Origin of the sequence: Aneurinibacillus thermoaerophilus, from assembly GCF_019603355.1 — a bacterium.
Classification (GTDB): Bacteria; Bacillota; Bacilli; order Aneurinibacillales; family Aneurinibacillaceae; genus Aneurinibacillus; species Aneurinibacillus thermoaerophilus.
Window position 1 is genome coordinate 287,501 of record NZ_CP080764.1, and the last position, 115,343, is coordinate 402,843.

121 protein-coding genes, 1 rRNA gene, 3 pseudogenes and 2 riboswitches (2 of these 127 running past the window's edge) are annotated in these 115,343 nt (G+C 42.8%); of the genes and pseudogenes, 85 read left to right on the forward strand and 40 right to left on the reverse strand.

Translation table 11 applies throughout. From position 1 onward, the window contains the following. Window positions 1-346, forward strand: a 23S ribosomal RNA gene (locus K3F53_RS01670); it begins 2,590 nt to the left of the window's first position. 168 nt (window positions 347-514) lie between these two features. Beyond that, window positions 515-703, forward strand: coding sequence for an H-type small acid-soluble spore protein (locus K3F53_RS01675; protein WP_057900092.1), 189 nt, complete (start codon window positions 515-517; stop codon window positions 701-703). Between the two features lie 407 nt (window positions 704-1,110). Here the strand turns inward: K3F53_RS01675 and K3F53_RS01680 are convergent, their stop codons facing one another. From K3F53_RS01680 to fdhD, 4 genes are all read right to left on the reverse strand, one after another. Then, window positions 1,111-2,034, reverse strand: coding sequence for an ATP-grasp domain-containing protein (locus tag K3F53_RS01680; RefSeq protein WP_220559276.1), 924 nt, complete (start codon window positions 2,032-2,034; stop codon window positions 1,111-1,113). Then, window positions 2,031-2,846, reverse strand: a complete 816-nt coding sequence (locus K3F53_RS01685) for a GNAT family N-acetyltransferase (protein WP_220559277.1) — start codon at window positions 2,844-2,846, stop codon at window positions 2,031-2,033. The genes K3F53_RS01680 and K3F53_RS01685 overlap by 4 nt, the downstream gene beginning before the upstream one ends. 2 nt (window positions 2,847-2,848) lie before the next feature. After that, entirely contained in the window at window positions 2,849-4,615 is a 1,767-nt protein-coding gene (locus K3F53_RS01690; protein ID WP_057900090.1) for an N-acetylglutaminylglutamine amidotransferase, read from the reverse strand. 448 nt (window positions 4,616-5,063) lie between these two features. Beyond that, the gene (fdhD, locus tag K3F53_RS01695) at window positions 5,064-5,861 is read right to left on the reverse strand and encodes a formate dehydrogenase accessory sulfurtransferase FdhD (protein ID WP_091260996.1); all 798 of its coding nucleotides are present in this window, start codon (window positions 5,859-5,861) and stop codon (window positions 5,064-5,066) included. Window positions 5,862-6,228: 367 nt separating this feature from the next. On the opposite strand from fdhD, the gene K3F53_RS01700 reads away from it, so the two are divergent. From K3F53_RS01700 to K3F53_RS01730, 7 genes are all read left to right on the forward strand, one after another. Beyond that, complete coding sequence (locus tag K3F53_RS01700; RefSeq protein WP_220559278.1) at window positions 6,229-6,558, forward strand: DUF3870 domain-containing protein; 330 nt, start codon at window positions 6,229-6,231, stop codon at window positions 6,556-6,558. Between the two features lie 144 nt (window positions 6,559-6,702). Next, on the forward strand, window positions 6,703-7,869 hold the full coding sequence (locus K3F53_RS01705; RefSeq protein ID WP_057900087.1) for a DUF819 family protein: 1,167 nt from the start codon (window positions 6,703-6,705) through the stop codon (window positions 7,867-7,869). Window positions 7,870-7,883: 14 nt separating this feature from the next. Beyond that, window positions 7,884-8,954, forward strand: a complete 1,071-nt coding sequence (locus K3F53_RS01710) for a dipeptide epimerase (RefSeq protein WP_057900086.1) — start codon at window positions 7,884-7,886, stop codon at window positions 8,952-8,954. A 409-nt stretch (window positions 8,955-9,363) separates the two neighbouring features. Next, on the forward strand, window positions 9,364-12,318 hold the full coding sequence (fdhF, locus tag K3F53_RS01715) for a formate dehydrogenase subunit alpha (protein ID WP_057900085.1): 2,955 nt from the start codon (window positions 9,364-9,366) through the stop codon (window positions 12,316-12,318). Then, window positions 12,319-12,792, forward strand: coding sequence for a helical membrane plugin domain-containing protein (locus tag K3F53_RS01720; protein WP_057900084.1), 474 nt, complete (start codon window positions 12,319-12,321; stop codon window positions 12,790-12,792). 477 nt (window positions 12,793-13,269) lie between these two features. Next, entirely contained in the window at window positions 13,270-14,205 is a 936-nt protein-coding gene (speB, locus tag K3F53_RS01725; protein WP_057900083.1) for an agmatinase, read from the forward strand. 372 nt (window positions 14,206-14,577) lie between these two features. Next, on the forward strand, window positions 14,578-16,005 hold the full coding sequence (locus K3F53_RS01730; protein ID WP_057900082.1) for an APC family permease: 1,428 nt from the start codon (window positions 14,578-14,580) through the stop codon (window positions 16,003-16,005). 447 nt (window positions 16,006-16,452) lie between these two features. On the opposite strand, the gene K3F53_RS01735 is transcribed toward K3F53_RS01730, so the two are convergent. Both K3F53_RS01735 and K3F53_RS01740 read right to left on the reverse strand, forming a co-directional pair. Further along, complete coding sequence (locus tag K3F53_RS01735; protein WP_057900081.1) at window positions 16,453-16,632, reverse strand: hypothetical protein; 180 nt, start codon at window positions 16,630-16,632, stop codon at window positions 16,453-16,455. A gap of 67 nt (window positions 16,633-16,699) precedes the next feature. Next, entirely contained in the window at window positions 16,700-17,893 is a 1,194-nt protein-coding gene (locus tag K3F53_RS01740; RefSeq protein ID WP_057900080.1) for an MFS transporter, read from the reverse strand. Between the two features lie 166 nt (window positions 17,894-18,059). Here K3F53_RS01740 and K3F53_RS01745 point away from each other — a divergent pair, with 166 nt between their 5' ends. Beyond that, window positions 18,060-18,275: a hypothetical protein gene (locus K3F53_RS01745; protein ID WP_057900079.1), complete on the forward strand. Its 216-nt coding sequence runs from the start codon at window positions 18,060-18,062 to the stop codon at window positions 18,273-18,275. A 273-nt stretch (window positions 18,276-18,548) separates the two neighbouring features. On the opposite strand, the gene K3F53_RS01750 is transcribed toward K3F53_RS01745, so the two are convergent. Next, window positions 18,549-18,890: a hypothetical protein gene (locus tag K3F53_RS01750; protein WP_220559279.1), complete on the reverse strand. Its 342-nt coding sequence runs from the start codon at window positions 18,888-18,890 to the stop codon at window positions 18,549-18,551. A 643-nt stretch (window positions 18,891-19,533) separates the two neighbouring features. Here K3F53_RS01750 and K3F53_RS01755 point away from each other — a divergent pair. The 10 genes from K3F53_RS01755 (at window position 19,534) to K3F53_RS01800 (ending at window position 31,092) form a co-directional block, all read left to right on the forward strand. Next, entirely contained in the window at window positions 19,534-19,821 is a 288-nt protein-coding gene (locus tag K3F53_RS01755; RefSeq protein ID WP_139184986.1) for a hypothetical protein, read from the forward strand. Window positions 19,822-20,027: 206 nt separating this feature from the next. Next, window positions 20,028-21,665 (forward strand): PhoX family protein, encoded by a 1,638-nt coding sequence (locus tag K3F53_RS01760; protein WP_220559280.1) that lies wholly within the window; start codon window positions 20,028-20,030, stop codon window positions 21,663-21,665. Window positions 21,666-21,689: 24 nt separating this feature from the next. Beyond that, window positions 21,690-21,908, forward strand: a complete 219-nt coding sequence (locus K3F53_RS01765) for a twin-arginine translocase TatA/TatE family subunit (protein WP_057900075.1) — start codon at window positions 21,690-21,692, stop codon at window positions 21,906-21,908. 807 nt (window positions 21,909-22,715) lie between these two features. Next, window positions 22,716-24,173: an aldehyde dehydrogenase family protein gene (locus K3F53_RS01770; RefSeq protein ID WP_057900448.1), complete on the forward strand. Its 1,458-nt coding sequence runs from the start codon at window positions 22,716-22,718 to the stop codon at window positions 24,171-24,173. A 133-nt stretch (window positions 24,174-24,306) separates the two neighbouring features. Beyond that, a complete protein-coding gene (locus tag K3F53_RS01775) occupies window positions 24,307-25,686 on the forward strand; it encodes a putrescine aminotransferase (protein WP_057900073.1) in 1,380 nt (459 codons plus the stop codon). Window positions 25,687-25,700: 14 nt separating this feature from the next. Continuing rightward, window positions 25,701-25,988, forward strand: a complete 288-nt coding sequence (locus K3F53_RS01780) for a biotin/lipoyl attachment domain-containing protein (RefSeq protein ID WP_220559281.1) — start codon at window positions 25,701-25,703, stop codon at window positions 25,986-25,988. Window positions 25,989-26,173: 185 nt separating this feature from the next. Continuing rightward, on the forward strand, window positions 26,174-28,294 hold the full coding sequence (locus K3F53_RS01785; RefSeq protein ID WP_408863274.1) for a sigma 54-interacting transcriptional regulator: 2,121 nt from the start codon (window positions 26,174-26,176) through the stop codon (window positions 28,292-28,294). Window positions 28,295-28,482: 188 nt separating this feature from the next. Then, complete coding sequence (locus K3F53_RS01790) at window positions 28,483-28,812, forward strand: hypothetical protein (RefSeq protein ID WP_057900071.1); 330 nt, start codon at window positions 28,483-28,485, stop codon at window positions 28,810-28,812. A 130-nt stretch (window positions 28,813-28,942) separates the two neighbouring features. Next, window positions 28,943-29,668: a response regulator transcription factor gene (locus tag K3F53_RS01795; protein ID WP_057900070.1), complete on the forward strand. Its 726-nt coding sequence runs from the start codon at window positions 28,943-28,945 to the stop codon at window positions 29,666-29,668. Further along, complete coding sequence (locus K3F53_RS01800; protein WP_057900069.1) at window positions 29,665-31,092, forward strand: sensor histidine kinase; 1,428 nt, start codon at window positions 29,665-29,667, stop codon at window positions 31,090-31,092. The genes K3F53_RS01795 and K3F53_RS01800 overlap by 4 nt, the downstream gene beginning before the upstream one ends. Before the next feature lie 165 nt (window positions 31,093-31,257). Here K3F53_RS01800 and pdxR read toward each other — a convergent pair whose 3' ends face one another. Together pdxR and K3F53_RS01810 are read right to left on the reverse strand one after the other, a co-directional pair. Next, the gene (gene pdxR / locus K3F53_RS01805) at window positions 31,258-32,700 is read right to left on the reverse strand and encodes a MocR-like pyridoxine biosynthesis transcription factor PdxR (RefSeq protein ID WP_057900068.1); all 1,443 of its coding nucleotides are present in this window, start codon (window positions 32,698-32,700) and stop codon (window positions 31,258-31,260) included. Window positions 32,701-33,110: 410 nt separating this feature from the next. Continuing rightward, window positions 33,111-33,341, reverse strand: coding sequence for a hypothetical protein (locus tag K3F53_RS01810; RefSeq protein ID WP_057900067.1), 231 nt, complete (start codon window positions 33,339-33,341; stop codon window positions 33,111-33,113). 201 nt (window positions 33,342-33,542) lie between these two features. Here K3F53_RS01810 and K3F53_RS01815 point away from each other — a divergent pair, with 201 nt between their 5' ends. The 12 genes from K3F53_RS01815 to K3F53_RS01870 all read left to right on the forward strand — a co-directional run bounded on the left by K3F53_RS01815 (window position 33,543) and on the right by K3F53_RS01870 (window position 43,751). After that, window positions 33,543-34,133, forward strand: coding sequence for a sigma-70 family RNA polymerase sigma factor (locus tag K3F53_RS01815; protein ID WP_057900066.1), 591 nt, complete (start codon window positions 33,543-33,545; stop codon window positions 34,131-34,133). Next, window positions 34,123-35,037, forward strand: coding sequence for a DUF3600 domain-containing protein (locus K3F53_RS01820; protein WP_057900065.1), 915 nt, complete (start codon window positions 34,123-34,125; stop codon window positions 35,035-35,037). The genes K3F53_RS01815 and K3F53_RS01820 overlap by 11 nt, the downstream gene beginning before the upstream one ends. A gap of 224 nt (window positions 35,038-35,261) precedes the next feature. Continuing rightward, on the forward strand, window positions 35,262-36,173 hold the full coding sequence (locus K3F53_RS01825) for an ABC transporter ATP-binding protein (protein WP_057900064.1): 912 nt from the start codon (window positions 35,262-35,264) through the stop codon (window positions 36,171-36,173). Continuing rightward, complete coding sequence (locus K3F53_RS01830; RefSeq protein ID WP_057900063.1) at window positions 36,170-36,907, forward strand: ABC transporter permease; 738 nt, start codon at window positions 36,170-36,172, stop codon at window positions 36,905-36,907. The genes K3F53_RS01825 and K3F53_RS01830 overlap by 4 nt, the downstream gene beginning before the upstream one ends. Window positions 36,908-36,922: 15 nt before the next feature. Continuing rightward, a complete protein-coding gene (locus K3F53_RS01835) occupies window positions 36,923-37,663 on the forward strand; it encodes an ABC transporter permease (RefSeq protein ID WP_057900062.1) in 741 nt (246 codons plus the stop codon). A 202-nt stretch (window positions 37,664-37,865) separates the two neighbouring features. Beyond that, complete coding sequence (locus tag K3F53_RS01840; protein ID WP_057900061.1) at window positions 37,866-38,135, forward strand: FeoA family protein; 270 nt, start codon at window positions 37,866-37,868, stop codon at window positions 38,133-38,135. Window positions 38,136-38,191: 56 nt separating this feature from the next. Further along, window positions 38,192-38,935, forward strand: a complete 744-nt coding sequence (locus K3F53_RS01845) for a FeoB small GTPase domain-containing protein (RefSeq protein ID WP_204244872.1) — start codon at window positions 38,192-38,194, stop codon at window positions 38,933-38,935. Then, window positions 38,920-40,326, forward strand: coding sequence for a nucleoside recognition domain-containing protein (locus K3F53_RS01850; RefSeq protein ID WP_057900059.1), 1,407 nt, complete (start codon window positions 38,920-38,922; stop codon window positions 40,324-40,326). The genes K3F53_RS01845 and K3F53_RS01850 overlap by 16 nt, the downstream gene beginning before the upstream one ends. Window positions 40,327-40,689: 363 nt before the next feature. After that, on the forward strand, window positions 40,690-41,712 hold the full coding sequence (locus K3F53_RS01855; RefSeq protein ID WP_236781919.1) for a metal ABC transporter substrate-binding protein: 1,023 nt from the start codon (window positions 40,690-40,692) through the stop codon (window positions 41,710-41,712). Continuing rightward, the gene (locus K3F53_RS01860) at window positions 41,709-42,464 is read left to right on the forward strand and encodes a metal ABC transporter ATP-binding protein (RefSeq protein WP_057900056.1); all 756 of its coding nucleotides are present in this window, start codon (window positions 41,709-41,711) and stop codon (window positions 42,462-42,464) included. The genes K3F53_RS01855 and K3F53_RS01860 overlap by 4 nt, the downstream gene beginning before the upstream one ends. A 17-nt stretch (window positions 42,465-42,481) precedes the next feature. Continuing rightward, entirely contained in the window at window positions 42,482-43,315 is an 834-nt protein-coding gene (locus K3F53_RS01865) for a metal ABC transporter permease (protein ID WP_057900055.1), read from the forward strand. 25 nt (window positions 43,316-43,340) lie between these two features. Then, window positions 43,341-43,751 (forward strand): Fur family transcriptional regulator, encoded by a 411-nt coding sequence (locus K3F53_RS01870; protein ID WP_057900054.1) that lies wholly within the window; start codon window positions 43,341-43,343, stop codon window positions 43,749-43,751. A 193-nt stretch (window positions 43,752-43,944) separates the two neighbouring features. Here K3F53_RS01870 and K3F53_RS01875 read toward each other — a convergent pair whose 3' ends face one another. Beyond that, the gene (locus K3F53_RS01875) at window positions 43,945-44,322 is read right to left on the reverse strand and encodes a helix-turn-helix domain-containing protein (protein WP_236781918.1); all 378 of its coding nucleotides are present in this window, start codon (window positions 44,320-44,322) and stop codon (window positions 43,945-43,947) included. Between the two features lie 160 nt (window positions 44,323-44,482). On the opposite strand from K3F53_RS01875, the gene K3F53_RS01880 reads away from it, so the two are divergent. Further along, window positions 44,483-44,683 (forward strand): helix-turn-helix domain-containing protein, encoded by a 201-nt coding sequence (locus tag K3F53_RS01880; protein ID WP_057900053.1) that lies wholly within the window; start codon window positions 44,483-44,485, stop codon window positions 44,681-44,683. 112 nt (window positions 44,684-44,795) lie between these two features. Here K3F53_RS01880 and K3F53_RS01885 read toward each other — a convergent pair whose 3' ends face one another. Both K3F53_RS01885 and K3F53_RS01890 read right to left on the reverse strand, forming a co-directional pair. Continuing rightward, the gene (locus K3F53_RS01885; RefSeq protein ID WP_057900052.1) at window positions 44,796-45,026 is read right to left on the reverse strand and encodes a hypothetical protein; all 231 of its coding nucleotides are present in this window, start codon (window positions 45,024-45,026) and stop codon (window positions 44,796-44,798) included. Continuing rightward, entirely contained in the window at window positions 45,019-45,339 is a 321-nt protein-coding gene (locus tag K3F53_RS01890) for a helix-turn-helix domain-containing protein (RefSeq protein WP_057900051.1), read from the reverse strand. Before K3F53_RS01890 ends, K3F53_RS01885 begins: the two co-directional genes overlap by 8 nt. A 126-nt stretch (window positions 45,340-45,465) precedes the next feature. Between K3F53_RS01890 and K3F53_RS01895 the strand changes: the two genes are divergently transcribed. From K3F53_RS01895 to K3F53_RS01990, 21 genes and pseudogenes are all read left to right on the forward strand, one after another. After that, the gene (locus K3F53_RS01895; protein ID WP_156424111.1) at window positions 45,466-45,666 is read left to right on the forward strand and encodes a helix-turn-helix domain-containing protein; all 201 of its coding nucleotides are present in this window, start codon (window positions 45,466-45,468) and stop codon (window positions 45,664-45,666) included. A gap of 45 nt (window positions 45,667-45,711) precedes the next feature. Further along, window positions 45,712-45,912: a hypothetical protein gene (locus K3F53_RS01900; protein WP_057900049.1), complete on the forward strand. Its 201-nt coding sequence runs from the start codon at window positions 45,712-45,714 to the stop codon at window positions 45,910-45,912. After that, a complete protein-coding gene (locus K3F53_RS01905) occupies window positions 45,909-46,220 on the forward strand; it encodes a hypothetical protein (RefSeq protein ID WP_057900048.1) in 312 nt (103 codons plus the stop codon). Before K3F53_RS01900 ends, K3F53_RS01905 begins: the two co-directional genes overlap by 4 nt. A 170-nt stretch (window positions 46,221-46,390) precedes the next feature. Then, window positions 46,391-46,673 (forward strand): annotated as a pseudogene (locus K3F53_RS01910) (recombinase RecT); the annotation flags it as partial. A 3-nt stretch (window positions 46,674-46,676) separates the two neighbouring features. Next, the gene (locus tag K3F53_RS01915; RefSeq protein WP_162265058.1) at window positions 46,677-46,916 is read left to right on the forward strand and encodes a hypothetical protein; all 240 of its coding nucleotides are present in this window, start codon (window positions 46,677-46,679) and stop codon (window positions 46,914-46,916) included. A gap of 405 nt (window positions 46,917-47,321) precedes the next feature. Continuing rightward, window positions 47,322-48,188: an ATP-binding protein gene (locus K3F53_RS01920; protein WP_156424110.1), complete on the forward strand. Its 867-nt coding sequence runs from the start codon at window positions 47,322-47,324 to the stop codon at window positions 48,186-48,188. Further along, on the forward strand, window positions 48,185-48,436 hold the full coding sequence (locus K3F53_RS01925) for a hypothetical protein (RefSeq protein ID WP_057900046.1): 252 nt from the start codon (window positions 48,185-48,187) through the stop codon (window positions 48,434-48,436). The genes K3F53_RS01920 and K3F53_RS01925 overlap by 4 nt, the downstream gene beginning before the upstream one ends. A gap of 326 nt (window positions 48,437-48,762) precedes the next feature. Beyond that, entirely contained in the window at window positions 48,763-48,984 is a 222-nt protein-coding gene (locus K3F53_RS01930; RefSeq protein WP_057900045.1) for a hypothetical protein, read from the forward strand. Next, window positions 48,893-49,219 (forward strand): annotated as a pseudogene (locus K3F53_RS19865) (Holliday junction resolvase RecU); the annotation flags it as partial. The gene K3F53_RS01930 and the pseudogene K3F53_RS19865, both read left to right, overlap by 92 nt. A gap of 78 nt (window positions 49,220-49,297) precedes the next feature. After that, window positions 49,298-49,828, forward strand: a complete 531-nt coding sequence (locus K3F53_RS19245) for a hypothetical protein (protein ID WP_246615673.1) — start codon at window positions 49,298-49,300, stop codon at window positions 49,826-49,828. Between the two features lie 92 nt (window positions 49,829-49,920). Then, entirely contained in the window at window positions 49,921-50,142 is a 222-nt protein-coding gene (locus tag K3F53_RS01940) for a hypothetical protein (RefSeq protein ID WP_057900043.1), read from the forward strand. Window positions 50,143-50,618: 476 nt separating this feature from the next. After that, on the forward strand, window positions 50,619-51,041 hold the full coding sequence (locus tag K3F53_RS01945; RefSeq protein ID WP_057900041.1) for a hypothetical protein: 423 nt from the start codon (window positions 50,619-50,621) through the stop codon (window positions 51,039-51,041). Window positions 51,042-51,386: 345 nt separating this feature from the next. Continuing rightward, on the forward strand, window positions 51,387-52,064 hold the full coding sequence (locus tag K3F53_RS01950; RefSeq protein WP_057900040.1) for a helix-turn-helix transcriptional regulator: 678 nt from the start codon (window positions 51,387-51,389) through the stop codon (window positions 52,062-52,064). Between the two features lie 314 nt (window positions 52,065-52,378). Then, window positions 52,379-53,530, forward strand: a pseudogene (locus K3F53_RS01955) (esterase/lipase family protein); the annotation flags it as partial. Window positions 53,531-54,026: 496 nt separating this feature from the next. Next, the gene (locus tag K3F53_RS01960) at window positions 54,027-54,452 is read left to right on the forward strand and encodes a phage holin family protein (protein ID WP_057898677.1); all 426 of its coding nucleotides are present in this window, start codon (window positions 54,027-54,029) and stop codon (window positions 54,450-54,452) included. A gap of 64 nt (window positions 54,453-54,516) precedes the next feature. Beyond that, a complete protein-coding gene (locus K3F53_RS19590; protein WP_057900038.1) occupies window positions 54,517-55,314 on the forward strand; it encodes a M15 family metallopeptidase in 798 nt (265 codons plus the stop codon). Window positions 55,315-56,007: 693 nt separating this feature from the next. Then, entirely contained in the window at window positions 56,008-56,163 is a 156-nt protein-coding gene (locus K3F53_RS01970; protein WP_156424017.1) for a hypothetical protein, read from the forward strand. 203 nt (window positions 56,164-56,366) lie between these two features. Continuing rightward, entirely contained in the window at window positions 56,367-56,633 is a 267-nt protein-coding gene (locus K3F53_RS01975; RefSeq protein ID WP_057900444.1) for a MerR family transcriptional regulator, read from the forward strand. Between the two features lie 515 nt (window positions 56,634-57,148). After that, window positions 57,149-58,006, forward strand: a complete 858-nt coding sequence (locus K3F53_RS01980) for a hypothetical protein (protein ID WP_057900036.1) — start codon at window positions 57,149-57,151, stop codon at window positions 58,004-58,006. Window positions 58,007-58,025: 19 nt separating this feature from the next. Next, window positions 58,026-58,877, forward strand: a complete 852-nt coding sequence (locus tag K3F53_RS01985; protein WP_057900035.1) for a hypothetical protein — start codon at window positions 58,026-58,028, stop codon at window positions 58,875-58,877. 161 nt (window positions 58,878-59,038) lie between these two features. Beyond that, complete coding sequence (locus tag K3F53_RS01990) at window positions 59,039-59,263, forward strand: alpha/beta-type small acid-soluble spore protein (protein WP_057900034.1); 225 nt, start codon at window positions 59,039-59,041, stop codon at window positions 59,261-59,263. Between the two features lie 308 nt (window positions 59,264-59,571). Here K3F53_RS01990 and K3F53_RS01995 read toward each other — a convergent pair whose 3' ends face one another. Further along, window positions 59,572-60,135, reverse strand: a complete 564-nt coding sequence (locus K3F53_RS01995) for an HPP family protein (protein ID WP_057900033.1) — start codon at window positions 60,133-60,135, stop codon at window positions 59,572-59,574. Between the two features lie 162 nt (window positions 60,136-60,297). Next, a complete protein-coding gene (locus K3F53_RS02000) occupies window positions 60,298-60,894 on the reverse strand; it encodes a CGNR zinc finger domain-containing protein (protein ID WP_057900032.1) in 597 nt (198 codons plus the stop codon). Between the two features lie 439 nt (window positions 60,895-61,333). Here K3F53_RS02000 and K3F53_RS02005 point away from each other — a divergent pair, with 439 nt between their 5' ends. From K3F53_RS02005 to K3F53_RS02020, 4 genes are all read left to right on the forward strand, one after another. Next, a complete protein-coding gene (locus K3F53_RS02005) occupies window positions 61,334-62,104 on the forward strand; it encodes an iron-containing redox enzyme family protein (protein ID WP_057900031.1) in 771 nt (256 codons plus the stop codon). 373 nt (window positions 62,105-62,477) lie between these two features. Next, complete coding sequence (locus tag K3F53_RS02010) at window positions 62,478-62,663, forward strand: hypothetical protein (RefSeq protein ID WP_156424109.1); 186 nt, start codon at window positions 62,478-62,480, stop codon at window positions 62,661-62,663. Between the two features lie 1,533 nt (window positions 62,664-64,196). After that, window positions 64,197-64,727, forward strand: coding sequence for a helix-turn-helix domain-containing protein (locus K3F53_RS02015; protein ID WP_057900028.1), 531 nt, complete (start codon window positions 64,197-64,199; stop codon window positions 64,725-64,727). Next, window positions 64,727-65,248 carry an IS630 family transposase gene (locus tag K3F53_RS02020; RefSeq protein WP_057900027.1) on the forward strand — a complete coding sequence of 174 codons (522 nt, stop codon included), beginning with the start codon at window positions 64,727-64,729 and terminating at the stop codon, window positions 65,246-65,248. Before K3F53_RS02015 ends, K3F53_RS02020 begins: the two co-directional genes overlap by 1 nt. Here the strand turns inward: K3F53_RS02020 and K3F53_RS19595 are convergent. The 4 genes from K3F53_RS19595 to K3F53_RS02040 all read right to left on the reverse strand — a co-directional run bounded on the left by K3F53_RS19595 (window position 65,245) and on the right by K3F53_RS02040 (window position 68,349). Then, a complete protein-coding gene (locus tag K3F53_RS19595) occupies window positions 65,245-65,451 on the reverse strand; it encodes an SMI1/KNR4 family protein (protein WP_057900026.1) in 207 nt (68 codons plus the stop codon). The two genes, K3F53_RS02020 and K3F53_RS19595, sit on opposite strands and share 4 nt — an antisense overlap. A gap of 854 nt (window positions 65,452-66,305) precedes the next feature. Then, window positions 66,306-66,686, reverse strand: a complete 381-nt coding sequence (locus K3F53_RS02030; protein ID WP_057900024.1) for a hypothetical protein — start codon at window positions 66,684-66,686, stop codon at window positions 66,306-66,308. A gap of 16 nt (window positions 66,687-66,702) precedes the next feature. Next, a complete protein-coding gene (locus tag K3F53_RS02035; RefSeq protein WP_175493683.1) occupies window positions 66,703-66,852 on the reverse strand; it encodes a hypothetical protein in 150 nt (49 codons plus the stop codon). 261 nt (window positions 66,853-67,113) lie between these two features. Next, the gene (locus K3F53_RS02040) at window positions 67,114-68,349 is read right to left on the reverse strand and encodes an IS110 family RNA-guided transposase (RefSeq protein ID WP_057900023.1); all 1,236 of its coding nucleotides are present in this window, start codon (window positions 68,347-68,349) and stop codon (window positions 67,114-67,116) included. 395 nt (window positions 68,350-68,744) lie between these two features. Here K3F53_RS02040 and K3F53_RS02045 point away from each other — a divergent pair, with 395 nt between their 5' ends. After that, window positions 68,745-68,927 carry a helix-turn-helix domain-containing protein gene (locus K3F53_RS02045; protein ID WP_257721613.1) on the forward strand — a complete coding sequence of 61 codons (183 nt, stop codon included), beginning with the start codon at window positions 68,745-68,747 and terminating at the stop codon, window positions 68,925-68,927. Window positions 68,928-68,930: 3 nt separating this feature from the next. On the opposite strand, the gene K3F53_RS02050 is transcribed toward K3F53_RS02045, so the two are convergent. The 10 genes from K3F53_RS02050 to K3F53_RS02095 all read right to left on the reverse strand — a co-directional run bounded on the left by K3F53_RS02050 (window position 68,931) and on the right by K3F53_RS02095 (window position 75,458). Next, window positions 68,931-69,230 (reverse strand): hypothetical protein, encoded by a 300-nt coding sequence (locus tag K3F53_RS02050; RefSeq protein ID WP_057900022.1) that lies wholly within the window; start codon window positions 69,228-69,230, stop codon window positions 68,931-68,933. Between the two features lie 78 nt (window positions 69,231-69,308). Next, window positions 69,309-70,454, reverse strand: a complete 1,146-nt coding sequence (locus K3F53_RS02055) for a phage/plasmid replication protein, II/X family (protein WP_057900021.1) — start codon at window positions 70,452-70,454, stop codon at window positions 69,309-69,311. 528 nt (window positions 70,455-70,982) lie between these two features. Then, window positions 70,983-71,153 carry an IDEAL domain-containing protein gene (locus K3F53_RS02060; RefSeq protein ID WP_082706119.1) on the reverse strand — a complete coding sequence of 57 codons (171 nt, stop codon included), beginning with the start codon at window positions 71,151-71,153 and terminating at the stop codon, window positions 70,983-70,985. A 29-nt stretch (window positions 71,154-71,182) separates the two neighbouring features. Beyond that, window positions 71,183-71,992 carry a recombinase family protein gene (locus K3F53_RS02065; protein ID WP_057900020.1) on the reverse strand — a complete coding sequence of 270 codons (810 nt, stop codon included), beginning with the start codon at window positions 71,990-71,992 and terminating at the stop codon, window positions 71,183-71,185. Window positions 71,993-72,177: 185 nt separating this feature from the next. Then, the gene (locus tag K3F53_RS02070; protein WP_057900019.1) at window positions 72,178-72,675 is read right to left on the reverse strand and encodes an HGGxSTG domain-containing protein; all 498 of its coding nucleotides are present in this window, start codon (window positions 72,673-72,675) and stop codon (window positions 72,178-72,180) included. A gap of 86 nt (window positions 72,676-72,761) precedes the next feature. Beyond that, window positions 72,762-72,947 (reverse strand): hypothetical protein, encoded by a 186-nt coding sequence (locus K3F53_RS02075; RefSeq protein ID WP_057900018.1) that lies wholly within the window; start codon window positions 72,945-72,947, stop codon window positions 72,762-72,764. Between the two features lie 123 nt (window positions 72,948-73,070). Next, on the reverse strand, window positions 73,071-73,223 hold the full coding sequence (locus K3F53_RS02080; protein ID WP_204244846.1) for a hypothetical protein: 153 nt from the start codon (window positions 73,221-73,223) through the stop codon (window positions 73,071-73,073). 4 nt (window positions 73,224-73,227) lie between these two features. Continuing rightward, window positions 73,228-73,692: a hypothetical protein gene (locus tag K3F53_RS02085; protein ID WP_057900017.1), complete on the reverse strand. Its 465-nt coding sequence runs from the start codon at window positions 73,690-73,692 to the stop codon at window positions 73,228-73,230. Window positions 73,693-74,008: 316 nt separating this feature from the next. Beyond that, a complete protein-coding gene (locus K3F53_RS02090; RefSeq protein WP_057900016.1) occupies window positions 74,009-74,377 on the reverse strand; it encodes a DUF7674 family protein in 369 nt (122 codons plus the stop codon). A gap of 16 nt (window positions 74,378-74,393) precedes the next feature. Next, window positions 74,394-75,458, reverse strand: a complete 1,065-nt coding sequence (locus K3F53_RS02095; RefSeq protein WP_057900015.1) for a hypothetical protein — start codon at window positions 75,456-75,458, stop codon at window positions 74,394-74,396. A gap of 810 nt (window positions 75,459-76,268) precedes the next feature. Here K3F53_RS02095 and K3F53_RS02100 point away from each other — a divergent pair. Together K3F53_RS02100 and K3F53_RS02105 are read left to right on the forward strand one after the other, a co-directional pair. Next, entirely contained in the window at window positions 76,269-76,556 is a 288-nt protein-coding gene (locus K3F53_RS02100) for a DUF3986 family protein (protein WP_057900014.1), read from the forward strand. A 681-nt stretch (window positions 76,557-77,237) separates the two neighbouring features. Next, window positions 77,238-77,325: riboswitch (cyclic di-GMP riboswitch) on the forward strand. 324 nt (window positions 77,326-77,649) lie between these two features. Continuing rightward, a complete protein-coding gene (locus K3F53_RS02105; RefSeq protein ID WP_057900013.1) occupies window positions 77,650-79,416 on the forward strand; it encodes a methyl-accepting chemotaxis protein in 1,767 nt (588 codons plus the stop codon). 864 nt (window positions 79,417-80,280) lie between these two features. On the opposite strand, the gene K3F53_RS02110 is transcribed toward K3F53_RS02105, so the two are convergent. Then, window positions 80,281-81,123 (reverse strand): YitT family protein, encoded by an 843-nt coding sequence (locus tag K3F53_RS02110; RefSeq protein ID WP_091260927.1) that lies wholly within the window; start codon window positions 81,121-81,123, stop codon window positions 80,281-80,283. 313 nt (window positions 81,124-81,436) lie between these two features. Between K3F53_RS02110 and K3F53_RS02115 the strand changes: the two genes are divergently transcribed. Further along, window positions 81,437-81,865 carry an Hsp20/alpha crystallin family protein gene (locus K3F53_RS02115; protein ID WP_057900012.1) on the forward strand — a complete coding sequence of 143 codons (429 nt, stop codon included), beginning with the start codon at window positions 81,437-81,439 and terminating at the stop codon, window positions 81,863-81,865. A 148-nt stretch (window positions 81,866-82,013) separates the two neighbouring features. Here K3F53_RS02115 and K3F53_RS02120 read toward each other — a convergent pair whose 3' ends face one another. Next, window positions 82,014-82,166 carry a hypothetical protein gene (locus tag K3F53_RS02120; RefSeq protein WP_220559283.1) on the reverse strand — a complete coding sequence of 51 codons (153 nt, stop codon included), beginning with the start codon at window positions 82,164-82,166 and terminating at the stop codon, window positions 82,014-82,016. Window positions 82,167-82,373: 207 nt separating this feature from the next. Between K3F53_RS02120 and clpB the strand changes: the two genes are divergently transcribed. Next, window positions 82,374-84,995, forward strand: coding sequence for an ATP-dependent chaperone ClpB (clpB, locus tag K3F53_RS02125; protein WP_220559284.1), 2,622 nt, complete (start codon window positions 82,374-82,376; stop codon window positions 84,993-84,995). A 54-nt stretch (window positions 84,996-85,049) separates the two neighbouring features. On the opposite strand, the gene K3F53_RS02130 is transcribed toward clpB, so the two are convergent. From K3F53_RS02130 to K3F53_RS02165, 8 genes are all read right to left on the reverse strand, one after another. Then, on the reverse strand, window positions 85,050-85,907 hold the full coding sequence (locus K3F53_RS02130) for a DUF421 domain-containing protein (RefSeq protein WP_091260921.1): 858 nt from the start codon (window positions 85,905-85,907) through the stop codon (window positions 85,050-85,052). Window positions 85,908-85,974: 67 nt separating this feature from the next. After that, the gene (locus tag K3F53_RS02135) at window positions 85,975-86,181 is read right to left on the reverse strand and encodes a DUF1657 domain-containing protein (protein WP_057900009.1); all 207 of its coding nucleotides are present in this window, start codon (window positions 86,179-86,181) and stop codon (window positions 85,975-85,977) included. A gap of 31 nt (window positions 86,182-86,212) precedes the next feature. Continuing rightward, a complete protein-coding gene (spoVAE, locus tag K3F53_RS02140; RefSeq protein WP_057900008.1) occupies window positions 86,213-86,563 on the reverse strand; it encodes a stage V sporulation protein AE in 351 nt (116 codons plus the stop codon). A gap of 22 nt (window positions 86,564-86,585) precedes the next feature. Further along, the gene (spoVAD, locus tag K3F53_RS02145; RefSeq protein ID WP_220559285.1) at window positions 86,586-87,587 is read right to left on the reverse strand and encodes a stage V sporulation protein AD; all 1,002 of its coding nucleotides are present in this window, start codon (window positions 87,585-87,587) and stop codon (window positions 86,586-86,588) included. Further along, the gene (gene spoVAC, locus K3F53_RS02150; protein WP_408863276.1) at window positions 87,587-88,078 is read right to left on the reverse strand and encodes a stage V sporulation protein AC; all 492 of its coding nucleotides are present in this window, start codon (window positions 88,076-88,078) and stop codon (window positions 87,587-87,589) included. The genes spoVAD and spoVAC overlap by 1 nt, the downstream gene beginning before the upstream one ends. Window positions 88,079-88,299: 221 nt before the next feature. Then, a complete protein-coding gene (locus K3F53_RS02155; protein ID WP_057900005.1) occupies window positions 88,300-88,569 on the reverse strand; it encodes a YokU family protein in 270 nt (89 codons plus the stop codon). 19 nt (window positions 88,570-88,588) lie between these two features. After that, window positions 88,589-90,028: a lysine 2,3-aminomutase gene (kamA, locus tag K3F53_RS02160; RefSeq protein WP_082706118.1), complete on the reverse strand. Its 1,440-nt coding sequence runs from the start codon at window positions 90,026-90,028 to the stop codon at window positions 88,589-88,591. Window positions 90,029-90,223: 195 nt separating this feature from the next. Next, on the reverse strand, window positions 90,224-91,654 hold the full coding sequence (locus K3F53_RS02165) for a sigma-54 interaction domain-containing protein (protein WP_246615674.1): 1,431 nt from the start codon (window positions 91,652-91,654) through the stop codon (window positions 90,224-90,226). A gap of 174 nt (window positions 91,655-91,828) precedes the next feature. Here K3F53_RS02165 and ablB point away from each other — a divergent pair, with 174 nt between their 5' ends. Further along, complete coding sequence (gene ablB, locus K3F53_RS02170) at window positions 91,829-92,695, forward strand: putative beta-lysine N-acetyltransferase (RefSeq protein ID WP_057900003.1); 867 nt, start codon at window positions 91,829-91,831, stop codon at window positions 92,693-92,695. A 5-nt stretch (window positions 92,696-92,700) separates the two neighbouring features. Here the strand turns inward: ablB and K3F53_RS02175 are convergent, their stop codons facing one another. Beyond that, window positions 92,701-94,257, reverse strand: coding sequence for a PucR family transcriptional regulator (locus K3F53_RS02175; protein WP_220559286.1), 1,557 nt, complete (start codon window positions 94,255-94,257; stop codon window positions 92,701-92,703). 129 nt (window positions 94,258-94,386) lie between these two features. Between K3F53_RS02175 and K3F53_RS02180 the strand changes: the two genes are divergently transcribed. From K3F53_RS02180 to K3F53_RS02195, 4 genes are read left to right on the forward strand one after another with little or no spacing between them, the layout of a single operon-like run. Beyond that, a complete protein-coding gene (locus K3F53_RS02180) occupies window positions 94,387-95,757 on the forward strand; it encodes an aspartate aminotransferase family protein (RefSeq protein WP_236781916.1) in 1,371 nt (456 codons plus the stop codon). A gap of 16 nt (window positions 95,758-95,773) precedes the next feature. Continuing rightward, a complete protein-coding gene (locus K3F53_RS02185; protein WP_281423712.1) occupies window positions 95,774-96,463 on the forward strand; it encodes a CoA transferase subunit A in 690 nt (229 codons plus the stop codon). Further along, on the forward strand, window positions 96,448-97,116 hold the full coding sequence (locus tag K3F53_RS02190; protein ID WP_220559288.1) for a 3-oxoacid CoA-transferase subunit B: 669 nt from the start codon (window positions 96,448-96,450) through the stop codon (window positions 97,114-97,116). Before K3F53_RS02185 ends, K3F53_RS02190 begins: the two co-directional genes overlap by 16 nt. A gap of 1 nt (window position 97,117) precedes the next feature. Next, complete coding sequence (locus K3F53_RS02195; protein WP_057899998.1) at window positions 97,118-98,395, forward strand: peptidase; 1,278 nt, start codon at window positions 97,118-97,120, stop codon at window positions 98,393-98,395. A gap of 128 nt (window positions 98,396-98,523) precedes the next feature. Here K3F53_RS02195 and K3F53_RS02200 read toward each other — a convergent pair whose 3' ends face one another. Further along, window positions 98,524-98,724 carry an aspartyl-phosphate phosphatase Spo0E family protein gene (locus tag K3F53_RS02200; protein WP_057899997.1) on the reverse strand — a complete coding sequence of 67 codons (201 nt, stop codon included), beginning with the start codon at window positions 98,722-98,724 and terminating at the stop codon, window positions 98,524-98,526. Between the two features lie 656 nt (window positions 98,725-99,380). Here K3F53_RS02200 and K3F53_RS02205 point away from each other — a divergent pair. The 17 genes from K3F53_RS02205 to K3F53_RS02285 form a co-directional block, all read left to right on the forward strand. After that, on the forward strand, window positions 99,381-100,514 hold the full coding sequence (locus tag K3F53_RS02205) for a hypothetical protein (protein WP_220559289.1): 1,134 nt from the start codon (window positions 99,381-99,383) through the stop codon (window positions 100,512-100,514). Then, window positions 100,511-101,083: an accessory gene regulator ArgB-like protein gene (locus tag K3F53_RS02210; RefSeq protein ID WP_091260916.1), complete on the forward strand. Its 573-nt coding sequence runs from the start codon at window positions 100,511-100,513 to the stop codon at window positions 101,081-101,083. Before K3F53_RS02205 ends, K3F53_RS02210 begins: the two co-directional genes overlap by 4 nt. Beyond that, window positions 101,080-101,199 (forward strand): cyclic lactone autoinducer peptide, encoded by a 120-nt coding sequence (locus K3F53_RS02215; RefSeq protein ID WP_156424105.1) that lies wholly within the window; start codon window positions 101,080-101,082, stop codon window positions 101,197-101,199. Before K3F53_RS02210 ends, K3F53_RS02215 begins: the two co-directional genes overlap by 4 nt. Window positions 101,200-101,235: 36 nt before the next feature. Next, window positions 101,236-101,958 carry a LytR/AlgR family response regulator transcription factor gene (locus K3F53_RS02220; protein WP_220559290.1) on the forward strand — a complete coding sequence of 241 codons (723 nt, stop codon included), beginning with the start codon at window positions 101,236-101,238 and terminating at the stop codon, window positions 101,956-101,958. 55 nt (window positions 101,959-102,013) lie between these two features. Next, a complete protein-coding gene (locus tag K3F53_RS02225; RefSeq protein ID WP_204244845.1) occupies window positions 102,014-102,736 on the forward strand; it encodes a cytochrome c biogenesis CcdA family protein in 723 nt (240 codons plus the stop codon). 275 nt (window positions 102,737-103,011) lie between these two features. Beyond that, a complete protein-coding gene (locus K3F53_RS02230; protein ID WP_220559291.1) occupies window positions 103,012-103,782 on the forward strand; it encodes a dolichyl-phosphate beta-glucosyltransferase in 771 nt (256 codons plus the stop codon). After that, entirely contained in the window at window positions 103,772-104,764 is a 993-nt protein-coding gene (locus tag K3F53_RS02235; protein WP_057899992.1) for a lysylphosphatidylglycerol synthase transmembrane domain-containing protein, read from the forward strand. The genes K3F53_RS02230 and K3F53_RS02235 overlap by 11 nt, the downstream gene beginning before the upstream one ends. A gap of 78 nt (window positions 104,765-104,842) precedes the next feature. Further along, window positions 104,843-106,438: a hypothetical protein gene (locus K3F53_RS02240; RefSeq protein WP_220559292.1), complete on the forward strand. Its 1,596-nt coding sequence runs from the start codon at window positions 104,843-104,845 to the stop codon at window positions 106,436-106,438. A gap of 137 nt (window positions 106,439-106,575) precedes the next feature. Further along, entirely contained in the window at window positions 106,576-107,538 is a 963-nt protein-coding gene (locus K3F53_RS02245) for an LCP family protein (protein WP_057899990.1), read from the forward strand. A gap of 38 nt (window positions 107,539-107,576) precedes the next feature. Continuing rightward, window positions 107,577-108,188: a DedA family protein gene (locus K3F53_RS02250; RefSeq protein ID WP_057899989.1), complete on the forward strand. Its 612-nt coding sequence runs from the start codon at window positions 107,577-107,579 to the stop codon at window positions 108,186-108,188. Window positions 108,189-108,313: 125 nt separating this feature from the next. Then, window positions 108,314-108,533: riboswitch (cobalamin riboswitch) on the forward strand. A 186-nt stretch (window positions 108,534-108,719) separates the two neighbouring features. After that, window positions 108,720-110,939 carry a ribonucleoside-diphosphate reductase subunit alpha gene (locus K3F53_RS02255; RefSeq protein ID WP_236782038.1) on the forward strand — a complete coding sequence of 740 codons (2,220 nt, stop codon included), beginning with the start codon at window positions 108,720-108,722 and terminating at the stop codon, window positions 110,937-110,939. 23 nt (window positions 110,940-110,962) lie between these two features. Then, the gene (locus K3F53_RS02260; protein ID WP_091260924.1) at window positions 110,963-111,991 is read left to right on the forward strand and encodes a ribonucleotide-diphosphate reductase subunit beta; all 1,029 of its coding nucleotides are present in this window, start codon (window positions 110,963-110,965) and stop codon (window positions 111,989-111,991) included. A gap of 248 nt (window positions 111,992-112,239) precedes the next feature. Next, window positions 112,240-112,434 carry a hypothetical protein gene (locus tag K3F53_RS02265; protein ID WP_057899987.1) on the forward strand — a complete coding sequence of 65 codons (195 nt, stop codon included), beginning with the start codon at window positions 112,240-112,242 and terminating at the stop codon, window positions 112,432-112,434. A gap of 2 nt (window positions 112,435-112,436) precedes the next feature. After that, entirely contained in the window at window positions 112,437-113,024 is a 588-nt protein-coding gene (locus K3F53_RS02270; RefSeq protein WP_220559293.1) for a GNAT family N-acetyltransferase, read from the forward strand. Window positions 113,025-113,186: 162 nt separating this feature from the next. Next, the gene (locus K3F53_RS02275; protein WP_057899985.1) at window positions 113,187-113,990 is read left to right on the forward strand and encodes a flagellar motor protein; all 804 of its coding nucleotides are present in this window, start codon (window positions 113,187-113,189) and stop codon (window positions 113,988-113,990) included. Next, the gene (locus K3F53_RS02280; protein ID WP_057899984.1) at window positions 113,965-114,735 is read left to right on the forward strand and encodes an OmpA family protein; all 771 of its coding nucleotides are present in this window, start codon (window positions 113,965-113,967) and stop codon (window positions 114,733-114,735) included. Before K3F53_RS02275 ends, K3F53_RS02280 begins: the two co-directional genes overlap by 26 nt. A 234-nt stretch (window positions 114,736-114,969) precedes the next feature. Beyond that, window positions 114,970-115,343: the 5' end (the start) of a cytochrome d ubiquinol oxidase subunit II gene (locus tag K3F53_RS02285; protein WP_057899983.1), read on the forward strand. Its footprint extends 646 nt past the window's final position; only the first 374 of its 1,020 coding nucleotides appear in the window; it begins with the start codon at window positions 114,970-114,972; its stop codon lies off the right edge, out of view.

A 115,343-nucleotide genomic window follows, 5' to 3' on the forward strand; every position in this document is an offset into this window, starting at 1 on the left:
TTCGCCCATTAAAGCGGTACGCGAGCTGGGTTCAGAACGTCGTGAGACAGTTCGGTCCCTATCTGTCGTGGGCGCAGGAAATTTGAGAGGAGCTGTCCTTAGTACGAGAGGACCGGGATGGACGCACCGCTGGTGCACCAGTTGTTCCGCCAGGAGCACAGCTGGGTAGCCATGTGCGGACGGGATAAGCGCTGAAAGCATCTAAGCGTGAAGCCCCCCTCAAGATGAGATTTCCCACAGCGTAAGCTGGTAAGACCCCTTATAGATGATGAGGTGGATAGGTTCGAGGTGGAAGCGTGGCAACACGTGGAGCTGACGAATACTAATCGGTCGAGGGCTTAACCAAAGATAGACTGGATGTCCTGTGCGTCATGTTTCTTCTGATTCAGTTTTCAAGGTATAACGAAAGAGAACAGCCTTTTGTCTGAAACGTGTTTTTTTAGATAAAGGGCTGTTTTCTTTTTGTATAAATTCGGCCTAAGAACAAAAAATAAAGACCAAGGAGTGATAAACAATGGAAGTAAGACGCGCAAAAGAAATTTTGAATTCACATGATAAAATCGATGTTGGTTTCGAGGGGGTGCAGGTTTGGATTGATTCGATCGATGAACGGAGCAAAACAGCTAGAATACATACCTTGGACAATCCTGCGGATCGCAAAACAGTCGCGCTATCCGAACTGAAAGAATTGGAACATCATTAAAAAGTAGAGGCTGTCACTTAACGTGGCAGCTTTTTTTATCGACAATGACCGCAGGCATTTGTTACTTCACAAGCAAAAATTTTTCTAGGGAATTTTCAGGCTGGCAGGACACAATATGCCCAGGGGGTGAACCGCTTGGAGTGGTTGATTCTAATCGGAGCTATCCTGGCATTTGTAACTGTTCAAAGGAAATGGTTTTATGATCCGACGCACCCGGAAAGCCCGAAGAAAACCCGAGCAAGCACATGGTTCAGAAGCAAAAAGTAAGCCTTTGAAGAGGAGAGCTTCTTCTCTCCTCCCTCTATACCGGGAGTTAGACAGCAAGGAAATGCCTCTACAGATTCTTTCAGGCTACCGCTGGTAAAAACAGAAGCCAGGCGTAATAACCTGACTTTTTCCTTCGTCCCTTATTTTTTTGTTTCCGGGAACAAAAAGTCAATGAAATGCTGGGCGGTAGGCTGCGGTTCATGATTGGCGAGCCCAGGCCGTTCGTTGGCTTCAATAATCACGTATTCTTCGCCTGTGAAATCAGGCACCAGCAAATCCAACCCTACAACCGGAATGTTTAGCGCGCGGCTTGCTTCTTCTGCAATTTTACGCAGGAAAGGAGAGACAAACGCAGTGGTGTCGGTGATGGTGCCGCCTGTATGGTAATTGGCGGTTTTGCAAACTTGAAGCTCCATGCCGTCCGGCAATACGTCATCCAAGCTCAGATTTTGCCGCTGAATTACCCGTTCCGTTTCCCGATTCAACGGAATTTGCGATTCGTCTTTTGTTTTCTCTGCCAATCGGCGATTTTTATTTTCAATTAACTGTCGGATGGTCTCTTTTCCGTTTCCGATGACAAAAGCGGGTTTTCTCTCGGCGGCGGCCACAAATGTATAGTCGATGACAATCATTCGCAAATCCTTTCCTTCTACGAATTCTTCTAGCAGAACATGGTTACTGTACCTTAGAGCGTTTTCGACGGCTTGCTGAAGTTCTTTTTTTGTGCGAACGTCTACTGTAATACCACGTCCTTGCTCACCGCTGACCGGTTTAACTACTATGCTGTTCCATTCTTTCATGTAAGTGACCGCTTGCTCCATGTCTTGATACAATGTATGACGCGGTACGCGCAGGTTTTTGTTTTTTAACATCCGGTGTGTAAGGGACTTATTGTCACAAATCGTTATTGCCATAGCGCATGTTTTTTCTGTTAGCGATTCGCGGCACAAGATAGATTTTCCATTGTAATGCAACCGATACAAGTTTGCCTCTTCATCTATAATTTCTACGTCAATGCCACGGCTTTTCGCCTCATCGATCAATATTTGGGCATAAATGTTCAAGGTTGCGGGCCTCCAGTATAATAAGCTTCGTTAATATCGTTCTTTCGTTTAATCACATAGACTGGAATCTGTTTAAACCCGAGCGCTTTATAGAGCGCGATGGCTTTTTTGTTGTTGTGCATCACGGATAAATCCAGATAATTTCTTCCTTTGGCCAGATAATATTCAGCCACGGCGCGAATAAGGGCGCGGCCGATCCCTTTCGCCCGTCTGTTCGGATCGACGGCAAGCGCCCAAAAGCTTGCACCGTTGTCCGGATCGTTAAACGCCGCTTTATGATCGATGCCGGTAATCGTTCCGATAATTTCTCCATCCTCCGGGTCTTCCGCGACAAAATAGTTAAAAACATGGCTATACTGATTTTTCATCATTAAAACTGGGTCCGCCTCCACCATATTGCTTTTCCTATAAATCTCATTCACGCGCTCTGCATCACGTTCATCTGTCATGAAGCGGATATGGAATCCTTCGGGCTTCTTTTTTGACATGCGATAGTTATGAAGCCAAAGACGGAATGTAATGGACGGGTCAACGAACAGGAGGTTAGGTGCTTTGGAAAGCAGAACATGGTGGTTGTGCACGTAAATTGCCAAGTCGCGCCGCCCTGTCTCTTCCTCTAGAAAAAGCTCGATAAGCTTGCGATCGTCATCAAAGGTTTGCCCGAAAATGAGGTGACCCCAACCGCAGTCTATAGCAATATCGGACTGCATATCTTTTTTCTTTATTTCAGGAATGTTCTCTCCCCAGCTATGCAAGGAAGGGGTCATAAAACATTCTAGCCGGAATCGTTTTCTCTCTTCTCGATAAGGCATGATTAACACCCCATCTTTTGCAGCCATAATTCCAGCACGGTCAACTGCCAGAGCTTGCTTCCGCCCAATACGGTTATGTGCTCTTCCGGCGCACCCAGCAACTTTTCCACATAAGCCGGGTTAAATAGATTGCGTTTTTTCGCTTTTTCTGTCGTCAAAATGTCGCGTGCAAAATCAAGATATTCATTACGCAAGTATTTCAGGGCAGGCACAGGAAAATAACCTTTCTTTCGATAGATCACTTCATGCGGAATCAATCGTTCCGCCGCTTTTTTCAGAATATGTTTTCCGCTGCTAGCCACTTTCAATTCTGGCGGAATCGAAGCCGCCAGCTCTACAAGTTCATGGTCGAGAAAAGGCACGCGCGCTTCAAGACCCCATGCCATGGTCATATTATCTACGCGCTTTACCGGATCATCGATCAGCATAACCCGCGTATCCAGTCGCAACGCTTTATCCACCGGTATTGTGGCGCCCGGTGCGGCAAAGTGCGTAGATACGAACTTTCCAGACACATCGGAGCCATGGTATTTCGGCTGTAGGGCGTCTATTATTTCTTCGTGCGTGCGATCGAAGAAAGCTTTTTTATATTCTGTTACGGCATCGCGCGTACCGTTCATCATCTTCGGATACCAATGGTAGCCGGCAAACACTTCATCGGCACCTTGACCGCTCAGTACCACTTTCGTTTGCTTGCTGACCTCCTCCGACAGAAGGTAAAAAGCGACCGCATCGTGGCTAACCATCGGTTCCGCCATGGCGGTAACGGATTTTTCGATATTGGGAAGGAGGCGGCGGGAATCAATGAAAATCTTTTGATGTTTGGTTCTGAATTCTTTCGCGATCAGATCACTGTAATAGAATTCATTTCCTTCTTCATTTCCAACGTCTTCGAATCCAATGGAATAGGTGTGGAGAGAGCAGGGATTGCATTCAGCCATAAGCGCAACAATCAGGCTGGAATCGAGACCGCCGCTAAGCAAGGCACCTACAGGCACGTCGCTGACCATGCGTCGCTTTACGCTTTTCCTTAATCCATTCAGCACGCGCTCAATCCACTCTGCTTCCGATAGTGTTTCCCTCCGTTCAAACGTTACGTCCCAGTAGGAGAATATCTTTTTTTCTCCGTTTGCGTCGATGCTCATCACAGTCCCGGGTTGCAGCTTTTTTACGTTTTTAAAAATGGTATGCGGAGCCGGTACTACCGCGTGAAAGCTCAAGTAATAGTGAAGTGCTTCGGGAGAGAGCTCCGGACGAATGACTCCGACGCTTTTTAGCGCTTGCGTGTTGGAGGCAAAATAAAATGCTCTTCCTTCCTCAACGTAATATAAAGGTTTAATACCAAGTCGATCTCGGCCTAACAGAAAGCGTCCACGCGTCTCATCATGAATGCAGAAGGCAAACATTCCGTTTAACCGTTTGACGAATTCATCACCCCAGGCGTGATAAGCTTTCAGCAGAACTTCCGTATCGCTGGTTGAGCGGAACGAGTATCCTTTTTTTCGTAATTCATCACGTAGTTCCTGGAAATTGTAGATTTCGCCATTATAAACGATCGCTAGTTTTAACTCTTTGTCGATCATTGGTTGGTGGCCGTTTTCTGATAGGTCGATAATGCTCAGGCGCTTATGTCCGAAGCTTACTCCGTCTTTTGTATAGATTCCTTCATCATCCGGCCCGCGTGTTTCAAGAGCCGGAAGCATTTTTTCTATAAGAGTTTCATCCGTATGGTCTTTATCATAACGAATCACTCCACAAATGCCGCACATTGTTCTTTACACCATCTCCCATTTAAAAATTTATAAGAATAACATTTTTATCCTTTTTTCTCTATTCCACAATCTTTAGTCAACAAAATGGACTGAATTATAATAAATATAAAATTTTTCTTTATTCAACATAACATAACGCGCGTTTTATGATAACGTATTTTATGGCTTTATGCAAACGATGGAGGAAATTTGCTTGTTTTTTCCTAAATAGGATTCTTTGTTCTTTCGAATTGAAAATAAAAAGACCTGCGACTTATTTCCTGTAAGGAAATAAGCCGAGCAGGTCTTTTTTTCAGAGCTTAGGCCGCTTCAGATTACTTGGAGTGGACTTTTCTCATAAATTCGTTTACATTAGCGGGTACTTTGCGATCAAGTTTTGATACAATAGATAAAATAAGAAAAAGGTGAGGGACATTGTTTTCCTGCTTTTTTCTTAATTTTTTCGTTATGGCTTTTTGATTCGTTCAGGATGCGTGTACACATTCAAAGAAGAATCACGAATAAAACCAACAGCGGTAATGCTCAGGTCTTCGGCTAGCTGGAGAGCCAGTTCGGTTGGAGCCGATTTGGACAGTACGATTTCACAGCCGATTTTCGCCACTTTCAACAGAACTTCAGAAGAAATACGACCGCTGAAAGCGATGATTTTATCATGCACAGGGATTGCGTTTTTCAGACAGAAACCGTAAATTTTATCCAGCGCGTTGTGGCGTCCGATATCTGTACGGGCAAGAACGATCCCGTTCCGGTCGCATAGTGCGGCGTTATGCGCGCCGCCTGTGCTTTGAAACAGGGCGGAAGCTTCCTGCATGAGGCGGATTAAACGAAAACACTCTTCAATAGTAAGTGTTACATTCTTTTCAGTCATTACTTTGGCCGTACGGGCATCGTTATAGAAATAGAAGTTTTGTCGGCTTTTACCACAGCAGGAGGAAATATAGCGTTTAGAATAGAATTGTTGGCTGATTTTATGAGCTTTATGCAATTCTACATAAGCGAATCCTTCCTGCTCCTGAATGATCAAGTTTTTGATGTCTTGATAGGAACGGATAACGCCTTCGGAAGCCAGAAAACCGATGACAAGATCATCAACGTATTCAGGTGTGCATACCACGGTAGCGAATTCTTCTTCGTCAAGAAAAATGGTCAATGGAAACTCGTTTACCACTTCGTCCTGGCATTCATACAGTTCGTTATTCTTATAGCGTAAGATTTGGCGCGTGCGGACTACAGGATAGGGCATGATAATCACTTCCGTCTTTTTTTATTCCTTAATTTTATTCTTCCGTTTTCAAAAGTCAAACTACGACTCTTACATTCGCTCTGGAAACGTGTTAACCCTGAAGAAGGGAGGAAGGAGAAGAAATGGATAAATATGGATATAGCGGTGACGGATCGCCCGTTCAATGCGGTGATTACTATAATAATGAAAAGCAGAAAGGCAATAGATTAGCTGATTTATGAGTTAGTAAAAAATGGTTGTCAAAAAATTAGTTCAATGATATAGTAAAATTAACTCCAAATGAAACCGTATACATGTCATAAGTTTCAACAAATTTCCGTTTGATTGTCGCTTATGACGTCTGTATCTTTATTGGGGGACATCGATTGTGTATTATGACAAAGATACAATTTATTTAATCGGGGATGCCAAAGCTCCACAAAATAATCCAATAACCGAGCAGTATAAGTCCTATTTCCTAGCACTAGTTGTCGATCGATCTACTGGTAAGATCGTTGATGCGGAATGTTCTGCAACGATTCAACTTACGGCGAAATTTGTTCAGTCATTATTTGTTGGACGGCGGATACAAGATGAAGGTCTTGTTGATGAAATTGCGAACCGTTATTTTGGTTCTTCGCAAAAAGCTCTAATTGTCGCATTAAAGGATGCTCGAAAGAAGTATAATCAAATTTTCACCGCTGCTTTGTCTAAATAAACCTAGACAAAATCCAGTCTAACCGTCAATATGGTAGACTGGATTTTTTATCTTGAAAAATACATATTATTACAAATATTATAAATATTTACTGTGTTACTGTAATGGTTATGGAACTTTTTTTACTACAAGGAGGGCCAGATGATGATTAAAGATGGATTTATGTATTTAAGTGTACTTGTTGCACTTGCGGCAGTAATGGTTGCGTTAGAAAAGCGTTTCCGCACTAAAGGATTATTTAAGTTTATTCCGGGAATTGTTCTTATTTATATTGGAGCTGCATTGATGAATACATTTGGTCTATTTTCTGAAAGTGATTCAATTAGTTCAACAAATAGGACAATTCGAAGTGCTTTATTACCTGGTATGCTAGCTTTAATGTTATTGAAATGTGATATTCGTGAAGTGTTTAAGCTCGGCCCCAGAATGTTAGGTGCCTTTTTTTCAGCAGTGTTTAGTATTTTAATAGGGTTTACTGTCACATATGTAATATTTAAAGGGTTTTATGTTCAAGATACGTGGAAGGCTTTTGGAGCATTGGCGGGAAGCTGGACGGGTGGTTCAGCAAACATGGTAGCGTTGCAGGGGATTTTCCATGTCCCAGAAAACATATTTGGTTATGCTTTAATGATGGATACGATTAACTATGCAGTTTGGGTTATGTTTATGTTCTGGCTTGTTCCATTTGCAGGAAAATTCAATCGTTGGACAAAAGCTGATGTCGGCTTTTTAAATCATTCAATAGAAGTTTCAGCGGCAAAAGAAGAAAATGAAAAAGAAGGCCCATCCTTTCAGCATATATTATATTTGTTAGGAATTGGGTTACTTATTTCTTCACTTTCCACTTTCGCAGGAAATCATTTGCCTGTCATCGGTGATGTTATCAATGCAACAACATGGACCATCATGATTGCTTCGGTTGTTGGACTTATACTTGCTGTAACGCCGGTTGCGAAAATACCAGGTTCAATGGATATATCCAATGTTATGTTATATATCGTAATTGCACTCATTGCATCACAATCGGACTTTTCTAATATTACACAAGCTCCGATTTATCTGTTGTCAGGCTTCTTAATTCTGCTCATTCATTTAATCGTTATGATTTTACTTGGAAAATTGTTCAAATACGACTTGTTTACATTAGGTGTTGCAAGTCTTGCCAATATCGGTGGAATGGCATCCGCACCAATGCTTGCTGCTTCTTATAATCGTTCGCTCATTCCGATTGGTGTCATAATGGCTCTGCTAGGTTCATTTACAGGAACGTATTTTGGAATGTTAGTCGGTAAAATTTTGTCAAGTTTGTAGAAAGGATGAATTTTATGATTATTCGAGAGTTGTATGTAAAACAACGCCATTTACCACTGCGTGCACCTTTTAAAACAGCTCTTCGTACAGCTGTCGATATTGAAAGTTTAGAAGTTATGATTGAATTGGAGAATGGATTAACCGGAATTGGAGCGGCAGTGCCAACTTGGGTGATTACGGGTGATTCCAGTGAGAGTATTAAGGCGGCATTGCTAGGCCCTATTCGTTCAGCTATTATCGATGAGGATATAACCAATTTTAAGAAGGTGTTAAAAAAAGTACAAAAATGCTGTATTGGCAATACGAGTGCAAAAGCTGCGGCAGATATTGCTCTTCACGATCTTTATGCTCGACTACTGCAACTCCCGCTCTATGCTTTACTAGGTGGGAAAGGAACGATTGAAACAGATATGACAGTCGGGGTTGACGATCCAGACGTAATGGCTGCGAATGCAGAAAAATCGGTGAAGGACGGGTTTAAAGTTTTAAAAATAAAAGTGGGGAATGACCCAACGCTAGATATCGCGCGGATACAAGCTATAAGAGAACGAATCCCTGCAACTATCAAAATTCGTTTAGATGCTAATCAAGGATGGACACCAAAAGAAGCTGTTCGTCTTATTCGTGAAATGGAAAACTTAGAGCTCGGAATTGAATTAGTTGAACAACCCGTCCATGCAAGAGATCTTGAAGGTTTAAAGTTTGTAACGGATCGGGTAAACACACCGATTATGGCAGATGAAAGTTTATTTTCTGCAAGTGATGCCTTAATGCTTGTCTCCGGACGATATGTAGATCTACTAAACATTAAGCTTATGAAATGCGGAGGAATCGATGAAGCTATTAAACTAGCAAGCATTGCTGAAGCCAATGGAATAGCATGTATGATTGGGAGTATGATGGAGTCATCATTGTCAGTAGCTGCGGCTGCACATTTCGCCGCAGGACATCCAAATATTAAGTTTTATGATTTAGATGCTCCGCTTTGGCTTGTTGAGGAGCCAGAGGGGATGCTCTATAACGGAGGAAATATACAGTTAGTTGATGTACCTGGTCTTGGAATTACAAGGGAAAAAGAGTGGTAGGGGAAGATATTTTTTAATGGATTCTTGCCAAATATGGCGTGGAATGATTCGTTACAATTTCACTGGACAGTTAGCGGAACCATTGGTATAATATATGAAAATAATAACAAAAGATGTTGAATAAAGAAATATATATAGGGTTAAGTTGAAGATAGATTGTTGAAGCGCATTCTATTGACTTTTTCCCTTTTGTTTTTGGATATGGCGGACTGGTTTTAGATACACTTCGTGGCCGAAGGCTATTCCATCATGAAACGGTTGTTATAGAGGTTAGTTTCTCTATAAAGCTGTTTTGTGATGGGATTTTTTGTTTATTTACTTATGGGTGCGAGAAATCGCACAAATGAAGAGGTAGGAACCTCGGAGCGGTTCGTCGAATTCGATCGAATATCGGATAAGGAGGAGAAAGATGAGTTCTACAGTAAAAGTGTCTATTCGTATTGATGGGCAGGAGGTAAAGGCGATCGAAGAACAGAATGTCATTGATGCGATTAAGGCGAGCGGCATTGATATTCCACACATCTGTTATCACCCGAACCTGGGCACGATTCAAACGTGTGATACTTGTATGGTGGAAATCAACGGTAAGCTGGCGCGTGCTTGCGCGATGAAAGTAGAGGACGGCATGAATGTAGAGACAAAATCACCGATGGCGAGGGCGGCGCAAGTGGAAGCGATGGATCGCATTCTGGAAAACCATCAGCTTTATTGCACTGTTTGTGACAACAACAACGGAAACTGCCGCATTCATAATACGGTCGAGATGATGCAAATCGAGCATCAAAAATATCCATATAAGCCAAAGCCGTACAAAGTGGATATGTCCCATCCGTTCTACCGCTATGATCCGGATCAATGCATTCTTTGTGGTCAATGCGTGGAGGCTTGTCAGAATGTTCAGGTAAATGAAACGCTGTCCATCGATTGGGAACGCGAGCATCCGCGGGTTATATGGGACGATGACGTTCCGATTAACGAATCATCCTGTGTATCTTGCGGCCATTGTGTAAACGTATGTCCATGTAATGCGCTGATGGAAAAATCAATGCTTGGCGAGGCTGGCATTATGACAGGCATGAAGCAGGAGTTGCTTGGCCCGATGATTGACTTTGTAAAAGAAGTGGAGCCGGGGTATAGCGGCATTTTTGCCGTATCTGAATTGGAAGCAACACTGCGCGCAACCCGCATAAAAAGGACGAAAACGGTTTGTACGTTTTGTGGTGTCGGCTGTACGTTTGAAGTATGGACCAAAGGACGCAAAATTCTCAAAATCCAGCCGACTCCGGATGCGCCGGTTAACGGTATTTCCACTTGTGTGAAAGGAAAATTCGGCTGGGATTTCATTAACAGTGAAGAGCGGCTGACGAAGCCACTTATCCGTAAAGGCGATGAGTTTTATGAAGCGACATGGGAAGAAGCATTGGAGCTGATTGCAAACAAATTCCAAGAAATCAGAGAACGCGACGGTGCGGACGCGTTTGGTTTTATTTCATCTTCTAAATGCACGAATGAAGAAAACTATTTAATGCAAAAGTTCGCGCGCGCGGTTATCGGAACGAACAATGTCGATAATTGCTCCCGCTATTGCCAATCCCCGGCGACAACGGGATTGTTCCGTACGGTCGGATATGGTGGTGATGCGGGCACGATTTATGACATGGCAGGAGCCGGCCTAGCCATTATCGTTGGCGCTAACCCGGCAGAAGCACATCCGGTTATCGCTACGCGTCTGAAGCGCGCTCATAAATTAAATGGACAGAAGCTTATCGTTGCCGATCTGCGCAAAAACGAGATGGCAGAACGCTCGGATTTATTCCTGCGTCCGGCGCCGGGGACGGATCATGTCTGGCTGTCCGCCGTCACAAAATACATCATTGACCAGGGATGGCATGACAGGGAGTTTCTCACCAAGCGCGTAAACGGTTTTGATGAGTACGTGAAATCGCTAGAAAAATATACGCTGGAGTATGCGGAAGAAGTCACTCGTATTCCGAAAGAACAGCTAATCCAGACAGCGAATATGATTTATGAAGCTGATGGAACAGCTATTTTCTGGGCGATGGGCGTTACTCAGCACTGTGGTGGCAGCGAAACGAGTACGGCGATCAGCAATCTGTTGCTTGTGACGGGAAACTTTGGCCGTCCGAATGCCGGCGCATTCCCGCTGCGCGGACATAACAACGTACAGGGGGCGTGCGACTTCGGGGCGCTTCCGAACTTCTTTCCGGGTTATGAACTTGTAACGGACGATGCGGTGCGTGAGCGTTATGAAAAAGCCTGGAACGTAAAATTGCCGCGAGAAAAAGGGCTTGATAATCCCGGTATGGTTGAAGCCATTCATAAAGGCAAGCTGAAAGCTATGTATCTAATGGGGGAAGATATGGCATGGGTTGACTCCAATGCGAACCATATTCATGCCGCACTGGAAAAGCTGGAGTTCTTCGTCGTTCAGGACGTGTTTTTCACAAAAACGGCTCAGTTCGCCGATGTTATACTTCCAGCTAGCCCGAGCCTTGAGAAAGAAGGCACATTTACGAACACGGAGCGCCGTATTCAGCGTCTGTATCAGGCACTGGAACCGCTAGGTGAATCCCTTCCAGATTGGAAAATCATTACCGCCTTGGCGAATCACCTTGGCGCGCATTGGTGTTATGAGCATCCAGGAGAAATTATGGCAGAAGCGGCAAGCCTTACGCCGCTGTTTGCTGGTGTAACGTATGAGCGCCTGGAAGGATGGAATAGCTTGCTCTGGCCGGTAAATGCGGACGGAACAGATACACCGCTGTTGTATACAGAGCGCTTCCCATTCCCGGATGGAAAAGCGCAGCTTATGCCGACTGACTGGGTTCCACCTGTGAAAACAGGGGACGAATATGACCTGGTGTTAAATAACGGTCGTTTGCTTGAGCACTTCCATGAAGGAAATATGACCAATAAGTCCAGGGGGCTTTTATACAAAGTGCCGGATACGTTTGTGGAGGTCTCGCCGGAACTTGCGAAAGAGCGCGGGATCAAAGACGGGTCCCTTGTCCGGCTCGAATCTGAATACGGTGCTGTAAAACTGCGTGTCATAGTTACTGACCGCGTGCGAGGGAACGAAGTGTATGTGCCGATGAATTCGACCAATGAAGATTCGGCGGTTAACCTTTTGACGAACAGCTTCTATGATTTGGTGACACATACGCCTGCTTATAAAGAAACAAGGGTAAAAATGCAAGTGCTCCAGGTGGAAGGTGAAAGTCCGCTTCCCCGCTATAACTCTCGTTTTGGCAAACGCAATCCGCAGCGCGGGGTAGAAGTGGAGCGGAAATGGAAGCGTGCGGATTATAGGGCATTGGAAACCGCTGGACAGGGGGAGAAGTAAATGGCAAAACCTACAACTACGATCAAGAAGCACGAACCGACCGAAGCCGAACTTCAGGCGCAGGCGCTCGAGGAATTGACTGGTCTTATCGCCAAAAACGGTGAAGCGCTGCAGGAATTACTGAAAGTGATTCGCCTTTTGTATGAAAGCGGAGCCTTAGAGATCATTGGGGGGCTAATCCAGGCGCGAGAGAAAGTTGTAGAAATCGGTATTTCCCAGCTTTCCAAACCTACGATGACCCGTGGTATTAATAGTGTTATGAGTGTGGTCGGAATGTTGGGGGAAATGGAGCCTGAAACAATTAAAAAAGTAGTGGAAGGCATTGTTAATGGCATGCGTTGTTCCGTCGAAAAAGCGAGAGCGGACGAAAAAATGAGCTTGTTTGATTTAATAAAAGCTTATAAAGATCCGGATGTAAATCGTGCTATAACGATTATGTTGAGCTTTCTGAAAGGGATGGGGCAAAAGTTGTAACTTCATCCAAATACAAAGAAAGAAACTGTCTCAAACGGTTATCTGATTATAAATAGAATACAATGTGTAGATTATTTATTGTTTTGTATATGCATATATAGCAACACAAAAAGGGGGCCCTATCACTTTGGGCCCCCTCTTTTTTTATATGCATAGAATTATGCGTATATGCATATGTGCGGAAAGTTAAAAGGCATTCTTCCTAATTTTTTAATTACTTTGACTTATATTGAAATTGGCATAATAATTGCTTTGTATATCTATTGTAAAAAGAGATGAAATGATTTTTTATGTTCATTCTCTTATTTCATGGAGTAGGAGTTGATGTTATGCAAAACAAACTATTTCTAATCGCTGTTCTACTTTCCATGATTTTACCTGCGTAAATGTAATTAACGGAGCCGGTTCTCAAGAATGCATTTGATGTTTTGTTTTATATAAATATGGACAACAAAGATAAATGGAGGGACCGAGATCATGCAATATCCGCTTTCACCGGATGTACAACCGGAATTTTGTACAACCGGTTCTTTTATGAGATTGCCTTCTAAACGTGAAAACGCAAAGGTTGCTATTCTTGGCATGCCTTTTGATACAGCTGCTTCCTTTAGGGTAGGCGCCAGATTTGCGCCGCAGGCAATTCGTCAGGCGTCAATGACATTATTCCCTTACCATCCAGTGAATGATGTGTATCCTTTTGAAGATACAAATGCCATTGACATAGGGGACGTACCTGTTATTCCACACAATATTCACCGTAGTTATGAGCTTATCGAAGAGACTGTATTGAATCTAATGAATGAGGAAATTGTGCCGATTGGATTGGGCGGAGACCATTCTGTCACATTGGCAAGCTTACGCGCGGCGGCCAAAGTATACGGTCCTGTTGCTTTGATTCATTTTGATTCTCATACAGATACGTGGGATACGTACTATGATGAAAAATATTGGCATGGTTCTACCTTTATCCGTGCATATGAAGAAAAATTATTGCAGTCAGATAAAGTGTTCCAAATCGGAATTCGGGGCACGCTCAATCATCCTGGAGATGTGCAGGCGAGTGTAGATTTGGGCTACAATGTGATCACGACTCAAGAGCTGCGTAAACGTGGGGTAGAGGATGTTGTCCAACAAGTAAAAGAGACAATTGGTAACACCCCTTGCTTTTTAAGCTTTGATATCGATTTTGTTGATCCTTCCTGCGCACCTGGAACCGGCACATTGGAAGTGGGCGGCTTTAACAGTCTTGAAACGCTTGAAATGATTCGTTCTTTCACCGGTTTTAACTATGTCGGTTTTGATTTGGTAGAAGTTTTGCCTCCTTATGATCCGACGCAAATCACCTCTCTTCTGGCTGCAACATTAGTGCATGACTTTGCCAGTCTGGTAGCGTTGAATAGAAAGAAAAAATAGAAGGTGTAATAAATAAGACAAACAGGCTTTCCGTAAGCAAATGTTAAGGAAATGTCTATACGTACATGAGCGTAGGTGCTACAACATCTACGCTCATGCTGTTGACAAAGTACAGGTCAACAGCATGAGCAAAAAATTCATACCCAAAATTGCATAAGTTATTCTATTATTCATAATTGTTATTACATAATTATTTGTAAAATTTAAATGTATTCTTTTTTGTTTTACGCATAAATCGCGCAAAATACTGCGATATATTTTCCTCTCAATAATTAGAACAATTTTAATATTCTTACATGGCATGGTGTTTGCTTTATCAATATGTTGTTCGAAAAATTTCGATTTATGTAGTAGTTACAAGGAGGAAGATATATGGAGAAAGTAACTTTAAAGCGTTCTTTGAAGTTGTGGCACATTGTTTTAATGGGCATTGGATATATGACGCCGATGGTTGTGTTTGACACGTTTGGAATTGCTTCTGAGACGACCGGGGGGCATGTACCCACAGCTTATATTCTTGCATTGGTAGCAATGTTATTTACAGCTGCTAGTTACGGTAAGATGATACAGGTATTTCCAAATGCTGGTTCTGCATATACGTATACACAAAGAACTATCAGTCCGCATATTGGGTTTCTTGTCGGTTGGGCCGCGTTAATGGATTATTTATTTTTGCCAATGGTAAATGCTTTGATTGCTCAAATTTATCTTTCTGCTACTTTTCCTGGGCTTCCTGCGTGGATATGGGTTATTGGATTTGTCGCTATTGTAACGTTAGTTAATATTTTTAGTGTAAACTTTACAGCTAATTTCAATACAATGCTTGTTGTTTTTCAAACACTAATCATGGTTGTTTTCATCGGGGTAGCCATAAAGAGGCTGCTGAATGGGGATGGTACAGGAATGCTGTTCTCCATAGAACCATTCTATAAAGAAGGAATTAATACTTCGGCGCTTATCGCTGGCGCGACCTTGATGTGTTTTTCTTATTTAGGATTTGATGCGGTGACAACACTTTCAGAGGAAACACCCAATCCAAAGAAAACGATTCCACGCGCGATTTTTCTTGTAGCATTGATTGGCGGTGCTATGTTTATTATAACGTCTTACTTTATTCAATCAGTATTTCCGACCGCGGCCCATTTTAAAGACCCGGAAGCCTCTTCTCCTGAGATTGCTGCGTATATGGGCGGCCTGGCATTTCAGGTATTTTTCCTTGCAGGAGGACTTGCAGGAACGCTTGCTTCCGGGGTGGCATCGCACGCCAGTGTTTCGCGTTTGCTGTATGTAATGGGACGGGACAGTGTGCTTCCGAATAAACTGTTCGGGTATATTCATCCGCGCTGGAGAACTCCGGTTGCAAATATTGTGCTCGTTGGCTTGATTTCTGTGACCGCGGTTTTTTTCGATTTGGCTACGGCCGCCTCTTTTATTAATTTTGGTGCATTGATTGCGTTTACATTTGTGAATCTTTCTGTTATTTCGTACTATGTTGTTCGTAAGAAAATGCATAAAACATTCAAGGGATTTTTCTCTTATCTGGTTATGCCGCTTTTGGGCGCTGGTGCTGTAGCTATTCTTTGGGCAAATTTAGAAAAAAGTTCTTTAATGCTCGGAATTGGGTGGGCTATTGTCGGTTTTATCTATTTATTGTATATTACGAAGTTATTTAAAGTTAAGCCGGCGAGCATTCACTTTGAAGAGATGGAGGAAATGCATCCTTCTAGTTACATCGATGAAGAAGAGAAATCATTTGCGGTTGAGGAAACAGGAGAGATTAATCAGGCTAAAAACGCATAGCTTTTATATTTAAAAAGCGTTGGATTCGTTAAGAATCCAGCCATTTTTTCTGTTATTTGGTAGTTCAACTTTCTCACCTTGAACCACGTTATGAAGCATTGTATAAAGGGCATAATTAAGCAATGGCACAATATTGGCGCCATCGAAAATCGCTGTGTAATGATCGTACGTTCTAAATCTAATACATTTTGCAGAGAAGATAAATGTCCTTAGTGAATAAAGTGCATGAGGAGACCAACCTTTCTCATTGAGTTGTCTGGACAACTACTCTATTCGAGATTTGGGAAGGTACTCTTTTTTTTATGCCAATTGAGCCTTACGGTTCAAGGAATTTTAGTTATGAAATTCATTCATTTGACTTTGAGTATTCTTTAGTGCGGCTCATCCGAATTTATCATTGGCAAAAATGGCCGATCGACTAGGGGTTAGCCGAATCGTACCCTTTCGTTATTCTCTGTAATGGTATTTTATGAAATGACTTGTTTGGGGCTCTGGGTACAATCCGATGCGGTTCACCTGTGTGTCAATAATTCCATCGGCTAACGCGAGCTGCTGTCGGATATTTTCCGCCTGTTCGGGTGTATTAAAGTAAGCGAGGATATATCGTTCCTTCATTAAACATGTCACAAAACATGTCGCATCCTTTCCGTAACATTCAGACTTATGCTTTTATTGTTCACGGTTTTATTCGTATTTATGCGCGAGTTGGAAAAACGTTTCGCATAAAAACCCAACAGAGCATAAGCAGTAAATTTAACCCGATCAGATACAGTACGAGCGCTTTGGTAGCTGTGGTCGCCATGACGAGCAATACGAATAATAGCGTGCTGAGCAGACGCCCCAGGCTGAAAGCAAACTCGCGAATAACGATATATTCTACCCTTAATTTTGCTTTCTCCATGCTTTCCCCGATCACATCAAATGATGTGGAAACAAGGGGCACGGCAAAAAAAGGGTAAAACAGAGCGGTACCGATACCAAGCAAAAGCAGTGTGCTGAAGCGGATTTGCGAGAGCAGTGGCAAAACGGCCACTATGAGCATGAAAGCTCCGATAAAAAGTGAATATTCCCGTTTGTGAGGACGAATCCATTTTCCCACAATATAGTAAGACACAAGTGACAGAGTAGACGTAAGAAATGCGTATATTCCTACTGTCAATTCGCTTGAAGAGGCGATAAACACCAGTAAACCGACGAGAAAGACAACTACGCCTTCTCGCATACCCCAGAAAAAATAGGAAAACACGACGTAATGCCAACGTGAAACGTTGCGGGTATCATTCCATACACTGCGCAATGAAAAGTGTCCTTCGCATTTTCTTTTGGTGATAAAGAAGCTGACCACTACCGCCAAAGTGAAAATGATGAGCGAAATAGAAAAAATAAGCCGGTATCCATTTGCTTGGTGTGAGACGAGCCATCCAGCAAGCAACGGGGCACCTCCGGCGGCCATCGACATAAGCAGTCCGTTCACCCCGTTAAAAACATCTCGGTTTTCTGGCCCGGTAATTTCAAAATACATAACGTAATATCCAAGCCAATAGAAGCCGGCTCCTATGCCAAGCAAAAGGCCAAGCAGAGCGACATAGTTTGTGGCTGACGGACCGAGCATGAGGACAGTTAGATAAAATATGGCCAGAATGAAAACGCCGAGGCGAATGCTTATGACACGATCCCATCTTTTTATAAGGTGACCGCCGATCCAAAATGTAGCTAGAATAGAAAAGAAGGTAAAAAAGTTAAACCATCCGATCATGGCATAGTCTTTTTTTACTTTCCACAGGTAGATATTGACGAAAGTGTTGGAGAGGCCGACGGAGATAAGGTATAGCGTATTCATTAGCAGAAGAAGCCAGGACTGTCTGTCCAGTTTTCCTGTTTGTTTCATATGAAAGCTCCTTTTTATCTTATTGAGACGGTCGTTTTTAGCGTACCCTGCCGTACTTCTCTTTTTGCAAACAGAAATTTCCACAGATGGTTTTTAGTTTATAGTGGATTGACAACATAAAAAATTTTTATAATATACCATAAGGGGTATATAGGGTATTTACTATTTGGACATATGCTATACGGGATTGAAAATTTACTGGGGAAATGGGCAAAAGAATAATGCAAGGGTATTTGGTGAGAAAATAAATGCATCCGCTGTGAAGCAGAAAGAAGGTGAAGATATGCTTCGCGTAACTCCGGAAGCGATTGCGAAGCTGAAGGAGACAATGGAATATCCGAAGCAAGATATTCTCCGCATTTTTATTGCTGGAGCTGGTTGAGGAGGCCCCAACTATGAGATGGCTCTGGAGGAATCCATCGAAGATACGGATAAAGAAGTTATGGTTGACGGCATTCGTTTATGTTTAAAAAGATGACCGGAATATTAGTTTCACGAAAAAAACAATACGATATCTCTTTGTACTTATTTAAGCGTACTGTTTTACTACTTATATGTGGCAAAAGAGAGGAGAGGGGCTTTGCTTGATGCAAGAAAAAATGAGCAAATGTTATATAAAAAAGCCCCGACATTTTCATGGCCGACTTCTAAAAGATTAATTTTGCAGTTTATCGCGGAGCAGGGCGATATCCGCTTCTAGCTCGTCCACTTTCATTGCCATTCGATTCTGGCGCAGCTCCATTCGTTCCAGGCGATACATACCTCGTTCTACGTCTTCAATTCGGGAAAGTAATTTCTGTTGTCCAGTTTCTAAAGATTGAAGAATCAATTCATCGGCTTTGATACTTTCAATGTGTTTGCAGTTAATAGAATCTTTTAGTTCGTCAAAGCGCTGGTTCATCCCTTTTTCAAAAGTATCAATACGTTGGTTTAGGTTTTGAACCTCACTTTGGACTCCTTGTAAAGCTGACAAAATCAAATCAAACCTATCGTTCATTTTTCATCACCTCCTGTTTATATTTTTAAAATTGTCCTTTCTAAGCCAAGCGCAAGAGGTATTTAACTAGTTCGTTAGTCGCAACGTTTCCTGCTCTCTTATTTTTCTCGTTATGTTATGGATGCTGAATGACTAAGATTGATACTCCACACGGCTAAAGCCGTGGGATTCTTGGGGCATTAGCGCCCGCCGTTCGCTTTGGACAACGCACAAGTTCAGGGTGGGGTGTCATCCCATCCCATACTACACCGCATGTACCCACATGGGCAGCGTACCACCAGTACGCTATTCGTGCGTTCACTCCCATGGTTTTACTTCGCTATCAGAACCTTATACCATGACGTCCACAGGAACATGTGACCTACTACCAGTAGGATAAGTGTCGCTCATATATTTAATTATACAGGAAATGGTTGCTCTAAGCATACCCATGGATGGGATACAGAGCAACGCCGCCTTTTATCCCATGATGAAAACCGTGGGTTTTCAGACGGTTGCAAACAAATACTTGTGAAACACCGCCTGTATACTTTGTGCAGACGAATTTCTTCGCTTAGAAAAAAGCGAGAGTGAAACAGAAGAGGCGAGAGTTTTCTTTCGATTTTGCGCCTTTCATCATGAAGTTCCGCTTCGGTTTGGAAGTGTGGTGATTTGCGTAAATCGAACAACAGGCAAGCTCGATCAATATCTGGGGCTTGATGTGTTTCCTGAGGAATTTGAGGCGATTTCCCCTGTGCCATCTGTTTCAAATGAACAAGCAGTAGCATGTTTTTGTTCCAAATTGGATTTTGAGTTGCAGTGGAGAAAAGAGTATACGGAGGATAACAAAGAGTACTACGAGCTAGCATATGTGCCTATATTTCCTTCGATACCGGGTGAGTTGCGTTTTATCGAGGCGCATACGGGAGAAATAATAGTAGGGAAAAAGTGACGAGACAAGACTGTTCCGAAAGCGGGCGGTCTTTTTTGTGTTTGCATAATCTTTACATGTACTTAAATCAAAATTAAAAGTTCTATAAAAAACGGCTTATAAAATAAAGGTGAATGTACATAAATATCATTTGATATTTCGATATTCTTGCGTGGTTGGAAGGAAGAAAGGGACACGAATTTAACAAATCAGGAGTGATATCTTTCATGAAGATGAACCGGAGGGAATTTCTTACATACTTAGGCGCCGGAACGGCTGCTTTGGCTTCTCTTGCAACAGGAATTCCGGCCTTTGCCGCTGAAAAAACATTATCCGAGAGAACGGCGAACCATCTTTTTGGTTTAAGTGAGGATAAGCGTAAGCCAACGAAAGTAAAGTTTAAACCAATCCAGGCAACAGATAAAGATGATCTTGTGCTTCCGCAAGGATACAAATATGACATTGTCGCTTTGTATGGAGATAAAATTAATGCAAAAGGTGATACATTTGGGTTCAACGCAGACTTTACCTGTTTTCTGCCGATAAACGGTAGCAGTGAACATGGTCTACTCTGGGTGAACCATGAATACCTTGGCGAGCTTGAATACTATGTGACTGGGTACGATGCTCTAAATGCTGATCCGAAAAATAATAAACGCACGGCCGAGCAAATCGAAAAGTACCTGTACTCGCTGGGGGGCTCTGTCATTGAAGTTAAGAAAGAAAACGGGCAGTGGCGCTTGATTTCTGATTCGAAATACGGACGGCGTGTTAGTGGTCTGACCAAGCATACATTAACAGGACCGGCCGCTGGTTCTCCAGCGGTAGGCGGCACACGCGAAGTGATTGGCACATTCGCCAACTGTTCCGGCGGGGTTACGCTCTGGAACACCATTCTTTCTTGTGAAGAGAACTTTGACAGCGTTGTTGAAGACACGAAACGAAAAGATGCAACACATTACGGCTGGGTGGTAGAAGTTGATCCGTTTGATCCGAATTCCACGCCGAAGAAGCATACGGCACTTGGCCGTTTCTCTCATGAAAATACGGCAATGACCATCGCGCCGGGAGGACAGTTAGTTGTCTACATGGGAGATGACGCAAATGACCAGTACGTATACAAATATGTTTCTAAAGGAACATATAAGCAGGATGCAGGGAAAGCAAACACGAAACTGCTTGAAGAAGGAACGTTATATGTGGCTAATTTCGGCAAAGGGAAATGGATTGCCCTGGACTATGAGAAGAATGAAGCGCTGCAAAAAGCCTTTAAATCACAGGCTGATGTGTTGGTTAATTGTCGGGAGGCCGCGAAGGTAGTAGGTGCAACGCCGATGGATCGGCCGGAGGATTTGGAAGTACATCCAATTGACGGCACGGTATTTATCTCTCTGACTAATAACTCCAAGCATGGCAATTTCTACGGTCAAGTTATCAGATTATTCGAAGAAGATAACAATCACGCTGCTGAAGAGTTTACGTTTGAAATTTTTGCGGCAGGCGGTCCGCAGAGCGGATTCGCTGCGCCGGATAACCTTGCTTTTGATAGTGCAGGCAACCTCTGGGTTGTAACCGATATTTCTTCCAGTTCGATGAATAGCGGAATCTATAAAACGTTTGGCAATAACGGTCTGTTCTTCATCCCGACGTCAGGCCCGGATAAAGGGATCGCTTCACAGTTCGCGTCTGCCCCAGTCGGTGCTGAAATGACCGGCCCGTGGTTTACGCCGGATGAAAAAACACTATTCCTGTCTGTACAGCATCCAGGTGAGAACCTGGAATCATACGCGGCACCGACTAGCCACTGGCCGCGTGGCGGCGCTTCCATCGCGCTCCCGGGTGTTGTAGCGATTACTGGATTTTAATTAAATAGAGGAGGCAATAGCATTATGCTATCAAATATCGGAATTCCGGGACTGATTCTCATTCTTGTGATTGCGCTCATCGTATTTGGGCCGAACAAATTGCCGGAAATCGGCCGTGCGTTTGGTCGTACGCTAACAGAGTTTAAGTCGGCGGCGAAAAATTTAACGCAGGATGATGACGAAGAGAAGAAAAGCACGCCAGCGCTTGTCAATTCTGAAGAGAAAGTTAAGAAGCTTTCGTAATCGTTACGAAAAGAACGGTATCTGTGGGTACCGTTCTTTTTTTATGCATAGAAAAAAGAACGGTTGATTATTCGATGCTTACTAGATATTTTGTGGATACTGCTTTTGGATTGAGGATGCGGACAGACAAACTTTGTTCGTTGAAAGTGAACACAGACGCAGAAAGAGGAAGCATATTTTGGTGTTATGCAAATAAGCATAACTTTAAAAAGAACGATGCTAATCTTGCTAGATTGTGTTATTTTGATTACCGCTCAAGGAAAAATACAAAATGGCCGTATGGTTGCTTTGTTTGGTTCTGGCACGTTTTTTGTTTCTATAAAAAATAAGGATGATATGTGTCATGTTGAGACATCAAAAGAAAATACGGAGGTGGTATTGATTCATTCGGCGCCGTTACCCATCTTTTTAGCCATACAATTTCCAACCAGGAACTGCCAGAGAAAGAGTGTGATGTGTTAAACATCACAAATTTTATAACTGCGTTACCAGCATTCGCTCCGGCTGTTTCCCAATACTAATATCATGATTATGCTTATATGAATATAATTATTCAAAAACGCATAAAAATGTCTGAATTAATAAAAAATGAAAGGGTTACGAGGCTATGAAAAAGTGTTGATATGATGCTATTCGTAAAAAGATAAGCGTTCGCTTTTAAATTTGGCACAGGTTTTGCGAGAAATTAAAAAGCGAATCGCAAAATTTAAACATGGAAAAGAGCGAGGAGGACTGCACATGGCAGAAGTGGCAAAGACACAAGGGTCGCAAAGCGTACAGGGAGCGGGCGCTTTTGAAGTATTAAAAATGTTTATTGACGGACAATGGGTCGAATCTTCAACAGGCGATACGCGCGAGGTTGTGAATCCAGCCAATGGTGAAGTAATCGCAGTAACGACTGAAGGAAATGAAGAAGATGTGCGCAAAGCTGTGGCAGCAGCAAAACGTGCTTTTTATGAAGATGGCTGGTGGGACACTCCGGCGAGCGAACGAGCGCGTCTGTTGTTCGAAGTTGCGAACAAGCTGGAGCAAAGAGCGGACGAATTTGCCAGACTGGAAACACAAGATAATGGTAAACCATTGCGTGAGACTCGGATCGACGTGGCGGACGCGGTCGCTTGCTTTCGTTATTATGCGGGGCTTGCCACGAAACCGCACGGTCAAACATACGAAGTTGCGGACCCGATACAAGCAATGGTTGTCCGTGAACCAATCGGAGTTTGCGGCCAGATTATCCCGTGGAACTATCCGCTGCTGATGGCTGCTTGGAAACTCGCTCCGGCTCTGGCTGCGGGCAACACGGTTGTATTTAAGCCTTCCGAAGTAACGCCGCTGACTGCCATCAAGCTGTTCGGCATTTTCGAAGAAGTCGGATTCCCGGCTGGCGTAGTTAACTTGGTGCTTGGCGCAGGTCAGACGGTGGGGCATGAGATTGCGGTTAACTATGACATCGACAAAGTAGCGTTTACGGGCGGCACGAAAACTGGTCGAAGCATTATGCAGGCTGCAACTGGGAACCTGAAGAAAATTTCGCTGGAGTTGGGCGGTAAGTCCCCGAATATTGTATTTGCGGACGCAGACTTTGAAACAGCGGTAGATTATGCACTATTTGGTATTTTTGTTAACCAAGGGCAGGTATGCTCCGCAGGTTCTCGTCTCTTGCTGGAAGAGAGCATTTACGACAAGTTCATCGAGCGTCTTGTAGAACGCGCAAAAAAAATCGAGGTAGGGCCAGGCTTGGCAGAAGAGACGGAGATGGGGCCGCTGGTTTCCGAAGCGCACATGGAGAAAGTGTTGAATTATATTAAGATCGGCCAGGAAGAAGGCGCGAAGCTTGTTTGCGGTGGATATCGCATTACGAAAGGCGAGCTGGCCAAAGGGTACTTCGTGGCACCAACGATCTTTGTCGACACAACACCGGATATGCGTATTGTACAGGAAGAAATTTTTGGACCGGTACTGGTTGTACAGAAGTTTAGGGATGAAGCAGAAGCGATTAAACTGGCAAACGATACGGTTTACGGCTTAGCTGGCGCGGTGTTTACACAGGATGGTGCAAAAGCACAGCGCGTGATTCGTAAGCTTCGCGCGGGGATCACTTGGATCAACTGCTATCATCCGACCTACAACGAAGCGCCGTGGGGTGGATATAAGCAGAGCGGTATTGGTCGCGAACTCGGCACATTCGGTTACGAAGAATACACGGAAGTAAAACAAATTAATATCAATCTACAGGTAGAATCGACTGGCTGGTTCAAAAACTAATACTGGTATTTTTCTTCTATCTCTATATATCGTATCAAGCCATAAAGCAAAAAAAACGGTAAGATTGCAGGCCGGATGCGGAAAGAAATGCATTCTGGCTAAATAAATTCAATGAAAGTGGAGGCATCAAAGCATGGAAACAACTATGAACAAATACAAAGAGGTATACGAATATACAGCCAAAGTTTTGGACATTATCGAGAAGACTGATGTAACGAAAGAGGAAGCACAATGGATTACGAGTGAAACCGTGAACGGGTTCCGCGAAAACGTAAACTCTGGATTTCTTGAGTACCGCAAATCGGTTACGAAAGGTGGACAATACGCTTCCGTAGAATGGAAAGACTCGGGTCCGAATTGCTTTATTGATGTAAACGGCAAAGAATACATTGACTGTCTGGGTGGTTTCGGTATTTATAATGTGGGACATCGCCATCCAAAGGTGGTAAAAGCGGTAAAGGATCAGCTTGATAAGCAGGCATTGCATAGCCAGGATCTTTTGGATCCGCTGCGCGCGATGCTGGCGAAAGCGTTGGCTATGCTCACACCGGGCGACTTAAAATATTCCTTCTTTGGCAACAGTGGTACCGAAGCGGTGGAAGCAGCACTGAAATTAGCGAAAATCTATCACCATAAAGAAGGGCGTAGCACTTTTATCGCGACGACACGGGCGTTCCACGGCAAGAGTCTTGGTTCCTTGTCCGGTACGGCAAAAGGCGTTTTCCGTAAGCCGTTTATACCGCTGGTAAGCGGATTTCGTCATGTTGCGTTTGGTGATATTGATATGATGAAGAAAACGATGCATGCCTGCCATATGGTTGGTGAGGATGTAGCGGCGGTTATCGTTGAACCGATTCAGGGCGAAGGTGGAGTTATCATTCCTCCGGACGATTATCTGCCGAAGTTGCGTGAACTGTGTGACGAGTATGGCGCATTGCTGATTTTCGATGAAGTGCAAACAGGTATGGGCCGTACGGGTAAAATGTTCTGTGCAGAACACTATGGAGTGACACCGGACATTATGACTTTGGCAAAAGCGTTCGGCGGCGGCGTTATGCCAGCAAGCGCAACCATTGCTACGGAAGAAGTATTCTCTCATCTATTCGATAACCCGTTCCTGCATACAACAACATTCGGCGGTAACCCGCTGGCATGCGCGGCGGCTCTTGCTACTATTAACGTGTTAATTGAAGAAAAACTGCCGGAACGCGCTGCGGAAATGGGAGAATATATGTTGAACGGGCTGCGTGAAGCGGCTAAAGGACATGAAAATAAAGTGCTTGAAGTACGTGGTAAAGGTCTTTTGATCGGTATCGAATTCGTTAGTGACGAAATTGGATACGAAGTGGCAAAAGGCTTCTTCGATAATGGAGTTTTGACAGCGGGAACACTCATCAATGCGAAAACAATCCGCATCGAACCACCGTTAACGATTGAAAAAGAACAGTGCGATAAAGTATGTGAAACATTTGCGAAGGTGCTAAAAGAGGTAGACAAAGCAGTTCTCGTATAGGCTGCGTGAGGTAGATGGTCATTCAGTATCCGGTGCTTAGTCCTTATTATGGAAAAGTAGAAAAGATTATACATCCGTCTGCCTCATACTTTTACGAATGGGAGACATTGTTCTTGATTCGTACGAGTGACGGAATGATCGAAGAAATCGTAGCCGATACTGCTGGCTATGTATATTCCTATGAAGTAGCGAATGGGGATCGGATAATTCCAGGGATGGTACTCGCATATATTAGGGAAGAAGGCGAGGGATTCTGCCTAGGTAGTATAAAGCTTCCAGCATATGGTACTCGCATATATTAGGGAAGAAGCCCCGCAAGCCGGAAATGATGAAAATGACAAAATGAGCGATTTATGCGCGGATGAATAAAAACAAGCAGGAAGTGTGGAACAAGTTTTAACGCTTTCCTGCTTGTTCTCATATGTATGCAGTAGTGTATAATAAAATTAGTTTATGCATAATTTCTTGAACGGAAGGAGGAAGGAAAGTGCTGGTATTTACCGAAGAGAATGTACGAAAAATTCATACCATATCTACAGACATGTCATTTTCTGAAGTTGAACGTTATTTAGAAGAGCAAAAAGAACCGGTTTTGTTTGTCAAGAAAAAAGAGGAAGTCATTGGCTATGTTCGTGTCCAGGATTTATCGTCCGATAAGGAAGCGGAAAACAATGAAATTCCTTTCTGGCAGGCACATTTGATACCGCTGCATTTTGCTTACCATATTTATTGCGATATATCTGTATCTGATGTATTTAAGCTGCTCGGGGAAGAGATTGTTATTGTAAAGAATAAGCAGGATGAAGTATGCGGATATTTGCGTAGGGAAGACATTTTGATAGAACTTCTGCGGCAAGACAACCACAATATTGATCTGTTCCGAACGATTCTTTCATCGATTCCAAAGGGGATTTTTGTGGTGGATAAACAGGGGAGTATCATCAATTATAACGATGAAGGATTGCGCATGATCCGCTGTGAGAAAGAGAAAATTCATAATCGACCAGCGCGTGAAATTTTCGGCGCGGAACAAATTGAACGTGTATTCGCCACAGGCGAGACGATTCTTAACCAACTTCATATTCGTCCTGAAATGGGAATTTTAGCTGATTATAGTCCAATTCTTAGTCCGGAACATGAGGTTAAAGGCGTTGTGATTGTGGTACAGGATTTGCCGATGCTAGAAGAGATGGCGATGGAACTTGATTATGTAAAAGATTTGAATAAAGATTTAAAAGCGATTCTTTCTACCATTTATGACGAGATTCTGGTTGTCAATCATAAAGGGGAATTGTTGCGTTTTAGCGACAATAACACGTTGAATTTTCGCCAGGATGATTTAGAAAATCTCGTAGGCAAAAATTTGCTGGAACTGGAAGATCAAGGGCTGTTTAAACCATCCGTTACACGCCTTGTGCTTGAGCGAAAACGAAAAGTTTCAGTTATTCAGGATATGAGTAACGGAAGAAAAGTGCTGGCAGTTGGAAATCCAGTGTTTGATGAAGAAGGCAACATTGAACGGATTGTCATTGCATCCCGCGATATTACAGAAACGACAAAGCTAAAAAGCGAATTAAAAGAAATGAAAAAGCTGTCCCAGCAGTATAAAGAAGAATTGGAAAGTTTGAAAAGCAGGCATACGTTAAACCGAAGCGTTGTATATTGCAGTCCCAAAATTGACCGTATTATGCGCGAAATTGAAAAGATTGCTCGATTTTCTTCCACCGTGTTGTTGACCGGTGAATCCGGCGTTGGTAAAGAGGTGTTTGCCAAGGCGATTCATCAATTGGGCGCACGCGTGAACCAGCCGTTTTTAAAAATCAACTGCGGCGCGATCCCGGAAAATTTGTTGGAGAGCGAATTATTTGGATATGAAAAAGGGGCGTTTACAGGCGCCGATCCGAGAGGGAAGGAAGGGTATTTTCAAAAGGCGAACGGTGGCGTACTCTTTTTGGATGAGATTGGCGAAATGCCGCTGTCACTACAGGTAAAGCTGTTGCGCGTGCTGCAGGAGCGGGAAGTGATTCCGGTAGGCAGCACACAGACGATTCCGGTCGATGTGCAGATTATCGCTGCAACCAACAAAAACCTAGAACAAAAAGTAGAGGAAGGAAGCTTCCGTGAAGACTTATTTTATAGATTGAATGTAATTCCGATTCATATTCCGCCGCTTCGAGAGCGCCCGGAAGACATTCCGGTATTAGCTTATTATTTCTTGCAGAAGCTGAACGAGAAGTATCACCGCGATATTCAATTGAGTCCGGACGCACTTAATTTGCTTGAAGTGTATTCTTGGCCGGGGAATGTCCGCGAGTTGCAGAATATCATTGAACGGGCGGTCGTGACGACCGAAGAAGAAATGATTCACGCCGATCATCTGAATCGGTTCCTGCAATGGAAAAAAGCTTCAACGAAAGTAAGACCGATTATCACGAATTTGATTCCATTGCAGGAAGCGCTCGAAGATGTGGAGGAGCAGTTAATTTTGCTGGCGATGGAGCGTTACAAAACGACCACCATGGCGGCGAAGGTGCTTGGCATTAGCCAGTCTTCCGTCAGTCGCAAATACCAAAAAATTGTGCAAAAGCAGGCGAGTATGCATGCATAAAATTGTTTGGCCCGCTGGTTCGCAAGTCTGAGAGGGGTGCGAATGGGCGGGTTTTTTAGGTGAAAAGGTCAAAAATAGGAGGATATATCTTGTTATTTATCATATTTGGCCTATATAATATTCGTTGTATGGCTATTTTTTATATTTAACTCATGGAAATGTTTTTATTTTTGATTATGGGGGAGAAAATGTCAAATTTATCTTGCAAATTTGACGGCAGAGAGTTTGCCAGTCTTGAAAAAATGGTAGAGATACTATTGCATGAAGCAAGTGAGCAAATGGCGCTTATTGATGGAGGAAAAAAGAAAAATAGCCATCAGGAAAGGGCATATGCGAAATGGCGTCTGGTTCATTTGCAACATTGCTTCGGAGAATATGTACCTGAACAATACAGAAGTACATATAACTCCCTGTGGAGTCAGCTCTATCGCTTGGAGCACCAGAGTAATTATCGGCATCCGTACATCGTATATCTGCTGGAAAAAGCGTTGGCTCAAGAGCATTCGCACATCGAATAAACGTGCTGTCCTATTAGAGGACGGCTTTTTTGTTATGCGAAATTTAAGCCAGGCTTAAGGAAAGAGGATTTTGGAATGTGTTATAATGACGGAAAATCCATGCCGCATACGATAGGTTGAGGTGACGGGAATGCTTGCGATGCCGGATATGTCCGCCAAAAAAATTTTGCTGATCGATGATGAGATAGATATTTTGCATTTGCTGGAAACCGTGTTAAAGAAAGAAGGATTCTCTCATATTTATAAGGCATCAAACGGATGGGATGGAATTGATATGTGCTGTGCACATCAGCCGGATATTATCGTGCTTGACATTATGCTGCCTGATATGGACGGCTTTGAAGTATGCCGGCGCCTGCGTGACATTACGGTGGCACCGATTCTTTTTTTATCGGCGAAAAACGAGGATACGGACAAAATCCTTGGTCTTGGGCTCGGTGGTGATGATTATATTACGAAACCGTTCAGCCCAAAGGAAGTAGCGTATCGGATAAAAGCTCATTTTCGCCGCCATTATTATTTAAGCAGAAAAGAAGAGACAGTATACACATTTGGTGATGTGGAAATTGATGCCAAGCGTGGAGAAGTGCGGAAGGCAGGGAAACTGGTAGCGTTAACTGCGAAGGAATATCAGTTGCTATTGTTTCTTGCGCGCCATCCGAACCAAATTTTCAGCAAAAGCAAACTGTATGAAGCAGTCTGGGAAGAAGAGTATTTCGGTTATGATAACACCATTATGGTGCATATGCGACATCTGCGTGAAAAATTGGAAGACAACCCGTCTGCTCCTGTGTATTTGCTGACGGTACGGGGGCTTGGATATAAATTGCAGAATGAGGGGAAAGTGCAAGCATGAAGTGGAAGATGACCAGTTTGTTCCTTGTCCCGCTCATTTTGATGACGGTCGCATTTACGTTTATTAATTTAGCGGCCGTTATTTATTTTTCATCGGCAGAACCGGAGAAAAACGCATTCATCTCCTTTTTTCCTTATGAGGAATATACACGGAAGTTTGGCCGTTTTATCGTATTTGTGGATGATAAGCCGCAAGTTTCGCCTGAAGGAAAGAAAGAACTAAGCAAGAAGCGAGCCTGGATTCAGATACTTAATGCGAATGGTACTGAAGTATACAATCTGAATAAGCCGGAAGCTGCCCCAAAGCATTATACGCCGGGAGAGCTTGTGCATTATTACAGATATACCGCTTCGATTCAAGACTCGACGTTGTTTGTTAGCTGGGTTACTCATGAGGACACGAAATGGACGTACATTCTTGGGTTTCATTATCATACGATTTCCCGATATGTGATGTCGTTTAGCCCGTTCAAAATGATAAATTTTTGGAAAGAAGTCATTTTGGCAGTGTTTGTGTTAACATTCTTAATGGTGATTACGATCGGGTATTTTTTTGGCCGCAAGTTGACACGGCCCTTGGTCGAGATTATCGGAAGTATACAGGCACTGGCACAAGGGCATTATTCCATAAAATACAACATACGTGGTTTGTATAAAGATGTATATAAAAGTTTGAATCAGCTGGCTGATGCCCTAAAGGCCAGCGAGGTGCAACGGATGCGGCTAGAGAAAATGCGTGATGAATGGGTTACAAATCTTTCGCATGACTTAAAAACGCCGCTTGCTTCCATTAAAGGGTTTGGGGAAGTGCTGGCCGATTCAGACTATGAAATTTCACCGGACGAAAGGCGAAAATATGCCGACATTATTGTTGGTAAAACGAGCTATATGGAAAAATTATTGGAAGATTTACGGTTGACATACCAGTTAAAAAATAATCTGCTTCCGTTGCAAAAAAAGGAAGAAAATGTGGTTGAGCTTGTCCGGGAAATTATTATTGATTTGTTGAACGATCCGCAATACGGAGATAGAGCGATCGAATTTGTTACAAACAAAGAGCATGTACCGCTTTTGCTGGACCGGGCTTATTTCACTCGTGCTTTTACCAATCTTATATACAATGCGGTTATTCATAATCTGCCCGATACCCGTGTCTGTGTAACCGTGACAGAAGAAGCGGAAATGGTGACAGTACTTATTCGGGACAGTGGGAAAGGGATTGCGGAAGAAGAGATAGATAAGCTGTTCACCCGCTATTACCGCGGGACGAGCACGAATGAGCGGCATCAGGGCTCCGGTCTGGGCATGGCGATTGCCAAACAAATTATTGACGCGCATGGCGGTGAAATTTGTGTCACAAGCAAACTTGGGGAAGGAACAGCGATTCGTGTTGTTTTTTTGCGGCAGAAAGACAAGAAATTATAAATATGTGTTCATGGTTTGATATTTGTTTGGAAGGGAAAGTAAGAGAGGAAGGAAGAAGGGCTTTGCATAAAGACAAGGGGCTCCGGCTTGCTTTTTCTTCTCCCCATTTTCCCTTTTTACCCCTCTTACCATCATATAAATTTCGAAACATTAATTTTATATCATTTAAGTTTTATTGGCCAGATTATAAAATGCTTCAGAAAACTTGAAGATAGCTTCTTCAATCGTATCCTCATAAGCTCGACCAAAAGTAAATCGAACATATCCTTTTTTTGTCCCTAAAGCACTTCCGGGTACAAAAATCACTCCATAATTCAGCGCAGTTTCGAGTAACTTTTCTTCATGTATAGGAGTTTTCATCTTACACCACATATGGATTCCGCCTTTGGGAATAAAAAATTCGACGTGATCGTGAAGATAATTCTTTATTGAAGAAACCATAGCATCCCGCCTCTTTTTTAATTCCAATACAAGTTGATTTATATGTTCATGAAAATAGGGAGACGTCAAAAATTCATTCGCTATCCACTGTGAAAAAATGCTATGTCCGAAATCAATCTGCTGTTTAGCATCGGACAGGCGGTTAATGACCCGTTGCGGCCCGGTAATCCATCCTATTCTCAAGCCGGAAGAAACGATCTTGGACAAAGAGCTAATATAAAGAACAATTCCATAAGGGTCCATAGATTTTAGCGTAGGAAACGGTTCCTGTTCAAAAGCGGTTAACGTATACGGATCGTCTTCGATAATAGGGATTCCGTATTTTGCCGCGATATCGAGAATTTTCTTGCGACGTTCGGGATGCAGACTGACTCCTGTTGGATTTTGAAAAGTTGGATTTAGAAAAATCATGCGAAGCCGATGTTTTTTATGAAGAGTCAGGAGATCATCAGGGTTTACTCCATTCTGGTCAACCGGCAACAAATGCACTTTTAAACCTACTGACTTAAAGATAGGCAGTGAATAGCAATACGAAGGATCTTCGATAGCGATCGAATCTCCCGGTTTGAGCAGGCATTGCACAATGAGATGCAACGCTTGTTGCGCGCCGGAAGTAATGAGAATGGAGGATGCGGTTGCATCAATGTTTTTGTATTTTTTTACATGGTTAGCAATCGTTTCACGCAACTGGAAATTTCCTTGCGGATTTTCATATCCTAAATGAAAATTGAAGTTTCCTGTTTTTATTATTTGTTGAAATTGTGCTTGCGGAAATAGATCAGGAGATAATTCTCCTGTGGCTAAATCGATAAGATCTTTATTGAGCGCTTCTTTTAGGATGCGGCGGATTAATGGTATGTTGGGTAAAAGAGAGCCTCCGACCACATATCGATTCCAATTCGGCACCCGTTCTTTAGAATTCTCCGCAAGAAATGGGCTCACGCGTGTCCCGCTTCCTTGTTTGCTAATAATAAGCCCTGATGCGCGCAGTTCCTCATAGGCCGTGACCACTGTGCTTCGATTCACGTTCAATTCTTTGGCAAGAATGCGTTCGGAAGGCAATAAGCTTCCGGGAGGATATTCTCCGTTGAAAATCCGGTATTCGATATATTCGACAATTTGTTTATAAATAGGTTTATCATGCAAACGATCAGGTTTCCATTCCATATTCATATTCCTCTTTCTTATGAATCCGGGTTGAATAAAAACTATTATAAACAAGTGGATGGTAAATAAAAAGTTGAATTGGATGGTCCATTTTTTTCATGTTTAATTATTCTAAAGGTATAAATGGCTGATTTGATGTAGAAGAGGGAGGAAAAATGAAAAAAGTTAAAATATATGAAGGTAAATATTGTTAAGGAATGCGGTGGGAATATGAGCGATAATATGTTTCTTTGGATAGTCCATATTTGTCTTGTCGTTTTCGGTGGAGCCATTTGGATTTTTTATAAAAATAATAAAGATTTTCTATGACATAAGTAAAGCCGGTTATTTCTTGATGGAGAAATAATCGGCTTTTTGTCATTTAAGAGGCACACTTGTTGATTAGCCATATGGTGGAGGAAGAAATTCAGCTATTTATTAATGTACGGAGCAAGGAATTCTTTCACTCTTTCTTGCACTTGTGGCGAGAGACGGGAGAACATCTCCAGCATCTCCGGTGTTATCGTAAAGTCTTTGTTCGTTTCCAGAAATGTTTTTGCGTTTTGCGCCATTGCTTCAAACAGCGTCAGCTGCTCTTTTTCCGGCAACTGAAGCGCATTTTCGAACATTTGCTTAAACATTGTCATTTGTTCTTCCGTCATTTTGTTCCCTCTTTTCCTGATGTAATTTTTTCAACGTTTATTATACATTAGCGATGGTATACGGAGAATGGGGAATAAGCGGAAAGTTCCTCATCTATTAGCGCAATAGAAAAGAAAATGTATCTTTTGCAAAGAAAAATGAACGATGGAAATGGATTGAACCAATATCAAATGTAGAATCAAAAAGGGGGGTGAGATGCGATGGAGCAGGAAAACGAAGAATTGTTGGAGAACATTAGGCGGTCGATTGCTGGTGACAGGGAAGCGTTTGCTAGAATTTATGATTGTACGGTGCGCGATGTGACGGGAACTGTGCGCTTTTTGCTTGAAGATAGAGCGAGTGCTGAAGATGTCATTCAAGAGATTTACATTGAAATATATAAATCGCTGCCGAAGTTTAATCCGGCTCGATCTTTTCGCTCTTGGGTTATCGGAATTGCCATTCGGCAAGTGAACAATTATCGGCGACGAAGATGGCGTTTATTTCGCCTATTGGCGAAAAACCAACAATATACTTCTCAGGAAACCGAGCCGGATTTTTCAGGGGAGGTGGCGGACAGGCTGGATAGTCTTGAGGTGATTCGCCTGGTTGACAATTTGCCTTATAAGTACAAACAGGTAATTGTACTGCGGTATTTGTACGAGTATTCACAGGAGGAAATCGCGCGTATTCTGGATATTCCGGTTGGCACGGTAAAATCACGGCTCCATTTCGCTCTCGAAAAGCTTCGTAACATATCGTATACGAACGCTTATTCTCTGGGAAAGGCGGGGGAAAGTCATGGACATTGAGAATCGGTTGCGTCAGATTTTGAAAGCAGAGGCGGAACGAATGAAAGGAACACCTGAGATGAGAAACCGAATTTTAAGCAGTATTTCATATAAGGGGGAACAGAAGAGAATGAAAAAACGTTTGATAGCGGGAGTTGCGGCAGCGGCAATTATGATTCCGACGGCAGGATTCGCAGGTTATTCATATTTGTCGGACGGTATTTTCGGCTCTCAGGAGAACTTCGTTGCCCAGGGAGGCACGAAAGCAGAATATCAGCATGTTGAAGAAAAGCTGGCACAGGCCAAAAGGGTATTGAACAGCAAAGAATACAAGGAAATGGAAGCTTTGTTGAAAGAAGCTGCGGGCTATCATGCGAAAATGGCGGGGCCGGACGGAACGCTTGATGCAAGCCGTTTGAGCGAAGAGGAAAAACAACGTTACAACCAACTGGAAAAAGAGCTTGCCCCTTATTCGGCGAAAATAATGGCGGCCGAAGAAAGCCCCGTTGACACTTTGACCTTGGAAGAGTCGCAAAAGCTGTTGACATTTCCGGTGCGAAAGCCGACGTATGTACCGGAAGGTTATGTGCTGCGCACCGAAGTAGGAGCAGTAAGCAAGGATACAAAGGAACGGAAGCCGGTCATTAATATCTATTATGAGAAAGGAGAAGAAGGGCTCGGCATTTTGCAGCAGGAGCTTGAAGACCCGGATGACGTTCATCTCTTCGGTACGTATTCCAATATAAAAGAGTATACGCTTGAAGGTTTTCAGGCGTTATATGGTGAAAAAGACAAGCGCAACGCAAATGGACTCTCTCTCATCGTTCCCGCAAAAGGAAAGCAAAGCGCGTACCATATTCATGTGTCCGGTCCGCTTCCGAAAGCCGAACTGGAGAAGGTGGCGCTTTCTATCGTACAGCAATAGAGTAGCTATAGTTGTAAAGTAGAGCATGTTATGTACATGATTCTTCCCTTAAACCATACAAGGATGTCGATATATCAAATGTGATTTATATAGAGTCTTCCGGAGAAGGAAGGCTCTTTTTGCGAGAGCGTAATTAAGAAAGAATTAAGGAACGCTAAAAGGGAGATTAAGATACGGACAGTACAATGAAGTCAAATTAAATCGAGAGGATAGGGGGAATAGCCATGACTTCATTTGTAATCGAAACAGAGCAACTAACCAAGAGATTTAAAAAATTTACACCGGTTCACAACCTTTCCTTACAAGTGCGAAAAGGGGAAGTGTATGGATTTCTCGGTCCGAACGGTGCGGGAAAAACGACAACCATTCGGATGTTGCTTGGGCTGATTAAGCCGACGTCAGGAGACATTCGCATTTTCGGTAAACCATTGGCAAGCCATAGACTGGACATCGCCCGGAAAGTCGGCTCTCTTGTAGAATCGCCTTCCTATTATGGACATTTGACCGGCTATGAAAACTTGGAAGTGACGCGCAGGCTGCTTGGCGCGGATAAAAAAGATATTGATCGTGTGCTTGACATTGTCCGGCTGACTGAATGGAAGAACAAAAAGACCAAAACGTATTCGCTGGGCATGAAGCAACGGCTCGGCATCGCGCAGGCGCTATTGGGAAATCCGGAATTGCTCATTCTCGATGAACCGACGAATGGTCTTGACCCGGCGGGCATTCACGAAATTCGTGATTTAATTGTCAGTTTACCTGAACACATGAATATTACGGTGCTTGTATCAAGCCATATTTTACGTGAGGTTGAGCTGATTGCTGATCGGGTGGGGATCATCAACCGAGGGCAATTGCTGTTTCAGGGCAAGCTTTCGGAATTGCAGGCCCGCAGTAAGCCGAAGCTGCGTGTAGAAACAGATAAGATGAACGAAGCGGCGAGACTGTTGTTTAATGCCGGGTATCGCGTAGAGAAAAGCGAGGATATTCTTTACATTAATACGGATAAAAGCGAAGCGGCTAACGTTAACCGTCATCTTGTATTAAGCGGTCATAAAGTATGGCATTTGAGCGAAGAGAGAAAATCGCTGGAAGATATTTTCCTTGAACTAACGAAGGAGGCGCAGAGCGTATGAGTCGCCTGGCTGTTTTTATGACTGAGATGTATAAGCAGAAGAACGGTGTGATGTGGTGGCTCGTTATCGGTGGCCCGCTGCTGATTGCGGCTCTCGTATGGATTGATGTAGGTGTCCGTTACGATTACTTAATTACAAAGAAGAGCAATGCGGGACTTGGTTCCTGGGGAATTATACTGGGTGAGTTAATGTTTTTGTGGGCGTTTTTTTGTCCGATTGGAGTTACGTTAATTGCTGCGATTGTGCATTACCGGGAGTTCAGCGAAAACGCGTGGAAACATTTGTTGAGTTTGCCGGTGACAAGAAGAAATGTCTATTTTTCAAAGTGGTTTTTAATATTATTGCTTACATATCTTGCTATTTTTGTTTTGTTTATCGGATTGTTTGTAGTCGGTAAAATACTTGAATTTTCCGAACCATTTGCCTGGGAGCTGTACGGTCGCTATGCCTTATATCAGGCATTGGGTGTGCTTGGCATCGTTAGCATCCAGCATTGGCTAAGCTCCCGTTTTAAAAATGTAATTGTACCGATTGCGATTGGGATTACCTTGAGCGTATGCGCCCTTTTTTTTGCTCAATCCGAAATGCTTAGTTTCTTTCCGCATGTGACGATTCTTTATGCGACACCATTAGAAGACATTGCAAACAACCGTCCCGTATGGAGCGGGCTGATTGCTGGACCGCTATTACTGGTGCTGGGAATGCACGAATTTAAGAACCGGGACATTGTATAGGAGGAAGGGAAGAGGATGAAACAATTGCTTGCGGCCGAATGGCTAAAACTGCGCCGTTCAGGCATGATATGGATCGCCGTACTTGTGCCGCTGTTTTTGGTGGTGCAGGGCGTAGGGAATTTTCTTCGTTATCGGGATACGGTTTTTGCCGGAAGCACGCGCACAGAATGGGAAATACTGTATGAACAATGCATGTTTATGTATCCTACTATGCTGATGCCGCTTGTCATTACGGTGCTGATCGCTTTGCTTGCGCGCGTTGAAAATGTTCACGGCGGATGGAAACAATTATTGACGTTTCCGGTGACGCGCGGTCAGGTTTATGTTGCGAAATTAGTGATAGCCTGCATGCTTGTTTTGCTTAATATGGCGGTATTGAGCGGCGGTACGTTGGCAGGGGGATGGATCACCGGAGCGGAAGGACAGGCACCTTATGGTTTGTTGCTGGGCAGAGGAGCACTGGCGTTTGTGGCCGCGTTGCCTATTATCGCGATTCAATTTGTGCTAAGTTTTCGTTTTTCCCACATCGGGATTCCGTTGACCCTTGGCGTCGGATTTGCGGCGCCGGCAATTTTCGCTGCGAACTCGGAAAAACTGTGGATTTTTTATCCGTGGACGTATCCGATTACTACATTTTTCGCACCTTCGATGGAACGGTTTGATAAAGGACTCTTAATGTATGGCATTGCCGTTACGCTGTTTGTTATCATCATGACGTTTGGCTTGCGCGAGTTTAAAAACAGGGATATGACATGAAAATGGAGAGGATAGCACAAAAAGGATGGATAGGAAATACAGTAAATAATGTAACGGAAAGAAAAACTACTTGCATTTTTTGCCCATATGCAAAATAATTTATATGAGGAAAATAATATCCTTTTCTTTTTTTAGACAAAAAGTTGAGCTTGGTAAAATATTTAGCGCTTGGCTAATTGTCAAGTTGTTTCGAGGTGATTGGATGGTTGGCAGCAAGCAAGGAATTATCCCTTTAGCGGAGCTCTTACCTGGTGATAAAGCGAAAGTAGTAGCGCTGTCTGGCGAGGGTTTAGTGCGCAGGCGGCTTCTGGATCTAGGAATTGTGCCACAGACCGTAGTAGAAGCCGTACGGCGCAGCCCGATCGGCGACCCGGTGGCGTACCGGGTGCGTGGAACGCTTATCGGATTACGAAAGGAAGACGCGATGAAGATCATGGTTGAACCGTTGCGAAATAAGGAGGAAGACAAATGAAAGGGTTACAAGCGGAGAGGAGAAAAGAGCTTTTACACAGTAAATTTGGAATCGAGATGACAACATCTGAGCAGATTGTCATTGCGCTTGCTGGAAATCCGAATACAGGGAAGAGTACAGTATTCAACGCGTTGACGGGCTTGAATCAACACACCGGAAATTGGCCTGGAAAAACGGTGGGGAATGCGCAGGGAACATTTACACATCGGGGTGAGTCGTTTCTTATGGTTGATTTGCCAGGCACATACTCTCTTTTGCCGAATTCCGCGGATGAACAGGTAGCGCGTGATTTTATCTGCTTTGGTCGTCCTGATGTGACGCTTGTTGTAGTAGATGCGACGGCGCTGGAACGGAACTTGAATCTTGCACTGCAAGTGATGGAAATTACTGATAAGATTGTGCTATGCGTAAACTTGATGGATGAAGCGAAACGAAAAGGAATTACGGTAGATACAGAGCGTCTTTCGCAAAAGTTGGGCGTGCCGGTCATTGCCACAGCTGCCCGTCAAAAGCAAGGACTGAAGGAATTGCAGGATGCGCTGTTCGATGTGGCAACCGGTCGTGTGGTTCCGAAGCCACTGATTCTCCGATATAGTGAACAGATAGAACGGGCGGTAGAGCAATTGGAAGCGGAGATCGCACCGCTGTTGCGAGGGGTGCTTAATCCGCGCTGGGTGGCGCTGCGCTTGCTGGATGGGGATCATACGTTGCTGGAAGATATGGAGAAATATTTGACGGATGACGTGCTGCCACTACATTCTGTAAGTCAGGGGGTATCGCCATCATGGCCGCAGGCATAGGGAAGAACGACTTGAACCATTTGTATGCGATTGCACGTCGAATTGAAATGGGGAACAAAGAGCCGATAAGAGATGTACTGGTAGAACAAATTTTTCAGTATTCTCAGAAAATTGCTGAAGAAGTCACCAAGACGAATGAAAATAAACGAATGGATTGGGATAACAAGCTGGATGACATTTTGACATCTCGTTACCTTGGATTTCCAATTATGTTGGCCATGCTGGGGGTAGTGTTCTGGATTACGATTGCGGGGGCCAACGTACCGTCGGATTTGCTGGCAAGCGGTTTTGGTTGGCTAGAAGGAAAATTGACGGCTTTGTTTATGTGGGCTGGCGCTCCAGCCTGGCTGCACGGCATTCTAGTGCTTGGTTTATTTAGAGGTGTTAGCTGGGTCGTTTCGGTTATGTTGCCGCCGATGGCCATTTTCTTTCCATTGTTTGCATTGCTTGAAGATTTTGGTTATTTGCCGCGAGTTGCGTTCAATCTTGACCGATTGTTTAAAAGAGCGGGCGGACACGGTAAGCAATCGCTAACCATGGCGATGGGGTTCGGATGTAATGCAGCGGGGATTGTTTCTTGTCGGATTATCGAGTCGCCTCGCGAGCGCATGATTGCGATTTTGACGAACAATTTTGTGCCATGCAACGGAAGATGGCCGACGTTGATTTTGATGTCGTCGCTATTTATGACCGCAGCGGTCGGCACAGGTGAAAGCATAACGGTTGCTGCACTAATTGTGGTTGGCATGGTATTGTTCGGTATTATGATGACGCTGTTTGTATCGTGGGCGCTCTCTAAAACATTGCTGCGTGGTGTGCCGTCCCACTTCACGCTGGAACTTCCACCGTACCGTAAACCACAGGTGGTGCGCACGTTTGTTCGTTCGGTATTTGACAAAACGTTATTCGTATTAAAGCGTGCTGTGATTACCGCTGCCCCGGCTGGCGTCATTACGTGGTTGCTGGCCAACATTACGGTTGGGGAGCAAAGCATGCTGGCGCATGCGGTAAATTGGCTTCAGCCGTTCGGACACGCGATTGGGCTGGACGGATATATTTTGATGGCGTTTATACTTGGACTGCCGGCCAATGAAATTGTTGTGCCGATTCTTATCATGGCGTATATGGCTTCCGGCGCAATGTTAGAGTTGGAAGATTTAAGTGCGCTTAAAGCATTGTTTTTGGAGCACGGTTGGACGTGGCTAACAGCGCTTAATGTGATGTTGTTTTCGCTTTTGCATTATCCGTGCGGTACGACGCTATATACGATCGCGAAAGAGACGAAAAGTGCAAAATGGACGGTGCTTGCGGCTCTTATTCCGCTTTCCATTGCGATTGTGGTTTGCTTTGTGGTTACTCAGATTGTCCGCTATTTCGGTTGGGTGGCATGATATAGATCATGATATAGATAATAAAGTTAGGAAGGCAGCTACCTGTGGTAAGGGGCTGCTTTCGCTCTATTTTCAGCTTTTCCTTTTTGAACGTGAAACGGAAAAGCGAACGGCTCGATCAGAAAAGGATTTGAATAAAGTCCAGAAGTCTGAGGAATTATCGCTTGTGCCTTTAGCTCATGAGTCGCTTCATAATTTTTTAGCTGGTCATATCCAGCATTCATCATGATAAATTCAATGTCGGTATTCGAAACTTCTTGGTAGTTAATGTCTCATTTTTTTGTTTACAAATCGTAATCATTACGTTATACTGTTTTTTGGAAATCGGAAGAAATCTTATTTACAGAGTGAGGGATGACAAAAGTGAAAGGTTATTGGAAACTTTTCTATAGTTTATTCGTACTAAGCCTTGTGCTGGCTGTTTTTTTGATAGGCTGTGGACAAAAAGGTGAAGGGGCTGCTTCTGCCGGGAAAGCAAATGGAGAAAAAATACAAGTATATACAAGTATATTTCCTTTATATGATTTTACACGGACTATTGGCGGTGAGCATGTACAGGTGACAAATTTGTTGCCGCCTGGAGCGGAAGGTCATGACTACGAACCGTCAGCAAAAGATATGGCCAAATTAAATGAAGCGAAGTTATTCATCTACAATGGGGCAGGTTATGAGACATGGATTGAGAACGTCACGAAAAATCTTGATCCGCAAAAAACGAAAGCACTGGATGCAAGTCAGGGATTGCAGCTTATAGAAACAGAAATGCATGAACATGAGGGAGAGCACGCTCATGAAGGGGAACATAGTCATAAAGGAGAATCGGTGCATGAAGAGGATCACAGTGAGCATGCTCATGGAAAATACGATCCGCACGTTTGGCTAAATCCGATGTTAGCCAAACAGCAAGCAGAGAAAGTGAAAAATGCGCTAGCAGAGGTTGATCCGGCTCATAAGGATGCATATGAAGCGAATTACAAGAAGCTTGCCGCGGATTTAGATGCGCTCGACAAAGAATATAAAGACGTGATCGGTAAAGCGAAGAAAAAAGAATTGGTTGTATCTCACAAGGCGTTTGCATATTTAACGAGACAATATGGTTTAATCCAGTTGTCTGTATCTGGTCTTTCTCCTTCAGAAGAGCCGTCTCAGCAGCAATTAAAAAGTTTGATTGATACGGTAAAAGCGCATAATATTAAATATGTGGCATTTGAAGGACTTGTTGAGAATAAAGTAGCAAAAACGGTACAGCGGGAATCCGGTGCGGAAGCTGTGACACTTTATACGATTGAGAATGTAACGAAAGAGCAATTTGACGCCGGTAAGACTTATATTGATTTAATGAAAGAAAATCTAAATACGTTGAAGAAGGTGCTGGAAGTACAGTGAGTGACATTGTTTTAGACGTGCAGCATGTTTCGCACCGTTATGGGAGCAAACGCGTACTCGAAGATGTTTCCTTACAGCTGCATCGGGGTGAAATGATGGGACTTGTCGGACCTAACGGGTCTGGCAAGTCTACTTTGCTTAAAGTTATTCTTGGCGCATTGCCCTTGCAGGAAGGAAATGTTACGTGGTTCGGTAAGCCGCTACGCAAGTTTGACGAATGGTCGCGTATTGGGTATGTTTCGCAGAAAGCGAATAGTTTTAATACCGGATTTCCGGCCACGGTATTCGAAGTCGTTATGATGGGATTGACTGCGAAGATGGGATTGTTTCGCAGGCCTGGCAAGAAGGAGAAAGAACGGGTCAGGGAGGCAATTGCGACAGTTGGTATGGGTGGATTTGAAGGGCGGAATATCGGTCGCCTGTCCGGGGGACAGCAGCAGCGTGTGTTTATTGCACGGGCGCTGGTCAGCGATCCGGATGTGCTCATTTTAGATGAACCGACCGTCGGCGTGGACGCACAATCAGAAGCGCATTTTTATGACTTGCTGAAGCGTTTGAACGAAGAAAATCGCATCTCTATTATTCTTGTTTCTCACGATTTAGGGGCTATTAGTACGAAAATGCATTCCATTTCCTGTCTAAACCGCAAGTTGCATTTTCACGGACGAGCCGAAGAATTCGAACGGATACGCCCCGAAATTTTGTTGAAGTCATACGGTTACGATGTACATGTGCTGCATCATAACCATTAGAAGGGAATCAGAAAGCGATGATTGAAGCGATACTAAGTTACAAATTCATGCAGCATGCGCTGCTATCCGGGTTAATTATCGGTTTTGTGGCCCCGCTAATCGGCGTGTTTCTTGTAGTACGCCGGATGTCGCTGATTGCGGATGCTCTGTCTCATATCACGCTATCGGGCGTAGCGGCGGGGTTGCTGCTTTCACAGTATATCCCGTCCTTTCAGAGCATCAGCCCGGTTTATACAGGAATGTTTTTCGCGGTAGGCGGCGCCTTTATGATAGATAAGCTGCGTCAAGCGTACAGGTTCTATCAGGAGCTTGCCATCCCGATTATTTTGTCCACCGGTATCGGACTTGGTGTAGTGCTTATTAGCCTGGCGAACGGCTTTAATGTCGATTTGTTCGGATATTTATTCGGCAGCTTGTTGTCTGTTACGGAAGAAGACTTGGTGCGGGTTGTGATCGCCAGCTTGGTTGTAATTGCAATTGTTTGGTTATTTTACAAAGAATTGCTATATCTTTCATTTGACGAAGAAGGAGCGCGCATTTCGGGCGTTCCACGCAATTTGATTAACGTTGTATTCAGTGTTTTGGTCGCGCTTGTCATTAGCATCTCCATGCAGGTGGTGGGCATTTTGCTTGTTTCGGCGCTAATTACGTTACCGGTGGCGGCCGCGTTGCAGTTGGCCAGCAGTTTCCGGCAGACATTTATCTATGCAATTGTCTTCGGAGAAGTATCCGTTTTGAGCGGACTGTTAATTGCCTATACGTTTGATTTGGCTTCGGGCGGCACGATTGTACTTGTTGCCGTCTTGCTGCTTGTGTGCGTACTTGTCGGCAAGCGGCTACGCAACTCTTGAAGTGAAGTAAAAGGCGGTGGAAATAATGACCGTGGAACAGGCTTTGCAGATTTTAAAGAAAAGTGGATATAAATATACGGGCAAGCGGGAAGAGATGATCCGCATTTTCGCCGAAGAAAAGCGGTATTTGTCGGCTCGCGATATGCTTGAGTATATGCAGGAGCATTATCCTGCGCTGAGTTTCGATACTGTATACCGGAATTTAACATTGTTCGCGGAGTTGAATATTTTGGAGGTAACCGAACTAGGCGGAGAGCGGAAGTACCGTTTCCGCTGTTCAACGGAAGACCATCACCATCATTTGATTTGCTTGTCCTGCGGAAAGACGCGCCATATTAGATTGTGTCCGCTGGATGGGGGATTTGGCGAGCCAGAAGGATTTACGATTACAGGGCATAAATTTGAAATTTATGGTTATTGCTCGGAATGTAGATAGTAGCAAGCGTGAAACCCCCTGATTTTTCAAGGGTTTTCTTTTAGCATCACGTGCCATTCTTTTACTAGCGGCATTAAGCGAGCGGAGTGCACCTTTCCAACCCATTATTTATCACCTCAAATATATTACATCTATGTAATAATTTTCTTTAACGCTTACAAAAACACCCTGCTTGTCCAATGGTCAGGCAGGGTTATTTTTTCTTAAGCTTCTTAACAAGCTCGATGGCTTGTTTTGCTTCCTCATACATATGTTCACGAAAGGCTTTTTGTTCTTCAGGTGTGAGATCGTCGTATCCTTCAAGTCCATCGTAGAAGAAGAGGTTCATTTTCTTATCTTCTTTTGGTGACGGATCGTCAGTACGGCCTAAAAGATAGTCGACAGATACCTCAAAAAAGTCAGCTATTTTTTGTAAGGTATCATAGTCTGGTTGACGCTTATCTGATTCATAACTAGAAAGTGTATTGTTTCGCACACCAATTTTTTCTGCGACAAATTTTTGTGCATATCCATTTTTTTCACGAAGATATTTAATTCGTTCTCCAAGCGTCATTTTGGCCAACACTATCACCTCTTATTTCACCTCCTAATTTATCACAAATTCTCTAAAAGAGAAAAAAATATCTCGAATCGAGAATTTTAATATTGACTTTCACGAATTGAGAATTTATACTTGTCTCAAGAATTCACAAAATGAGAATTTAAAAGCGAGAATAAAGGCGGTGAACAAGTTGAGTAAGATCATCGGAAAGAGAATCAGAAAGATCCGCTTAGAAAAAGGTATGACTCAGGTTCATCTTTCCAAGAGACTCGGGTATAAATCACCTTCGATACTTAGCGAAATTGAATCGGGTAAAAAAGGTTTTGATGCCGATAAGGTTCCTTTGGTCGCTGAAATCTTAGGCGTTGAAGTAAATGCGCTTTTTTTTTGATGAAGAAATTCTCGATTCGAGAATTAACTCGGCCTAACATCTAATTTTTTCCCCACTTCAATTACCAAAACCAACCTCAGTTGGAAGGGGAAAGCTACCAAATAGGCGGTGGCTACTTGATACGCTTAAGTTCAGCTTCTTGCTGAATAGAACGAGCAGAGAGTAATTCGATAATACGTTGCTGACTATCCTGAATTTCTTCCAAACGCTTAACGGAGTCGGATGTATCAAGAAAAGCACGTTTGATAAGCGGAATATCGGAGACTGATTCCTTTATATCTTTGAGTTCTGCTTTTACATCTTTAAGTTCATTAAGGATTTGTTCAAGTAACTTTTCACTCATTCTGATTCATCCTTTCTAACATGGTTTGGAGCATATCAGTGACTTTTTTCCGCTCTTCCGGCGTGAGTTTCTTGGCAGTTTCGATGAGTTGCAGGAGGTCGGGAGGGAGTTGGTCGGAGTCGTCAGAGAGAAACTGAATAACTGTAATTCCGAGTGCGGAACAAAGTCTTTCAATTATATCCAATGTCGGTTGGCGCTGCCCGGCTTCGATATAGCTGATAAACGATTGTGACACTCCGGACATCTTAGCTAATTGGTTTTTGCTTAATCCAAGTGATTCTCGAATCTCAGTTAGTCTTTTGGAAACATCCATTAATCATCATTCCATTCGTTTTATCTCAACAGTGATTTTATCACAAAAAATTTTCGTCAAAATTATCATTATAGTTTTTACTAATCATAATATTAGTGATAGTGTATAAACACGGAAGTGATAAGGGTGAATAGGATTAAGAAACTTCGACTTGAAAAAGAATGGTCGCAATTAGAGCTTTTCAAACGTTCCGGCGTTTCTCAGTCGCACATCCACTACTTAGAATCTGGCAACAAACAACCGACGATTACGATACTTCGCAAATTAGCCGACGCCCTCGGCGTAACGGTCGCCGAACTGCTGGATGAAGAAGAACAAACAGCCTAAAAATTTTACCGCTTCAGTTACCAAAACATTAGGAGGCAAAACATCATGGCGGCCAATCCTATCGAGGAAATGTTCCGCGAAATCGTTCGTGAAGAAGTTGGCAAGGCAATTGCTGAAATCAAGAAAATGCTTGCTGGAACTTCCCTTGAAAAAGAAAAACTTATCGGTGCTGAAGAAATCAGCGAATTTCTCGGCATCTCCAAACGTCGTGCCTGCGAATTATTACCGGGGAGGGTGTTGCGATGAGCTGGAATATGCGTATGCAGGAAGTGCTAGAACGGACGGCTGACTACGATATGAGCTTGATGGATGCCGAACAAAACGAAGCCTATCAACATCGTCTGGAACTGAATCGAATCAAACTAGAAATGCAAGAAGCCAAGAAAGAAGCTGATGAGTTCTTGAAGTTGGCTGAGGCATATAAAGCAGCAGGGGAAGAGAAAGGATATCTAGCAGCATGGTCATATCACAAATTGAATCTGCGGCGCTATCATGATTTGTCACTTTATTACACGAAAAAAGCTGCCGAGTGCGGGAACACTCAAACAGCTTAGCAGAAATGGTCACAAAAATCATAACACACGTTCGCGTGTACGGCAAGCTTTTCGGGCTTGCTGTAGGGGCCGGGAATTCCACCTCTTAACCACATCTTTTCTCTCTGCCTGGCTCCTACAGCACTTCCGAGCCAGGTGCTAAAAAATGAAAAGGAGGAAATCGCCCTTCAAGTAATTTTGAAGAGATGGCAAAGAAGACAGTCATTCGTCATATGTGGAAGTACCTGCCGATCAGCATTGAGATTCAGCAAATGGCTGTCCAGGATGAGACGGTGAAGAAAGTACATTACCAGTGGGCCGCGCAGTGTCTATGCAGACGCAATAGAGGCTGAAGGAGTAACGGCCGAGGATATCATGAACCTGCGTCGGAAGCTACAGAACAGCCACAGGAGCAGGCGGAGAAGCAAAAAGATTGGCAGCAGGATGAACAATTACAGCAGGCAATGGAAATGAAATTTGAATAGAAGAGTGGGCGCTCTCTGCGCCCGACTCTCTATCAAAAATTTGAGGGACAAGCTTCTTTTCTATCATTTGCTTGAACAAGCGGATTGGAATACAGGGGAAGTAAAAGTAAACGTTTCTGAGTTGGAACGGGAAACGGGATGGACGCGCTGGGAGATAAAAGGATCGCTTGATCAAAAGGCGAAAAAAATCCACAAGAGAAACCACATCTTTTATTTAATAACAGCATTATAAACAGCAATAAGAACAGCAATATAAACAATAAACCTAATACGTCGCTCGCTTCGGAAAAAGACATCGAAACCTTTGTCGATGAGAACATCCACATCTTGCCTTTAGGTGTAAACCGAAAACTCTTAATTCGTTATTGTGACATGCTGCGGCTAACGAGAAGTACATGCAAGATTTCCAAAAACGTTTTGCTCCAGGTTTTTGCGAAGATGAAAAAATACTCTGCGAATCAGATTAACTTCGCTGTATGGCATCACTTTGAAAAACACGACGATAAACGCGAGCAGTACACGCTAGGGATTCTTAGAAACACAAGGGATGATGAGGCTTATAGAAAACTAATGCGGATGTTGAACCGTCAAAGCAAGAATAGGTTCGAAATCAGAGAATCAAAAGGAGGCATACGCAGTGCAGCCAGCAGAGAACTTGATCCAGCGTTCCGTGATGAAATTAATTCCCTCTCTTTCTAAAGACGCTGAGGGAGATCGCTATTGTCCGATTTGTGGCCGGTTTGTGCCGAAGACACAGATTGAGTTGTTCGGCAAAGTGCGTATCGTACAAAGTCGTTGCCAGTGCGAAATTGACAAGTTCGTTTATGGCCAAAAGCAAGCTGAGACGCTGATTCAGCGAAAGATGATTGAGCGGAAGTTTGATATCTCAGAGCTGGGCAAGCGCTTTGAAGAGTGTTGGTTTCATACGTTTCAATCACGTCCGGGTACTGAAAAGGCGTATCAAATAGCACGAGATTATGCCCAAAACTTCGAGCACCACCAGGAAGAAATCGGGGTATTACTTTGGGGAACACCCGGGAACGGCAAGACACATCTTGCTGCGGCAGTGGCACACGAAATCAAAGATAAAGGGTTCACGGTTGTTTTTCAGACAATGGCTGAACTGCTAGAGCGTATTCGAAATACGTTTAACAAGAAAGAAAAAGAGACAGAAAGCGAGATTATGGACGCGCTTCGGGACTGTGATTTACTCGTTTTGGATGATATCGGCGCTGAGAAAGTCACAGACTGGGTACTGGATGTGATGTTCCGGATTATTGATGGCCGTTATCGAAAAAAGAGACCGATTCTGTATACGTCCAATTTTTCGCCGGCTGATTTGCTGATTCGATTCATGCCACAACAGCCGACAGAAGAGGACAAAATCAAAGCGCAACGGATTCATGACCGGATAATCGGTACAAGCATCATTGTGGAGAACAAAGCCAGCAGTTACCGACGTGAACGTGCGGCACAACGCTTTCGGGAGATGAACGGAGCATGATAGCAGCAACGAACATTGAGCGTCGGCATCTGACAGAGCAGCGCCGAAATATTTACATCGCTTGCGAAGACTTGAATTTCTTCTGGGATGATCAAGTGTCAGAAGTCATTGCAATGTGGAACATGGGCATCCCAGTTGAATATATCGCAAGTAATTTCGGCAGGGAAGTGGATGAGACAGCCATTCTGATTTTTGATTTGGCGCGGAAAGGAAAAATCAAGCTATGCCGCGGTGGTATTTGGGGGTGAATCGCATGAAAGAGAAGAAAAAACACAGAGGCCCAGTTCCGGTGGTGATTCCGAGCAAGCTTTCAAGATGGATACAAGATAGTTGCTCGGTCGGCCGAGTCAACTCAAACAAAATGGGTAGTGGCCGTCCGGCATGGAACGGGAGGAAGTAGGAGACCAGGAAGGAAAAGCGTGTGTTGCGCTTACAAATTGGTCGGATGCTGGGTAATTGCACGGAATGCGAAAGAAAAAAACAAGCATTGTCGGGGGTTGATAGGAGAAATCACAGCTTGGAATCTCATCGTTTCCAGCAGTATTGATGGAATGAATGTCAGGTAGGGAAACGAATGCGCGAACTTGGAGACCGATTGCTAGGCGATGAAAAAGTTGAGAAAACAAAGCCGAGGTCGAATGGCGTCACTATCACTGTTGAACAGTACATCGAACTGAAAAGAGAGGATTTGACGGACAAGGCTATTGTGGAGAAATACAAGATGTCATACAACAGTCTGTACAAGCGAAAGCGACGCTGGCGTAGCCGTTATCAACAAGCGGCCGACACCGATTAAAGTTTTATACGGAATTGTTGGCCACTTCAAAAGTCCAAGCACAGTGGATTACGAGGGGGCATACGCCGGACGCTCGATTGTGTTTGAAGCAAAGAGCACGAAAGAATTGAGGCGCTTTCCTCTTAGGAATATCGCCGAGCACCAAGTGGAGTACCTTGCAAAGTATCATCGGTGCGGCGCCATTAGCTTTCTACTTGTCGAATTTGCCAAGCATCAGACGGTCTACCTGCTGCCATATGAAGTGCTGGCGCAGTATTGGCAGCACACAGAGACAGGTGGCCAGGGAACCAAAAGAATGAAGGGGAGGTTTAAAATGTCAGACGAACATTTTGAAGAACAAAAGCGACCATTATGGGCATATATAACGGTTGCCATTACCACCTTATTTCTTCTTGCACAAGGGCCGAAGGTTTTCTTACTTCCGTTCTTTCCTTTTATGATGAGTGGATTTTTAAACCGTCCTTTTAATCCTAGTGTAATCCAAATTTTTTTCTTACTCGTTGGATTAACAATATTGGCAGTTGCTGTATGGCTCATTGTAAAAGCCATTCGTGCTATTATTAAAGACCAGAAAAGAAATCCATTCCGAAAAAATAAGGGAGAATTTAAGAGAAAAGGGCCTCTTTGGGCATGGATTGTAATAGCAATTTTCGGATTAGGTATTATTTGGATTGGACCTGGGATTTTAATGTTACCCATTTTGCCTTTAATAATGGCCGGATTTTCGGCCGATAGTCCAAACACTCCAGAATATGTTCCGCTTATGGTTATGGGCATTGGTTATGCATTGCTCATTGGATGTATTGTGCTTTTTATTTCAGCTATAAGAGCGATTAAGAAGTAGGAAGAAAAAAGGCCTCCCGCTCACTAACCGGAGAGGGGCTTCCTGCTTTTACTCTGCAAAAATATTTTACCATAGAGCAGGGGGATGCGAGAATGTCAGCAGAAATTAATGTAAAAGAATTGACTGTGAATATAGAAAAACAAACGGTAGAAATTCCAATAGTAGGACGGAATGCGAAAATTATCATAATAGAAAACGGTCGCGCTGGTGAAATCGAACTCCCTGAATATGGAGAATTTACATTTAAGATTCATCAAGGAAGAATTGCAGACATCGCCAGAGAAGCACGAAAACGGGGATTATGGACTACGTAATGGATATTGTAGTGACCATCCCGAAAAGCGAATATAAAAACGACGATACTGAAACAAAGCATATGGAAATAGATTCGGATTTTGAAGCGTTCTGGAACTCTTACGGGTGCCTAGGTGCCTCAATCCGGGCGACAGAATATATTTTGTCCGTGGTGGACGTGTGGAAAGCTCTATGTGCTGTCTACAGATAGAAGGGAATTCGATTACCAGATGTGAAACGACAGGACGTACATGGAGCGGTGGTTTTCAGATATTTATGGATGACTTACGAGCGGAGAATGGGCCAGCTACATGAGGATTTCAGGGGTTTCACTATCGCTGGTGGGAAATAGGCGCACATAAATAGTTATTCTTCAAAAAAGTAAATAATAGAAACTTAATTTTGGTTTGGTCGTAATTTAAATGTGAAATAAAGGAAGCATAATTAAATGACAGTTAAAAATTCTAATTATCTTAGCGACTAAGGAGGGAAATGAATGACGAACAATACAATATTTTTTCTGTTTAGCGCCTTTCTTTTACTGCTACTCATCCCGATTCTTATCATTAGGGATTTAAAAAAAGAGAAGAAATTAACTGATATCTTCATTTCGAATATAATGTTTTTAATAGTATTTTTGGTATCTGTTGGAGAAGTTTTGAAAGCTTTTCTTGAAACTGATACTATGAACAGTTTTAATCAAATCTTATTTCTTTTCGTAATCATATTTGTAGTAGCACCTTTACTGTTTATTGTTTTATTTCACATTAAAGATGATATTAAGAAATGGAGCAATCCAAAAGAATACAAATATTATTGGATGTATAGGATTAGATACATAGGATTGATTTCTTTAACTTTTATATTTTTTGGTGCAATTTATAAATTTTATTTAATTTTTAAAATAGTATTTCCGTAAGTGATATGAGCGGTTATTGCTCCTGAAGTGTTAGTGATGGGACCTAAAAACCTACATTCTGAGCCTACAATAGGCAAGAATGTAGGTTGGCGCAAAAGTTAAACCATCCTTTAAAACTTAATATGTTCTGCCGAACGAAATCGGAGGACACTATTCAGCAAAGTAAGGAACAAGTATATATCCCTTCTGGCTGTTGGTGTCCTTTTTTATTACCTAAAAGGGGGGATACATGAAAATTAGGAATTTTCATAAAAAATGCGTCATCCAACATGGCGACGTATAAGCGGGGCAATTAAACAAACCAGACGGTAATTATAAAACGATTCATTTAGGAGGATTTCGCTCATGGAACAAAAAATCAATCCAAACTATAATTTCATTGAGTCTGTATGCAGTAAATGCCCAGGAACACACTGGGGAAAAAGTTCAAAATGTCGGATTCACGACATGCACATCGGAAAGGTGCAGAGTTGCCTCCAATGGGATGAGTACCAGGCGGCACAGTGGAAGGAGCATGACGGGCAGCCAGCTTTTCTCGACTTAGAACCAGCACTTGAGGCTGTACAACGTGTGGAGCAGGACTTACGTAACTATCGCTGGATGGCAGAGAAGATTCAAACGTTACAAAAATGTGATGAGTATGAGAAGCAGTATCCGCGAGAGGTATGGGAGAATATTATTCATGCTGGTACGGCGCAATATGGTATTGAATCAATCCTTCCGAAAGCCCAAGGGGTTAATTCAGACGTGACGTATAGGGAAGCACAGAAGCTTTTACGGAACTGGGAACGCATGAAGCGATATGAGCGAAAAGTGAAGAAGTTAGAAGCTGCTGTGGCATCGTTACAGGACGAAAGAGAGCGTGCAGTGGCAGAAGGGATGATGGACGGTGAGAAGATGTATGAAATTGCGCAACAGTTAGATGTGAGCAGGCAGACAGTGGATAAAATTAGACGTTCAATGATTCGAAATCTAGCGTGGATTATGTATGAAGACGAGATGCGAGGAAGCCTGTCGGCGTAGGACAGGCTTTTTGCTTTACATTTTAGACATTAGTTTACAAACTAGACTTTAGTTTACACTCTTGACGTTTTTGGCAGATGAAAAGCGTGGTGTGGTATGCTGGACGCAGGAAAGATAAGCGAAGGCCGTTCCGGGAGAGCGGCCTTTTTGTTTGTCTTTTTTTCTTAAATTAACAAGTGAAGCTTACTAAAAACAAGTAAGGTTTATGTAACAACTGAATTGATTCAGAAATTACGCCGAATTTTCGGCGTTTTTTTATGCCCTTTTATCTTGGGCAACTCAAATAAACGTAAAAAAGGAGCTGTTTTATCATGCAAAAGGAAAGAAAAAATCAATATCCAATCGTTCTAGTTCATGGGTTTGCATGTTGGGGAAGAGATGAAATGCTGGGTGTAAAGTACTGGGGTGGAATGCATGACATTCAAGAGGATTTGAAACAGTATGGTTACGAAACACACACTGCGGTAGTAGGACCGTTTTCAAGTAACTGGGATCGTGCATGCGAATTATATGCTCAACTTGTTGGTGGAACAGTGGATTATGGTGCTGCACACGCTGAAAAATATGGACATGACCGGTTTGGTCGAACCTATCCTGGGCTTTTGAAGAATTGGGATGGAGAACACAAAATCCATTTAATCGGACATAGCATGGGTGGACAGACGGTTCGTGTGTTAACGCAATTGTTAAAAGAGGGAAGCCAGGAAGAACGAGAGTATGCGAAAAAGCATGGGGTGCAATTGTCTCCGCTATTTGAAGGTGGGAAGTCGTGGGTTCACAGTGTAACAACGATTGCAACGCCGAACGATGGTACAACGTTGGCTGATGTAGTGACACAACTCATTCCAGCAGCACAACAAATTATGGGACTGGCTGCTGCGGTGTCAGGCAATACAAATGTACCGGTTTATGACTTCAAACTCGATCAGTGGGGATTGAAAAGAAAAGCAGGTGAATCCTTTGTGCACTATGCGGATCGCGTATGGAATAGTGGAATTTGGACAAATACAAAAGATATTAGTGCATGGGACCTCAAACCAGAAGGAGCCAAAGAGCTGAATAACTGGGTAAAAGCGCAGCCGGATGTCTATTATTTCTCATACAGTGGAGAAGCTACATTCAGAAGTCTGATCACGGGACATCATCTCCCAGATCTAACAATGAATAAATTGATTACTCCATTTGGTATTTTCTTAGGCTGCTACGGCAGTGATGAAAAGTGGTGGCAGAATGATGGGATTGTAAACACAATTTCGATGAATGGGCCGAAGCTTGGCTCAACAGATGAGATTGTCCCATATGATGGAACACCTAAAATCGGAAAATGGAATGACATGGGGATTCAGGAAAACTGGGATCATGCTGATTATATTGGGCTCAGTCTTTCATATGTTTTGGGAATAGAAAAAATTGAAGATTTCTACCGTGGCGTTGCAGATATGCTTGGTTCATTATCTGTGAGATAAGAATAAAGCATGGGGTGTCTTGTAATTAACAGGGGAGGGGCCTCCCCTTTTTTATGAAAAAAAGAAGATGCTACAAAGAGCATCGAGTGATGAGGGAGCTTTGAAGACTCGCTGGTGTCAGCAGCGGGTAAAGAAGGGTAAGATATTATCAACTATAATTTTACTGTTTGTAAAATGATATAGGAATAAAATTCGTTCGTCATTTTTTGTGGTTTGTCTCCAATAAACGACAGTACCAATAGAAAATTTGACGACAAATATTAGTTATAACGTCCTCTAATTTGATGCATAATATATATGGAAAATTATAGGAGTGTATAAATGTGGTAGTAAAAGTAGTTATGCCAAATCCGAAAAGTAATTGGGAGTCGTGTGTGCAGAGGTACTGGCAAAAGGAAAAAGAGAAGTGGGAACAAAGAAAACGACAGCAGAAATAAGCATCGGTTAATCCGGTGCTTTTTATTTTTGCCCCGAAAGGGGGTAAGGAGGAAAGTAGATGAGACAGGAAACAGATACATTTTATACTTTTGTAGTTGGGGGCGGCGCAGCGAGCGCTGCCTTTTTACTTGGAGGATTTGACCGTTTAGTGGTTGCCCTTGCTATTTGTATGGCAGCAGACTATCTATCTGGCGTTTTAGTCGGGTTTTTTAGAGAAAAAAAGATAAGCTCAGAACGAGCATTTCACGGACTGCTTAAAAAAGGGGCCATGATTCTACTGGTCATTGTTTCCCATCAGTTGGATGTAGTAGCTGGCAGTACAGATTCGCAATTCATGCGAAATGCAATGATTATGTTTTTAATCGCAGTGGAGGGGATTTCACTTGTGGAAAACATGGGGAGGCTTGGGGTTCCAGTCCCCGCGTTTTTGCGTCAACGTTTTGAACAAATGAAAAACGACAACGACAAGGAAGCAAAATTTTGAAGAGAAACGGAGGCAACAAACGGGCATCTATGCCTTTTCATGATCTAAAGCAGGAGGGATGGACATGGCCATTACATGGGACTGGCTGAAACAAAAGAACTTTCGGTTGAACGACCCGAATTTACATCCAGTCGTTGCCCAGCGTGGCTGGGAAGTTGTATTTGAAGCCTGGCAACGCGGTATCTATGTGCTGATTACGCAGGGGTATCGTTCAATCGCTGAACAGAATGAATTATACGCACAAGGTCGAACAAAACCGGGAAAAATCGTGACGAATGCTAAAGGCGGTACCAGCTACCATAACTACGGTTTGGCGCTGGACTTCGCTTTATATACACCGGATGGCAAACAAGTCGTTTGGGATATGAACACAGATTTTAATAAGAATCACAAAAAAGACTGGATGGAAGTCGTACAAATGTTTAAAGCCAGAGGATTTGAATGGGGCGGTGATTGGAGAAGTTTCAAGGACTACCCACACGTTCAAATGACCTTTGGTTTTTCTATTGCACAATTAAAAGCAGGAAAACGCCCATCACGTCCAGCTATGGTGGTACAGGTTCCAGAGCTGACGAAAGTTGTTGCATCGGTTACTGACAAAAAGGAGGAAGAATACATGATTCCCGTTTCAAAAGCGGACAAAATCATCGCACTCATCCAAGCAGAGTGGAAAGAGAAGGACGAACAAATTAAGCAGTATCAGAAAATGTGGCAGGAGGAAAACGCGAAGCCGGACAAGTGTCAGCAGAAGCTGGACGAGTACCATCGAGCAGCCGAAGCGTTGCGTAAGGATAAGAAAGAGCTTGGTGAGCTGGCTGACGAGGTGAGGAAGGCGTCAGGTAGACGAGTGGTGAATGGTTGACCATATTGAGTTGTTTACGAAAACACCCCGCCACCCATATGGATGGCGGGGCTTTTTTTGTTCGTACACCCTGTTTATAGACGAACGGCATACTCGATAACAACGATTATGTCGTACAAACCAAAAGAGGATAGATGCGATTTATTTGTGCAACCGGCAAATAGATAGGCGTCTATTCAAAAAAACAGGGAGGTAGTTAATATGTTGGTGTTATCTTTCTTGGCTGGAATTGCAAAATTTCTTTTTGGTGGAATCGCTATTTGGGCCGTATTTCGCCTTCGAAGTTTAAGAAGGTCGATAGGATGCGGAACCGAAAAGTTAGGAGCGGGATTTGCCCTAGTAGTTTCGCTTGTAATCTTGATGCTCCTTGAATCTAAGTTCTAGTAAGCCGAACGCTCCGTTGCCCTTATGGATGACGGGGCATTTCTATTACATACCCCTTGTCAAAATCAACATAAATTATTCCAAATTTTATTCTTTAAAAACCACTTGACGAATCATCCCTGCAACCATCTCACTAAAAAAGCTGAAATTTTGCAACCAAAATTCAAGAAAACGGTAAAACGATCCCCCGCTGTCCGTATGGATGGCGGTTTTTTTATTTATATAAATACTTGAAAGGATAAATATACAAAATTATATTGACGTGAGTAAATATAATTGGTATAATAAAGTCAAGGAGGTGAAATAAGGATGGATTTGAAAGACTGGGCGATTACAATCGCATCAGTGCTAGGATGCATCAAACTCGGATTTGAAATAGCCGAGAAATTCGAAGAAAGGTGGAAAAAATGGAAGAAGGAAAGAGAGAAAAAGAAAAAGCGCTCCACTAAAAAGCGGAAGCGCTAAGCCCAAAAAAATCTAAACGGAAAGGGGTGTTGCCCCACCTCTTTCCTTACTAAATAAGTATACCACATCCATCCTTAAATTATGAAGAAGCTCTCAACTGCTCTTGATGTTGTCCTGTTGATTGTATTCCTGTCTTGGTTATCTGATTTAGATTTCAGTAAGATGACACCTTTAAAATGGGTTGGCGTAATATCTATAGCTCTATGGTTCGTTTTAAATATCTGGAAGGTGATACTGTGGCGGAAGAAATAACATTCAAATCACGCGATGAATTAACAGCATACATCGTTAACGAAGTAGTAAACACAACTGAAGCACTTGAGATACTTGGCTGTTCACGACAAAATCTGAACGACCTGGTTAAACGTGGTGTACTAACACCAATTAAGGAACTTCCAAGGGATCGGCTATTTTACAAAGCTGATGTTTTAAAAAGAAAAGAACAAGCAGAGCAAAGAAAAAAACAATGATTTTATTAAAGCCCTGGAAGGGGCTTTTTGTTTTGTTCAGATAAAATTACGAAACGTCTTGTACAAATGGCAGAGCAACAATTGAGTGGTAGAAGCCCACAATAAACTATACACCCTGCATATTATGTTTAATATGAAGGGACGTGGAGAATCGGTTAGAGACCTTCCGGGAATCCGGAAGGTTCTTAATTTGTCCAAAGGGAACCATGCCTGATGGAGTTGTAAATGGAATTATTGCAGCTCACCAAACATGGAAACAGACAACAGAACGTAAATAAATAATTGCCCTACTACCCTTTATTGGGTGGTAGGGTTTTTTATAATTTATATGGTTCATATTATGATTTTTCTCAATCACTGAAAAGTATTTACGCATAAAACTTCCATGGTTTTTCAACCACAACCCTGACATAAAAATCGGGGTTCACAAAAAAATAGCAAGTTACAATAATCCCTATTTTAATGATAATATAGAATCAATTATTACTTTTATCATTTATTAGGGGGATGTAATTATGAAATTTGAAGTATATGACCTTATAGGTCCTACAAGTGAATTTCTTGCTACCAATAAAGAAAAATTACTGCAACACATAAAAGATTCAAGAACATTTACTGACGATAAAGGATTAAAATATTGTTTGAATAACATTGATTATGAAGATAATATTATTGGCGGGACTATAAGCCAAGAATATTTCGGTGATTTAAAAACAGTGGAAAATAAGGTGGAAAAGCCCATAAAAAGCAACCCTTGGGAAAAAACTTATTTTTTTATTGATATCGCAACATCAAAATTATTACTACAAAGGAGACGTTATTCTCCTAAAAATCTAAACCATTCAAAGACGGAACAAAGAATAATAGAAATTATACACCATGATGTTTTCTTAAAACATTTCGGCAGTTCCTTTAATATGATTAAAACTTCAGTTGGATTTAATAATGATTTTTTTAAAGAAATTATTAAAAAAGAAAAAATCCAACAATTAGATGTAACTAATCTAAGAGGAAAAAAAGTAGTTGTCGGAACACCATTACATAATCCCAGAGAGGATTGGGATAAGGTTCTGGCGGAAAGTTGGAATACTTATGATTCTAATTATGTCGATGAAATAGTTCTTCGATCGGAAAATGAAGATGGTCTATCTAAGTCTGTTTTTCAAAAATTAGTCCTAGCTGCAGGCGGAGATGTAAAAGCTGTTCGGTATTATGATGAAGAAGAAGAAAAAGTTATAACCGTTTCTCATAAATCTGTAGGTTCGTTGGATGTCGATGTTAAAAAAGACGAGGAAACTGTTACAGTTCTACAAAAGGCTTTTAATAAAATCAAAAGTTCGAGAGATGCACTAAGGAGATTCCGTAGAAAGTAAAACTAAGAGGGTGTATAGTGTGTCCGATATTGAAAGACAACTTCAATTTTATTTAAGAAACAAAAAGAAAAAAGTTATCCCCATGACATACAAAGAATTTGATAAAAATATTGACACCATTATAAGTATATTGGGCGATAATAAAGCTTTAGCGATTTTTAGTGATAAAGAAGTAACTCTTTATTTCGCTAAAGCTTCTAATGTGGGTTTTGTAATCAAGTCGCGAAAATTCTTAGAAAAGGAAAACTTTCCGAAACTTGATTTAACAGTAAAAGGGGCAAAACAACCTATTACTTTCTTTAGTTTTATACTCGAAGAAATAAAAATCCACTGGATCGCCCTTTTATTAATCCTGTTTCTTATAGGGCCATTCATGTTAATTCAAGATAATAAAGATTTTATTAAGGAGCTTAACGCAGCTCTTATTAGCGCATCGGCTATCCTTATAGGTGTCTTTCTTGTTTTTATAACGTTCTTTTATTTAGGTCGTGAACATGATGTGAAATATTTCAGTGAAGGGAGATTTTATATTCATTTTAAAAATGATAAATTCATCATCTCTTCTTCTTTTACATCAATATTGTTATCTATACTAGCTATCGGCATATCTTTTTATCACTATACTCCTACAGCTGCAATTTCACCCATTATAAAAAATTCAATTATCAAAGCTTATGGGATAATTTTATCTTGGCCATACCAAAATGTCGCAGCCGGATTAGCAACTTTGTTAAGTATAATTTTTTTCTGGATATCTTTTCAGGCGATGGTAGGTTACTATTTCCAACGAATAAAAAATGGAATTAATGTAGGAACTGTAGAGAAGATACACAAAGAGTTTTTTAGTGATAAAAATAACAATCAAGAGTAAATTCTTAAAGCTTATAGCACTATAAATAAAAGCCTCTCTGACAAGCGGGAGGCTTTTTCATTTCATAAAATTACCAACCTATCCTATGTATAAATTACTTCCTATGCGGAACTGTAAGAGTATCAAGTACCAACATCATCCACATAGGAGGAATGAATGTTATGCCACAACAAAGACAACAAAGCAGAAATACAAATGAATTGGTTGCACCACAAGCACGCGCAGCCCTGGATCAAATGAAATATGAAATCGCTTCTGAATTTGGTGTTGTATTAGGACCAGACACAACATCACGTCAGAATGGTTCTGTAGGTGGCGAGATCACCAAGCGCCTTGTACAAATGGCAGAACAACAACTTTCTGGTCGTGCTGGCAACATTCAATAATTCCCTCACAAAAACAAGTCCTATCCCCTTATTCGTGCATACCATATAAGGCAGGGAACAGTCAGAAACCTCTCGGAAATCCGGGAGGTTTTTAATTTTATGTACTAAACTAGGTAGTAAAGAAGAGCAATTCTAAGAAAAATGAAGACTATACGTTCAAAAAACAACGTGTTATTTCGTTATTTCCCAAAAGCTAAAAACGCCGATTTTGGCCAAATTTGAACCAAAACGGCGTTTTTAATGGTTATTTATTTATCATAAGTGATGTTTCTTTAACCGTAATTTCTATTCAATACTTAAATATCTAATTATAACCAAAAAGTAGGGTACTCACGATTACTACGTAAGTTATTTACCAATAAAGCTATTAAAACAATAGCTATGGAGCCAATTAATACAGGAGTAATTAAGTAATTCCATGTGTACGCCCCTAATATAACCACTATCGGATCTGCCCCAGCAGGTGGATGCGTCGTTTTCGTAATCATCATGCATGCTATAGCTACTCCCACTCCTAAAGCCAACGTCCAGGTATCATTGCCTAAAAAGTGGTAGACAATCAATCCCACTAATGTAGAAATAAAATGTCCACCAATTATATTTCTCGGTTGAGATAGAGGAGCATTCCAAACACCAAATGCTAATACACAACTTGCTCCAAAAGGAGCCATTAACCAAGATGTAGATGTGACTTGTGTCAGGTAAGCAAGGACAAAGATAGTTATGAATCCTCCAATAAGTCCTGTCATAGCATCTTTAACATTTACGCTTAGAGTGCTTTTTCCTTTGCCTTTCATTTTAGAAAAATAAATGCGACGGGATATACCTACCACTTTCTCTTGGTCAATAACGGTTTGATTTTTAGATATCATTTAATTCAACCTCCTTATCATTTTGATTCCATAATAACCCATCTTTAATAACTGGTCAAAAGATAATTTTATGGTTAGTTTAAAGAATAATTAGATAATTAACATAATAAAAAAACTTAAACCCAATGGATTTAAGCTTTTTGAGTATAACCACTCTTTTTATCATTTTTCTTTAGAGTTTTCTTTTCTTTTTCGCTGTTGATGGCGTGCAACTTTCTTTCTGTTACCGCATATTTCCATGGCACACCATTTTCGTCTTCCACTTTCATCTATAAACAATAATACGCAATCAGGATTTGTACACCGTTTAAGGTAATGTAATCTCTTCCTATCAAGTAAGTTTAATACATCATATGCAATAAGTGAAACGAACGCATCCTCAGGTTGTCCTATTGGAGATGGAAGAAGTTTATTCGGGGTCAATTTATACGAAAACGGTGCTTTTCTAATCATTCTTTCCAAAGAAGATACCCATTCATCTGAAATTTGATATCCATCTGCGATCCGTTCAAAATCACTTCTTAAAAAGGAACGTAATTCACGAAGTGAATGTAATATCTTATCCAGTCTATCTTCTGATTTAGATATAAGCTCATCATCAATTATGGAATTTGTTTCTTTCATTATCTTTATCCAATCAGCTAAATCTTTTTCGGATATCAATAAGTCATAACGCTGCCCACGTCTTATAACTTCAGTGTTTACTAAATCAAGAGAAAGGTGTCCGGATATAAGTGGAAATTTTTTTGTCTCTGCCATGATGTACCTCTTTTCTTCTCACAAAACACTAACATATATAAAAAACTAACCTAACCTTATTATATATGATTTTTTATTAACTTAAAGTTAATAAAAAAGAAACAATATAAATAATAATTTAATGGTTACCTTATGCCCAAGAAGTATAATTTAAACTAACTGTTTTTTATAACTTGACAGGTTAGTAATTAAATATTAAGATAATTAAGAACTAACCGTTTTTTATAAAAATATAGGTTAATATTTAAATCTAAAAATAAAACGCAAATTAAGAAGTAATACCCACAAATTACCAAACAGGACCGACATTTATTTCTCAATATTATGTTGTTCTTGGTTGGTAATTTTTTGTAAATTTAAGTAAAAAATGTTGAATTATACCATATAATACTTTATTATTATTTACGTAGCAAAAATACCCAAAAAGGAGTGTTTATTAATGTCCCAATTAACAGAGCAAAAGTATCAGACCGTTACTCAAGAAGAACTAGAAAGAGTGCGTCAACAACATTCATGGGTTGCAGATCCGATTATACGCGCTTCTGAAAGAGTTCTTGAAGAACCATTTTTCGAGTGGTTGCAAACAGTAAGATCTGTTCAAGAGTTAAAGCCTGTTGTTACTCAACTTTGGTATCATTCTGCTACTTTTCCAAAAGTAATGGGTATCATGTTAGGGTTAACTTCTCTCAAGGAAAATCACATGATGCCTTTCTATGCCATGCACATTTATGGCGAAGCTGATCATCATGAAATGCTAATGCAATGGATGTTGAAACACGGTATCTTACAAGACCGAAAAGAAATCGAGAAATTTATTCCAACAATTGCAACTAACGCTTGCGTCAACTTGGTCTACCAAATGGCTATTGAACAAGATCGTTCCAAGTGGTTAGCATGCTTAAACTCTGGAATTGAACGTTGTTCTAATCACTTTTTCATCAAAATGTCTGAAAAGTTAGATGAATTAGACGTCAATGATCCATACTTTACTGTTCATGTCGAAGCAGATCAGCATCATTCCATCCTTGGATTAGATTATTTAGAAGCTGCAAATGACTCATTCCGCCGTGAAGTTATTATAAACAAAGCATTAGAAGGTATTTCTTTGTGGGCATTCATGTTAAATTCTTGGATTGGTATAAATAGAATGCCTGAATTTGATTTGGAGGGTAATCTGTTAAACAAACAAGCAACTGGTATTAACAATTAAGAGGATCGACAATAAAAAGAGTGCATGTCTGCTATGCACTCTTTTATTGGAGGAAAAAAATGATAACAGTTTGCCAAGAACACATGAAAGATGGATTAAATTTATTAAATGTACCTCATGTAGAAGAAATAACACAACAGTACCTGGAACATAGATGCATTTTCTGTAACAAATTAGCTAAGTTCGAATTATTTTACGTTAAACCTATGAAAATTTCTCTTTCAAGGTAATCCCAAAACAAAAAGCGGGGGACATTCAAGTTCCCTCGCTTTTTGTTTTCATAACCGACATTATCGGATGCGCATTAATGTACAAAAACATTTTCCTTTATATTCCTTTTGTTATAACATGGAACAAAAAGGAAGGTGATAAAATGGATAAATCAAAGAAATTCTATATCACCCAGGTTAATCAAAATGGAGAACTCGCTATTCCTCCTGAGCTGACAAAAAACATTTATAGCGGCTTAATTGATATCGAAATAGAAGGTGGTCGAATTGTTATTAAACCATCTGAGCCCGATTACACTTTAACCTGGACTCCGAATAAAAATAAATAACCCGGCACATTAGGCCGGGATTTTTTATTACAAAAACAAGCGTGCCTGTACCCCCTTTACTTGGCTTTGCGCCCCTATTTTTTTGAACTGTATAACCTTTCTTTTCTTATTTTTTCGATCGCACTTTGATTTCTTCAGCAATATCAAGTGTTTTGTCAAATTTAGCAATGTATATTTTGATTGATATTTTTGAGCATATTATTTGGTATTAAGTGCATATCAGGGTGCATCAGGAGTTTGAAAGTAAAATAATAACCAAGATATGTACTCGAATATATAGTTAGTAACAATTGTGGTATGCACTCAGATATATAATCGCGACTATTATTCGATAAATTAAAACATGCTCCATTGATGCACTATTTGAAACCTCAATTTTTAAACCTTTTCACATTTAAATTCAAAAGCATTTACATTTTGTAACATTAAACAGACATATTTTCAAATAGTGTGTCATACGCTGTATAGCGTGTAGCGCGAAGCGACAGCAAGCCGAAGCGCATACAGCTCACCTAGAATAACTATGCCCTCCTATCAAAACGGTAGAAGGGCTTTATTTTTGGGTATAGATGATATGATATATCATGATAAATAACATTAAATACTCCAACGGAACCATGTAGGCAAACACAATATTAATGGTCATGGTTACTGCCATTATCATCGATACAGCGAACATCTAGATACTCTACTCGTTTGTTAATAGCATTCCCACCTACTTCCCCGTTTTCATCGGGTTCATTAGGGTACCGGGAAGAGCTTCTTTCCGGGAAAGATGGTATCCAATCACATGACAAATTCGGATGCTTTCTCTTAGCAAATCTCTTCTGCCGGGAACCAAGGCGGAATACAGCCGGGAAATCAGTGCTCGGTCTACAACAAACCATAAGGTTTTCCGTACCGTTGAAAGGAGATTGGACGGAACAAATACCGGGTAAAGTGGTTTTTCGTGTGCCATTCAGCAGATCAGATAATTACGACAACGAATACCCTAGACATATCACCGGTTATAAGGCGAACTAGACTAGTGAGTTTTCCTGGTTAGCTCCCCCCCTTTTTTCCCGTATGACAATACAAAGGGATTCCATACACCTCCAGGAAAAATGACAAGCCATTAATGCGATACGACTACTGGCCGGAAAAACATGCTCGGCCTTTATTGCCGATATGGTTCCCCCTCCCCCGGAAGTTAAGGATAGAAGTGAAGTATGGCAACGGTGTGCGGAACGGTATGGACGGCATTGGAAAGAAGTGCGTGACTCTATTCAAAACAAACGTTCTCTTTATCAACAAAAAGATTTTGAATGGATAACCAAACGATGGAAGCTGCACAAGCAGAAAAAGAAGCAAGAAAATCAGCGAAGGATAAAATAAACAAGTAATCATAGATACCTACCCTACTCCATAAAAATGTAAAAGAACAAAAGAACGGAAGGACAGGTGATGTTATATAGCTACCGATTAAGGGTTTAACAAACGGTTATTTGGCAATACTGGCTCCTATCATCACAATGATAAGGAGCGGATTATGTTATGAAAAAATCACTGATTACAAACACTCACGGATTTACGAGTGAAGCGTTACGAAAGGAAGAGCGTGCGATTTCTGATGCTTTTTTTCGGCAGCGTGTGACGGCTGTTCGGCTGATTCTTGAAGGTTTTTCTACGGTAAAAGCTGCAGAAGTACTGGGCATTTGTCGCCAGTCTGTCTCTACGTATGTCAAGATGTTTAATCGAGGTGGGATAGCTGAACTTCTTCAGCGTAATTTCCCTCCGGGAAAACAACCGTATCTTTCACCAGAAGAACAAATGGAGGTGAAAAAAGTGATATTGGAAAGCACACCGGAACAGGAAGGGATTGAACCGTCTCAATCGTGGGATACCCGCCTGCTTCAAAAATGGATCGAAGAACGGTTTTCTGTTACGATGTCACGTTCAGGTATCGCGGATATGCTTCATCGCTTAGGATTGCGTTGGAAGCGTACAACGTATGTATTGGCAAAAGCAAACAAAGAGAAACAGCAGGCGTTTGTACACCAGGTAGAGATGATAAAAAAAACGTAATGGACGAAAATACGGTACTGCTTGCACAAGACGAGACCCATGTTCACTCGTATCAAGCCCTTCGGGCTACATGGTCTCCGAAAGGAGAACAGAAGCAGATTCCAACATACGGTCATCACGCTCAGGTGACTTTATTCGGAACCGTAGATACGCAAACCGGCGACATATTCTGTACAACGGCAGATTCCTGTAATGCCGCTTCTTTTCTGGAATTCTTGAAGAAAGTGATGAAGCGCTATGCCAACAAGAAGGTCATTATGATCATCGATAATGCCCGTATTCATCATGCCAAACTCCTTCGTCCTTTTCTAAAAGAGCATCATCAGAGACTCTACTTATTGTTTTTGCCGCCGTATTCACCCAATCTAAATCCAATTGAAAAGCTTTGGCGCTGGCTTAAAGATAGTGTCATTTCAAACGTGTTTCACAAAAATCAATCGGAGATTGAACAGGCGGTTCAGCGATTTTTAGACTTTACACAATCTTGTCCAGAACAAGTACTACGTCGTATTGGCTATTAAACTGTCAATTGGAATGTATATAGTATATCTACACCAAACAGTCCACCCGCACCATAGTTTTTCAGAAACCATTTATAGCTTTGCGGAAACTCAACCTTTAGTTCACTTTCGATTTTTTCGATGTCCTCATCGGGGATTCCACCAGTAAAATCCGTATCGTCAGAGTGTTCTTGAATAAAAGCAATCAATTCGTCACGTTCCAATTTTTACCCCTCCTGAAAATACAAATTATCTTATTCTTTCCCTTCGAGTTGTTTGGCTCTCCATCTCCAGTACTTTGACCTGAAATTATCGCTTGGGTACGGGAAATCTGGATTTCGTCCACAAAAGCTACGAGTTTGACAGATTCGTCTTTAAAGATCATCTCTAGGCTATTCATGATTCCTTCTCTCCTTTTCCTTTACACACAAAGGAAATTTTTATGTAGGGGATACGGGATGTTACTGAAGCTATCTTTTCCAGACGCTTCCTAACGCTCATTTCCATAGTTTTTCTTATTTTTAGCTTCTGAACGATAGGTGGAGAGAGGGAAACTACCGCTTTCGTCCTCTTAGCGGGGGAATGGGGTGGTAGGGTAGGGGGGCATTCGTACTTTTTCGTATCCGAGAGAAGTCGGTATGTAGGAATTAAAATAACACGGACTGTTGCAGATATTACCACATATTATTTTTACCTCGGTTCTAAAATGGTTATGGGCGATTTAAACGGGGTAAATTTACATTCCCTCCTCAAACCATACGAATCTAAAACTAGTTAAACGAAATATCCCCTACAACGGTTTCTGGAAGTTTAACGCCCGATTTTCGCCGATAGGGGCTTTAAAATTATAAGGTAGTTCAAAGAGTTTTAAATTAAAGCATAGTACAATAGACTCCAGTGTAGGATGTACTTTCCCCGTCTTTTAAATGTCGAACGTTTTAAAACTATTCAAAGTCACCTTAAAGCTAATTAGGCCGCTTACGTCAAATAAAGGCTCTATTCGGCACTGGGTAGCCCCCACCAATAAGAAAAGCTATAGTAGGCAATTGTGCTCAACTATAGCTTCGCTTAAAATGTACTATCTTTTTAAAAACTCTACACTAATTCGGTCAACTTGCAACTCCACATACTTTCCAATTAAACCTAGATAATCAGCAAAATACTCATCTTCATCTAGGATCGTTATTCCTGCGTCTATTGAGTCCCTATTTAAAATACCTCGAATATAGTATTTGTAACCCGAGCCAATACGCTCCAATTCTTTCTTCTCATCGTATATTACTCTAATCTCTAACTCATCTAAAATTGTAAAACCGATTGAGACAGGATAACTTTTTCCTACTTCAATTTCATACGGACATACAGAAGTGAAACCTGTAAATTCAATTCCTTCCACCTCTAAGGTGACTTCTTCTTCTATATGCGGGTCTAATCTTTTAACTAATGCCAAATACTCCATCTCTAGCCCCCTCTTCTTACTCAACAGGATTGATTACCGGAATGTTTTTGCCGTTTATAGTTTTCCAAAACTTCTTGCCGCTTTGAGTATGATAAGTGGTAATTTCACCATTATTGTTCGTACCTACAAACTCAAATTTAGCTTTACCATCTCTGTTGTTACCCATAAATTTCACGTATCCTGTTCTAGTTTCTCCTTTATATTCATATTGTACCTTAATTCCGTTTTTGATTACGTCCTGTGCACCTTTTAAATACTCATCTGCATTCTTATATGTTCCACCAAATTCATTTCCGTGTTTTTTATAATGTGCCTCAAGTTTAGCACGGTCGGCAAACTGAGATGGAACTTTACCCGTCCCCTATGTTGTAAAGCTAGACTATTGAAAAGTAACGGTGGCTGCTAGATGTACCAGCAATACCACCAGTCAGCTTGCTTGTTTTTCTGCTTTTTCAGGAAGACGGAACGCTGTTTTGTTCTTCATCATGCCATAGATGATATTGACTAACCGCCGCATCACACATACCAATGCTTGGGTTGGCGTTTTGCCTTCTTCCTTCTTCCGGTTGAAGTATTCGTAAAAGAGCGGATTGCGCGGCTTTTTGCTCCCTTTTGAAACTTGTACTTGCTGGACAGCTAGGTTGTAAAACAAGCCATGCAATACCCTATTGCCCTGTCTGCTTTTTTGGTTCGTACCCTTACCGCCAGAACTGAAATTAACAGGTGCGATTCCTGCAAAACGTGCCAGTTTGTCTGCGCTGGCAAAGCGGTTAATGTCGCCTATTTCTGCAACTAGAGAAGATGCCGTTACCAAATCAATTCCTGGCATGGTTTCCAGTTGGAAATCTAGTACCTTCATCATTCTACCTAGTTCTTCCTCCACATACGCAATTTCCTTCTTTTTGAACTGTATATCTCTTACGTGGCTCTGGATAAGAAAGTTGCGCTGTTCTTGGTACTTTCTTGTTGTATCGCCATCTGCCTGAACCAATGCCAATATTTCCTCCGCCTTCCTTGTAGAGCAGGCGTTATTGCTCGACTTCCGCAAAAATGCCGACAATGTTTCTGCCGATACACCTTCCAGCAAATGCGGGGCGGGGTACTTCTCCCAAAACGCCAGCGCACATTTTCCGTCTATATCGCTAAAAAACTTCTTGTAACTGGGGTAATGGTAACTGAGTTGGGTGTGCAATTGGTTTTTAAGGGAGATCAATGCCTTCACCAAGCCATTCCTTCTCGTCACCAGTTGACCAATCGTCCAGTATACGTCTTGCGGGTTTGCGTCGGGTAACATGTCCAGCTTGTTTAGCAGGATTTTTGCTACACACTCCGCATCCCAGCTATCGCTTTTCTGTGTGGTCGGGTAACTTTTGCGCTCGGCGTAGGAAAGAGCGGAGTTTACTTCCTTCACCTTCTGTTTGTTTTCCAGCAGGTACACCGCTAATGCCCTGCCGTACCCGCCTACATCTTCCAACCCATACACAGGGGTCATGCCTCGCTTCTTGAACTGCTTGACATACGTGGTCAGTTCATCAAAAGCGGCGGGCTTGTTCTCAAACGTAATTTCCCCCAGCTTCTCGTTCCAGCAATTGATCACCACAGCCGTATGGGTCTTCTTGTGCAGGTCAACCCCGATGTAAATATGCTTCTGTTTGTAGTGCATGCAAGGCATCACCCCTGTCTATGAAATGCGTTGAAATGTAAAAAATGTCGGCAACCTCAGCTCAAGCGTTAGTCAACAGGTGACCCGCAACGGGACGCCAGCCAGTCCATTTTCTCGTCGTTCAACGTCTGACATATATCAATATCCTGTTGTTTTTTAAGCGCCGAGCAAAATTATTTTTGTTTTTTCTCCACTTGCTTCATTTTGCTGGATAATAGCGCTTGGGCAAAGTAACGGTTATACGTTGATGCGTAGTATACGATTTCTTCCAAAATCTGCACAACCCCGATTTTTTTAGTCGTTTTCCTAGGTGGAAAGATCGTAAACTAGTAGTAACCGTTACTACTTGGCAGAAAGGAGAATACCCGTCTATTGTCCGGCTGCGTCTAGGTGACATTTTGCAAGAAAAACAGATAACTCGTCAGCAACTTGCCAATCAAGCAGGCTTGCGTCCCAGTACCGTAAGTGATCTATGCAATCGTCCCGTTCAGCGTATCTATCTCAGCACGATTGCTACCCTTTGCGAGACGCTAGACGTATCTGTCAGTGATCTGTTTGTTATTGAACCTGCCGATTAACCCTCATTGCGGTTCAGAGGGTTCAATCTGATAAGTTGGAAGGTATGCAAACAAGCTTTTCTGCTTTATCCAGGGAGGTATTTTATCCATACCTCCCATGTTTTCAGCGGCTTTGTTCAATTTCCGCTTATTCCTAGCCTTTTCTCGGTCTAAATGTGTTAGCAGAAACACGAATTGTCCCATTGTCATATGTTTTGCTAAAAAGTACATCCGTTTCGAGCGAATATACCGAATCATGTCTTCGCACACTGCGATTCTCTCCTGTGCTTGCATCGCCTTTTTCGCGTAATTGGTTCTTCTCATGGGTTTGTCCTCCTCGTATTTGTTTCATACCCTGTAAATGATCGCCTCTGCATAACCGCTTGCTGCCCCTTCAAATAGTCAGCAGGTGGTTTTCTTTGGATTCGCTTCTGAAATGAGGAAATAGAGGCGTAGCTGTTCCTTCACTATGTCCGCTTCTTCCGTCCATCTTCGTTCGTCTTCTCTGACCGGTGCAAATCCATCCGGTATCATTCCCTGTGTTTTCCCCAGTAGAATATCTGTACCTCGCCATGAGCATCCTGCTTTCCGTAAATCTCGTAGATGTTCATAGAAGGTGGTAGGCTTGTAGGTTTTCTTGACAAATTCTTCGCCCAACGTCGCCATCATGTGCCATGTGCTAAACAAGCGACCTGCTCGTCTCTCCCCATACAGTTCCGCCAATCGTTGCTGAACAGCATGTATGGTACACACCAGGCTCATGCCGTTCCTTCCTCGTCTTACTACTTTCGCCATTTCTTTGTCATATACGCCTTTTAGATACTCATCTGTCACTTCTGAAACCAAGGGCTGATGCCCATAGTCGTCCCGCAGCTTTTTGGTGCGTATCTCCACCTCCGCCCGCAAAATTTGGTCAGCCAGCTTCTGCAATCGTTCTGCCTCTGCTTCCCCGAACACCTTTATCACCCGTTGCCTGTCGTGCTTACAAAACTCTGAACCTTTGTGATAATATTTCACACAGGTCGATTCCCCTTTGAGAAACACACCTTGCTTCCCATACGTCTGTACGTCCTTTCTTGCACATTTTTCGCCCAGTTGAAGCCCGCCGATCCACGCTTTCACTGCCTGTTCCGATGGCAATACAAACACTTCTGCCCAATCTACCCGCAGCACTTCCCACAACAAGGCAGAAGGTAATGGTACACCTAACCATTCTCCTACCTTCTCTACCAACCATACCATCGTCGTCTGAAAATGCTCGGGGCCGCCATACACGTTATGACCCATGAGCTGTTTATGTACGCTACATTCTAGCGTCACATACGGTTCACACTTGATGTTCCTACCCCCAAATCCACGCTTTGACCTTTCCACTTTCACAGAAATTCGCGCATCAAATGACCCTTCCAGACTTTTGGTCGTAAAGGAGTGCAAAACTTCCCCTGTTTGTTGGTCTACTTTTTGCCGCAATATGCTCTGCTGTTCAATCTTCTTCGCCAATTCTTCACTAATGAATGGTGAACGTAGGGTAACTGTGTCAATCGCCATTTTCTTTACTTCCTTTCCCGAATGTTGTTCTTGTAAGCGCCCGCGCCAAACGGCTGTTTTGTATTGTTTTTAACGGTTAAGCGTAGTTTTGTTGCGTGATATACTATTGGACAAACGTGTTCATCATGTTCCGTGTCCTGTCCATGAAAACTTTCATAGAGACATATAATAAACCCAAAGCAAAAGTTAAATTCTGAGAAATAAATTATCTATCTCTCCGGTCCGTCTTGAAAAATAAACAGCAAAAAAGCACTTGAAATCACTAATAAAAGTGTTTTTCAAGTGCTTTAAGTGTGTGCTTTCTAAGTTTCCAAAGTTTGGTTAAGTTAGTGATATCGACTGAAACGCAATGGGATACTGTATCGAGATTATGACATATGCTTTGCTTGGAGTCAATCATAACGTATAACCCTGTGAGCAGGTGCACTCTCGTTTATTTTCCTACGGCTCGGTGTTCTTTATGGTACGCCTACAAGAAAACTTCTTCTCGCCCGGTTCTCGTTGGTCTGCTGTTTTTCTTTCCGTATCCTAGTCGATTACTCCTAGCAGGCGGCGCATTTCGACCTCTAGTTCACGAAGCCGTTTTTGTCGCTTGACCAGTTCTTCAAACCATTCCTTGTCCTTCATGGCTAATGCCATGTCTATCAGTTCGTTGTAATCCTCTGAACACATCATCATCTGTTCTTTGAATTCGCTCATTTCTCCATCCTCCCATCGTTTATCGACGATTAGCTGACCTGCCTTGCCTTGTTCCACAACTGGCGGCTAATGATACGGGGAAATACGTCTTTCTGCCGGATGCCGTTCCGTTCTTTTTGTCCGTTGTACGTGTTGAAACCTGTATACGTCTCATTGTTCAAAATGTTTTGCACCTGCACCACTGTCCATTGCTTACCGTTCTTCGTTGTTATGCCTGCTCGGTTCAACTTGCAAGCGATTTTGTATGGGTTATTCCCTTCCACATAGAGTTGAAAGATGCTCTTTACCGTCTGCGCTTGTTGCTCGTCCAACAAGATCGTCCCATTCACTACCTGATAGCCGTATGGCACACCGCCACCTGCGTATTTATTCTCTCTAGCGGTGGCAATCCGTCCACTTTTCGTCCGTTCGTTGATAATCTTCCGTTCAAACTCTGCAAAAGAACCGATCATTTGCAGGAACAGCATCCCTTGCGGAGTGGAAGTATCAAAGTTTTCCGACACGCTAATGAAGGCGATGCCCTTCGGTTCCAGTTCGTCCTCTATCAGTTCCAGCAGATTTTTCAGCCGTCTATGGATGCGGTCTGCCTTTAGGACAACGATACCGCTGATCTCGTTTTCCGTTTGCTCTATGTATTGCATCATATCTCGGTAGCCGCCACGTTCTTTCGTGCTTCCACTTTCCCCTTCGTCAATGAACATCTTTGCCAGTTCCCAGCCTTGGCTGATACAGTATGCTTCTATCTTCCTTACCTGCTCCGCTATGGATGTATTTCCAATCTGGCTATCTGAAGATATGCGGGCATACCCGACCACCTTCTTGATTGTCTCTTGAACCATTTCCAGTTCCTCCTATTTTTTGTTACAGTATACGACCTGGGTGATGCGAATCACAATTCCTTTTATCCTTCCTGCCAGTCGCCAACCGTGATCGTGGTAAGCCAGCACCATTTTGATTTTTGCCTATCCCCACAGCGGCAATAAAAAAGAGCGAACAAAGCCCTGTAGCCTTGTTTGCCCCTCTGCTAGTTGAAATATTTCTTTCTCGCCTGATCGAGTATTTCAGCTAATTTGTCTAATGATCCATCGCTTTTATTGCCTTGCATTTCTAACAGCCTACTGCTCTCCCTTATCAGGTTTACCATGTTCATTTCAACCCTCGTGATTGCTTCCTCAATGGCACGTATGGCGGCAGGATTCGGCTTTTCCTTTTGTTGCTCTTGCTTAATGCGTTCCATCATGCGCCGTATGCGGATTTCAGATAACTTGAACCGATTTCTCACTTGCGCTGTCGGGTCAGTTGATACGAGGACATACAATTCCCGTTCTTCCTCAGTTAGTGTATCTAGCCAGATCGCTTCATACTGACCATGCTTCAATGCGTTTTTATTCCCTTTTAACTTTGAGCGGTCTTTCGGTCCAGTGGACTTTCCACCATGTAACCTACAGCGTCCATTCGCCAAAGCGGCTTTTCTACAAGGCTCGCTGTTTCTTGTCTTTGCCCCGCACAGTTTTTTCTCCATCCTTTCACCCCTAACCTCATTTCATGGGGTTCGTTTCCCCAATCGGGGGAGGACTACACGCCCCCAGCTTATCTGCTTATTTTCAATCAGTGCTTCAACTCCAAATCCTTACACCTATTTTCAAAATCTATAAACGCTTCTGTTAATCCGTTCGCTTGTATGAAGGCTCTGTATAGATCGAGTTTATCTGCCAGTATCTCCATTCTGTCTAAAAGCCTGTGATTCGTTTGTAGCTGATTCCATAATTGCTGTTCCAACTGTTGTTTATTCATCTGCTTTTTCCTCCTGTGACCGTTGTATTTGGTTTGTATCGTGGTTTCGTTCCTTGTCAGGTAAAATGCCCTTGCCTTGATTGTTGATACGGTTTGCGCTACAAGAGCGTGGGGCTGTGTGGGTTATTCTTTATACTGCCTTGCCTTGCGTTCCCAATATCGCCGCTCGTACTCTCTTTGCTTCTCTTTATTTTCTGGTTTTTGCCGCCATTTCCGTCTGTACTCTCTTTCGTACTGACGGCGTGCTTCTAAAGCTTCTTTGCTTAATTGTGCCATTCGTCTATCCCTCCAATTCTTCCAGTTTCGCCATTTGGAAAACTAATAGTTGTTCCGTTTCCCGTATTCGTTCCTCTGCCCGCCGAATCATCGCCGCCGCTTCTTCCTTTACCTCGTCCAAATCCTGTTTCTGACGGGCTAGCACACTTTTGTTATGCTGTACAGTCTCCCTTAATCCAGAGGCTTCACGTTGTAATTCTTCCAGACGGCGAATGGCTTCCAGCCTTGGGTGTCCGTCCTTTTTGTCGGCCAATTGGTCAAAGAATTCAGCCTGTTCGAGTAGCTGTTTTACTTCCTTCGCTACTTGCGGGTCGATACTGCCAGAGCGTCTTAACTCGTCCGCCTGTTTCCTCAGTTCCTGTGCTTTCTGGCAGAATCCCCTTACTTCCTCTACGATTGCCTCGTACTCTGCTTGTGCCTGAGCAATTAAGCCAACCTTTTCTTCTACTGCTTGTACACGTTTTGCCATCGTTTTTCTTCCCCTTTCGTTTTTTAGAATGAAAAAAGGCTCACTCCCCCTCACATTGCAAGTTGGAATAAGCCTTCTAAGTTTATTAGGCGTGTTTGTCAAGTGTGTAAGTGTATGGTTTGTTGGTTGTATTGTACGACCCTGCTTCAATGAAGTAAACCTGATAATATGTATTTTCTTCTACACGAAATCAACCATTACTTTGTCCTTTCCATTATCGTTCTAGCCATCCTGTACTTGCATGGAGTTTGCGTATGAAAAAAGCCTCGGGGTAAAAATGCCCCCAAGGCTAATAAAGTATTCTCCCTTTCTCCAGTTAGGACCTACCAAGTCCTCGTTCAATCTCATAGCTCATTTGTAAAGTCCGTTTACCCATATATTTCTTTGCTTTTTCCAACAGTGTCTTATCGTCACCGATATATTCTAACACTGTACATCCTAAAACCTCTTGAACCATGATATCTTCACAAGCAGCCATTCTTTCGAAGAAGTCAAATATTTTGACTAACAGCTCTTCTTCTCCCTGTTTACTTAATAAAGATCTGACAAAAGGATTTAAGACATCTCCAAAAATATTATGTGGACCAGGTTGTTCTTCTCCCCACCACTCCATTTCTTTTTCATAATCAGGCTTTATCTCAGGAACCGCCTTTAATAGTTCGTCGATTAAACAATCATAGTTCAAGATTTATCACATCCATTTATTTTATTTGCAGAGCGTCTTTGAGATCATCTAATAACTTCTGTGCTGTTGCTAGGTCGTTAGGGTTCAAATTCTCTTTCTTAATTATATTTTCTAGATTTCGAACTCGCTCAATACCTTTTTGAATATGAGACTTTCCACCTACAAGTTGACCTGTTGAGAGTTCATGTCGAATTGCATCCGCTAATCCACCATCCCCAATGGTTGCTCCTGGACGATACATTTGATCAATAGCATTTTTTAATTTTTGATTTGAAACCGCGTTTAACAGGGTATCGCGTGTTGAAAGTTTTCCCGTCCCCTTAGTTGCATTCCCAGTGGATTGTTTCGGCTTCGGCGGTTGTAATGGCTGTTTCGCTTTATCCAATCTTTTTGTAATTTTAACCGTTTTATTGATGTTTTTGACAACCTTAAGTCTTCCTAAAAACAAATTTTCTAATGCTCCGCCTGCGGCTTTCACATCATCCATCGTCCATTTATTGTCTGTTAATGCGTCAAAATTCTCTTTTCCAACTAATTCCCTGGTTAAGGGTTTATAATTTGAAAGCGTAGCAAGCTCTTTGGCTCCGTGAGAAAAAGCAGGTTTGAACTCTCTTCCAAACTTCTTTAATCCAACTACCAGATCATCCATCATACTACGCTTTGGTGGAGGTGATGGGGAGACTGATTTTGGTTTTTGAATGGATTTTGGCTTCTGCAACTTTTTAATAGCGGAATTTTGTTTCTTTATCACCTCAGCCTTCATGATCTTCTTTAATTTGTAAATCTGTTCAATGGGCAATAGGTTGGTTGCGAGTTTTCTAGCGGAAGTGCATACCTTACCTAAGGTCTGAAAGGACTGAGTGAACCCTTTCCACAATTGTTTTGTAGCTTTTTCATAAGCTTTTATTTCTTTTAATTGCCTTCTTCCAGCCTTTGTTCTTTTTAATTTTTCCTCCTGCTTTTTCCTTCTCTTTTGATATTCTTTTTCCGCTCTGTTGAGTGATTTTTGAAAACTTTTTGAGTTCACAACACTTTTTCCGAGCCTATACATATCATATATATTTTTTAACGATCCAAACACTTCGTCTTCACTCTTTCTTTTTTTGAGTCGGACGTAAAGGAAATAAGTTACATATAATGCATGCATCGCCCAATATATACATATATTAACAATTTAAAATATTTTCCACCTAATTCATAGACCTATTTTTACAAATTATAGGATTATGCATAATTGATTATATTTACCCTTTACCATTCAGCGATTATAAGTTTTGCAACACCATCTAAGTTTTTAAAGCATGAATTTTTAGGGACGAGTTAAGAGTCTATATAACCATGGAAAGTGGTATAAGTATGGGATTTAAAATAGCATCAAAAGTATTGAGTTTTGTTTTATGTTTTAGTTTATTGTTAGGAACAGTTTCGCCTGCTATGGCTATGAAATCAGGATGAGTCTATAACTGTTACTAACAAGGAGATTAAGTCATTTGAAGAAGAATTTACATTTCTGGTTGAGGACCCAGTTTTTCAGCAATTAGAGAGAGAATTAGAAGATAAACAAAAAGATAACAATGAGGTTCGAGCCGCAGTTGCTCCAGTAGTAGCAAACGCTTTAAGAGTATTATTAGAAAAAGTAGGTAAATAAGCGGCTGAACAAGCATAGAACGTTGCTAAGCCCTATGTTCAAAAAGCTTTAGATGCTGCTAATGAATATACTATAGATGGTCCAGGAGGTGGTGGGAGGATTATACAGGTAAGAGTTAAAAAAACCGGTCAACCAATATTTAGACTAGATTATTATCCAATAAAGGCCGGGGGACCTTATGTTTTACATTATCATGTAGCACCAGATATGAAGGAACATCATGTGATATTTTAGGAGAGGCGAGTGGTAATATTGTCTGATCAATATGACCATAATATCCATTTACATATTGGATATCAAGATGAAAATTATGACATAGAAGTTATAGCTTTTAAAAAGAAAGATGCAGATATTTGGGATGTTTATATAAATTTTGAAGAAAATAGTATATTGGTGAATAAAAGTTTAACTAATTCTCCTAAAATTGATCCTTTTGGTTACTATGCTTTTTCTATCATTCAAAAGGATATAAGCTACGAAGAGGGGAGTATAAAATTAAAAGAGTGGCTGTTAAAAAACCAAATTATTTGAATTTTGTAGATATGTATCCTTGTAAATAGGGGTCCCGGCAGAAAAATACAGGAAATATATGACAATGCAATTTGTGGAATTAAAAAATTGATTTTTCCTACATTAAGGAATCATCGGTTTTTTATTGGAGAATAATTTTACACTTTTGGTTCCATCTGATACGTTTCTAAAAGAAGAAGGAACAATTAGAATTCCCCTTTACATGTTACTATAGCAGTAAGCTGATCAGCCTACTGCTTTTTATTTTTAAAAATAAATTTGTTTCATTTTTACTTTTAACATAACACGCGATTCATCCCCCACCTACGCCGGAGGCGTGAAGGAAGGGGACTTCTTGCGTGTTATGTTAAATAGCTTTAAAATCAAGGATTTTCGCAGGCTCATAAACTACGTTTCACCCGCATTTCATCTGTTCTCTAAATTTGAAATTTACGGGTATTGCTTGGAATGCAGATAGTAGCAAACGTCAAACTCCTTGATTTTTCAAGGGCTTTCTTTTTTTTATAGTTGACCAAACGTTTAGAAAATAGTGTTTTGCCCCCCCTTTTTTTAAAATTTTATTTTATTAATAAAACAATATGAATAATTAGATATAATTTATGTTATTACAGTATTGAAGTAATGGAACTTTATGACTATAATATAAGAGATATAAGTGCTAATTAACTGCAAAACTTAATTTAACGATAAAGGCAAACTTATCGAAAGATAAGGACGCAAAGCCACGGGTCTAAGGTTCAATGTGAATGATGACAGCCGGGTTACCGAAATCTTTTTAAAAAGTTTGATGAATTTAAAAAAAGGCTATTCCGCATTCGGTAATCTTAGGGAGCGGTATGGCCTTTTCTGTTTTTTACATAAGTAGCGATAAGCCTAGCTTTCGTATCGTATTTATGTAGTTTGTTTATCAATATAGAGTCATAATGAAAGGGAGTGAGATTTAGCATTCAGTACATAGTAATTAGTGAAGGAATAGACAGATATACGTTCAGTTTGGTAGCTAGGAAACATCAATTAAATAGTAAGACAATATATCGCTCGATACGCAAATATAAGGAAGGTAAAACAGTCTTTATAAAAGGAGGATATTACTATGATAAAAAGGAAAATTATTTTTAGTATAAGATGGAAATTAATAATAGCAGTAACCATTTCAATCATGATTTCAAGCTCTCTGGTAGGTGTTGTTACTTATTACTCTGCAAAAAGCGAACTTGAGAAAGCAGGTATTGAGCATTTACATCAAATTGTTGATGGTGCAATCACGATAATTCAGGTAATGGATGAAGAAGTTAAAAATGGCCATCTTACATTGGAAGAAGCCCAAAACAGAGCAAAGGATTATATCAACGGTCCGTTGTTAGAAGATAAGAAAAAGCGGGATTTAAGTAAATCGCATTTTATCTATAAAAAAGAAGGCTATATGTGGGCTTATGATGACAATTACATTGCAGTTATGCACCCGCTAGGATATGAAGGACAAAATCAAAAGGATTTCAAGCTTGAAGATGGTTCTTATTTGATACAAGATCTTGTGAAAGCTGGTAAAAATAGCGATCCTAACGAACGGTTATTAACCTATACGTGGAAAAATCAAGACGAGGCTAAAGAACGACCACAAATGAGTTATGTAGAGTATTACAAACCTTGGGGATGGACACTTGGTATTGCTGTATATCCAGAAGAATTTTATGGCTCTCTTCCTCTTATAAAAGGGGTTATAGCCGGAGGTATTGCTTTATTTTCACTAATTTGTATGGGTGTATTTATATGGTTATTTAATAAAAAAATCAAACTTATTTTGTATGTTAGTAGTATAGCGAAAAAGATAAGTGAAGGAGACTTAACGGTAAAGACGATTGATACAAAGTCTCAAGACGAGATAGGAGAACTTGCTAATGCGATTAATGAAATGGTAACAGGCCTAAAAGGCATTATCAAAAAAGTAAATGACGCCAGTATGCATGTTATTGCTTTATCGGAACAACTAATAAAAAATATGGAACAAACAGATGAAGCCAGCAAGCAAATTGCTATCACTGTTGAGGGGCTGAACCAAGGAGCAGAAGCCTCTTCTCAAACAGCGGAAGAGGTGGCAAGTACGATGGAGGAAACAGCCATAGGAATTGAACGTATTGCTGATTCATCCTCTAGAGTGGCGGAAACATCTGAAAGCTCGGTGAAAGAAGTGGAAAATGGAAATGAAGCGCTATCCAAGGCAATTCAACAGATGCAATCTATTAGCAAATCAGTTGATGATACGACTTCGTTGGTTAAAAAACTAGAGGACCATTCTAAGGAAATTGAGAGAATTACAGATGTAATTACGGAGATTACAGAACAAACAAATTTATTATCCTTAAATGCGGCTATTGAGGCAGCGCGTGCTGGAGAACATGGAAAAGGTTTTGCGGTTGTAGCAGATGAAGTAAGGAAACTTGCTGAACAATCGAAAAAATCGGCAGAGGGGATTACTGGGTTTATTAAGCAAATGCAGGAGCATACTCGTAAAGTTATATCTGGTATGCAGAAAGAAGCGGAGGAAGTTGAGTCTGGAATGGCGGTTATCAATGAGGCGGGCAAATCTTTAGAGAGTATTAGAATAGCCTTCCAACATGTGAACAATCAAATCCAGGAAGTGTCAGCAGCTTCCCAGCAATTATCTGCAGGAGCAGAACAGGTAACGGCTTCTATACAGGAAATGGCTGGGGTAGCCAAAGAAGTAGCCGTTGGTTCAGAAAATATCGCATCAGCTATTGAAAAACAATCCTCTCTAATAGATGAATTGTCAAGTTTCACTATTACTCTTAGAAATCTTGCGCAGGAATTGCAATTGTCTGTAGATAAATTCAAATTATAATTGAATTTTACAGTTTCTTTTAGAATTCAAGCAAGCTGCCAAACGAAATGTCAGAATGAAGAGAAAACAGGTAAGTAAATGGCTCAGATGATCCCATACCAGCATCCCCGCCAAATTATTAAATGTTTGGCGGGGATTTTTGGATCGTTCAATAATTATTCACAAAAGCATTATTAATACTATGTTAATATGAAAATGATTATCTAGTATAAGGAGAATGTGAACATGGGATATATAGTTTTACTTGCTGTTTGTCTTGTTTCTGGAGTGGCGGTTTTATTTGGAGCGTCTAAGTCACTAAAAAATGAATAGCAAACACAAACCATGAAACCCGGCGTGCTCGGACTTTTTGTTTGCTATCACTAACCGTGAACCTCAACATATTTCAATAATTATTCATAAAAGTCTCATAAAGATATCGAAATTTTGAATTAAAATAAATAGGAGATTGATTTGATTAAGGAGGAACGATCCATGAATACGGAAACTTTCGATGGCATATTCTTGATAGTTTTTACTGTTTTGATGGTGGCTACATTTGTTATAACATGGTTAGGATATAAAATGATAAAAAGTAAAGAGTAGAAATGGAGCATACTCTTTTTTTTTGGCTGTAGTTGATATTTCGATGTCGATTTTATGGTGAGAGGATAGATAAATGATATTATGTTTCTTCTTACCATCCTATACCGGGATTTTGAGCCAAGCGATTTTTATCCCCTCAATGAATGAAGGGGCGTTTAGTCACATGAATTCGTAAATATGAAAGGGGTTGGCCCATTATTTTTAGGACAGCCCCTTTTTTAATGGTTAGTAACTTTTCAACCTTCGAATAACAAAATTAGAAATGATAAGAGGAGTGGATTAGCGCTTGAATCCTTCGCCCAATACTTCTATAGAATTGGATATAATAACGAACGCAGAAGGATCGGCGTTTTTAACTAGCTGCTTTAATTTTGACAGTTCGCTTTGTTCAAGTACGCATAGTAAAACCGGACGTTTTTCATTCGTGTAGCCGCCTATGCCGGTTATTTTCGTAACCCCTCTATCGATTTCATTTAAAATTACGTGACGAATTTCTTCATCTTTATCCGAGATAATGATGGCCATTTTTGTATAGCTTAAGCCTAATTGTACAATATCAATGATCTTTCCGGTTAAATAGATGCTGATTAAAGCGTAAAGCGCCTGCTCAAAGCTAAACACGAAAGCAGATGTAACAACAATCAGACCATCAATAATCACCATGCAAATTCCCAGTGATAGATTGGTGAATTTGTGAATAATATGGCCGACAAGCGCCGTTCCGCCAGTGGAGCCTTTTCCGCGAAATACGATGCCAAGCCCTAAGCCCACACCCAATCCGCCAAACAGCGCTCCTAAAAGCGGATCGGTGGTCGCTGGTTTTATTCCTTCCGTCAAATAAACGACAAAAGGTAAAAACGTTGTTCCCACAAGGGTTTTTAAACTGAATTCTTTTCCGAGCAAAAGGGTTCCTAAGAAGAATAAGGGAAGATTGAATGCCCATTGAACATAAGATGGCTTCCAGCCAAATAATCCGTAAAAAATGGTGCTAAGGCCGCTAATTCCGCCGGCGGCAATTTCATTTGGCAATAAAAACAGAGTAAAAGCTAAAGCAACAATCGTTGAACCAATGAGTATTTCTACGTATTCCAATCCCAAAATTACTTTAGGATTCAAGGACATGATTCTACGATAGAGTGTTGTAGCCATGGTTGTTTCCACGCTCCTAACCCCTATTGATGCAGGAAAATACGTTTGAAAGTATAACACTATTCTCAAGAAAATGTAAACAGCAGCCAGGTGCTGCTTCACCTTATTAAAATTATGCTGGACTCGCAGGAAATGATGTATGCAGATTTTTGATCGATAAAGTTTCCTGCTCCACATAAATACAAATATGTTTTAATGTGGAGCCAATGAATCATCAAATGCATAAAAAATAATGGAGGGGGAAAATATATTTTTGTATAAAAATAAGCGATAGGAGGCAACGAGCATGGCCCTAATTCCTTACGAGCCATTTCGTCACCTTGAAAATTTAAGAAGAGAGCTCGATCAGTTCTTTGCAACCGGTTTTCCGGCTGATAAGGATTTTGGCGTCCCTCGGATCGACATACATGAGACTGAGAACGAAATTGTAGCATCTTGTGATATTCCCGGATTAGAGAGAAAAGAAGACATTAATATTGATGTCGAAAATAATGTACTTTCGATCAGCGGAAGTGTTAACAGAGTTCATGAAACGAAAGAAGAGCAAATGCACAGGCAAGAACGGTTTATTGGACGTTTTCATCGTTTGGTGACGTTGCCTGCTCGTGTTTCGGCTGAAGGGGTAAAAGCGACGTACAGAAACGGGGTGCTTGAGATACGGATGCCGAAAGTAAAGCAGCACAATAACAAGAGAATTGACGTAGAATTCCATTAAAGATAAGCGAAACACGAAAGCGCTCTAAGCGTTTCATATGCAGACGCAATGCTTCTCATACAGATAATAATGAATCCCCGCTTGTTAGCAGGGATTTTTTTGTCCTAAGCTCCGATTTAGCGACAATATACGTCTATATGTATCGGGATCAAGGTTCATCTTGCACATGTTCTTCCTTTCGCTTTCCTATATATTCCAAATTTTGATTGCGTTCTGGTGTACTGGGTGCCTGCTTCTGCTTTTTGTGCTTTTCCTCCAGCTCTCTGAGCGTTGTCGGAGTTCCTATCTTTTCCTGATCCATACTAATCTCCTCCTGTAATTCTTGCACCTATAGAAATAGTATGTGAGAAGAAATTCTGTTTTACTCCGTCGCACTGCTGGCTTTCAAAATTAGGTTTTTATATTTTGGCTTGATTAAGCCGGAACGAAAAACGGGCTATAATAGAAGTGTTATGATTTTATTATGTCAATCAGAAAAAATGAAAGGAAGAAGGAGGCGCACACATCTATGGATATGAACCGTTTCACCCAGAAATCGCTGGAAGCGATTCAACAGGCGGAAACGAAGGCGCTTCGGTACGGGAATCCTGAAGTGGAAACGGAACACTTGCTGCTTGCTTTGTTGACGCAGCATGAAGGACTGTTGCCGCGCTTGCTGAACAGAATGAATATCCCTTGCGAAACGATAACGCGAGAAGTGGAAAAAAGAATCTCACAAAAGCCTCGCGTATCTGGTCCAGGGCGAGAAGCGGGCAAAATTTATATAAGTCCTGCGGTCAACAGTATTTTATTGAAAGCGGAAGATGAAGCGAAAGCGATGCATGATGAATATGTGTCGGTTGAGCATTTGTTTCTTGGCATTTTGGAGGAAGCGAAGAAAACAACGTTGCACAATATTTTTGCTGCTCATGCTGTTACTCGTGAAGCATTTCTTGCCGTTTTGCATGAAGTAAGAGGGGGACAGCGCGTCACAAGTGCGACACCGGAAACCACATATGAAGCGCTTGAGAAGTATGGATATGATTTGGTAGAAGCGGCCCGCCGCAATAAGTTGGATCCGGTCATTGGCCGCGATGCGGAAATTCGTCATGTTATCCGGATACTGTCCCGTAAGACGAAAAACAATCCCGTTCTTATCGGGGAGCCGGGAGTAGGGAAAACGGCTATCGTTGAGGGGCTGGCCCACAGAATTGTGCGCGGGGACGTGCCGGAAGGATTGCGCGATAAACGAATTTTTGCGCTTGATATGGGCGCGCTCATCGCCGGTGCCAAATACAGGGGTGAATTTGAAGAACGGCTGAAAGCCGTGTTGCAAGAAATTAAGCGGAGCGAAGGCAAAATCCTGCTCTTCATCGACGAGATTCATACGATTGTTGGTGCGGGTCGGACGGAAGGTGCGATGGATGCGGGCAATCTGCTGAAGCCGATGCTAGCCCGCGGCGAACTGCACTGTATTGGTGCCACAACGCTTGATGAATACCGTAAATATATTGAGAAAGATGCGGCGCTCGAACGTCGTTTTCAGACAGTGATAGCGGATGAACCGACGGTAGAGGATACGATTTCGATTTTGCGCGGTCTTAAAGAGCGATTTGAAGTGTTTCATGGTGTCAAAATTCACGACAATGCGTTGGTTACGGCGGCCGTGTTATCGCATCGCTATATTATGGATCGGTTCTTGCCGGATAAAGCGATCGATCTTGTGGACGAAGCGTGCGCCATGATTCGCACCGAAATTGATTCCATGCCGGCCGAGCTTGATGAAGTGGCGCGACGCGTGATGCAGTTGGAAATTGAAGAAGCTGCGTTGAAAAAAGAAACAGATCCGGCGAGTCAGGAGCGGCTGGAACAATTGCGGAAAGAACTGACCGAGCGCCGTGAACGGCTGGCGGCGATGAAAGCACAGTGGGAAAGCGAAAAGCAGGCGCTGGGGAACATTCGGAAGCTGCGTGAAGAAATCGAACAAATTCATCAGGCGATCGCGCGGGCGGAACGTGAATACGATTTGAATAAAGCCGCTGAACTTAAGTACGGCAAGCTTCCGGAAGCAGAAAAGAGGTTGAAAGTGGAAGAAGAAAAGCAGGCGTCCCGCAAGATGGAAGGCTCTTTGCTGCGGGAAGAGGTGACGGAAGACGAGATCACCCGCATTATTTCTCGCTGGACAGGCATTCCACTTTCCAAGCTGGTGGAAGGCGAGCGGGAGAAGCTGCTTAAGCTTGATAAAATTTTGCACCGGCGTGTTATCGGTCAGGATGAAGCGGTAGATCGCGTAGCGGATGCCATTATTCGTGCCCGAGCAGGCATTAAAGATCCGCGCCGTCCGATTGGCTCCTTTATCTTCCTTGGACCGACCGGCGTCGGGAAAACAGAGTTAGCCAAAACGCTCGCTGAGACGCTGTTCGATACGGAAGACAATATAGTGCGCATTGATATGAGCGAATATATGGAGAAGCATAGCGTATCCCGCCTGATTGGCGCACCGCCCGGCTATGTCGGATTTGAAGAGGGCGGACAGCTGACGGAGGCGGTGCGCCGCAAACCGTATTCCGTTGTTTTGTTTGATGAAATCGAAAAAGCGCACCATGATGTATTTAATGTATTGTTGCAAGTGCTGGATGATGGAAGAATTACTGATTCGCAGGGACGTACGGTCGATTTTAAAAATACCGTCATTATCATGACATCTAACATTGGCTCCGCTTATTTGCTGGAGGGAATTACGGAAGACGGAGATATTAAGGATGAAGCGCGCGAACAAGTAATGGCAGAGTTGCGGATGCATTTTAGACCTGAATTTTTGAACCGGGTCGATGAAATTGTGTTGTTTAAGCCGTTGACTACAGAAGAAATCAACCGGATTGTTGATTTGCTTGTAGATGATTTAAGAAAACGGCTCGCAGAGCGTGGAATCGAGCTGAAATTGGCGGAAACGGCCAAAGCTTATATTGCCAAAGAAGGTTATGATCCGGTATATGGGGCGCGTCCGTTGCGCCGGTTCTTACAGCGTCACCTTGAAACGTTGATCGCCCGCTCGCTTATTGGCGGAAAAATTATGGAAGGCGCATTGCTGACAGTGGATTATGAAAATGAAAAGCTTACGCTTAATTGGAAAAATCGCCCTGAAGACTAATAGAGATAATAGAGAAAAAGACATCCCGCTTTCCAAATGGAGGGTGGGATGTTGTTATTTGAGATAAGGGGTTAATTGTTCAACTGCGTTTTGCAATTTTGCGGCCGCTTTGTTGTACAGTTTCTTTGATTCGCTTGACTTTGTCTCAAGTGCGAACAATTCAAATTCAGCCTGGCATTTTTTTAATGTGGCTAATAGTAATTGATTTTCAGACGGCTCCGGTATTTGAAGCTGGTCATTATACAAGTCTAGGTACAATTGTCCCTGAGCATCAACCTGTCCGATGAATACATTATCAAGTGTAACACCTGCTTTTTCTAATTCCGTATTCAGCCATTGTATGTTGTGGCCGCTTGCTTTTAGCGCGTCCAGTATAATATTTCCGTCCATAATGACAGTTTCAGGTTCGTGTTCTGCATCAACAACAGAGTTTAAATCTTTAAGGGTTACGGATTGCGCTTCTTTCTTTGGCATGACGCTCAATTCTCCGCTTGTTTCTAGCATGGCGAATTCCACATCGGCAATTTTAAAATTACCTTTCAGGCGCAATTGTTCAAGCAATTCATCTGTGCTGATGCGTTCTTTTTTCATGTTTTCTTCCAGCACTTTTCCGTTTTTGATGAGAACAGTGCCTTTTCCCTCGAATAAGTCGCGCACGAACTTGCTCTTCAGTGAAAGATAATCCACCAGGAAAGGAATCAGGGCAAAAACCAGCAAACTGGTATAGCCATGAACGAGATTGTTTTCAAGATCCGTGGCGACGTAGGCGGCCATGTCCCCGATGCTAATGCCTAACACATACTCGAAAAATGTTAGTTGGGCTAACTGTTTTTTTCCATTTAAACGCGTAACAATAAATAAAGTAATAAGAGCAAAAAAGGCACGCAGTGCAATGTGGATAACGTCATTCATGCCATTCACCTCATAATGGCAGGGAAGACGGAGTCGGTGACCCGTCTTCCTATGTTTTTTCCCGGGTTTAGAACCCTTTGTACTGTGGTTCTTCTTGTTCTAGTTGTTTTACGCGCGTTTCTAATGAATTGATAATCGCTTGGGCTTGCTGCGCGTTTTGCGTGAACAGTTGCTTAGCCTGTTGGTTTTGTGTATTCAGTGCAAATGTTTCCAGACTTGCCTGAGCACTCTTCAGGCTTGCAAGCGCTTGTTTTACTTGTGCAGATACTGTCATGAATTTCACCTCCACAGCAGATAGTATGTGCTTATCCTTTTGGATTAAACACAAGTGCGCACAAAAAACCGAAAATAATAGCCGCAGAAATACCGGCGCTCGTTACTTCAAAAATTCCCGTAATAATGCCGATGACACCATCTGTTTGCATTTCCTGTATCGCTCCATGAACAAGCGCATTTCCAAAGCTTGTAATCGGAACAGTTGCTCCTGCTCCGGCAAATTTGATCAGCGGCTCATACAGGCCGAGCCCATCCAGAATGGCGCCGGCCACGACAAGTGTGGACATCGTGTGTGCGGGTGTCAATTTTGCCACATCCATTAGCAATTGACCGATTACGCAAATGATTCCACCTACGATAAAAGCCCAGAAAAAAATCATGCATTGTGTGCCTCCTTGCTGTTTATTGTTCGATAGCTACGGCATGCGCGATACATGGAATCGTTTCGTTTTGCTGAAAGCTGAGCGGAGAAAGCAGAGCACCGGTCGCTACGACCAAAATGCGTTTCCATTCGCCCTGACGCAGCCGTCTGATCAAGTGTCCGTATGTCACGGTGGCGCAGCAGGCGCAGCCGCTTCCCCCGGCGATTACTTGTTGATCTTCGTTGTAAATAAGCAAGCCGCAATCGGTTAGACGTTCATCCGAGATCGGAATTTCGTGTTTGGCAAATAAATCCTTGGCGATCGAATGACCAATTTGGCCAAGGTCACCCGTAGCAATTAGATCATAGTGATCGAACGGGAGTTGCAAATCCCGGAAATGGGCTGTGATCGTATCAACGGCCGCCGGAGCCATGGCGGCTCCCATATTAAAAGGGTCTGTGATCCCCATGTCTACTACCCGTCCAACGGTGGCGGCGGTGACTCGTGGCCCGGCTCCGGACGCGGCGACGATGGCGACGCCAGCTCCGGTTACTGTCCACTGGGCCGTTGGCGGTTTTTGTGAACCGTATTCCGTAGGATAACGAAATTGTTTTTCCGCTGTCGCGTTATGGCTGCAAGTTCCGGCCATAGCGTACTTGGCGGCACCGCTGTCGACAAGCTGAGCGGCAAGAGCCAGACCTTCCATCGATGTAGAGCAGGCGCCGAAAATTCCGAGGTAAGGGACGCCAACAGTACGGGCCGAAAAGCTGCTGGAAATAATTTGATTCATCAAATCGCCCGCGATAAAAAAGTTAATGTCTCCCTTTTGGATTCCGGCTTTTTTAATAGCGGTATCGCAGGCATCTTCCATCATTTTTTTCTCCGCTTTTTCGAAGCTATCTTGTTGTAGCCAGATGTCCCCATACAAAAGATCGAAATCTTCAGCGATTTTTCCCTGTGCTTCGAACGGCCCACCGACTGTCGCCGAAGCAAGGATGACCGGACGATTCGTGAACACCCAGGATTGATGTCCTTGTAGCATTACGACATCCCTCCCAACGCCGTCCACGCCCATTTCAGCAACCCGATGACAAAAGCGGCAAAAACTCCGAAAACAATGACACAGCCTGCCATTTTAAACATATTTCCGCCTACTCCGAGCACGAATCCTTCACTTTTGTGTTCAAGTGCAGCAGAAGCGATAGAATTGGCAAATCCTGTTACAGGAACAGCTGTTCCTGCTCCAGCGTACTGGGAAAATTTGTCGTACACGCCCAATCCGGTAAGTAAAGCAGAAATGAAGATAAGTACAGCTACCGTTGGATTTCCCGCAGTTTTTTCTGTGAAGTTAAAATAGGTTATAAAAAATTTTTGAATGAATTGACCAAGCAGGCAAATAGCTCCTCCAACAAAAAAAGCACGTAGGCAGTTTTTGATGACGGAACGGGGGGGTTCGTGCGCCTTAGCAAAAGTTTGGTATTCGATTTGGGTCGGGGTTAATTTTTTGTTTTTTGCTTTGTTTCCCATATGCATTCTCCTCACATAATAAAGTGACTATGTATTATTTTGGAGAAAAAAGAAGTTTTCATTCACTGTGAAAGGGAGAGAAAGGTGAAATGAAAAATAAAAGCACGAGGAGACAAATGCTTCCTCGTGCTTTGGAACAGCGATTTATTTACATTTTTGTCGAGCGTATGAACGCTTGCGGCTTATGATGCTTGTTTGGAGTGCTCGATTTTTCTTGTTAATATTGATTACGATTTCGCTTTGAACAGATTGATGCGCGGGGCTGCAAGCAACTGTTCATACGTAAACTTCGTTCCCAAAAGGGAAATGTCGTTTAGATAAAGTGCGTCTTCAATTTTTTGCGAGATGTCTTCCGGTACGAACTTGTCGTAGCAATTTGGGCAATCGACGGAAGGAATGTTCAGGATTTGCACCGTTTTTTTACCATCAGGTGTTACCCAGTAACAATCCTGTACGCCTTCTTTTGCTTCTTCGGTTCCACACCATATACAATTCATTGATGTTCCCCCACGTTGTTTATTTGTTTTCTTTTGCTTTTGCCATTTTTGCCTTCATTTCGTCGCGTTTTGCCCGGCGGTCTTTTAGGGAAGCATGGTCTTCGGACTGCTCGTATTGCTCACGTTTTTCCATGCGTTGCAGACCTTCTGGAACGAGGTTGAACTTTTCATCACGCATGATGGCGGTGATGCCTACCGATTGTTTTTCTTCCGTAATGCCATAGTACTCGTTGAAGTATGCGTCTGCACGTCCCGGTACGTAGTTCTTCGGCTCTGGATAGGAAGTGATAACACCTTCGAAGTTGCGGAGTACAACTTTGTCCGGGCTTTGCGAAATGAGATAGTTCGGTTGTAGCGCAATCTTTCCGCCGCCACCCGGTGCATCTACTACGAATGTCGGAACCGCGTAACCGGACGTATGGCCGCGTAGGCCTTCGATAATTTCCAATCCTTTGGATACCGGGGTGCGGAAATGGCCGATACCTTCGGACAGGTCACATTGATAGATATAGTACGGACGAACGCGGATTTTTACGAGTTCGTGCATAAGTTTCTTCATGATCGGTACGCTATCGTTAATACCAGCAAGGATAACGGCCTGGTTGCCGACCGGAACACCCGCGTTGGCTAGCATTTCGCACGCACGCTTGGATTCTGGAGTAATTTCCAGCGGCGTGTTAAAGTGCGTGTTGAGCCAAACCGGATGGTATTTTTTCAGAATATTGCACAAGTTTTCTGTAATCCGCTGCGGGAATACGACCGGGGCGCGGGTACCGATACGAATAATCTCCACATGCGGGATCGCGCGCAGATTTTTGAGAATGTATTCGAGCACCGTATCGTTAATCAATAAGCCGTCGCCGCCGGAAATCAGAACATCTCGTACTTCCGGTGTATTCCGGATATATTCAATAGCTGCATCCAATTGCTTTTTCGGTACTCCCATGCCGATTTGACCGGAGAAACGGCGCCGCGTACAGTAGCGACAGTACATGGAGCACTGATTAGTTACGAGAAACAGTACGCGGTCAGGATAACGGTGTGTCAGACCAGGAACCGGAGAGTCCTCGTCTTCATGCAGCGGGTCTTCCAGGTCGTATTTCGTTTTCATGATTTCAGCCGAAATAGGAACCGATTGCATGCGCACCGGACACCGCGGATCATCCGGATTCATTAACGATGCATAATACGGCGTGATGTTTAACGGAATGGTTTGCGTAGAAATGCGTACACCTTCTTCTTCTTCCGGTGTTAGATTGATTACTTTTTTCAAGTCATCGACCGTTTTGATTGTATGAGTAAGCTGCCAGAGCCAATCATTCCACTGTTCTTCTGTTACATCTTTCCAAAGCTCGATTTCGCGGTAATCGCGACATTTAGCGGGAGTCGGGTGCCACCCTTCGCCTGGTGCCGGAGTGTGTTGTTGTCCTTTATTTAAATCTTTTTCAAGCAAGCTCATCTGCTGTACCCTCCTCAGAAATTTTCTAGTCGCTATTTAAATACAGCAAGATGTGTGCCAAAAGTAATAAATTTTCTAAAAATATTGATTTGGCGGTGTTTACGTGAAAAAAGGAGGGATATGCTCCCTCCGGAATTTTTAAATGGAGTGCCAAAAAACTGGCACTTCCAGAATTTTTTGCTGCAAAAATTTTGTCTATAAATTGAATTTTTTAAGTTTGTATTGCAATGCTTGGCGTTTAATACCGAGCGCTTCGGCTGTTTTGCTTACGTTACCTTTATAGCGGCGCAGTGCATCATCGATGATATTGCGTTCGATCGTTTCCATATAGCTAGGCAAATGCATCGGGTGGGAAGGCAGGAAAGCGTCCGCTCGTTCGATGGTTGCAGCCGGCTCAAGGTCAAGCGGTTTCTCCGTAAATTGTGGCGGAAGATGATGCAGCCTGATTGTTTCTTCGTTTTCCTCTAGCATATTAAATGCCGATTCAATAGCGTGACGCAGTTCACGAATATTACCCGGCCAGGAGTAGTGCAGGAACGTTTCCATTACTTCGTTGCTTACGCCTGTAACTTTCATGGCAAACGTTTGATTAAATTTTTCTATAAAATGATGGATAAGCAACTCGATATCTTCTTTACGCTTGGTCAGCGGCGGCAGTTCAATGTTGACAACATTGAGTCGGAAGAACAAATCTGAGCGAAGAATGTTATTTGCCAGCGCTTCCTGTGGCCCGATGTTCATAGCCGCGACAATGCGTACGTTTACCTCCTGCTCGGTAGAGCCTCCGACTCGCCGGACACGTCCGTCCTGAAGTACGCGCAGTAATTTGGCCTGTAGCATAATATCCAAGCTGTTGATTTCATCAAGAAAGAGCGTGCCACCGTCCGCCTGTTCAAAAATTCCGGGTCGGTCGATAGCTCCAGTAAAGGCGCCTTTGGTCGTGCCGAACAGCAGTCCTTCCATCAGTTCACGCGGTACCGCAGCACAGTTCTGTGCGATGAACGGTTTGTCGCGTCGGATGCTGGCGTTATGGATACTCTGGGCAATCAGCTCTTTTCCCGTCCCCGTCGGGCCACAGATAAGCACAGGGGATTGGGTTCTGGCCGCTCGCTTGGCGCGCGTAAGCGCTTGCTGGAAAAGAGGGCTTTGGCCAATAATATCGCTGAAATGATATTGCGTATCGTTCCGCGAATTTTTTTTATGTGTTGTTTTCTTATATAGTTGCTGGCGCAAATCGAGCACTTGATCGTTGAGTTGAACGATGCGTGTAATATCTTCCGCGAGTTCGACGGCACCGATGATTTCTCCGTCTCTAAACAATGGATACGTACTGTTAATCGAAGTGATTTGTTTGCCCTTCATGTTCATATAGGTTTGTACTTTATCGACCGTTTCTTTTCCGGTACGCAGGGCACGGATAAGGGTGCTGCTTTCGTTCGTAAGGGACGGGAAAAGATCGAACACGCTCTTTCCGATAACATCCTCCCGATCCAGACCGTCAATTTCCGCCATTGTTTCATTAAAAAATACAGTTGTTCCTTTTTTATCAACCATATGGACGCCTACATTGATAATGCTAAGGAGCCATTCGAATTCATTTGACCAGATTGCTGCAAGTTCAGACACATAGATCACCCTTTTCTTGAAAAATTTAGGGAAACGTGTTGGCGGTATATACTTTTTAACAAAAGGTATCGTTTGAAAAATCCGCAAGTTTTTCCTGTTCTTATGGCATATTTTTTGCAATATTATTTGCAATATTAAAACTATAAAAATACCAAGAGAACGGAGGATTTATTTATGACGACAAAAAACGATATTTATTATCATGCATGCACGGAAAAAGATGAGCGCTTCATTATGGATGTTTGCCTTGATCCGTTTAATGCCCGCTTGCGTGTTGACGATTATCGTGGTGACGTTCGCGCCATGCATTCGCGGATTCTTGAATTGGTAGAGCAACATTCATTCACAAAAGTATTCATCAAATCCCGTCAAGAAGACTGGCAGACGTTTTTAAGTCTTGGCTATATGCTTGAAGGTGTGTATAAAAAGTATTTCAATGGCAATGACGCGTACAGCATGGCCATGTATTTTACGGATGAACGTCGCACGAGCGATTACTGGATGGAAGAGGATACAATCCTTCGACAGGTGCTCGCGCTTCCACGTAAACTATCCGATGAATCGTTGGCTTTAGGATATTCGCTGCGCCTTGCGGTGACGGAAGACGCGGAACAATTAGCTAATTTGTACGGTGCGGTGTTCCAGACATACCCGACCCCAATGAATGACGTTTCCTATATCAAAAAAGTCATGCTAGAAGGCACTATTTTCTATATAGTAGAAAAAGAAGGTAAAATTGTTAGTGCCGCTTCCGCCGAAATCAACGCAACTTACAATAACGCGGAAATGACAGACTGCGCTACTTATCCCGAACACCGTAAACACGGATTGATGCGTCATTTGATTTCCGCGCTTGAGAAGGAACTGCGCCGCCGTCACATGTACTGCGCATATTCGCTGGCTCGCTCGCTGTCCTTTGGCATGAACGCTGTATTTCATCAGCTTGGTTATGAGTATACGGGCCGCATGACCAAAAATTGCAACATCTTTGATAAATTTGAAGATATGAATCTTTGGGTAAAAAATCTTTCAGCAAAATAGTGCATTTACAGTACGGAAAGCGCCGCATGGTCAAGACGGTAGGCCATGAGCGCAAGATGCAGCTGGGTGAGAACGTGCGCGTTTTGCAGCTCCTTGCCCGTTTTTTCTGCGATTTGCTCTAGACGGTATTTCAGCGTGTGGCGATGGATGAACAATGCCGCCGCTGTGTTTTTGATATTCGAATTGTTTTGCAGATAACATTCAAGCGTATCGATTAGACTTGAACCATGTTTTTGATCGTATTCAATCAGCGGATCAAGCAGCGGTCGATATAATTGTTCCAGCGAAATTCCCGCTTCCTGCATTTGCAGAAGCGGGGCATAGGCCCCGATTTTGTCGTAGGAAAGCAGCGGTTCGCCGGCAGCGATAGCGACCTGCAACGCTAAGCGCGCTAAGCGCGCTTGGTCTGCGATTTGGCTTAAACCATGGAACGGTTCGCTTAGGCCGATATAGAGAGCGCCGGGCGGGAGAAACGATAGCGTTTCCTGCTGTAGGGATTGCGCGGCCCTTATTATTTCTTTTTCTTGTTGAATGGTCATAAGCAGGGTAATGGTCTTCTGCTTTTCTCTCATCAATACGGGTTTGTTTTGCTTTTGTACCCATCGCTGAATGAAAGGCCGTATACTCTCGGTAGACGGGGAGGCAAGCTGCATAACCGCCATTGTTCCTTCCAGCCTGTAACCGAGGCGCTGGGCCAGTTTTTGCAGTTTCGTTTCATCCTGCTCCCTGCTTTCCAGCAGTTCGTCCAACACGTTTTCTTGCAGGCGGAGCAGAGCTTCGTCGACCGCTTTTTGTTTTAAAAATTCAATGGCGCATACCATGGAGGCTTGTTCCACGATGAGACGGTCCATTTCCGTAAGCGGAGCTCGTTTTTTTATATAGAGAAATCCGTAATGCTCACGATCGGTAGCAATCGGATGAAGCCATTCATTTTCTGCAAGCAGAATGGAGCTGCTTGTTTTTTTGGGTCCGAGAGCTTCGACAAGCTCAGCGGGAGAGATTGCTTCTGTCGTTTGCCCGCTTCCTTCCAGCCACTTGCCATTCGCATCGTATACTTCTACATCGGCTTGCAGATGAGCGGCAAGCGTATGGGCAAGGGGCGCCAGGCCTTTATTATTGAGCGCGAGCAGTGTTAGTTCCCGATGGATTTGCTGTGTATCCTGCATGAGTTGAAGCTGACGGTTTACAATATGGCCGAGCAGTGCCTTGGTTACTTCGGAAAAGTTCATATGGCGTGGAATCTCGAACAACGGTAAATCATACGCGTTCGCTGCAGCAATAAACTCAGGCGGAATCTGTTTCATATAGAACCCGGTATGAATAGCGACTGCTGATAAGTTTTGCCGCGCGAGCCGAGCGATAAAGTCTTTTCGGTTCGCCTCTGTGTCCAGACCATATCCGGTCGTAATCAGAAATTCCCCTTCCTGCAGTCGTGTCACATCCTCAATGATTTCCACAATTGTTACCCATTTGATAATTCTGTGCAGGCCGCCGTGCCCTCCTACGAGCTTGATTTGTTGGATATCAGGTAATTGTAACGCTTCTTTTAGTGTAATGGACATACTTCGTTCCTCTCTTTATACATGGTGTATAAAAAATATACTACAAATTTATGTAATAGTGAGAATATTTTTTTTCCAACTAGCTTGATATGATAAAGGCAGCGAAGCAATGAAAAGAGGGAGATGCGCGTGAAAATAAAAAGTCATGTCATTAAGCCGTTGCTAGACAAAGAATATCCCACTGTTTCCCATGGACGCGGAGTTTATTTATATGATACCGAAGGGAAAGCATACATTGATGGATGTTCAGGCGCGATTACCGCTAACATTGGACACGGTGTACAATCGGTCATTGATGCAATGAAAGAGCAGGCCCAAAAAGTGTCATTCACGTATCGCTCACAGTTTACAAGCGACGCGGCGGAAGAACTTGCAACCAAGCTTGCCAGTTGGGCACCGGGTGATTTAGATTATGTGTTTTTTGTTAATAGCGGATCAGAAGCGACGGAGACAGCGATGAAAATCGCTATTCAATATTGGCAGGAACAGGGCCGTACGGGGAAAAATAAAATTTTGTCCCGCTGGATGAGCTATCACGGTATTACGCTTGGTGCTCTATCTATGTCCGGGCATATCCTGAGAAGAAAGCGCTTTATTCCTTTGCTGGAGGAGTTTCCATCAGTAGAGCCGCCTTATTGCTATCGTTGTCCGTTTGGCAGCACGTATCCGAGCTGCGATTTGCTTTGCGCAAATCAGTTGGAGCAGGCCATTCATCGCATTGGGGCGGACAATATTGCGGCATTTATCGCAGAGCCGATCATCGGTGCCTCTGCTGGTGCAGTGACTCCGCCGCCATACTATTATCAACGAATTAAAGAAATTTGTGAGCGCTACGAGATTTTATTTATTGCTGATGAAGTGATGACCGGAAATGGTAGAACCGGTAAACCGTTCGGCATTGACCATTGGGGAGTGGTTCCCGATTTGATGGCGCTTGGAAAAGGAATGAGCGCGGGCTATACACCGATGGCAGCCACCATCGCGAGCAAGCGGATCATTGATGTTATCGCCGCTGGTTCAAAATCGATTATGTCCGGTCATACGTTTAGTGCCAATCCACAATCGGCCGCTGTTTCGCTTGCGGTCATGAAATACATTGAAGATCATCGGTTAATTGGAAAAGTAGAAGAGCGCGGTCAGCAATTAATCGCAGGCTTGCAAGCGCTTATGCAAAAATACGAGATTATCGGCGATGTCCGCGGCAAGGGATTGCTTTGCGGTATGGAGTTTGTAAAAGATCGCACGACGAAAGAGCCGTTCCCGTTCCATCTTCGCGTGACAGAGCGGTTAATTGAAAAAGCGATGAATAACGGTTTGCTCATATACAGCGCGTCCGGCGGCATTGACGGGCAAGCGGGAGATGCAATTCTGGTTGCGCCACCATTCGTTATCACGGAAGAAGAGATCAATGAGTTGCTTTTTATTCTTGATCGGTCGCTTGGTGAGCTTGCGCTGGAGCTTGAACAAGAAGGGCAGCTCGCTTCCAAAGAAAGCGTATAGAAAGGGGAGAGGGGAAGTGCGGCAGACATTATCGAAAGTTGTTTCCCTAGAAGAAGCGCTGACACATATAACAGATGGCATTACGCTTATGTATGGGGGATTTGGTGGTATAGGCAGTCCGCCAACCCTCATTGATGGCATCTTAAAAAAAGGTGTGAGCAACCTAGATTTGATCGGCAATGATACGGGATTTCCTGATGTAGGGATCGGCCGTCTGGTTACGGCTGGTCGCGTCCGCAGCTTGATTACTTCGCATATCGGTTCCAACCCGAACGCCGGGCGCCTGATGACAGAAGGAAAGATGAAAGTGACTTTCTATCCGCAGGGGACGCTGGCGGAAAAAATTCGTGCAGGCGGCATGGGGCTCGGCGGTATTCTGGTTGATGTCGGTCTTGGTACGATCGTAGAAGACGGCAAACAAAAAATTAAAGTGGAAGGCAAAACGTATATGGTCGAGCCGGCGCTTACGGCAAAGGTGGGAATCGTATATGCGCTGAAAGCCGACGAGTACGGCAATCTTGTATACGACAAGAGCGCACGCAACTTTAACCCGCTGGTGGCAATGGCGGCAGACATTACTATCGCAGAGGTTGAAGAAATTGTGCCGCTCGGCGAGCTTGACCCAGAATGCATTGTTACGCCTGGGGTGTATGTTGACTACATTGTAAAAAGCGAAGGGGTGAACTGGAAATGGGCGTGGGAGTAGAACAGCGACATCTTATCGCGCGCCGCGCAGCGAAGGAAATCCGACCGGGGATGCTGGTGAATTTGGGCATAGGCATTCCAACGCTGGTTGCGGACTATATCCCACCGGAGTGGCAAGTCATGTTTCACGCGGAAAACGGGATTCTGGGTACGGGCCCTTCGCCAGCCGAAGGAGAAGAAGATGAAAATTTGTGCAATGCCGGTGGATTTCCGATTACAATCGTGCCAGGCGCTTCATATTTTGACAGTACGGTCGCCTTTGGCATGATTCGTCGCGGCTATCTGGATATTACAATTCTCGGCGCACTTGAAGTAAGCGAAAAAGGCGATTTGGCCAACTGGATTGTTCCTGGTAAGCGGGTACCCGGCATGGGTGGTGCCATTGAATTGGCACAAAAATCGAAAAAAGTGATTGTGCTGATGAATCACACTAACAAAGCGGGTGAACCGAAAATTCTCCGGCAGTGTACGTTGCCTTTGACCGCTCCGGAATGCGTGGATATGATCATTACGGAGCGCGCGGTAATTGAAGTGGTAAATGGGGAACTGCATTTGAAGGAAGTGCTGTATCCGTACACGGTGGAGCAAGTAGTCGAAAGTACAGGCGCGCCGCTTCACTTCAAGGAAAGCAGCCAGATTCCAGTCTTTAAATAATATGGGAGGGGGCCAAGTCATGATTCAGGAGAAAATTAAGCGTTGGATGCAGGAACACCGGCAGGAAGCGATTGATTTTTTGGCGCAGGTTGTGCAGGCGCCGAGTGTACAGGGCAGAGAAGCCGAGGCGCAGAAGCTTATCGCCGATAAGCTGGCATCGTTAGGACTTGAAGTGGACGTCTGGGAACCGGCCGGCGAGGAATTGGTGAAGCATCCATATTTTTGTTCGCCGCGGACTTCATTTGAAGGAAGCCCGAATGTAGTGGGGATCTGGCGGGGCGAAGGCGGTGGCAAATCCCTTATTCTGAACGGCCATATTGATGTTGTGCCGGCCGGTGACTTGGATCAGTGGGAGGATGATCCCTTCAGCGGTAAAGTTAAAGACGGTAAAATGTACGGGCGCGGCGTTACGGATATGAAAGGTGGCAATATTGCCATGCTGTTTGCCATTGAATGTTTAAAAGAGCTAGGTATTAAACTAAAAGGCGATATTATTTTCCAAAGTGTGATTGAAGAAGAAAGCGGGGGCTCCGGCACACTATCTACCGTATTGCGTGGCTATACGGCAGACGCCGCGCTCATTCCAGAGCCGACCCAAATGAAGATTTTCCCGAAACAGCAAGGCTCCATGTGGTTCAAAATTAAAGTGAAAGGCCGTTCTGCACATGGCGGTACACGTTACGAAGGAGTAAGTGCAATCGAAAAAGCGATGATTGTCGTAGATGCCGTCCGCAAGCTAGAGAAAGAACGCAACGAAAAAATTACTGACCCGTTGTATAAAAACATTCCCATTCCGATTCCAATTAATATCGGAACGATCCAAGGTGGCGAGTGGCCTTCCTCCGTTCCTGATCTGGTGGAGTTACAAGGGCGTATGGGTGTTGCCCCGGATGAGGAAATGGAAGATGCGAAGCGTGCAATGGTAGAAGCGTTGGCGGCGATTGACGACGAGTGGCTTAAGCAGCATCCGCCACAGCTGGAATGGTTTGGCGCACAGTGGGTACCGGGCAAGATTGACATAGACCATGAACTGATGAATCACTTAATCCATTCGTACCGTACTGTGCTAGGAGAAGAACCGATTATTGAAGCATCCCCGTGGGGAACGGACGGCGGGTTGCTGACGAAAGTAGGCGAGACGCCGGCTATCGTCTTCGGGCCTGGAGTAACCAGCATGGCCCACTACCCAAATGAGTACATCGAATTGGATCGGGTTATCGAATGTGCGGAAATTATGGCGCATACTATTATGCACTGGTGCGGGGTAGCGAGCACGTGAAAAAACAAACCCTTTACCCCTCCCTTCTACAAGTGGAGGGAGATTTTTATTTGGTAAAAAATGCAATGCTCTCTCCGCTTTAGTGGAGAGAGTTCCTAAATCAATGAAGCAAGTATACAGGTGCTGTATTAGAATGAATTTCGCTTATGTTGTTTTCCGATTTGTTTTTTCAATAAGGTCACTAATAAGACATCTAGCTCCTGGCTTATTTTTAGAACATCTGGATGCAATAAATTTAAGTTGTTATAAGCTGCTACCGAAATCATCTTATTCCTTTTTATCTCTATTTTATGAGAAATCTCTGCTTGTTTCTTGTCGTTGGTACCCATGATTAAAGTTCCTTTCTGGACAACTTCATTCTATTTTGGGGCTGTTTTAGACTTTGGATGTTGAAAGTCCGACGCCATCGTCCAGTACGCTTTCGTTTTTGCCGCCAAAGAGATGTATCAATTATATCCAGATAACTACTCAATTGGAAATTTTTCGTCTCTCTACAGTGTAAGCTACTACTTTCCTACTTGTCTATCCCCTTCTGGTTTACGCAAAATATCGTGAACAATGGTTCATTATGAATGAATTACTATTGATATTTTTTGGAAAATATGTTTATATTATCGCTTTTGAATTATAAATACGTATTCATAATGTGTGAATTCCTATTCATAATGAAAAGATAGAGACATTAGTCTTATTCTTCTGTTTTGTTATATTAATTGTCTTTGAGGTTTCGACTGTGGATGGTGGAAAGAGAATGGGAAAAGGAATAAAGCGTTTGCAAATTGTCACTTTCTATTTATTTCATACGTTTGCTATACTAGTATAGAAAGGGGGGGAGCCGGAGTTACTGCACCTAACTTCATGACAGCGTATGATCGTGCAATTAGTTATAGGTATCCTTTTTTCTATCATTGAAGAAGCTACAACTCTTATTTTCTTTTTGTGCCTTTTTCGTTATGAGGTTAAAGAAAAAATAAAAGAAGTTATATTGGTCAGTGTATTGGTAGCGATTTTTTCGCGCATCATTCGAATGTATCTTGACCTCTCGTATGCTGTTCTGCTCACTATGGTAGTTTTTTATGCTCTTTTTATTTTAATTTTTCGTTCCCGGTTATTAAACGGGATCATTATTATTTCTATGGCATATATCGCTAACATGGTCATAACGACTATTGATTATTTTATTGTAACTTTAATGACGGATCACCTGTTTAGTGAAGTTGTAAGCCAAATTCTTTATCAAATTTCCATTATATTGGCCAATGCATTATTGATGCTTGGGGCGGCTTGGCTCGTTCATAAAAAACAGTGGGGAGTTAGCCTGGTTCAGGATAGTTTTTCTAAAGTTGGCCGCCAGATTAACATATTAATTGCCTGCTATTCGTTAGTTGGTATGATTATTGTCGTACAGACGGTTACGACACTCGAGGTATCGTATGACAATTTATACTATAATATTTGGATAATTCTTAGCATGTTCAGTTTATTTTTATTGATGTTTTTGCTGGTGCGCAACATTCAAGTCATGCAAAAACAGATGAAAATGGAAGAAGAAAGGTTATATTTAGAAAATTTACATAGTTATACGGAGGAAATTAAGCAAATCAACCGGGATTTCTATTCACAAACTCAAACGTTACGCCATATGGCTAGCTGTCAGAATGTTCACATGCTGGTACAGTATCTCGATCACCTGCTGCAAGAACGAAATTTCATGCAGGCATCGATCGAGATTCATGAACCGATGCTGGCCGCTTTTTTAGGGAAGGAGCGGCACGTTTGTCAATCGTATGGCGTAAGTTTAACAGTAGAGTGCATCGGCCATTATTTCACTCCTGAATCGATTTCTGGCTATCAGTTGAACCGGATTTTGAACATGATTTTCGATGAGATCATTGCTGTGCTGAAAGACAAGCCCAGCGCTGATAAATTCATTCACTTTCAAATACATAGCGTCATCGGTGGAACGACAACATTTACGTTGAAAACGAAGCATGTACAGGCGATGCCAGTCGACATCGTCAAACAACTGAAGATGAATGCGGGTACATTGGCGCTTCAGTATGATCCGGATACCTCCAAGTCTACCATCATCGTTACGTTTCAGGGGGATGCATTATGAGAAAGCTTGCCCATAGACTCGCTGTATATCTTAAAGACAAGAGCGGCCATCCGGCTTCTGTGGCTGTGCTGCAATTTGGCATCGAAGGGTTCCTCCATACATTGGTGACTATGCTGGTGCTGGCTGGCGTCGCGATAGTGACAGGACAAAGCAGAGACGTTTTGTTTCTCGTTTTGGGGTTTAGCGGTCTTAGACTTTTGACCGGAGGCGCGCATGTAGAAAGCGGCCTCGGTTGTACGCTTGTCTCGGTTACGATTTTAGTTGGCAGCAGTTATATTCCGGTGTCATTATGGACAGGCTTGCTGCTTTGTGTGCTGTCTTTATGGCTCATTGAAGTGTATTCTTATTACCTTGAGCCATACCAGTCGACCCGTCCCCTGAAGCATAAAGACAAATTTAAGGTGCTGGCCAGAATCTGGCTTGGACTTGGGTTTATTTTTTCCTTTTTTGAAAGCAGCCGTCCGTTCGCCATCGGTTTAATGTTACAAGCATTATCCGTAACTCCGTACGGTGTGCGTTTGGTGCATAGTTTGAATCGGTTGTTTGGGAAAGGGGGTGAGTCGCGATGATGCGAAAAGCTCTGTATTCGGTAGCTGCCTTTTTTACGGGACTTGCAACCTTAATGGTAACCTCGATGTGTATGTTAATGGTTTATGCTCCGGAAGCACCGGAGGAACTGCGCTAAAGGAATGGACTCATACAAGGATAAGGTGGTGATATCATGAATATTTTAGTATGTGAAGACAACAAATTTCAGGCGCAAACGCTTGTCGATCATTTAAAAACACTGGAATATATTGACCACGTAGACGTAGTAAACACAGGGGAAGCGATGATTTCTGCTGTGCTGGAAAAAAATGATATCACCGCCATTTTTCTTGATATTGACTTACCGGATATGAACGGACTGGAAGCATATGGGATTTTGAAAATGCGTGGCAAACACATTCCCGCCGTGTTGATCACAGGCATGAAACCGCTGGCCAGCGATACATATCATTTGGATATTATCGACGTAATCGAGAAACCATATTTGCCGCCGCGTGTTGAGGAAGCGTTGCGCAAAATCCGATTGCATATCGAGTATCAACGCTTCATCAGAGTGGGGGGCATATATGTGCCGATTATCAATGATAAGATTATCCAGGTTGTTCCGGATGACATTTTGTTTTTCGAGTCTTGTTCCAGAGGTGTCAAGGTTCATATTGTCCATGATACGATTGAAGCAAAATATATTCCTTTGAAGGTGTATGAAGAATATTTGCGCAATCACGGTTTTGTTTTTAGTCACCGCGCCTTTTTGGTAAACACCAATAAAATTGCGGCGGTGAATGACGAAGGGATCTTTTTTAAAGGAGAAAAAGAAAGAAAAGCGTTGGTGGCGGAGGAGCGCTCGGGGCTTATTAGGAAACTTTTGCGAAGGCTTGATATTTTGCCTACATAGGGACGAGTTGCCTTTGCGATGACGAGTGTGCGACAATGCTTAGTGAGGTGATCGTATGGAGCAATCCATATCGGTATCATTTGCGTGGTTTGCGGGCTTGATTTCATTTTTTTCGCCATGCGTATTTCCATTGATTCCGGCTTATGTGACACACTTGACCGGAGGGATGGTGCAGGACGATCGGTTGGTGATTCGGCGCAGTACATTGTTTATTCGCTCTTTTGCATTTGTTATCGGATTTTCGATCATTTTTGTTTTATTTGGGGCAACAGCCAGCTACCTCGGTCAGTTTCTTCGTTCAAATCGTGAATTGCTTGAGCAGTTGAGTGGCATTTTGATTGTTATTTTTGGGTTTCAGACGATCGGATGGTTGAAATTACGGTTTTTGGCGCGTGAAAAGCGATTTGATATGTCGCGCATTCAGGCTGGCAAATGGTTTTCTTCCCTGCTTCTCGGCATGGCGTTTGCTGCTGGCTGGACACCGTGTGTTGGTCTGGCGCTTTCTTCAATTTTGCTTCTGGCTAGCAATACGGAAACTGTAAACACAGGCATTTTTTTGCTTAGCATCTACTCCTTGGGACTTGCCATTCCATTCTTTATTATTTCTTTTATTATGTTGTACTCTGTTAGAGCGATTCGTCGGCTTAATCGATGGATGCCGGTGATTAAGAACGTGAGCGGTTGGGCGCTCATTGCTATGGGCGTACTTATCTATACTGGGCAGATGCAGCGTTTAAGCGCGTGGCTGTCCTCGTTTCTTATATTTCCGGGAATATAATATACTCCCGTAATAAAAAAACAAAAGGTATAATATGTAAGAGAAGGTTGAAAGAGAAAGTTGAAATACCTTCTTTTTTTTATATGTTGCCTTCTCCGGCTTGGAACGGACAAGGCATTATTTTATGGGCATTTTATTGCTTGCTGGAATAGAAGGTGGTGCTGAATATTGAAAGGTTTTTGTCCAATTGCAGGAAAATTTCATCGACACCATATACAGGTTTTATGTTTTTGGGTATAATTATAATCTATGTGGGAGAGGCGAAATCTCCTGGATTGCCAAGAAAAAGGACGTGTTCGGAAATGGAACTATCGCTTGTCATTCCGGCATACAATGAAGAAAAAAGAATCAAACATACGCTTGAGGCGGTCATGCCTTTTATGGACAATCACTTTGCAAGCTATGAGGTGCTTGTTGTAGACGACGGCAGCACTGACGGAACAGTAGCCGTTGTAGAAGCATTGGGTCACCCTTGTCTTCAGGTTGTATCGCTGAAGAAAAATATGGGCAAGGGAATGGCTTTGAAGCACGGTATGCTGCTTGCAAAGGGGAAGTATATATTCTTTATGGACGCTGACTTGCCGTATCCGTTGGAAAGCATTACAAAAGCGCTTCATGTATTTTATGCTAAAAAAGCGGATCTTGTTATCGGTGGACGTGACTTGTACCAGGAACAGTCAGACGTTCCATATCCGTTGTCGCGAAAAATTGCTTCCGCCGTATTTTCACGGTTTATTAACGCGGTATTACATTTGGACATCCCGGATACCCAGTGCGGATTCAAAGGATTTACCAAGGCGGCGACACGCGTAATTTTTCCGCAGTTGACTATTCAGGGCTTCGGCTTTGATTTTGAGATGTTATTTTTAGCTCGCAAGTATGGGTATCATATCGAGAGGATTCCTGTAAATCTGCGTCATTCCGTTGATTCGAAAGTACACATTATCAGAGATTCATGGAAGATGTTTCGGGATGCCTTGCAGGTGCGAACAAATGATTGGAATGGCGTTTACAATAAGCTAAAGGAAGTGCGACATGAGGGGTAAGTACATACAGCTTGCTGTTGGTATTGCCATTACGTGTCTGTTTCTGTTTTTAGCCTATCGCAATCTTGGAAATGTAAATATTGCTCGCTTGCTGCGTTACCCGGTTGATTATTTCTATGTGTTGCTTGCGGTATTCGCTTTTGCAGCGAGCCAGTGGTTTCGCGCATTATCCTGGACAAGAGGGTTTGCGCCGGACATCCCTGTCAGGAAAATGTTTGCGTCAGTATGCATGGGCAACGGTTCGAACATGCTGCTCCCATTTCGGATGGGGGAAGCGATCCGCGTTATGACAATCGGACAGATGAGAAGGGATTACGCATCAGTGGGCGTAAACCTTGTGCTAGAACGTTTGTTGGACGTATTTATTTTGATTGTGCTTGCGGTCAGCGTCGCATTTTTTGTCCCGTTTGAGCCTGTGGTAGAAGCGAAACTACAGCTTATTCGCAACCTGATGCTTGCAGCGATGGTAGCAGGGGGGCTGCTGCTATTGCTTGCGTTGCGTTTGCGTCCGCGTGTGCTGGCATCAGAAAAAACGCCAGCGGTAGCACGCAGATTGTTTCATTTTCTCGATAGCCTTGCGGTTTTTAAATCACCGCTTGTGATTGTGCGTGCGTTGTGTTATCTTGTCTGTTCTTGGGGATGCGTATACTTATCGACCGTATTCGGATTAATGGCGGTTGGGATTTACGGCAGCAAAGCCTGGGTAGCGAGCCTGGTCGTCATTGTGCTGACGAACTTGATTATGCTGATCCCGTCCGCGCCGGGAGGTATCGGGGTATTTCAGTATGCTTGCATCTATTCGTTATCTTTGTTTGATGTGCACGCGTTCCAAAGGGCAATTTTGTCCGTGCTGCTTCACTTGGTTCAGTATGCGGCTTTGCTCCCGCTTAGCATTTATTACTTTATGCGGGGCGAGTTTACGGTTAGGGAGATTTACCGCAATGTGGCAAAACGGCAACGTGCCCGGCTATCAGAACGATAGAGAAAAGGAAGACAGGCGGAGACCTGTCTTCTTTTTTTCGAGATAGGAACAGGACTAACGAAGGAAGGAGTAAAATCATTGGGCGAGAAGAAAAAACTACAGCTTTTGCCATGGTTTTGGTTTTTGTTTGGTGCAGCTATGGCATTAAAATACGGATATGAAAAGTTTCGCTATTATCCCGTGCTAGATGACTGGATTCAATATGGGGCGTTTCAGCTTTATGACGACCCGTTTCGGCAAATTTTTCTAAATTACAGCTATCATACACGACCGCTCGCTTCATTGTTTGATTTGTTCGTATGGGGTAAGTTCTGGCCGAATCTTGCCGGGGCGCTTGTGATTATTACGGCTTTACATACGGCCAGTTGCTACTTACTTTATCGCATTTTCGACAGGCTAGGTTTGCCGTTGGGAACGGCGGTAGCCATTATCTTCGGCCTTCTTCCTTTGGGCAGCGAAGCGACATACTGGCTGTCCGCTTCATCACGGTTGGTCGTGGGGCTTTTCTTGATGCTTCTTTCGCTTTATTTGCTTGTGCTGAGCTTTGAACAGAAGAAAAAAATAGGATATGTTGCAGGTTTTGTAATTGTTCAGCTTTTGTCTTTTGGTTTTTATGAGCAAATTATTGCGCTTGGCGCGGCTTGTTCTTTTCTGATTATGCTCTGGAAACAAAGATGGCGTTTGCTTTGGCTACCTATTTTAAATGTCGGATTTATTGGAATTTATTATGTGGTATTTAAAGAAGGGGGCAATACCGCCGAACGGGGACAGCTTGTTCCATGGGAAAGGTTGCTTGTTCATACGGGTGGTGTGTTTCATGAATTTTATGATATTGTCGTATTGTTGCACACTAAATTTTACAGTATCGGTTTTGGACGTGGCCTGTCTCTTTTGTTGAAGAATCATTCCTATTTTTACTTATTCTTGATTACAATCGTGGCGCTGACTATCGGCTGGCTGGCCTTCCGGATGGCAGACAAGGAAAGCAGGTTGCGCCGACCGGGCGTGGAGATTCTGCTCGGAATTATCATAGCAGTTGTACCGCTTTCCCCGTTCTTTATTCTTGATAAAAGCGGACTGGCGTTGCGCAATGTATTTCCGTCTTTCATAGGGCTTGCGCTTCTTGTGGACGGTTTGCTGTTGCTGATAGTTAGAAAGAGAGTGGGACGGGCTGTATACGGTATGCTGATCGCCAGCCTGACATTTATTTTCACCGTTGTGAATGTAGCGGAGATTGTTGATTATAAAAATGTAAGTCAGGCGGATCGCTATATTGCGGAGCAAATTATCGCGCTGGGAAAGAAAGAACATAAAATAAATGGAAAGTATCCCGTTTATTTGTTTGGGGCTGAGCCGCAAATGGTTCAAGTAGGCGTTTCATTTTTAAACCATGTGCGCAATGCGACCAGCAGTGATTGGGCAATGGCAGGAGTTATGCGGGCGGTTGGTCAAAATCGTTATTATCCGTCAGTTACACCGGTTTCTGTCAAGAAGGATATTATTATCGCAAGCCGAGATATGGAGCGGGGACTGATTCTTGGGCTGGAGCCCGATTTGACGGTTGTGCCGCTGCGGCCGCAGAAAAAGCGCAACGGGGATTATCATCTGGTAAGGCCGGACGGTACAAGATTCGGCATCTATTTCACAAGCAAGCAGTATTTCCGTAAATGGTAGTTGTTATGATAAAAAGAATAAGCGAATACTATCTGGTGTAATGGCATGAAATTAAACATAGTGATAAAACATCCTGATGCGCTATAATAAAGAATGGTGTTTTGCTCACTGTAAAGAAAGGATGTTTTGTTAATTCCATGAGAACGTTAAAAACCATTCTAAGAATGACGTTTGTTTTTTTGTTATTATTCGGAATCGGGTTAGGTGCGTATTACGCCTATTCTTTTTATTCTTTCACGACGAAAATTCAGAAACCGGGCACCGCGACATCGCTTCCGGAATGGACGGGAAAAGAACGTGTCAATATTTTATTGTTGGGTGTGGACAAGCGTGATTATGAGGAGTCTACGCGTTCAGATTCAATTATGGTAGTAAGCATCGACCCGGTAACTCAAAAAGCGCATCTATTTTCTATTTTGCGCGATTCATGGGTAGAAATTCCGGGTCATAGAAAAAACCGGATTAATGCTGCATATGAACTTGGCGGCCCGGAATTGATGGCTGAGACGGTGGAGAATTTAACCGGGCTTCCGATTCAATATTATGTAGTGACCGATTTTAAAGGGTTTGAAAAAGTAGTGGATGCGCTTGGCGGCGTTGATTTGTATGTTGAAAAAGACATGGAATACTATTTGTATGAAAATAATGGGTACTATGATATTCTGCTGAAAAAAGGCTATCAGCACCTGGATGGTCGTAAAGCGCTGCAATATGTGCGTTTCCGCCACGACAAAATGGGCGACTTCAGCCGGACAGAGCGGCAGCGTAAATTCTTGAAAGCTTTGGCTGAAAAGGCGAAAAGTGGAACGAGTATCTGGAAAGTGCCGCGTGTGCTGGAGGCTATTTCTCCTTATGTAACGACTAATATGGGTTCCACCGATATGTTGCGTCTGGCAAACCTGGCCTATAAAATCGATCTGGAGAATCTACAGACGGAACAAATTCCGCCTTCTACGATTTTGCGGGAAAAAACGATTGGTGGGGCACAGGTAATCGATCCACGTGCAGAGCGGACAAAAGAATACATTCGTGAACTTCTGGAAAATCCGGTGGATGGCCAAGCTGAGGTAAACAAAGAGGTCAAGGGTTCTATAAACTGATTTTGTGTATAGGATAGTTGATAAAGGGGGACGGACTTATGGGAAAAATGCTTGAAACGATTGGATCCTGGATTACCGCCATTATCGACTATCTGGGGTATATGGGTGTGTTTCTCGGCATGCTTCTAGAAAGCGCCTGTATTCCGATTCCGAGCGAGCTAATTATGCCGTTCGCCGGTTTTTTGGCTTCTCAAGGCAAGATGGACCTGGTTTTTGCGATTGCGGCGGGAAGCTTTGGAGGCACGATCGGTTGCGTTGTCGCATATATCATCGGGCATCGTTATGGACATTTGTTGGAGGGGCCGCTTAGGTTCATCTTCCCGCTGCATGAAGTACGACGTGCGCAGCGCTGGTTGGCCCGGCATGGAGATAGTGTTGGGTTCTTTACTCGCTTGCTTCCGGCTATCCGTACGTTTATCTCCTTGCCTATGGGAATGGCACGTGCGCCATTTTTGCGTTTTATTGTCTATAGTTTTCTTGGCACGACGATGTGGTGTACGGCCCTTGCCTATGTAGGCTGGATTCTAGGTGAGAATTGGGCGGAGATTAAAACGTATTTACATTACGGGGACGCGTTTGTTTTGGCCGCGTGCGCGGTGCTTGTCATTTATTACTTGTGGAAAAGAAAAAAGCGAAGTCGTTTTGTATGAAGGAAGGCTCCTGGTTTTTGCCGGGAGCCGCTTTAAGTTAAGGAATGTTCTGCTTTCTTCTGAAATGCCCAAAAGGTTCCTTTATTAACCACAATATATTATGTTATAATCTCCTTATAAAACTAAATATAGGTAAGCTTTATGGTGTGTTTGCATGATTTTTTATCTTACTAAGAGATCAGGTAAACACTTAAAAGGGAAGACCGGTGAAAGTCCGGCGCGGTCCCGCCACTGTGAACGGGGAGCAACTCTTGGATTCACCACTGTTTCATAAGACTGAAATGGGAAGGTATAGAGAAGCGATGATCCGTAAGCCAGGAGACCTGCCATAAAGAAAGCACCGTTGGAACCACGAGGATGGGGAGGTGTAATCAGTCATGAGGGCGTTTGCCCTTTCTTAGGCGCGTTAAGCTTAGGCACAGGTATGCCTTTTTTCATTGCCTATTACAAGCATCCTTATACCCAACGGGAGAGGATGCTTTTTTTATTACCGCAAAGGAGATGGAAGAATTGCAAACATTTGTTTTTGATATGGATAAACAGGTTCCTTCACTCATCAGCGATATCTTGAGTGATTTTCCCCAATTAGATGCGGATGCGCTTATTCGGGGTACGTTCGCGAAAGGGAAACACAAAGAACTAACGGAACAAGAACTGGCGAAAATCGTTTCCATGTCAGCCGCGGAGCTGATCTCTAAAGAGGAGCCGGAATGGACCTATGTTGCAGCTAGAGCATATATCATTGCGCTGTATCACGAAGTGGCCCGAAGCCGTGCATACCCATTCAGACTTTCTCGTCCCTATGGTTCTTTTCTCGACCTGTTGGAGCAGTTAGTGGAAAAGGGCATTTATCAAAAGGAGATGCTAACGGCCTACCGCTTACAAGACATTATGGAACTGGAACAAGAGATCGATCCCGAAAAGGACAAGCTATTTACTTATTTGGGGATTGTTACTCTTGCCGAGCGGTATTTGGCCAGGGATTACACCGGCAACCTGTTTGAACTGCCCCAGGAGCGATTTATGATCATTGCTATGCACCTCATGATGCAAGAACCCAGAGAAAAAAGATTGGCGCTGGTGAAAGAAGCCTACTGGGCACTGAGTCATCAGTATATGACGGTGGCAACGCCGACTATGGCGAATGCGGGAAAAGCAAGGGGGGGCCAGCTTTCCAGCTGCTTTGTGGACACGGTTGATGACTCGTTGCAAGGCATCTACGATTCCAACACCGATATTGCCCGGCTGTCCAAAATGGGAGGCGGCATCGGCGTATATATGGGAAAAGTGCGGGCTCGTGGCTCTTCCATTCGCGGCTATGAAAACAAATCGAGCGGGGTTATTCCTTGGATTCGCCAACTGAACAACACGGCGGTAAGCGTCGACCAGCTTGGAACAAGAAACGGCAGCGTTGCTGTTTATCTCGATGTATGGCACAAAGATATCCTGGCTTTTTTAGATTTGAAAATGAACAACGGTGATGAGCGCTTGCGGGCGCATGACATCTTCACGGGTGTGTGTATCCCTGATCTTTTCATGGAAGCGGTAGAAAACAGAGAGGAATTTTATTTATTTGATCCGCATGAAGTTCGCAATGTAATGGGCTTTTCTCTGGAGGATTTCTATGATGAGGAGCCGGGGCAAGGCAGCTTTCGCGAACGTTACGAAGCGTGCGTCCGTAATGCCAGCTTGAGCCGTGTGACGGTACCGGCTATAGAAATCATGAAGCGGATCATGATCTCGCAGTTGGAAACGGGAACTCCGTTTATGTTCTACCGGGATACTGTTAACCGCGCGAACCCGAATAAACATGCGGGAATGATTTACTCCAGCAATTTGTGTACGGAAATTCTAGAGAACATGTCTCCTACAACGGTGTGCGAAGAAGTGTTACAGGACGGAGAGATTGTGATTCGGAAAATACCGGGCGATTTTGTTGTCTGCAATCTTTCCAGCATTAATCTGGGGCGTGCGGTACCCGCAAACGTATTGGAACGATTAATTCCCATTCAGGTGCGCATGCTGGACAACGTGATTGACGTAAATCAGATTGATGTTCTACAGGCCCACTATACTAACAAAAAGTATCGAGGCATTGGGCTTGGAGCTTTTGGATTACATCATCTGCTCGCCGTCAATAAAATCAGATGGGAAAGTGAAGAGGCGGTTAGATTCAACGATCGGTTGTTTGAACGAATCAATTATTTAGTCATTCGCGCTTCACTGGAATTAGCGAAAGAAAAAGGAGCCTATCCGCTCTTTTCAGGCAGCGAGTGGGAAAATGGAGAATATTTTGTCCGCAGACGTTATGATTCTCCCGAGTGGAAAGAACTCGCGAAAGAAGTAGCCGTATGCGGCATTCGAAACGGATATCTGATGGCCATTGCACCAACCGGCTCAACGTCGCTGATTGCTGGCTCCACCGCTTCTGTTGATCCAGTGTTCGAGCCGGTCGCTTATGAAGAGAAGACCACATACAAAATTGCCAATCCAGCTCCCGATTTGTCTTCTCGCACACTGTGGTACTACAAGGGAGCGTATCATCTGGATCAGCACTGGTCGATCAAACAGGCTGCCGCCCGCCAGCGTCATCTCGATCAGGGACAAAGTATCAATTTATATGTCCGTCCTGACATCCATGCCAGGGATTTACTACGGTTGCATATGGAGGCCTGGAAACAGGGATTGAAGACAACCTACTACATCCGCAGCCGTGCGATTGAGATTCATCAGTGCGAAGCCTGCACATAATAGCAGAAAGGGGAACGGAAATGCTGCAGCAACAGAAAGTTTTTGAGACAAACGCTCCAAACAAGTCAAACAAAATCATTAATGGCAAGTGTTCTGGGGTATTAAACTGGGACGATATCCGACACCCGGCCATGTATAAGCTGTACAAGGTGTTAATTTCCAACCACTGGATTCCGTCCGAGATTCCGATGAACAAGGACAAGCAGCAGTTTTCGGAATTGACACCGATCGAGCAGGACGCTTTTAAGAAAATTATCGGGCTTCTTGCTGTTTTGGATAGCATGCAGACCAATTTTGTGACCGATGTTGGGCAATACTTTACAGATTCCTCTCTGGTGGCAATTGCCGCTATTATTAACCAGCAGGAAGTGATTCACAATCAATCGTATTCTTATGTGCTCTCCAGCCTGGTTGATTACCAGACTCAAAAAGACGTATTTGAATACTGGAAACATGACGAGGTGTTGCTGGAGCGAAATCTTTTCATTGCAGACATGTACCAGCGTTTTCGGGATCAAAAAAGTCCTCAGACTTTCTTCGAGGGGCTTGTCGCTGACATGATTCTGGAAGGAGTTTTCTTCTACAGCGGGTTTGCTTTTTTCTACAATCTGGCTCGTCACCAGAAGATGCTGGGAACCAGTCAGATGATTAGCTACATTCAGCGGGACGAGGCTCAGCATACGTTCTTTTTCGGAGAAGTGTTTCAGCTTCTATTGAACGATTATCCTGAGTTAAATACAGAGAAAAACCGCGCCTTTGTGTATCACAAAATGCACCAAGCGGTTGAATTGGAAATGAAATGGGCTCGTCATGTTCTGACAGGAGTCGAAGGCATTGATTTTGAAGAATTTGACCGTTATATCCGGTTTATTGTAAATAAGCGATTGTCCATGATGGGGCTTGAGAAAGCGTATGAGGGAGTGGATAATTGCATGCCGTGGATCCGGCCGTTCTCAGATGAAGCCCTGAACCAAACAAAAACGGATTTTTTCGAGGGAAAATCCCGCACTTATGCCAAGGTAACGAAAGAGAACGGTTTTGATGAGTTGTAAAGATGGTTAAATCCCTGAGTTTTAGAACCAATCTCCTTTATTTTTGAAGTTTTATTGCTCCTTTGCTTTTCTTTGATTAGTAGGAAGGGAAAGTCTGGTGTCACGGAAAGTACTTGACCCTAGACTTTTCCCTATCAAGTCGCAGAAAAACTTGTTCTGCAAACAATTTTGACCAAATAATAGAGCAGCATTAGTAAACAGAAAATTGAAAATGTTAAGGATGAAAAGGGGACAGGGAGGGAAAGATTATGCATTTACAATTTAGTGAAGGAATGCGAGTAGAACGGTTTGACGGGATGCAAGGACAGGTGCTTGCGGTTTACGAACTTTTTCTCATTGTGTTGTGGGAGGATCAGCAAATCGGTGAATATCATCTTGTGGATGATTTGCCGCCGTATTACTTGTATCCCATTGATAATTATAAAGATGAAAGTTGGGAATAAGTATGCGTAACGATTATGAGGGGATTACATTTATTTCAGTATTTTCAGCACAGCAACTGATTTATCCGTTTCATTCAGGTTTGGCTTGTTTCCGTGAGCCGGGTGAGCAATGTTCATATTTGCGGAGAGTGCTGGAAGAGACAGCTATGCAAATTTCCGCAGCTGTCCATCATAACCAGATTGTTGGATATGCCACACTTTTGCCCCCTGATTCGGAGGAGCGCTGGAAAGCGCTCCCTTATATTAGAATGATGGGGGCTTTAGAGGTGGCTCCCTCGTACCGCCGTCAAAAAATTGCTCGTCGTATTTTACAGCGTTTATTTGCTGATGCCAGAGATATTGAAAATCAGATTGTACTTGCTCTTGAATATTATTGGCATTGGGATTTAAAAAATAGCGGTGTTGATGTGTATGAATATAAAAGAATGCTAAAACGCTTGCTTGCGTCAGCGGGCATGGAAGAAGTCTATACGGACGATCCTGATATTCAAGCGCATGCTGCTAATTTTGCTATGGCGCGTATTGGACGTAATATTTTAGCTGAACAAATGCAGGAATTTTTTTATCTCGCGAATCCTCGCGTATGGTAGAAGTATCGCTGTCAAAACCCCGGATATCGATAGGTAAAAAATCTCTTTTTTACTTTAGTCCTATCTTGCTCAAATAGTCTTGATTTTGTCTCATTTGTGCCGATACATATATAAGAACATTGTAATGAAAAGAGAACTATCGAGAGAAATAGGGGATGTCAAATGGATTTAGCCTCAATTATCGGAATTCTTGTAGCTTTAGCCGCTGCGGCGTTCGGTTTTTTCTATGATGGAGGAAATCTGAATCTCCTCTGGAGCGCGTCTTCATTTGTACTGGTTCTTGGTGGAACCATGGGAGCGGTCATTCTTTCGCTGCCTACGAGCGAATTGAAAAAAGTGCCCAAGCTCTTTAAGAAACTGTTTACTGAACAGAAATTGGATTATATGGGCCTGATTAACCAAATGGAGCAATTGGCAGGGAAGGCACGTCGTGAAGGATTGCTTTCGCTTGAGCAGGAGATAGAAAAGATCGATAATCCTTTTATTGTAAGAGGATTACGTAGTGCGGTTGACGGGGTCGATCAATCGATCATAGGAGAAATGCTGGAGTATGATATTTCTGCTATGGAAACTCGCCATCAGCACGGCGCCAAAATTTTTGAGAACGCGGGCGGTTATTGCCCCACCATCGGGATTTTGGGAACCGTTATGCATATGGTAGTGATTATGACACATTTGAATGAACCAGAGTCATTGGGGCCATCCATTAGCGCTGCTTTTCTTGCCACGCTTTATGGGGTGGCGTTTGCAAACTTATTCTTCTTTCCCTTTGCCGAGAAGTTGAAGGCAAAGTCAAAAGATGAAGTGCTTTATTTGACAATCGCCCTTGAAGGTATCATTGGTGTGCAGCAAGGAATGAACCCGGTTGCGTTACGTGAGAAGCTGCTTGTCTTCCTTTCTGAAGCGCATCGGAATACAAAGGCGGGCGGTGAAGAAGCACATGTTCAGAAAGAGGCAGAAGCATGATAGTCATGTTAATTTAGAGCGTTGGCTGATATCCTATGCTGACTTTATCACTTTATTGTTTATTGTTTTTCTTATTCTTTTTTCTATGAGCGCGGTTGACGCGAAGAAATTCCAGGCTTTGCGGGAATCATTTAGCCAGATAACAGGATCGGGTGCTTCACTTGTAATGCCGGCGCCCGGCTCAGCTGCGCTTTCTTCGGCAAACATAAATACAGGGAAGGAAAAGAAAAAGAACGAAGTTCCATCCGAACAAGAACGGTTTGAACAAATTAAAGAAAAAATGGAGCAATATACGCAGGCCAAAGGCTTGGATAAAAACGTGAAAATTAACATAGACCAGAACGGGATTAACGTAACGATTACTGGAACCGTTTTGTTCGCGATTGGCGATGCTACGCTGCAACCGGAAGCGAAGAAGGTTATTAAGGATATGTTTAATTTTATTAATTCTATCGACAATCCGTTGCGGATTGAGGGGCATACGGATAATGTTCCGATTCATAACGCACGATATCCTTCTAACTGGGAGCTTTCTGCCGCTCGCGCTATGAATCTAGTTCGTTATCTTGCGGAGGAATATAAGATTAAACCAGAGCGTCTTTCAGGCGCAGGTTACGGTGAATATCACCCGGTAGCTCCGAATGATACGCCGGAAAACCGAGCTAAAAACCGCCGAGTGGAAATTATGATTTTAAGTTCAAAAGCGGCGGCCGCGGACGCGCAAAAACCACAAAGCAAGCCATAAAGCAGGTGTTTTCTTGGGACGCCTGCTTTTTTTCTGCCCTGACTGATGCCATTTGGTGGCATAATATATCAAGAACTGCCGTTTTTACCACGCTTAAAGTGATGTTCCTGCTATAATTGTGATTGGAGAATAGATGGTATAAAAAAAGGTGGTAAGGTTTTCCATTGCTCGAGAAAAGTATGATACGGCTAAAGTTCAAAAAGCGAGGCACTAGAATAGGGGGGGAGAAACGGTATGTCGTATGAAGCCATTGGGATTTCAGTACTGTGGACGTTTTTATACGGATATTTAATTGTTGCCTCCATTGATTTTGGTGCCGGCTTCTTCTTTTTTTACGGAAAGTGGAAAAAGAAAGATCATATTATAAATGGTATTATTGCCCGTTATCTTTCCCCTGTCTGGGGGATAGCGAATGTTTTTCTTGTTTTCTTTTTTGCCGGACTCATCGGTTTCTTCCCAGATGCTGCAACCTATTATGGCGCAGTATTTTTGGTACCAGGGAGCGTTGCGCTTATGTTATTGGTTGTACGCGGATTTTTCTATGCGCTTGCCCATTTTGGTGCGCGGGAAAATCTAAGTTATTTATTCATTTACGGAATTACAGGCCT

Excerpts from the sequence above, each read along its gene's own strand:
- K3F53_RS01675 (WP_057900092.1), top strand. The coding sequence starts at position 515 with ATGGAAGTAAGACGCGCAAAAGAAATTTTGAATTCACATGATAAAATC.
- K3F53_RS01685 (WP_220559277.1), bottom strand. The coding sequence starts at position 2,846 with ATGCCTTATCGAGAAGAGAGAAAACGATTCCGGCTAGAATGTTTTATG.
- K3F53_RS01690 (WP_057900090.1), bottom strand. The coding sequence starts at position 4,615 with ATGTGCGGCATTTGTGGAGTGATTCGTTATGATAAAGACCATACGGAT.
- fdhD (WP_091260996.1), bottom strand. The coding sequence starts at position 5,861 with ATGCCCTATCCTGTAGTCCGCACGCGCCAAATCTTACGCTATAAGAAT.
- K3F53_RS01705 (WP_057900087.1), top strand. The coding sequence starts at position 6,703 with ATGATTAAAGATGGATTTATGTATTTAAGTGTACTTGTTGCACTTGCG.
- K3F53_RS01710 (WP_057900086.1), top strand. The coding sequence starts at position 7,884 with ATGATTATTCGAGAGTTGTATGTAAAACAACGCCATTTACCACTGCGT.
- fdhF (WP_057900085.1), top strand. The coding sequence starts at position 9,364 with ATGAGTTCTACAGTAAAAGTGTCTATTCGTATTGATGGGCAGGAGGTA.
- K3F53_RS01720 (WP_057900084.1), top strand. The coding sequence starts at position 12,319 with ATGGCAAAACCTACAACTACGATCAAGAAGCACGAACCGACCGAAGCC.
- speB (WP_057900083.1), top strand. The coding sequence starts at position 13,270 with ATGCAATATCCGCTTTCACCGGATGTACAACCGGAATTTTGTACAACC.
- K3F53_RS01730 (WP_057900082.1), top strand. The coding sequence starts at position 14,578 with ATGGAGAAAGTAACTTTAAAGCGTTCTTTGAAGTTGTGGCACATTGTT.
- K3F53_RS01740 (WP_057900080.1), bottom strand. The coding sequence starts at position 17,893 with ATGAAACAAACAGGAAAACTGGACAGACAGTCCTGGCTTCTTCTGCTA.
- K3F53_RS01750 (WP_220559279.1), bottom strand. The coding sequence starts at position 18,890 with ATGAACGATAGGTTTGATTTGATTTTGTCAGCTTTACAAGGAGTCCAA.
- K3F53_RS01760 (WP_220559280.1), top strand. The coding sequence starts at position 20,028 with ATGAAGATGAACCGGAGGGAATTTCTTACATACTTAGGCGCCGGAACG.
- K3F53_RS01765 (WP_057900075.1), top strand. The coding sequence starts at position 21,690 with ATGCTATCAAATATCGGAATTCCGGGACTGATTCTCATTCTTGTGATT.
- K3F53_RS01770 (WP_057900448.1), top strand. The coding sequence starts at position 22,716 with ATGTTTATTGACGGACAATGGGTCGAATCTTCAACAGGCGATACGCGC.
- K3F53_RS01775 (WP_057900073.1), top strand. The coding sequence starts at position 24,307 with ATGGAAACAACTATGAACAAATACAAAGAGGTATACGAATATACAGCC.
- K3F53_RS01780 (WP_220559281.1), top strand. The coding sequence starts at position 25,701 with ATGGTCATTCAGTATCCGGTGCTTAGTCCTTATTATGGAAAAGTAGAA.
- K3F53_RS01790 (WP_057900071.1), top strand. The coding sequence starts at position 28,483 with ATGTCAAATTTATCTTGCAAATTTGACGGCAGAGAGTTTGCCAGTCTT.
- K3F53_RS01795 (WP_057900070.1), top strand. The coding sequence starts at position 28,943 with ATGCTTGCGATGCCGGATATGTCCGCCAAAAAAATTTTGCTGATCGAT.
- K3F53_RS01800 (WP_057900069.1), top strand. The coding sequence starts at position 29,665 with ATGAAGTGGAAGATGACCAGTTTGTTCCTTGTCCCGCTCATTTTGATG.
- pdxR (WP_057900068.1), bottom strand. The coding sequence starts at position 32,700 with ATGGAATGGAAACCTGATCGTTTGCATGATAAACCTATTTATAAACAA.
- K3F53_RS01810 (WP_057900067.1), bottom strand. The coding sequence starts at position 33,341 with ATGACGGAAGAACAAATGACAATGTTTAAGCAAATGTTCGAAAATGCG.
- K3F53_RS01815 (WP_057900066.1), top strand. The coding sequence starts at position 33,543 with ATGGAGCAGGAAAACGAAGAATTGTTGGAGAACATTAGGCGGTCGATT.
- K3F53_RS01820 (WP_057900065.1), top strand. The coding sequence starts at position 34,123 with ATGGACATTGAGAATCGGTTGCGTCAGATTTTGAAAGCAGAGGCGGAA.
- K3F53_RS01825 (WP_057900064.1), top strand. The coding sequence starts at position 35,262 with ATGACTTCATTTGTAATCGAAACAGAGCAACTAACCAAGAGATTTAAA.
- K3F53_RS01830 (WP_057900063.1), top strand. The coding sequence starts at position 36,170 with ATGAGTCGCCTGGCTGTTTTTATGACTGAGATGTATAAGCAGAAGAAC.
- K3F53_RS01835 (WP_057900062.1), top strand. The coding sequence starts at position 36,923 with ATGAAACAATTGCTTGCGGCCGAATGGCTAAAACTGCGCCGTTCAGGC.
- K3F53_RS01840 (WP_057900061.1), top strand. The coding sequence starts at position 37,866 with ATGGTTGGCAGCAAGCAAGGAATTATCCCTTTAGCGGAGCTCTTACCT.
- K3F53_RS01845 (WP_204244872.1), top strand. The coding sequence starts at position 38,192 with ATGACAACATCTGAGCAGATTGTCATTGCGCTTGCTGGAAATCCGAAT.
- K3F53_RS01850 (WP_057900059.1), top strand. The coding sequence starts at position 38,920 with ATGGCCGCAGGCATAGGGAAGAACGACTTGAACCATTTGTATGCGATT.
- K3F53_RS01865 (WP_057900055.1), top strand. The coding sequence starts at position 42,482 with ATGATTGAAGCGATACTAAGTTACAAATTCATGCAGCATGCGCTGCTA.
- K3F53_RS01870 (WP_057900054.1), top strand. The coding sequence starts at position 43,341 with ATGACCGTGGAACAGGCTTTGCAGATTTTAAAGAAAAGTGGATATAAA.
- K3F53_RS01885 (WP_057900052.1), bottom strand. The coding sequence starts at position 45,026 with ATGAGTGAAAAGTTACTTGAACAAATCCTTAATGAACTTAAAGATGTA.
- K3F53_RS01890 (WP_057900051.1), bottom strand. The coding sequence starts at position 45,339 with ATGGATGTTTCCAAAAGACTAACTGAGATTCGAGAATCACTTGGATTA.
- K3F53_RS01900 (WP_057900049.1), top strand. The coding sequence starts at position 45,712 with ATGGCGGCCAATCCTATCGAGGAAATGTTCCGCGAAATCGTTCGTGAA.
- K3F53_RS01905 (WP_057900048.1), top strand. The coding sequence starts at position 45,909 with ATGAGCTGGAATATGCGTATGCAGGAAGTGCTAGAACGGACGGCTGAC.
- K3F53_RS01925 (WP_057900046.1), top strand. The coding sequence starts at position 48,185 with ATGATAGCAGCAACGAACATTGAGCGTCGGCATCTGACAGAGCAGCGC.
- K3F53_RS01930 (WP_057900045.1), top strand. The coding sequence starts at position 48,763 with ATGCGCGAACTTGGAGACCGATTGCTAGGCGATGAAAAAGTTGAGAAA.
- K3F53_RS19245 (WP_246615673.1), top strand. The coding sequence starts at position 49,298 with ATGTCAGACGAACATTTTGAAGAACAAAAGCGACCATTATGGGCATAT.
- K3F53_RS01940 (WP_057900043.1), top strand. The coding sequence starts at position 49,921 with ATGTCAGCAGAAATTAATGTAAAAGAATTGACTGTGAATATAGAAAAA.
- K3F53_RS01945 (WP_057900041.1), top strand. The coding sequence starts at position 50,619 with ATGACGAACAATACAATATTTTTTCTGTTTAGCGCCTTTCTTTTACTG.
- K3F53_RS01950 (WP_057900040.1), top strand. The coding sequence starts at position 51,387 with ATGGAACAAAAAATCAATCCAAACTATAATTTCATTGAGTCTGTATGC.
- K3F53_RS01960 (WP_057898677.1), top strand. The coding sequence starts at position 54,027 with ATGAGACAGGAAACAGATACATTTTATACTTTTGTAGTTGGGGGCGGC.
- K3F53_RS19590 (WP_057900038.1), top strand. The coding sequence starts at position 54,517 with ATGGCCATTACATGGGACTGGCTGAAACAAAAGAACTTTCGGTTGAAC.
- K3F53_RS01970 (WP_156424017.1), top strand. The coding sequence starts at position 56,008 with ATGGATTTGAAAGACTGGGCGATTACAATCGCATCAGTGCTAGGATGC.
- K3F53_RS01975 (WP_057900444.1), top strand. The coding sequence starts at position 56,367 with ATGGTTCGTTTTAAATATCTGGAAGGTGATACTGTGGCGGAAGAAATA.
- K3F53_RS01980 (WP_057900036.1), top strand. The coding sequence starts at position 57,149 with ATGAAATTTGAAGTATATGACCTTATAGGTCCTACAAGTGAATTTCTT.
- K3F53_RS01990 (WP_057900034.1), top strand. The coding sequence starts at position 59,039 with ATGCCACAACAAAGACAACAAAGCAGAAATACAAATGAATTGGTTGCA.
- K3F53_RS01995 (WP_057900033.1), bottom strand. The coding sequence starts at position 60,135 with ATGATATCTAAAAATCAAACCGTTATTGACCAAGAGAAAGTGGTAGGT.
- K3F53_RS02000 (WP_057900032.1), bottom strand. The coding sequence starts at position 60,894 with ATGGCAGAGACAAAAAAATTTCCACTTATATCCGGACACCTTTCTCTT.
- K3F53_RS02005 (WP_057900031.1), top strand. The coding sequence starts at position 61,334 with ATGTCCCAATTAACAGAGCAAAAGTATCAGACCGTTACTCAAGAAGAA.
- K3F53_RS02010 (WP_156424109.1), top strand. The coding sequence starts at position 62,478 with ATGGATAAATCAAAGAAATTCTATATCACCCAGGTTAATCAAAATGGA.
- K3F53_RS02015 (WP_057900028.1), top strand. The coding sequence starts at position 64,197 with ATGAAAAAATCACTGATTACAAACACTCACGGATTTACGAGTGAAGCG.
- K3F53_RS02020 (WP_057900027.1), top strand. The coding sequence starts at position 64,727 with ATGGACGAAAATACGGTACTGCTTGCACAAGACGAGACCCATGTTCAC.
- K3F53_RS02030 (WP_057900024.1), bottom strand. The coding sequence starts at position 66,686 with ATGGAGTATTTGGCATTAGTTAAAAGATTAGACCCGCATATAGAAGAA.
- K3F53_RS02035 (WP_175493683.1), bottom strand. The coding sequence starts at position 66,852 with ATGGGTAACAACAGAGATGGTAAAGCTAAATTTGAGTTTGTAGGTACG.
- K3F53_RS02040 (WP_057900023.1), bottom strand. The coding sequence starts at position 68,349 with ATGCACTACAAACAGAAGCATATTTACATCGGGGTTGACCTGCACAAG.
- K3F53_RS02050 (WP_057900022.1), bottom strand. The coding sequence starts at position 69,230 with ATGAGAAGAACCAATTACGCGAAAAAGGCGATGCAAGCACAGGAGAGA.
- K3F53_RS02055 (WP_057900021.1), bottom strand. The coding sequence starts at position 70,454 with ATGGCGATTGACACAGTTACCCTACGTTCACCATTCATTAGTGAAGAA.
- K3F53_RS02060 (WP_082706119.1), bottom strand. The coding sequence starts at position 71,153 with ATGAGCGAATTCAAAGAACAGATGATGATGTGTTCAGAGGATTACAAC.
- K3F53_RS02065 (WP_057900020.1), bottom strand. The coding sequence starts at position 71,992 with ATGGTTCAAGAGACAATCAAGAAGGTGGTCGGGTATGCCCGCATATCT.
- K3F53_RS02070 (WP_057900019.1), bottom strand. The coding sequence starts at position 72,675 with ATGGAGAAAAAACTGTGCGGGGCAAAGACAAGAAACAGCGAGCCTTGT.
- K3F53_RS02075 (WP_057900018.1), bottom strand. The coding sequence starts at position 72,947 with ATGAATAAACAACAGTTGGAACAGCAATTATGGAATCAGCTACAAACG.
- K3F53_RS02080 (WP_204244846.1), bottom strand. The coding sequence starts at position 73,223 with ATGGCACAATTAAGCAAAGAAGCTTTAGAAGCACGCCGTCAGTACGAA.
- K3F53_RS02085 (WP_057900017.1), bottom strand. The coding sequence starts at position 73,692 with ATGGCAAAACGTGTACAAGCAGTAGAAGAAAAGGTTGGCTTAATTGCT.
- K3F53_RS02105 (WP_057900013.1), top strand. The coding sequence starts at position 77,650 with ATGATAAAAAGGAAAATTATTTTTAGTATAAGATGGAAATTAATAATA.
- K3F53_RS02110 (WP_091260927.1), bottom strand. The coding sequence starts at position 81,123 with ATGTCCTTGAATCCTAAAGTAATTTTGGGATTGGAATACGTAGAAATA.
- K3F53_RS02115 (WP_057900012.1), top strand. The coding sequence starts at position 81,437 with ATGGCCCTAATTCCTTACGAGCCATTTCGTCACCTTGAAAATTTAAGA.
- K3F53_RS02120 (WP_220559283.1), bottom strand. The coding sequence starts at position 82,166 with ATGGATCAGGAAAAGATAGGAACTCCGACAACGCTCAGAGAGCTGGAG.
- clpB (WP_220559284.1), top strand. The coding sequence starts at position 82,374 with ATGGATATGAACCGTTTCACCCAGAAATCGCTGGAAGCGATTCAACAG.
- K3F53_RS02130 (WP_091260921.1), bottom strand. The coding sequence starts at position 85,907 with ATGAATGACGTTATCCACATTGCACTGCGTGCCTTTTTTGCTCTTATT.
- K3F53_RS02135 (WP_057900009.1), bottom strand. The coding sequence starts at position 86,181 with ATGACAGTATCTGCACAAGTAAAACAAGCGCTTGCAAGCCTGAAGAGT.
- spoVAE (WP_057900008.1), bottom strand. The coding sequence starts at position 86,563 with ATGATTTTTTTCTGGGCTTTTATCGTAGGTGGAATCATTTGCGTAATC.
- spoVAD (WP_220559285.1), bottom strand. The coding sequence starts at position 87,587 with ATGCTACAAGGACATCAATCCTGGGTGTTCACGAATCGTCCGGTCATC.
- spoVAC (WP_408863276.1), bottom strand. The coding sequence starts at position 88,078 with ATGCATATGGGAAACAAAGCAAAAAACAAAAAATTAACCCCGACCCAA.
- K3F53_RS02155 (WP_057900005.1), bottom strand. The coding sequence starts at position 88,569 with ATGAATTGTATATGGTGTGGAACCGAAGAAGCAAAAGAAGGCGTACAG.
- kamA (WP_082706118.1), bottom strand. The coding sequence starts at position 90,028 with ATGAGCTTGCTTGAAAAAGATTTAAATAAAGGACAACAACACACTCCG.
- ablB (WP_057900003.1), top strand. The coding sequence starts at position 91,829 with ATGACGACAAAAAACGATATTTATTATCATGCATGCACGGAAAAAGAT.
- K3F53_RS02175 (WP_220559286.1), bottom strand. The coding sequence starts at position 94,257 with ATGTCCATTACACTAAAAGAAGCGTTACAATTACCTGATATCCAACAA.
- K3F53_RS02190 (WP_220559288.1), top strand. The coding sequence starts at position 96,448 with ATGGGCGTGGGAGTAGAACAGCGACATCTTATCGCGCGCCGCGCAGCG.
- K3F53_RS02195 (WP_057899998.1), top strand. The coding sequence starts at position 97,118 with ATGGGAGGGGGCCAAGTCATGATTCAGGAGAAAATTAAGCGTTGGATG.
- K3F53_RS02200 (WP_057899997.1), bottom strand. The coding sequence starts at position 98,724 with ATGGGTACCAACGACAAGAAACAAGCAGAGATTTCTCATAAAATAGAG.
- K3F53_RS02210 (WP_091260916.1), top strand. The coding sequence starts at position 100,511 with ATGAGAAAGCTTGCCCATAGACTCGCTGTATATCTTAAAGACAAGAGC.
- K3F53_RS02215 (WP_156424105.1), top strand. The coding sequence starts at position 101,080 with ATGATGCGAAAAGCTCTGTATTCGGTAGCTGCCTTTTTTACGGGACTT.
- K3F53_RS02220 (WP_220559290.1), top strand. The coding sequence starts at position 101,236 with ATGAATATTTTAGTATGTGAAGACAACAAATTTCAGGCGCAAACGCTT.
- K3F53_RS02225 (WP_204244845.1), top strand. The coding sequence starts at position 102,014 with ATGGAGCAATCCATATCGGTATCATTTGCGTGGTTTGCGGGCTTGATT.
- K3F53_RS02235 (WP_057899992.1), top strand. The coding sequence starts at position 103,772 with ATGAGGGGTAAGTACATACAGCTTGCTGTTGGTATTGCCATTACGTGT.
- K3F53_RS02245 (WP_057899990.1), top strand. The coding sequence starts at position 106,576 with ATGAGAACGTTAAAAACCATTCTAAGAATGACGTTTGTTTTTTTGTTA.
- K3F53_RS02250 (WP_057899989.1), top strand. The coding sequence starts at position 107,577 with ATGGGAAAAATGCTTGAAACGATTGGATCCTGGATTACCGCCATTATC.
- K3F53_RS02255 (WP_236782038.1), top strand. The coding sequence starts at position 108,720 with ATGGATAAACAGGTTCCTTCACTCATCAGCGATATCTTGAGTGATTTT.
- K3F53_RS02265 (WP_057899987.1), top strand. The coding sequence starts at position 112,240 with ATGCATTTACAATTTAGTGAAGGAATGCGAGTAGAACGGTTTGACGGG.
- K3F53_RS02270 (WP_220559293.1), top strand. The coding sequence starts at position 112,437 with ATGCGTAACGATTATGAGGGGATTACATTTATTTCAGTATTTTCAGCA.
- K3F53_RS02275 (WP_057899985.1), top strand. The coding sequence starts at position 113,187 with ATGGATTTAGCCTCAATTATCGGAATTCTTGTAGCTTTAGCCGCTGCG.
- K3F53_RS02280 (WP_057899984.1), top strand. The coding sequence starts at position 113,965 with ATGTTCAGAAAGAGGCAGAAGCATGATAGTCATGTTAATTTAGAGCGT.